At 72.0% G+C, this 84,962-nt stretch carries 64 protein-coding genes and 2 pseudogenes; 22 read left to right on the plus strand and 44 right to left on the minus strand.

All coding sequences use genetic code 11. From position 1 onward, the window contains the following. Positions 1–367 precede the first annotated feature (367 nt). The 7 genes from ABZ807_RS22725 to ABZ807_RS22755 form a co-directional block, all read right to left on the minus strand. Positions 368–670: a helix-turn-helix domain-containing protein gene (locus ABZ807_RS22725; protein WP_357161512.1), complete on the minus strand. Its 303-nt coding sequence runs from the start codon at positions 668–670 to the stop codon at positions 368–370. A gap of 189 nt (positions 671–859) precedes the next feature. Next, a complete protein-coding gene (locus tag ABZ807_RS22730; protein WP_357161342.1) occupies positions 860–1,435 on the minus strand; it encodes a hypothetical protein in 576 nt (191 codons plus the stop codon). Beyond that, complete coding sequence (locus tag ABZ807_RS22735) at positions 1,435–10,617, minus strand: DNRLRE domain-containing protein (RefSeq protein WP_357161345.1); 9,183 nt, start codon at positions 10,615–10,617, stop codon at positions 1,435–1,437. The genes ABZ807_RS22730 and ABZ807_RS22735 overlap by 1 nt, the downstream gene beginning before the upstream one ends. 157 nt (positions 10,618–10,774) lie before the next feature. Then, positions 10,775–11,476, minus strand: coding sequence for a L,D-transpeptidase family protein (locus ABZ807_RS22740; protein ID WP_357161348.1), 702 nt, complete (start codon positions 11,474–11,476; stop codon positions 10,775–10,777). A 468-nt stretch (positions 11,477–11,944) separates the two neighbouring features. Beyond that, entirely contained in the window at positions 11,945–12,736 is a 792-nt protein-coding gene (locus ABZ807_RS22745) for a DUF4184 family protein (protein WP_357161351.1), read from the minus strand. 28 nt (positions 12,737–12,764) lie between these two features. Then, entirely contained in the window at positions 12,765–13,463 is a 699-nt protein-coding gene (locus ABZ807_RS22750) for an HAD family hydrolase (protein WP_357161354.1), read from the minus strand. A gap of 109 nt (positions 13,464–13,572) precedes the next feature. After that, positions 13,573–16,284, minus strand: a complete 2,712-nt coding sequence (locus tag ABZ807_RS22755) for a glucosidase (protein ID WP_357161357.1) — start codon at positions 16,282–16,284, stop codon at positions 13,573–13,575. 45 nt (positions 16,285–16,329) lie between these two features. Here ABZ807_RS22755 and ABZ807_RS22760 point away from each other — a divergent pair, with 45 nt between their 5' ends. The 3 genes from ABZ807_RS22760 (at position 16,330) to ABZ807_RS22770 (ending at position 20,704) form a co-directional block, all read left to right on the plus strand. Further along, positions 16,330–18,270, plus strand: coding sequence for an amylo-alpha-1,6-glucosidase (locus ABZ807_RS22760; RefSeq protein ID WP_357161360.1), 1,941 nt, complete (start codon positions 16,330–16,332; stop codon positions 18,268–18,270). Between the two features lie 141 nt (positions 18,271–18,411). Then, a complete protein-coding gene (locus ABZ807_RS22765; protein ID WP_357161363.1) occupies positions 18,412–19,743 on the plus strand; it encodes a glycosyltransferase family 4 protein in 1,332 nt (443 codons plus the stop codon). 151 nt (positions 19,744–19,894) lie between these two features. Then, complete coding sequence (locus ABZ807_RS22770; protein WP_357161366.1) at positions 19,895–20,704, plus strand: metal-dependent hydrolase; 810 nt, start codon at positions 19,895–19,897, stop codon at positions 20,702–20,704. Between the two features lie 417 nt (positions 20,705–21,121). Here ABZ807_RS22770 and ABZ807_RS22775 read toward each other — a convergent pair whose 3' ends face one another. Further along, a complete protein-coding gene (locus ABZ807_RS22775; protein WP_357161368.1) occupies positions 21,122–23,497 on the minus strand; it encodes a GDSL-type esterase/lipase family protein in 2,376 nt (791 codons plus the stop codon). A 535-nt stretch (positions 23,498–24,032) separates the two neighbouring features. Between ABZ807_RS22775 and ABZ807_RS22780 the strand changes: the two genes are divergently transcribed. Continuing rightward, entirely contained in the window at positions 24,033–25,871 is a 1,839-nt protein-coding gene (locus ABZ807_RS22780; protein WP_357161370.1) for a sialidase family protein, read from the plus strand. A gap of 48 nt (positions 25,872–25,919) precedes the next feature. On the opposite strand, the gene ABZ807_RS22785 is transcribed toward ABZ807_RS22780, so the two are convergent. After that, a complete protein-coding gene (locus tag ABZ807_RS22785) occupies positions 25,920–26,180 on the minus strand; it encodes a transposase family protein (protein ID WP_357161373.1) in 261 nt (86 codons plus the stop codon). Positions 26,181–26,424: 244 nt separating this feature from the next. Between ABZ807_RS22785 and ABZ807_RS22790 the strand changes: the two are divergent. Continuing rightward, positions 26,425–26,641: pseudogene (locus ABZ807_RS22790) on the plus strand (amidohydrolase family protein); the annotation flags it as partial. On the opposite strand, the gene ABZ807_RS22795 reads toward ABZ807_RS22790, so the two are convergent. From ABZ807_RS22795 to ABZ807_RS22805, 3 genes are all read right to left on the minus strand, one after another. Beyond that, positions 26,634–27,665 (minus strand): aminoglycoside phosphotransferase, encoded by a 1,032-nt coding sequence (locus tag ABZ807_RS22795; RefSeq protein ID WP_357161376.1) that lies wholly within the window; start codon positions 27,663–27,665, stop codon positions 26,634–26,636. The pseudogene ABZ807_RS22790 and the gene ABZ807_RS22795 sit on opposite strands and share 8 nt — an antisense overlap. Before the next feature lie 47 nt (positions 27,666–27,712). Further along, complete coding sequence (locus tag ABZ807_RS22800; protein ID WP_357161378.1) at positions 27,713–28,306, minus strand: nucleotidyltransferase family protein; 594 nt, start codon at positions 28,304–28,306, stop codon at positions 27,713–27,715. Positions 28,307–28,440: 134 nt separating this feature from the next. Continuing rightward, positions 28,441–30,150, minus strand: coding sequence for a bifunctional 3'-5' exonuclease/DNA polymerase (locus tag ABZ807_RS22805; protein WP_357161381.1), 1,710 nt, complete (start codon positions 30,148–30,150; stop codon positions 28,441–28,443). Between the two features lie 228 nt (positions 30,151–30,378). Here ABZ807_RS22805 and ABZ807_RS22810 point away from each other — a divergent pair, with 228 nt between their 5' ends. Next, positions 30,379–32,115: an ABC transporter ATP-binding protein gene (locus ABZ807_RS22810; RefSeq protein ID WP_357161515.1), complete on the plus strand. Its 1,737-nt coding sequence runs from the start codon at positions 30,379–30,381 to the stop codon at positions 32,113–32,115. Next, positions 32,112–33,866 (plus strand): ABC transporter ATP-binding protein, encoded by a 1,755-nt coding sequence (locus tag ABZ807_RS22815; RefSeq protein ID WP_357161384.1) that lies wholly within the window; start codon positions 32,112–32,114, stop codon positions 33,864–33,866. The genes ABZ807_RS22810 and ABZ807_RS22815 overlap by 4 nt, the downstream gene beginning before the upstream one ends. A 44-nt stretch (positions 33,867–33,910) precedes the next feature. Here ABZ807_RS22815 and ABZ807_RS22820 read toward each other — a convergent pair whose 3' ends face one another. From ABZ807_RS22820 to ABZ807_RS22840, 5 genes are all read right to left on the minus strand, one after another. Then, positions 33,911–34,714: a carbohydrate ABC transporter permease gene (locus ABZ807_RS22820; RefSeq protein WP_357161518.1), complete on the minus strand. Its 804-nt coding sequence runs from the start codon at positions 34,712–34,714 to the stop codon at positions 33,911–33,913. Positions 34,715–34,876: 162 nt separating this feature from the next. Beyond that, positions 34,877–35,818 (minus strand): sugar ABC transporter permease, encoded by a 942-nt coding sequence (locus ABZ807_RS22825; protein ID WP_357161387.1) that lies wholly within the window; start codon positions 35,816–35,818, stop codon positions 34,877–34,879. 22 nt (positions 35,819–35,840) lie between these two features. Next, positions 35,841–37,256, minus strand: coding sequence for an N-acetylglucosamine/diacetylchitobiose ABC transporter substrate-binding protein (ngcE, locus tag ABZ807_RS22830; RefSeq protein ID WP_357161390.1), 1,416 nt, complete (start codon positions 37,254–37,256; stop codon positions 35,841–35,843). A 26-nt stretch (positions 37,257–37,282) separates the two neighbouring features. Then, the gene (locus ABZ807_RS22835; protein WP_357161393.1) at positions 37,283–38,032 is read right to left on the minus strand and encodes an SIS domain-containing protein; all 750 of its coding nucleotides are present in this window, start codon (positions 38,030–38,032) and stop codon (positions 37,283–37,285) included. Beyond that, positions 38,029–38,976 carry a MurR/RpiR family transcriptional regulator gene (locus tag ABZ807_RS22840; protein WP_357161396.1) on the minus strand — a complete coding sequence of 316 codons (948 nt, stop codon included), beginning with the start codon at positions 38,974–38,976 and terminating at the stop codon, positions 38,029–38,031. Before ABZ807_RS22840 ends, ABZ807_RS22835 begins: the two co-directional genes overlap by 4 nt. Positions 38,977–39,177: 201 nt before the next feature. Here ABZ807_RS22840 and ABZ807_RS22845 point away from each other — a divergent pair, with 201 nt between their 5' ends. Further along, positions 39,178–40,167 carry a BadF/BadG/BcrA/BcrD ATPase family protein gene (locus tag ABZ807_RS22845; RefSeq protein WP_357161399.1) on the plus strand — a complete coding sequence of 330 codons (990 nt, stop codon included), beginning with the start codon at positions 39,178–39,180 and terminating at the stop codon, positions 40,165–40,167. 315 nt (positions 40,168–40,482) lie between these two features. On the opposite strand, the gene ABZ807_RS22850 is transcribed toward ABZ807_RS22845, so the two are convergent. From ABZ807_RS22850 to ngcE (ABZ807_RS22860), 3 genes are all read right to left on the minus strand, one after another. Then, on the minus strand, positions 40,483–41,382 hold the full coding sequence (locus tag ABZ807_RS22850) for a carbohydrate ABC transporter permease (RefSeq protein WP_357161402.1): 900 nt from the start codon (positions 41,380–41,382) through the stop codon (positions 40,483–40,485). Further along, on the minus strand, positions 41,379–42,287 hold the full coding sequence (locus tag ABZ807_RS22855) for a sugar ABC transporter permease (RefSeq protein WP_357161405.1): 909 nt from the start codon (positions 42,285–42,287) through the stop codon (positions 41,379–41,381). Before ABZ807_RS22855 ends, ABZ807_RS22850 begins: the two co-directional genes overlap by 4 nt. Positions 42,288–42,350: 63 nt before the next feature. Beyond that, complete coding sequence (gene ngcE / locus ABZ807_RS22860; RefSeq protein WP_357161407.1) at positions 42,351–43,766, minus strand: N-acetylglucosamine/diacetylchitobiose ABC transporter substrate-binding protein; 1,416 nt, start codon at positions 43,764–43,766, stop codon at positions 42,351–42,353. Positions 43,767–43,958: 192 nt separating this feature from the next. Here ngcE (ABZ807_RS22860) and ABZ807_RS22865 point away from each other — a divergent pair, with 192 nt between their 5' ends. After that, the gene (locus tag ABZ807_RS22865; RefSeq protein WP_357161410.1) at positions 43,959–45,401 is read left to right on the plus strand and encodes an acyltransferase; all 1,443 of its coding nucleotides are present in this window, start codon (positions 43,959–43,961) and stop codon (positions 45,399–45,401) included. On the opposite strand, the gene ABZ807_RS22870 is transcribed toward ABZ807_RS22865, so the two are convergent. Both ABZ807_RS22870 and ABZ807_RS22875 read right to left on the minus strand, forming a co-directional pair. Next, positions 45,373–46,863, minus strand: a complete 1,491-nt coding sequence (locus ABZ807_RS22870) for a CoA-acylating methylmalonate-semialdehyde dehydrogenase (RefSeq protein WP_357161413.1) — start codon at positions 46,861–46,863, stop codon at positions 45,373–45,375. The genes ABZ807_RS22865 and ABZ807_RS22870 overlap by 29 nt on opposite strands. Further along, entirely contained in the window at positions 46,860–48,164 is a 1,305-nt protein-coding gene (locus ABZ807_RS22875; RefSeq protein WP_357161416.1) for an aspartate aminotransferase family protein, read from the minus strand. Before ABZ807_RS22875 ends, ABZ807_RS22870 begins: the two co-directional genes overlap by 4 nt. A gap of 230 nt (positions 48,165–48,394) precedes the next feature. Between ABZ807_RS22875 and ABZ807_RS22880 the strand changes: the two genes are divergently transcribed. Continuing rightward, entirely contained in the window at positions 48,395–49,363 is a 969-nt protein-coding gene (locus tag ABZ807_RS22880) for a hypothetical protein (protein ID WP_357161419.1), read from the plus strand. 103 nt (positions 49,364–49,466) lie between these two features. Here the strand turns inward: ABZ807_RS22880 and murD are convergent, their stop codons facing one another. Next, a complete protein-coding gene (gene murD / locus ABZ807_RS22885; protein ID WP_357161422.1) occupies positions 49,467–50,813 on the minus strand; it encodes a UDP-N-acetylmuramoyl-L-alanine--D-glutamate ligase in 1,347 nt (448 codons plus the stop codon). Positions 50,814–50,905: 92 nt separating this feature from the next. Between murD and ABZ807_RS22890 the strand changes: the two genes are divergently transcribed. After that, positions 50,906–52,255: a hypothetical protein gene (locus ABZ807_RS22890; RefSeq protein WP_357161425.1), complete on the plus strand. Its 1,350-nt coding sequence runs from the start codon at positions 50,906–50,908 to the stop codon at positions 52,253–52,255. 194 nt (positions 52,256–52,449) lie between these two features. Here ABZ807_RS22890 and ABZ807_RS22895 read toward each other — a convergent pair whose 3' ends face one another. Genes ABZ807_RS22895 through ABZ807_RS22905 form a run of 3 tightly spaced genes read right to left on the minus strand, consistent with a single transcriptional unit; the run spans position 52,450 to position 55,831 of the window. Continuing rightward, the gene (locus tag ABZ807_RS22895; protein WP_357161428.1) at positions 52,450–54,381 is read right to left on the minus strand and encodes a PucR family transcriptional regulator; all 1,932 of its coding nucleotides are present in this window, start codon (positions 54,379–54,381) and stop codon (positions 52,450–52,452) included. A gap of 2 nt (positions 54,382–54,383) precedes the next feature. Beyond that, positions 54,384–55,265, minus strand: a complete 882-nt coding sequence (locus tag ABZ807_RS22900; RefSeq protein WP_357161431.1) for an RNA methyltransferase — start codon at positions 55,263–55,265, stop codon at positions 54,384–54,386. Continuing rightward, positions 55,262–55,831, minus strand: coding sequence for a dihydrofolate reductase family protein (locus ABZ807_RS22905; RefSeq protein ID WP_357161434.1), 570 nt, complete (start codon positions 55,829–55,831; stop codon positions 55,262–55,264). The genes ABZ807_RS22900 and ABZ807_RS22905 overlap by 4 nt, the downstream gene beginning before the upstream one ends. Before the next feature lie 125 nt (positions 55,832–55,956). Between ABZ807_RS22905 and ABZ807_RS22910 the strand changes: the two genes are divergently transcribed. Beyond that, positions 55,957–56,568 carry a thymidylate kinase gene (locus ABZ807_RS22910; protein ID WP_357161437.1) on the plus strand — a complete coding sequence of 204 codons (612 nt, stop codon included), beginning with the start codon at positions 55,957–55,959 and terminating at the stop codon, positions 56,566–56,568. Positions 56,569–56,627: 59 nt separating this feature from the next. On the opposite strand, the gene ABZ807_RS22915 is transcribed toward ABZ807_RS22910, so the two are convergent. From ABZ807_RS22915 to ABZ807_RS22930, 4 genes are all read right to left on the minus strand, one after another. Further along, a complete protein-coding gene (locus tag ABZ807_RS22915) occupies positions 56,628–58,802 on the minus strand; it encodes a transglycosylase domain-containing protein (protein ID WP_357161439.1) in 2,175 nt (724 codons plus the stop codon). A gap of 241 nt (positions 58,803–59,043) precedes the next feature. Next, entirely contained in the window at positions 59,044–59,835 is a 792-nt protein-coding gene (locus ABZ807_RS22920) for a hypothetical protein (RefSeq protein WP_357161442.1), read from the minus strand. A gap of 151 nt (positions 59,836–59,986) precedes the next feature. After that, a complete protein-coding gene (locus ABZ807_RS22925; protein WP_357161445.1) occupies positions 59,987–61,093 on the minus strand; it encodes an SPFH domain-containing protein in 1,107 nt (368 codons plus the stop codon). 5 nt (positions 61,094–61,098) lie between these two features. Next, positions 61,099–61,572 (minus strand): NfeD family protein, encoded by a 474-nt coding sequence (locus ABZ807_RS22930; RefSeq protein WP_357161448.1) that lies wholly within the window; start codon positions 61,570–61,572, stop codon positions 61,099–61,101. Between the two features lie 92 nt (positions 61,573–61,664). Here ABZ807_RS22930 and ABZ807_RS22935 point away from each other — a divergent pair, with 92 nt between their 5' ends. Beyond that, a complete protein-coding gene (locus ABZ807_RS22935; RefSeq protein ID WP_357161451.1) occupies positions 61,665–62,978 on the plus strand; it encodes a serine hydrolase domain-containing protein in 1,314 nt (437 codons plus the stop codon). 97 nt (positions 62,979–63,075) lie between these two features. On the opposite strand, the gene ABZ807_RS22940 is transcribed toward ABZ807_RS22935, so the two are convergent. Continuing rightward, complete coding sequence (locus ABZ807_RS22940) at positions 63,076–63,888, minus strand: DUF3097 domain-containing protein (protein WP_357161454.1); 813 nt, start codon at positions 63,886–63,888, stop codon at positions 63,076–63,078. Positions 63,889–64,132: 244 nt separating this feature from the next. Between ABZ807_RS22940 and ABZ807_RS22945 the strand changes: the two genes are divergently transcribed. Continuing rightward, entirely contained in the window at positions 64,133–64,927 is a 795-nt protein-coding gene (locus ABZ807_RS22945) for a hypothetical protein (RefSeq protein WP_357161457.1), read from the plus strand. Between the two features lie 49 nt (positions 64,928–64,976). Here ABZ807_RS22945 and ABZ807_RS22950 read toward each other — a convergent pair whose 3' ends face one another. From ABZ807_RS22950 to ABZ807_RS22975, 6 genes are all read right to left on the minus strand, one after another. Beyond that, positions 64,977–65,843, minus strand: a complete 867-nt coding sequence (locus tag ABZ807_RS22950) for an HAD-IIA family hydrolase (protein WP_357161460.1) — start codon at positions 65,841–65,843, stop codon at positions 64,977–64,979. Next, the gene (locus ABZ807_RS22955) at positions 65,792–66,823 is read right to left on the minus strand and encodes a ferrochelatase (RefSeq protein WP_357161463.1); all 1,032 of its coding nucleotides are present in this window, start codon (positions 66,821–66,823) and stop codon (positions 65,792–65,794) included. Before ABZ807_RS22955 ends, ABZ807_RS22950 begins: the two co-directional genes overlap by 52 nt. Positions 66,824–66,893: 70 nt before the next feature. Then, on the minus strand, positions 66,894–67,661 hold the full coding sequence (gene fabI, locus ABZ807_RS22960; RefSeq protein WP_357161466.1) for an enoyl-ACP reductase FabI: 768 nt from the start codon (positions 67,659–67,661) through the stop codon (positions 66,894–66,896). A 39-nt stretch (positions 67,662–67,700) separates the two neighbouring features. Further along, entirely contained in the window at positions 67,701–68,405 is a 705-nt protein-coding gene (locus tag ABZ807_RS22965; protein WP_357115153.1) for a beta-ketoacyl-ACP reductase, read from the minus strand. Positions 68,406–68,555: 150 nt separating this feature from the next. Next, positions 68,556–70,013 carry an IS607 family element RNA-guided endonuclease TnpB gene (gene tnpB, locus ABZ807_RS22970; protein WP_357161469.1) on the minus strand — a complete coding sequence of 486 codons (1,458 nt, stop codon included), beginning with the start codon at positions 70,011–70,013 and terminating at the stop codon, positions 68,556–68,558. Further along, positions 70,010–70,585, minus strand: a complete 576-nt coding sequence (locus ABZ807_RS22975) for an IS607 family transposase (RefSeq protein WP_357161472.1) — start codon at positions 70,583–70,585, stop codon at positions 70,010–70,012. Before ABZ807_RS22975 ends, tnpB begins: the two co-directional genes overlap by 4 nt. A 408-nt stretch (positions 70,586–70,993) precedes the next feature. Between ABZ807_RS22975 and ABZ807_RS22980 the strand changes: the two genes are divergently transcribed. Then, entirely contained in the window at positions 70,994–71,179 is a 186-nt protein-coding gene (locus ABZ807_RS22980; RefSeq protein ID WP_357161475.1) for a hypothetical protein, read from the plus strand. Between the two features lie 85 nt (positions 71,180–71,264). Here ABZ807_RS22980 and ABZ807_RS22985 read toward each other — a convergent pair whose 3' ends face one another. The 3 genes from ABZ807_RS22985 to ABZ807_RS22995 are packed head-to-tail and all read right to left on the minus strand — an operon-like array spanning position 71,265 to position 74,304. Then, a complete protein-coding gene (locus ABZ807_RS22985; protein WP_357161479.1) occupies positions 71,265–72,215 on the minus strand; it encodes a VWA domain-containing protein in 951 nt (316 codons plus the stop codon). Beyond that, complete coding sequence (locus ABZ807_RS22990) at positions 72,212–73,216, minus strand: DUF58 domain-containing protein (protein WP_357161521.1); 1,005 nt, start codon at positions 73,214–73,216, stop codon at positions 72,212–72,214. Before ABZ807_RS22990 ends, ABZ807_RS22985 begins: the two co-directional genes overlap by 4 nt. Then, positions 73,195–74,304 carry a MoxR family ATPase gene (locus tag ABZ807_RS22995; RefSeq protein WP_357161482.1) on the minus strand — a complete coding sequence of 370 codons (1,110 nt, stop codon included), beginning with the start codon at positions 74,302–74,304 and terminating at the stop codon, positions 73,195–73,197. The genes ABZ807_RS22990 and ABZ807_RS22995 overlap by 22 nt, the downstream gene beginning before the upstream one ends. Before the next feature lie 237 nt (positions 74,305–74,541). Between ABZ807_RS22995 and ABZ807_RS23000 the strand changes: the two genes are divergently transcribed. From ABZ807_RS23000 to ABZ807_RS23010, 3 genes are all read left to right on the plus strand, one after another. Next, positions 74,542–74,772, plus strand: coding sequence for a hypothetical protein (locus ABZ807_RS23000; protein WP_357161485.1), 231 nt, complete (start codon positions 74,542–74,544; stop codon positions 74,770–74,772). Positions 74,773–74,794: 22 nt separating this feature from the next. After that, positions 74,795–75,313: a PH domain-containing protein gene (locus ABZ807_RS23005; protein ID WP_357161488.1), complete on the plus strand. Its 519-nt coding sequence runs from the start codon at positions 74,795–74,797 to the stop codon at positions 75,311–75,313. 170 nt (positions 75,314–75,483) lie between these two features. Continuing rightward, the gene (locus ABZ807_RS23010; RefSeq protein ID WP_357161524.1) at positions 75,484–76,767 is read left to right on the plus strand and encodes a PH domain-containing protein; all 1,284 of its coding nucleotides are present in this window, start codon (positions 75,484–75,486) and stop codon (positions 76,765–76,767) included. A 4-nt stretch (positions 76,768–76,771) separates the two neighbouring features. Here ABZ807_RS23010 and ABZ807_RS23015 read toward each other — a convergent pair whose 3' ends face one another. Beyond that, positions 76,772–77,857 carry a phosphatase PAP2 family protein gene (locus ABZ807_RS23015; RefSeq protein ID WP_357161491.1) on the minus strand — a complete coding sequence of 362 codons (1,086 nt, stop codon included), beginning with the start codon at positions 77,855–77,857 and terminating at the stop codon, positions 76,772–76,774. A gap of 169 nt (positions 77,858–78,026) precedes the next feature. On the opposite strand from ABZ807_RS23015, the gene ABZ807_RS23020 reads away from it, so the two are divergent. Together ABZ807_RS23020 and ABZ807_RS23025 are read left to right on the plus strand one after the other, a co-directional pair. Then, on the plus strand, positions 78,027–78,431 hold the full coding sequence (locus ABZ807_RS23020) for a hotdog domain-containing protein (RefSeq protein ID WP_357161494.1): 405 nt from the start codon (positions 78,027–78,029) through the stop codon (positions 78,429–78,431). After that, on the plus strand, positions 78,428–79,258 hold the full coding sequence (locus ABZ807_RS23025; RefSeq protein ID WP_357161497.1) for an MBL fold metallo-hydrolase: 831 nt from the start codon (positions 78,428–78,430) through the stop codon (positions 79,256–79,258). The genes ABZ807_RS23020 and ABZ807_RS23025 overlap by 4 nt, the downstream gene beginning before the upstream one ends. Positions 79,259–79,437: 179 nt before the next feature. Here ABZ807_RS23025 and ABZ807_RS23030 read toward each other — a convergent pair whose 3' ends face one another. The 3 genes from ABZ807_RS23030 to asnB all read right to left on the minus strand — a co-directional run bounded on the left by ABZ807_RS23030 (position 79,438) and on the right by asnB (position 82,732). Then, positions 79,438–80,370, minus strand: coding sequence for a PfkB family carbohydrate kinase (locus tag ABZ807_RS23030; RefSeq protein ID WP_357161500.1), 933 nt, complete (start codon positions 80,368–80,370; stop codon positions 79,438–79,440). A 176-nt stretch (positions 80,371–80,546) separates the two neighbouring features. Next, positions 80,547–80,678, minus strand: a complete 132-nt coding sequence (locus ABZ807_RS23035; RefSeq protein WP_357161503.1) for a hypothetical protein — start codon at positions 80,676–80,678, stop codon at positions 80,547–80,549. Between the two features lie 92 nt (positions 80,679–80,770). Next, positions 80,771–82,732, minus strand: a complete 1,962-nt coding sequence (gene asnB / locus ABZ807_RS23040) for an asparagine synthase (glutamine-hydrolyzing) (protein ID WP_357161506.1) — start codon at positions 82,730–82,732, stop codon at positions 80,771–80,773. Positions 82,733–82,842: 110 nt separating this feature from the next. On the opposite strand from asnB, the gene ABZ807_RS23045 reads away from it, so the two are divergent. Continuing rightward, positions 82,843–84,324 (plus strand): aminopeptidase P family protein, encoded by a 1,482-nt coding sequence (locus ABZ807_RS23045; RefSeq protein ID WP_357161509.1) that lies wholly within the window; start codon positions 82,843–82,845, stop codon positions 84,322–84,324. A gap of 292 nt (positions 84,325–84,616) precedes the next feature. Then, positions 84,617–84,962, plus strand: a pseudogene (locus tag ABZ807_RS23050) (hypothetical protein); the annotation flags it as partial.

Genomic DNA, 84,962 nt, shown 5'->3' on the forward strand with positions numbered 1-84,962 from the left:
CAGCCCACGCCGAATCAGCGACATCGTCGCGGCCGCACTGCACCTGACCCATTTCGAGTACAAATACCTGCTGCAAAGTAGCTGAGATTACTTCACTTCACTTCGTCTTCCACCGGAGCCTATACATTGCGCTTAGGACCTGACAACTTGGGCAAGGTCCGATGCCACGTCCATGATTTCCGTTGTCGGGGCTGCGGACCAAAACGGCGGCTGCCGAAGATCCTGTGGGATCAATCCCCTCGTTCAACGCCTCGGTAAGACACTGAGGCAGACCGCACTTTCCATGACCCTTTCCACGCTGCGACGCTGGAATCGCGTCGAGGCTCCCTGCACATCCGGATGCAGCGTGGGCATGCCACCCTTCATGCTAGTTTTCGAAATCATCTCGCCACCCGGCAGCTGTATCGCCTCTGCAACCTGCGGGCGCGGGCTCGCGCACCACCTCACGCAGACCCGGCACCCGCTCGACCGCCCACGTCTTCGGCCGACGTCGCGCCACCCCCGCCGCCGTGTCAGCCGTCGCGGCCCGATACCCCGCCCGGCCACCGTGCCGGGCGACCTCCCGCGAGACCACCGACGGGTCCCGACCGATCAGGACACCGATCTGCTTGTACTCCAGGCCCTCGGCCAAGCCACGGGATATCTCTTCACGATCAGCCAAGGTCAACATCGCGCGCACGACGGAACATCCTGTCCCACCGCCTCAAGATCAAATGCTACGACCGGCTGAACCTGCCATCAACTTCTGTCCAAAGCAGTGGCCGCCGAGGCGATACCTCACCTCGGCGGCCACACTTAACCCAATTTCCGTCGGGGCCGGCTGACCGAGCTCCGGCGACCCACCGAAGCCGGGTCCCAATTACTCATCGGCTCGGCGGACCTCCGGCCCTAGATTCGACTGCCGGTAGTTTTTGTACAGCAAGTCCAGGCGCTCACGCCCGTAACGCCGGGCATTATCCCGAATCTTGTCAACACCCTCACCAGCAAGCAGGCTCTCGATATCCTCCGCCTGACAACGCTCCTCTTCACTGAGTAGGCGATGGCCCGTCCTAGACTCAATCCTGAAGGCACTGTTCCGCCCCGCCATCGAGCACTCCTCCAGGGCAGCCGCCGACTCCTCTGCGAGCGTCCGCAATGCCGAATGGAGAATAACCACCCCATGGAGCGCGTGAGCAGATGGGCCTTCGAGCTCGTCCCCGACACGCATTTCACGCATTCCTTCAAGAGCATGACGCGCTGACGAGTATCGCGAAGGGTCACCTGGAGCAGGGTTCCAGAGCATTTCCAACGCCTCACGGTAACGGTCCAGGTCATCGCTTCGATCACCCTCAGAGACCACCCAGAACAGGATCCCGCTCGCCCGCTCCGCACAAGCCGCAGAAAAGAGAGAAGCCTGTTCGATTGAGGCGATTTTCGAGAACTCATCAGCATTCATCAACAACCACACTTTCGCGATCCAGGCCAATAAAATGTCCGGACCTTCTCGCCGCGTTCTTGCCCGTGGACTTGGCCCGAAATTCTACCACCCGTTCCTCGGATCAGGTTCCCACACGGACCTGGACGACACACGCTTCGGGACGCACCGCCTGCAATCGGGACGCCACCTAGTTTATCGATCATCCGCAGGACGTTGGTCTCGGCGTGAGTCGTGACAGTGTTGTTGATGACAGGAATGTCGCCGAGCTTTTTGGCAAGCGAGACTTGACCGATACTCATACCGTCTCCACTCGCGCCAACTACGTTCCTCTCGACCCAGCCGCCATCGCCGTCCGGGAAGCGGGCACGAATTGCAGCGGAGGTCTTGTTATCGACATCCCACTGCGTACCGGCACGGCTCTGATATTGCGTTGCCCTCTCGCCCATGTCATTTGCCAGTTGCTGCAGCTCCTTATCGGAACCACAGTTGTGCACTAGGAGTGGGCTGTCCCCGGCAAGGACGTAGTAGGTGTGGACGCCGTCAACGGTGAGGTTGTGGACTCGTTCGTGGCGGACGGTGCGGGTGATCGCGGTGATCTGCACCCAGGTGCCAGCCGAGGTCTGCAGCCACATGCCGGGCTTGAGGTCACCACCGGTGACCCACGTCCCGGCGTCGGGCAGCCAGATCAGGTGCGCCGCCGTGGAGGTGATCGACCCGGTCTTCGACCCGGCCTTACCGTCCACGTCGACCGTGATCGTCACCAACGTTTTGCTGCCCTCGTGGCTACGGACGTTGGTGACCGTACGACCCTGGTTCTCGCCCGACTCCACATCGGTGCCGAGAACCCGGTCACCGGCCTTCAGGTCCTCGATCGCCTTGCTTGCACCGTCGGCGAGGAGGACCTTGGTGCCCGGCACGAAGCTGTTGCACCTCGTCGGTGCCGGGTTGTCGGCGGTCTTGGGTTGCGGCGTACCGGTGGGTGATGCTCCCTTGGTTCCGGCGGTGCCTGCTTCGGCGGCCTTGCGGGTGTCGTTCATGGTGTCGATGCCGTCGACGACCTTCTTACCCGTCTTCGCCAGCTTCGCCGCCGCCACCGCGTTCCCCGCCAGCGGAATCGCCGACGCCATCGACATGGCCGCGTCGACGTAGTTGCCCTCAGCCAGGTACCAGATGCCGTTGGCCACATCGGCGACCTCACCGATCACCGGCACCATCCCAGCGACGTCCAGGGCGGCGTGACCGACATCGGACCACGACATCCCGAACAGGTGCCCGTCCAACTCCACAAAGCTGACCGGGTTACCACCAGCGAACGCATACCGGTTCCCGGTGAACGGATCCGTCGCCAGACCCATGTCCGCCATCGCCCCGCCGTAGGAGTCCCGCGTCAGGAACCTGTTCAACCCCGGGTCATAGTTGCGGAAACCCATGTCATAGGTGCCGGAGCCGGCGTCCCAGCGGGAGGCGTTGAACCGGAACGCGTTGTACGGCTCCTCACCTTCGGCCTGCGCGCCCGGCTTGTCCACACCAGTGAACTGCGAGCCGTCGTCCTTGCCGTACGCGGTGTACCCGTACGTCGCCCGAGTCTTACCGTCCTCCTTCGTGATACCAACGACGTCACCACGCGGCCGGTAGATGAACTGCGAATACTCCCGGCTGCCGTCGTCCTTGTGCTTGATCTGCGTCAACTGCTGATCCCACGGCGCGTACTGGTAAGACTTGGTCGCCTTGTCCGCGACCTCCTCCCGCAGCACCTGGTTGTCCATCCCCAGATACGTGAACGCCGTCGTCTTCGACCCCGACGTCTGCGACACCGTCCGATCGAACGGGTCATACACATAGGTCGTCGACTTCGCCGTCGCACCCACACCCGCAGTCGTCTTCGCCGTACGGTCAAAACCGTCGTAGTAATACTTCTGCGCCCGCTGACCACCCATCGACACCGTGTCAAGACGACCCAACGGGTCATAGTTGTACGTCGACGTCACCCCACCAGAGGTGGTCGAGTGCAACCGGTTCCGGTCGTACTTACTGGTGCTGGTCGCACCCTCGATCGTCTGCGCCACCGTGTTGCTGTTCGCGTCGTACGTGTACGTCTCGACCGAACTGCTGTCACCGGTCTTGTCGAGCCGGCTGATGCGGTCCTGCGGGTCGTAGGAGAAGACGTACGTGTTGTCGATGTGGTCCGACGAGTTGTCGGCGTTCATCAACTTCATCACGTCACGGGACGGGTGCCCGTTGGCCGTGTACTCCAGGTTGTGCTCGGCCACCGTCGCCCCGGCGGAGGTCTTCTCCAGCTGACGCTTGGTGGCGCCGTCCAGGTAGTACTCGAAGTCCACCGCGTTGCCGTTGGGCTTGACCTGCGTGAGCATCTGCCCGCGGGCCGTGTAGGTGAACGTCGAGATCTGCTGGTTACCCGCCGTCGCCGAGTCGGCATTGGTCACCTTGGCGACCATGTCCCGCTCGTCGTACTCGATCTTCGACCAGGTCAGGTCGTGAGTCGAGGTGTCCGGGTTGCCGTTCGCGTCGTAGGTGAGCGACGTCGTGTTCTCCAACGTCGTCCCGGCGTACTCCTTCACCGAGGCGATCTGGTTCAGCTCGTCAAAGCCGATGTCGTACCGGTTGATCTTCGCGCCCGGGCTGAGGTCCTTGACCTCGTACATCAACCCGTTCGGGTTGTACCGGTAGGTGAACTCCTTCTTCTCATCGTCGACGTCGGCGGCGTTGTCCCGCACCAACTTGACCGCGTCCGCGAGCACCTTGCCCGTCGCCTGGTCCGTGACGGTGACCTTCTGGACGCCGTCCTCGATGAAGGAGTAGCTGCCGAGGCTCACCCAGGCGCCGGTGTTCTGCGTCTGGTTCACCGTCTTGGTGACGCTGCCACCGTTGTGGGTAATGGTGAACTTCGCGTCCGTGGCGGCACCGGTCACCTGCGGGTGCCGAACGAACACCTCGTAGTTGCCGTCCCGCGGGATGGTCAACTGCCAGTTGAACTGGGCAGACCCGCTACCCGCCGGCACCGTGCTGACGTCGTAGCCGTAGGCGCCGGTGGCGGCACCACTCGTCCACGTGCCCTGGGTGGCGGTGTTGTGGGAGTCGGAGTTGTCGACCAGGACCACGTCCTTGCCGACCGGCAGGCCGTCCTCCGACCGACCCTTCTGGTTGCCCGACGGGAAGTAGTCCCAGGTCATCGTCCGGGACTGCGACTCACCGGCCGAGGTCAGCGTGCTCTTGATCTGCTGGCCCAGGTCGTTGTACTCGTACGACGTGGTGATGTCCCACGGGTCGGACGTAGTCCTGGTCCACCCGTTGTCGTAGTAGCTGTAGGTGGTGTCGTTGCGGACCGTCTGCCCGTCCGACGGCGGTGCGCTGACCTTCTCCAGGTTGCCGATCGAGTCATACGTGTAGAGGGTCTTGTTGGGGGTGTTGTAGCGGCTGTCGTCCTTGTCGTAGGCCGACCACTCCTCCGCAACCCGGTTGAGCTTGTCGTACACCTTGACCGCGGCGAAATCGTCGGCGTCGACGGTGTCGTCAGTGTTCACACCGCGCGGGCTGATCACCTTCGTCGCGTTGCCGACCTGGTCGTACTCGTACTTCGTGGTGCGGTAGGTAATGGTCCCGGCGCCGTCCTTGCTGTGCGGCACCTTCGACTCCACCAGCGCGCCGCGGGCGTCGTACGTCGCCAGCGACTCGTTGCCGTCCGCGTCGGTGCTGCCGACCGTCAGGCCGTCCTTGTCGTACCGGGCGGTGGTGAACTTGCCGAGCGCGTCCGTGGTCTTGACGACCCGGTGGTTCCAGTCGTAGTCGAACTTCGTGGTGAAGTCGTCCGCGGCGCTGGCGTTCTTCTTGGCGTCGTAGAGGACCTTGACGTTGCCGACGTCGTCGTACTCCGAGGTGACCTTCTGGCCGAGACCGTTGGTGACCTCGATCGGCTGGTAGATCGCGTCGTACTTCGTGGTCGTCGTGTAGTCGCCGGCCGTCGGGGTCAGGTTGCCCTGCGGTTCCGTGACGGTCAGGACGTTGCCGACCTTGTCGTACGTCGTGGTGGTCTTCCGCTCCGGGTCGTTCGCCTCGTCCTTCGGGGCCAGCGTCTCGAGGGCCTGGTCCGCCTTGTCGTAGACCGAGGTCGACTCCGTCCCGTTGGCCGCGTACGCCTTCGTGATGTTGTCGTTCTGGTCGTACTCCGGGGCCTTGGTGGTGATGAAGCGGCCGTTGGCCGAGTCCACCGGCTCGACCTTGGTGGTCGGACGGCCGAAGGTGTCGTACGCCTGGGTGACCTTGGCGTTCTTGCCGTTCTTGACCTCGGTGACGTTGCCCCGGTCGTCGTACGTGAAGTACGACAACCCGTCGCCGGCGTCCTTGATGGTCGTCGGGTAGCCACTGACATGGAAGGGGCCGTACTGGGTGATGTTGCCCCTGGCATCCTTGGCGGTGAGCAGCTGGCCCCACTCGTCGTAGGTGTTGGTGCTGGTGTTGCCCAGCGGGTCGGTGACCGTCTCGACGTCACCCTCGGCGGTGTACGCGAAGGTCGACTTACGACCCTCCGAGCTGCTCTTGGTGAGCACCTCGGCCACGTACCCGTTGAGCTGGCGCTGGTAGGTCAGCACCGTGCCCGACCAGCCGTTCCTGACCGTCTCGGCGTCCTTCACCACGGTCGGGTAACCGGTCTTGGTGTCGTACTCCCAGGTGGAGACGGCGCCGTTGTTCTCCTCGAGTCGGGTGACGTTGTGGTCGTCGTCCCAGCCGAGCTTGGTGGTCTCGTTCTTGGCGTTGGTGGTCTGGATGGACCGGCCGTAGCCGTCCATCAGGTAGACGCTGGCGTGGTTCTCCGCGTCCGTGACCGTCGTCTGGATGTTGTTGGTGGCGTCCGGGTCGACGTAGCCGAACTGCGTCTGGTGGCCGAGCCGGTCGGTGTAGGACTTGGTGGTCCAGTGCCACTTCGGGTCGTCGCCGGTCTGCGGGTAGTTGTACACCAGGTCGGTGGCGTTGCCCCGCGGGTCGGTGACCTTGACCAGCTTGACGTTCTTGTTCCCCTGAGTCATGTCGTAGCGGAACTTGTGCACCTTCGGCGCGCCGTTGGTGGAGCCGGCACCGTCGATCAGTTCACCGAGCAGACCCTTGTCGGTGTAGGTGAAGGTCAGCTTGCGTCCGGAGATGTCGGTGATCTGCGAGACGTGGTCGATGATCTTCGGGTTGGTCAGGTTGGTCACCCCGGACACCCGCGCCCAGGTGGTGTCGTTGATGTAGTCGTAGGTCTGGCCCTTGGCGTAGTAGTCGAGGGTCAGGGTGATCCGGCCGGTCGGGTCGGTGATGTACTTGAGGAACTTGGTCGGCTTGTTGTTGGACTTGCGCTCCTCGTAGGTGAACAGCATCTCGTTGCCGTTGTTGTCCACCGTGCTGGACAGGAAGCCCTCGCAGTCGTAGAAGAACTGCGTGCGGTCGGGCTTGGTGAGCACCCAGGCCTTGCGCTCCTGCACGTTGGGCTTGCAGTCGACCGGGTTGTTCTTCTGCAGGTAGAGGTTGACGCCCTTCGGGCTCTTCCACTCGTTGGCGGTCGCGTCCCAGGTGAACCAGTGGCTGGTGCCGTCGCCGTCGGTGAGGGTGACCTTGGTGGGGTTCGGGTTAGGGTGGAAATCGAGGGGGGTGCCCAGGCGCATCATCGACGACGCCTGCAACGACCAGCCGTGGCCGGCGACCGAGTCGGTGGTGTCCAAGGAGTTGTACGACATCCGCACGAAGGTCGACAGGCCCCGCGACGGGTTGCTGATCGCGTTGTAGGACCAGACGGTGTTGCCGGCGTACAGGTTGTTCATCAGGGTGCCGCCGCCGCCGGTGTTCTTACCCGCGTACGAGTAGAACTTCTCCAGACCGAGCTGGTCGGAGGTCGGCTCCTCGACCGCCACGTTCTGCGGCAGCCCCTTGATCGGGCTGGTCGCCGACAGCTTCCGGCCGTCGATCTTGCTGCGCAGGTCCCAGCTGAGCACGTACTCGGTGCGTTTGTTGCCGTCGGTCGACGACGGTGGGGTCTTCACCTGGGCGGTGACGTCGACCGTGCCACCTGCTGCCACGTTCTTCGGCAGCGGGGTGCGCAGTTCGTAGCTCTCGTCGGTGGCGTCGACGAGGGCACCGGTCTCGTTCAGCCGCTTCCAGTCGTAGGACAGCTCCCAGTCCGCGGTGTTCCAGGCCGCCAGTGTCGGGTTCGACACGGTCACCGGCACGGTGTACGTGGCGTTCGGCGTCAGCACCTGCGGCGTGGAGGCCGCGTAGTAGGTCGACTCGGCGGTCTGCTCGAGGTAGGTCACCTCCAGCGTCGGCCGTAGCAGCGGCTCGGCGCCCTCGGAGGAGAGCAGCATCGCCCGGGCGGTCTGGTTGACCTCGTCGCGCTGGCGCAGCAGCAGGCCGTAGTTGGACGTCGGAGTGGTGTGCCAGCCCTTCACCGCGGTGGTGACGTCCCAGGTCTCCCACTCCGGGTCGTTGGTGAAACCGTTGAAGCTGGCCTTCCACGTGGTGTCGTACTCACCACCGGGCGTGAGCCACGCGTTGGTGCCGTCGTAGCTGTTCCAGGTGGCCTTGGCCTCGTTGAAGGCCCGCTTGAGTTTGTACACGTCGACGTACTCGTCGGTGTCCGTACCCGGGAACAGGTAGTTGTTGTACATCCGCAGGTCGGCGTCGACGATCTGCGCGTCGGTCGGGATGCCGGCCAGGGCCGGGAACTTGATCAGACCGCGGGTGTCGCCGAGATCGGTCGAGTTGTTGCCCGGGCTGACGTACGGGTCCCCGTCGTAGACGTCGAGGTTGGTCGTCGACTTCGTGGATGACAGGGTGGTGTCGATGACCCCGTTGGAGCCGATCGCGTCGGTCGCGGCGGTCCGGTAGATCCGGGTGATCTGCCCGGCCTTGGGGAGCATCGCCTGCTGGGTCGGACCGGCGATGACCTGCCCGTCCTGGGTCTTCACCGCGACCATGTAGTAGTAGAACTTCCGCGCCATCGGGTTGGTGTTGTCCGCCGCCGTCGGCACCGCGGTGGTGTCCTGGTACGTGCGGGTGGCCGAGGAGAGCGGCGAGATCAGCGTCGCGGCCGAGGGCTCGAAGTTCTGGTGGACGCTGCGGTGCACCTGATACTCGACGATGTTGTCGCCGGTCGCCGTCGACGGATCAACGTAGGCGGGCCAGTCCAGCACCGCGCCGGTCGAGGTGATCGTGGTCGGCGGGTTCACCGTGACACCCGGCCGCCCGTAGGTGACCACCAACTTCGGTAGGTTGAAGTCCCGCCGGTCGTTGTTGTAGGCGTACTCCGACGCCTCGTAGATCGGCCCACCCTTGCCCTTCGTCGCCTCGTCGAGGGCCTTGACCATGAACCCGTAGTTCGGGTAGGTGCCGTTGACCCAGTCCTGCACGAGGCTGCGCACCGGGAACGAGTTCCAGACGCTGGACTTGCCGTACTTCTTGACCGCGCCGGCCTTCGTGAACCGCACCGCGTCAGCGTTCGCGGCGGTACCGGGCACACCGTTGAGCACCACCTTGCCGGTGGTGCCGGCCACGAACGGGTGGGTTCCCAGCGTCACCCACGCACCCTGGTTGTCCGGCGTCTTCTGGTCGACGTCATACTTCTTCGACCCGCCGGAGAAGTGCACCGTGTACGGGGCATTCGTCGGCCGGTCCACCGCAGCACCCACGTAGTGGACCTCGACCTGGTAGTCACCCGACTCGGTGATGGTCGGCACCCAGGTGTGGGTGTCCGTCGCCAGGGAGCTGCCGTGGTAGCGGTAGTCGGCGTTGACCGCCTGCGCCTTCAACGCGCTGCTCGAATACGGCCACGTCCCTACCACCGACGTCCCGGAGTCGCCGTCGTCCTTGGTCACCACGTTGCCCGCCGGCGCACCAGCGAACTTGCCGCTGATGCTTGCCCACGTGGCGCAGGCGACGGTGCCCCCGCACCCCTCGGCCCAGTCCGCGGTCACCCGGTGCGCCTGCATCGGCACATCGGCCGCGTAGGTGGTGTGCGTCTGCGAGTAGTACAGCTGCAACTGCGCGTCGTCGATCGGCGTGTTCGCCGGAATCGAGTCGACGTTGAACTTCAGCAGCGACCGCCAGGCCTGCGTCTCGGTCGTGCCAACCTTCAACTGGTACGTGTCGTTGTAGTTCGTGGTGGTGGCACCCGAGTAGATCTGCACATCCTGCGCGTCGCTCGGCACCGGCTGAATCTTGATGGTCGGGTCGACGACCACCGGATACACCCGCGCCGGGTCGGCCAACCAGCCCGCATCCGCCGACACCGTGACAGTCGTCTGCCCGTACATCTGCTGCACCCGCTGGCTGACCTTGTCGCTCCACACCTTGCCATGCGGCGACGCCTTGTCATCCTTCGCGTCATACATGAACGGCGCCGGCATCACGAACACCGGCGCGCCGCCGTCGCGGCGGACGAACGCGATCGAGCCGTCCTCCCGCTGCTGCGCGATCAGGCCCGCGGTGTCCAGGGTGAAGGTGTACGACACCGGCCCGGCCGGGGCGCGGTGCAGAACGATCTTCTCCTTCAACGCGGTAGCGGTGACGTCGTAGACGACGTCCGCCCCACCGGCCAACCCCGGGTAGGTGACCGTGGAACCGGAAACCTTCGGCGTCACGCCCTTCGCCGCGCCCGCCAGGCCCAGCTCAATGCTCCGGCCGTCCTGCTCGAAGCGGACCAACTCGTCCGAGCTGTCCCCGAACAGGCTGGTGAAGGTATTCGTCCCATTGCCCTGGACGTAGCCCTTGTCGTTCGTCGGGCGAACCTGCGTGTCGATCGGCTGGAATTTGCCCTTGGCGTCCTTGAAGTGCAGCGGCACCGCCGAGATCTCCGCCTGCGTACGCCCGTCGGAAAGCTGAAAGACCTTGCTGTTCGCCGTCCGCTTGCCGACCAGCTCCTTGACCCGCTTCTGCGGCGGCCAGTTCTTCGCCGGCGGCGGCTTCTCGTTCACCGCCAGCCCAGCGCTGACCACCTCCGGCCTGGCCCTGCCCGGCCCATCGCTGACCAGGTCACGTGCGGCATTGCCCAGCTTCGAGAACAGGCCGTCGTCCTCCACGGCGTTCGCCGCCCGGTCGGCGTCCTCCAACCGCTGGTCAGGCTGTTGGCCGGGTAGGGCCTCCATCCCGCCGAGCGTGGCCACCAGGGCCAGCACCAGTCCCCCGACAAGGGGACCTCGTGATCGTCTCTTCACCCGTAACCCTCCGGTCCATAGACAGACACGTCGGGTGAAGGCTAGGGACGGCAGATATACGCGCTGCTATATTCTGGCTACTTCGCGGCGCGGCTCCAGAGAAACGGAAGGAGCCTCCGGCCGGGCGGCCGGAGGCTCCTGACAGGTGACGGACGAGTTAGTAGCGGCCGAGGTTCTGCACCGGGCAGATGACGATGCGCGGCGAGCGGGCCGGGTCCAGCCACGTCAGCACCGACACCAGGTTGGCGTGGGACATGCTCACGCAGCCGGCGGTGGCGTTGCCGCTGGAGGTGCTGTACTCGTGCAGGAAGATCCCGCTGCCGGCGCCGGGGACGGGCTTGGCCACGTTCGGCGTCATGTTGTAGGTGATCACGGCGAAGTGCGTGTACGCGGGCTTCTCGGTCCACAGCGCCTCGCTGTAGCCACCGGGGTTGGTGGTGCTGTGCTGGAACGTGTTGTACGCGGCCGAGCCCGGGTTCTCGTTCCACCAGTCGTACTGCACGACCGGGTGGTACGGGTAGCGCACGCCGGGGTTCACGGCGATGCCGTACATGGTCGGGCCGAACGAGTAGACCCCGGTGGGGGTGGTCGCCACGCCCTCCAGGTGGTTGTCGCTGAAGCCCTTGGCGCCGATCCGGGCCGGCAGCGGCGCCGAGACCCCCACCCAGTGGCCGCCCACCTTGTGGAAGGTCTCCAGGGTGGCGTAGGTGGTGCTGTAGCTGTCGCCGGTGACGATAACGACCTGGGTGGTCTCGGCGGGCAGGGTGGTCAACCGGGAGGCCCGGTTCGGCGGTGGGATCGGCTTGCCACGGCCCGTCGGCGTCCCGACGGGGCCACCGGCGACTGGTGTCGGCTCCATTCGCGACATGATCGCAGCTTGGCCACTCTTCCGGTGCCCCGGAATTGGTGACGAATCTCGTCCCGCAATTCCGGTGGGTCGATGTAACGCGGAAGGCGCCGCCGACGCTTTCATCTTTCGGTGGAGAAGAGGGATCGATGCGGGAACAGTTTCGCCGGGCGGGTCAGGACCGGGTCCGCAACTCCCCGGCCCTGACCACCAGCCGTCCGGTGTGGTAGCGGAATCGCCGATGCGGGCACGGCGGACGGGGCACGCCGCCCACGCCGAGCCCAGCACGGCGAGCCGGCCCGCCTGCACTCAGCTCCACGGTGCCCAACTACCGGACTTCGGTGCGCTCCCGACTCACCCCGAAGAGCCACGAACGCGCGCCCAGGCTAGGCATCCCGCCGCCGCCCGGACAAGCATGCCCGCACCCCGGTGAATGTGATTGATACCAATCCTGAAATGCGGCATGTCCGCGTAACGTGGTCAGCCGGGCTGACGCTGTTTCTCCTCGAAGCGACCCGTCCCGCCGGGCAGCGGCCGGTCGGCGGAGAGCGCTCCCGCCGCCCCGGCACCAACGATGAGCGCGAGGGCCGCCAGGTGCAGCAGCCGCACCCCGGCGGGGGCCGGGACGGTGGCGGCCGGCAGCAGCGGCAGCACCGCCGCCCCGGCGGCGCTGACCGGCAGGGCCATGCCCCAGAAGACGGCGGGCCGCGCCGTCGGAGCGGGCGGTCGTACGCCCTCGAAGATCTCACCCCGGCGGGCCGCCCGCAGCGCCAGGGCGACCACGACGGCGCCGCCCACTGCCGTGCTGACCAGGTCCGAGAAGAACCACCAGTACATGCCGGTGAGCGCGTGGAAGTCCTCGATCCCCACCAGACGCAGCCAGCGCTCGGTGTGCGTGACCCGGTCCCAGGCCACGTGGCTGGCCGCGCCGATCAACGCCGAACAGACCGTGACCTGCCAGGGGTGCCGAACCGCTCCGAGGGCCGCGTAGTCCCGCCAGACGAACAACCGTTCGGCGGGCAGGTGCACCGCGATCCCGGCCACCGTGCGACGGACGATCCAGGCGTAGGCCAGCGCGACCGGCAGGCACCACCAGAGCAGCCCGCCCACGGTGTGCGTCCGCATCCCCAGCTCGAACCGGGTGTCGGCGAACAGGTAGCCGACGTCCGGCGAGACCGCGCCGGTGGCCAGCGCCACCCCGTCGAACCAGCGCGGTCGCCACAGCTTCAGCGGCAGCACCGGCGCCAGGTGCGAGGGGAACGTCAGGGGCACGGACCGGACGTTACCGGTCGGCGCGCGGTCAGAAGTGCCGAAGCAGGTCAGTGAACTCCTTCAGCTGCAGCACGCCCTCGTCCGTCGGGTCGAGCTCGTCGTGTTCGAGCACCCAGGTGTTGTCGTTCGGGATGAACACCGCGTTCATGCCCGCGGCCCGGGCCGGCAGGATGTCAGACTTCGGGGAGTTACCGATCATCCAGGCCCGGGCCGGGTCGAAGGCGTGCTCCCGGGCCAGCCAGCGGTAGGTGTCGGCGTCCTTCTCCATCACGATGTGCGCGGCGTCGAAGTGGTGCAGCAGCCCGCAGGCGTCGAGCTTGCGCTGCTGCTCCTCCCGATCGCCCTTGGTCAGCAGCAGCAGGTCGTACCGGCCGGCGAGGGCGTCCAGGGTCGCCGCGACGCCGGGCATCAGCTCCACCTGGTGAGCGACGAGGGCTGCGGCCAGCTCGTCGATCTCCCGGCGCTCCCGCTCGCTGGCGGGGCGCTCGCGCAGCCGCTCCAGGCACTCCCCGAGGCTGCGCAGGAAGACCTTGCTGCCGTACCCGTGGGCGACCGCGTTGGCGCGTTCGATGTCGTCCAGCACGGCCCGGATCTGCGTCCGGTCCAGCGTCGGGTGGTCCAGCCACCCCAGGAAGTCGTCGATCACCCGCTCGAAGACGAGGTTGTTCTCCCAGAGCGTGTCGTCGGCGTCGAAGACGAGCACCGCCGCGTCCCGGCGCTGTTCCATGGTTCCCCTCCCGGTCTGGCGTCCGGGACACGCTACTGCGCGCCGCCGGCCGGGTCATCCGGGTTCCGCCGGGCGTGGCGTCCGGCACGCGGCCGGGCAACCGGAGGGGTCAAGGCCGGCGCAGGGTGAGGATGAGGTCGGCGACCAGCGCCGTCCATCCGGTCTGGTGCCAGGCCCCCAGGCCGGCGCCGTTGTCGCCGTGGAAGTACTCCGGGAAGCAGATCAGGTCCCGCCAGTCCGGGTGGGTCTGGAAGAGCTGGGCGGCGCCGTAGATCGGCCGCCGGCCCCAGCCGTCCCGGGTGAACAACGAGATCAGCCGGGCGGACAGGTCGTCGGCGACCTCGTCCAGCGTGCACTTGTGCCCGGAGCGGGTCGGGTACTCCACCTGGAGGTCGTCGCCGAAGAACGCGGCGTAGTCGCGCAGCGCGCTGATCAGCAGGAAGTTCGTCGGCATCCAGATCGGGCCGCGCCAGTTGGAGTTGCCGCCGAACAGGCCGCTGGTCGACTCGGCCGGCTCGTAGCCGACGCAGAACTCCTGCCCGCCGAGGGTCACCGCGAACGGCTTGTCCAGGTGGGCGCGGCTCAGCGTGCGCAGGCCGTAGTCGGAGAGGAACTCGTCGGGGTCGAGCATCCGGGCGAGCAGCCGGACCACCTGCTCCGGGCCGACCATGGAGAGCAGCCGCTGCTGGCGGCCGTCCGGGCCGAGCCGGCGGGCGCCGATCACGTCGGCGTACTCGGGGCGGTGGGCGAGGAACCAGCGCAGCCGGGCGCCCAGCTCGGGCAGGTGTTGCAGGGTCCGCGCGGTGAGCCGGGTGGTGGCGGCCAGCGGCAGCAGCCCGACCACCGAGCGCACCTTCAGCGGCACCTGGCTGCCGTCGGCCAACCGGAGCACGTCGTAGAAGAAGGCGTCCTCGTCGTCCCAGAGCCCCTGCGAGTACGCCGCCGCGGCGATGTACGCGAAGTGCTCGAAGAACTTGGTGGCGGTGTCCACGTATGCCCGGTCGTGCTCGGCGAGCACGATGGCCATGTCCAGCAGGTTGAGCGCGTACATCGCCATCCAGCCGGTGCCGTCGGACTGCTCCAGCACCCCGGCCACCGGCAGCGCGGCCGACCGGTCGAACGGGCCGACGTTGTCCAGCCCGAGGAAGCCGCCCTCGAAGACGTTGTTGCCGCCGGTGTCCTTGCGGTTGACCCACCAGGTGAAGTTGAGCAGCAGCTTGTGCATCACCCGGGCGAGGAACTCGTGGTCCCGGCCGCCGTCGATCTCGAACACCTTCAGCGCCCCCCAGGCGTGCACCGGCGGGTTGACGTCGCCGAACGCCCACTCGTACGCCGGGATCTGCCCGTTGGGGTGCAGGTACCACTCGCGCAGCAGGAGCAGCAGCTGGTCCTTGGCGAAGCCGGGGTCGACCCGGGCGATGGTGACGCAGTGGAAGGCCAGGTCCCAGGCGGCGTACCAGGGATACTCCCAGGGGTCGGGCATGGAGATCACGTCGAAGCTGTTCATGTGCCACCAGGCGCTGTTGCGCCCGTGCCGGCGGCCGGCCGGTGGCGGCGCGGAGCCGGGATCACCCTCCAGCCACCGCTTGACGTCGAAGTGGTAGAACTGCTTGCCCCACATCAGCCCGGCGATGGCCTGCCGGGCGACCAGTGCCTCGTCGGCGCTGGCCGCCGCCGGGATGACGCCGGCGAAGAAGCGGTTGGCCTCGGCCCGCCGGGCCCAGACCACCGCGTCGAAGCCGTCGCCCAGGTCCGCCGGGGGTGGCGGGGTGCCGCCGGGCGGCGGGGCGGTCCGGGTCAGCCGCAGCCGGATCTGCCGCTGGCCGCCCGCCGGCACGTCGAGGACGTAGTGCAGCGCCCCCTTGGTCCCCTCCCGCGCCGGGTTGACCGTGGCCGCGCCGGCCACGACGTGGTCGTTGATCCCGTCCTTCGGGTACGGCGACCGCCCGGGCAGCCCCCAGAGCCGCTCGGCGTTGGTGTCGTTGTCGCAGAGCAGCGGGGTCGGCTCGCCGTCGCCTTCGAGCCGGACCTGGCCCAGCACCCAGTGCTCGCCCACCAGCCGGGAGCCCTCCCCGACCAGCCGGGGCACCCGGTCGGCGCCGGGCATCCCCCAGGCCCAGGTGTTGCGGAACCAGAGCGTGGGCAGCACGTGCAGGGTGGCCGCCTCGTCGGCCCGGTTGGCCACCGTCACCACGACGCACATGTCGGTCGGGGACGCCTTGGCGTAGTCGACGGTCACCGCCCAGTACCGGTCGTCGTCGAAGATCCCGGTGTCGACCAGCTCGTACTCGGTCTCGTCCCGCGCGCGCAGCGCGTTGACGGCGACCAGCTCGTCGTACGGGAAGGCGGCCTGCGGGTAGTGGTAGCGCCAGCGCATCCAGGAGTGGGTGGGCGTGGAGTCCTCGTACCACCAGTACTCCTTGACGTCCTCACCGTGGTTGCCGCCGTCGCCGCCGAGGCCGAACATCCGCTCCTTGAGGATCGGGTCCACGCCGTTCCAGAGCCCCAGGGCGAAGCAGAAGGTCTGCCGGTCGTCGCAGACGCCCGCCATGCCGTCCTCGTTCCACCGGTAGGCTCGGGACCGCGCGTGGTCGTGGGGGAAGTAGTCCCAGGCCGTACCGTGTTCGCTGTAGTCCTCCCGTACCGTCCCCCACGCCCGCTCGGACAGATAGGGACCCCATGCGCGCCAGTCCTGCTCCCCGGCGTCGGCCTGGGCCAGCCGGAGCCGCTCGGCGTCGGGGGACGGTGCGTCGGAGGGCGAACTGTCGGTGAACACGTGCCCATCTTCGACGCCGCCGGGGTACTTCACCACAAGGGCCATTGTCGTCGTGGCGTGTTACACCGCGCGGCCGCAGGAGGAAACTAGTTGATCGAGATCGGTTTCGGTCCGCAGGTCTGCGGCGGGCTCGCCAGCGGGGTGACCCGGGAGTGGCTGGTCACCGACGGCCTGGGCGGGTACGCGATGGGCACGGTGAGCGGGTTGCGCACCCGGCGCTACCACGGCCTGCTGGTGGTGGCCGGCCAGACGTCGGCGTCCCGCCGGGTGGGACTGGTGAGCCTGGACCCGGCGGTGACGTGGCCGTCGGGGGCGCGGGTGCGCCTCGGCGCGCACGAGTGGTCCACGGGCGTGGTCGACCCGCGCGGCTTCGAGCTGCTGGAGCGCTTCGATCTGGTCGACGGGCTGCCGCGGTGGCGCTGGCGGATCGGCGACGTGGTGATCGAGCGGGAGCTGGCGATGACGCACGGGCGCTCCTGCGTGGCGGTGGTGCACCGGCTGGTCGCCGGCGGCCCGGTCCGGCTGGCGCTCTCGGCGGCCTGCACCTGGCGGGACGCGCACGGCGAGCGGCGCGCGGACGGCCCGGCGCCCCGGATGGAGCCGGTCGACGGCGGCGCGGTGGTGGAGGGCTCGTTCCGGCTGGCCGGGCCGGACTGGACGCCCGAGGGGCAGTGGTGGCTCGGCGTGCGCCACCGCGAGGAGGCGGCCCGCGGCCTGCAGCCGGAGGAGGACCTCTGGTACGCCGGTCGCTTCGCCGGCGCGCTGGACCGCCCGGGCGACACGGTGTCGGTGCTGGCCTGGGCCGGCGACCTGGCCGACGAGCCGCCCGCGGCGACCGAGGTGGTCGCGGCGGCCCGGCGGCGGCACCGGGCGGTGGTGGCAGCGGCGGAGCCGGCCGACCCGGTCGAGGCCACCCTCACGCTGGCCGCGGACGCGTTCGTGGTACGCACCGGCGCCGGGCCGGACGTGGTGGCCGGCTACCCATGGTTCGGGGCCTGGTCGCGGGACACCATGACCTCGTACGAGGGGCTGTTCCTGTGCACCGGGCGGGCCGAGGAGGGGCGGGCGCTGCTGCGGTCGTACGCGGCGACGCTGTCGGAGGGGATGCTCGCGAACACCGCCGACACCGGGCGGGTGGAGTACAACACCGTCGACGCCACGCTGTGGTTCCTGCACGCGGTGAGCCGGCACGTGACCCGCACCGGCGACACCGACCTCGCGGCCGAGCTGCTGCCGGCGCTGCACGGCGTGGTGCGGGCGCACCTGGCCGGCACCCGGTACGGCATCGCGGTCGACCCGGCCGACGGCCTGCTCACCCAGGGCGGCACCCCGGGCACCGCGCTGACCTGGATGGACGCCCGGGTTCGCGGGGCACCGGTGACCCCGCGCACCGGCAAGCCGGTCGAGGTCAACGCGCTGTGGATCAACGGGTTGGCGGGCCTGGCCGAGCTGACCGAGCTGGCCGGCCGGGACGCGGCCGAGCTGTGGCGACTGCACGCCCGGGCCCGGGAGGCGTTCGGCAGGCGGTTCCCCACGCCGGCCGGCTGGCTGCACGACGTGGTGGACGCGCCCGCACCGGCGTACCCGCTGGGCGGGGCGGCGTACCACGACGACGACTCGCTGCGCCCCAACCAGCTGCTGGCCTGGTCCCTCCCGTACGCCCCGCTGGAGCCGGACCCGGCGGTGCTGCGCCGGGTGGCGGCCGGGCTGTTCACCCCGCTCGGTCCCCGCAGCCTCTCCCCCGACTCCCCCGACTTCGCGGCCTGGCACCGGGGCGGGCCGGCCGAGCGGGACACCGCCTACCACCAGGGGACCGTCTGGCCGTGGCTGGTCGGGCCGTTCGTCGACGCGTACCGCAAGGCCGGCCTGCCCACCGATGACCTTTTGGTGGGGCTTGTAGGCCATTTGGGCGATTATGGCCTGGGGTCGGTGAGTGAGACGGCCGACGGCAGCGCGCCGCACGCCGCCACCGGCTGCCCGTTCCAGGCGTGGTCGGTGGCCGAGCTGCTGCGCGTCCGGCAGGCCCGATAGGCACGCGTTACATACCGGCAACGACGGCGTCTCCGCTGGTTATCCAGCGGTCGGCAGGATGGGCCTCGACCCAGGCGAGACGACGGGCACCCGGTGGGGTGCCGGCCGCCGCACGTACGGGGACAACTCAAAGGGGCCTTCATGTCACCTGACGCCGACGTGATCGACATCCACCCCGCCCGGCACCAGCGGGTGCTGATCCTCTCCTGGGAGTACCCCCCGGTGCTCGTCGGTGGACTCGGCCGGCACGTGCACGCGCTGTCGGTGGCCCTGGCCGCCGCCGGGCACGAGGTCACCGTCGTCACCCGGCACGCCGAGGGCGCACCCCTGGAGGAGTACGCCGACGGCGTGCGCGTCATCCGCGCCGCCGAGGACCCGGTCACCTTCCCGCTGACCACCAGCTCCCTGCTGGCCTGGACCATGGCGTTCAACCACACCCTGACCCGAGCCGCGCTGCGCGCCACCGCGTCCGCAGCATACGACGTCATCCACGCCCACGACTGGCTCGTCGCCCACACCGCGATGACCCTGCGCGAACACCTGGACGTCCCGCTGGTCAGCACCATCCACGCCACCGAGGCGGGCCGGCACCAGGGCTGGCTGCCGGAGGAGATGAACCGCACCATCCACGGCGTCGAGCACTGGCTGGCCAGCGACTCCGCCCGGGTGATCGCCTGCTCGGGGTACATGCGCGACCAGGTCACCCGGCTCTTCGACGTGCCGGCCGGGCGGGTCGACGTGGTGCCCAACGGGGTCGACGGCCGGGCCTGGCACGCCCGCCCCCGGGCGGTCGCCTCGGCCCGCGCCCGGTTCGCCGGGGCCGGCCCGCTGGTCGGGTACGCCGGCCGGCTGGTCTACGAGAAGGGCGTCCAGCACCTGGTGCACGCCGTGCCGTACCTGCGCCAGCGGCACCCGGGGCTGCGGGTGGTGATCGCCGGCGACGGGCCGTACAAGGAGCAGCTGGTCGACCGGACGCGGCGGCTGGACCTGGGCGACACGGTCCGCTTCGCCGGTTTCCTGGACGCCACCCAGCTGCCGGCGGTGCTGGCCGCCACCGACGCGACCGTGGTGCCCAGCCTCTACGAGCCGTTCGGCATGGTGGCCCTGGAAGCCGCAGCCGCCGGCGCGCCGCTGGCGGTCGCCAGCACCGGCGGGCTGGCCGAGATCGTCGAGCCCGGCGTGACCGGAGTGACCTTCCCGCACAGCGACCCGGACGCCCTCGCCGGCGCGGTGGACCAGCTCCTCGGCGACGAGGTCTTCGCCCGCCGGGTGGCCCGCCGCGCCCGCACGATGGTCAGCCGGCGGTACGGCTGGACGACCATCGCGGCCCGCACCGCGGGCAGCTACGCCGCCGCCCGTCGGGAGCACGGCACGTTCCAGGCATGGCGGGCCGCCACGCTGCTCACCGGCAGGCGGGCCCGGATCGACATCCCCGAGGGCAACCTGCTGGCGATGGACGGGCCGGCCTGCTGACCGCCCCGATCCCGCCCGATGATCGGCAGAGCTTCCGGCCGGTCGCCCGACATCTTCCCCTGTGGACCGTCCGGGTGATTGCCCCCTCGGTGCCGCTCTGACACAGTGGCGTAGCTTTGTCGATCAAGGATGTGGGGAGGGGCGAGGCGACATGATGGGACCGTCCCACGCGCTGTCCGGCGCGGCGGTGTGGCTCACCGGCTCGTGGGCGCTGGACCAGTTCGCCGACTACCACCAGTCGCCGCTGGCGCTGGCCGTCGGCACCGCGGTCTGCGCCGGCGGGGCGCTCTTCCCCGACCTCGACCTCTCCGGCAAGGTCACCCGCAACCAGGGCGGCGCGACGGTGGCCCGCACCTTCGGGGTCTTCTCGCTCTTCATCGCCGAGGTGATGGAGAAGATCTCGCTCGGCGTCTACTACGCCACGAAGCTGAGCCGCGACCCACGCCGCAACAACGGCCACCGGACGCTGACCCACACCATCCCGTTCACCGTGCTGGTCGGCTGGGGCACCACCGCGCTCTGCGCCGCGTACGGCAAGTGGGCCGTGGTGAGCATCCTGTTCTTCATGATCGGCCTGGCCCTGCGGGGGCTGTTCGACAAGTGGGCCGAGCGCGCCGGCTGGGTCATCGTCACCCTGGCCTCGGCCGGCGCCGCCTGGTTCACCTTCGTCAACCTGCCCGGCGACCGGGGCTATCCGATGATCGGGCTGGCCGTGGGGGTGGGCTGTTTCGTGCACATCCTCGGCGACATGATCACCAAGGCCGGCGTGCCGATCCTCTGGCCCATCCCGATCAAACGGCGGATGTGGACGATGATCGGCCTGCCGAACAGCATCGCGCTGCGTACCGGCAGCAAGGCCGAGGTGGTCGTGCTGCGCACCGCGCTCACCGTACTCTCCGTGCTCGCCACGGTCGGGCTGGTGGCGCCGTCGGTGCTGCACCGCTTCAACATCGAGGTGTGACCGCGGTCGGGCCGGCTCCGGCCGGCGACGACGAGGTACCGGCGTTCTGGCGGCGACTGGGCATTCCGGGGCTGGCTCGGTGATCTTGTTTCGGGACCCGCCGAGAATGCCGTGATCCGTGCCGGACGGCAGCAGGGGACACGCGGGACGGCAGGATGTGACCCATGCCCGCAGGGCGAACCGTTCACCCTCCCGCTGGGCCCCGTAGGCCGGATCGGGACCGGCGGTCGCCGCGATCACGTGGTCGCCGCCCTGGGTGAAGACGCCGCAGCTCGGATGGACCAGCCGGTATGCTGGCGGTTGGCGACGGCCCCGGAGTGCCGGCGATGGCCGTCTGGGCGCTGGCCGCTCGCCGCGCGTGACCGCGCCGGCGGGTGGCTGCGTGCCGCCCTGGGTGGGGCAGCACGCAGCCACCACTCAGCGGAGTGCGCCGAGGTCGATGGCCTCGGCCATCGCGCGGTAGCCCGCGTCCGACGGGTGCAGGTGGTCGCCCGAGTCGTACGACGGGTTGATCCGTTGCGGGTCGGCTGGGTCACGCACCACCGCGTCGAAGTCGACGACGGCGTCGAAGTCGTCGCTCGTGCGGATGAACTCGTTCACGGCCTGCCGCACGTTCTCCCGCTCCTCGGTGTAGGAGCGCCACCCCTTTATCGGCGTGATGGTTCCGACGACGACCCGCAGGCCCTGTGCGTGTGCCTGGGCGGCGATCTGCCGCAGGGCGAGTTTCAGGGTCTCCGGGTCGGGGTGTTCGAGGTTGAGGATGTCGTTGACGCCCTCGAGCACGATGACCGTGCGCGCCCCGGACGTGGTCAGCATGTCCCGGGACAGGCGGGCGAACGCGTTCGGGCCACCGATCCCGGTTCCGGTGCTGCTGTCCAGGATCCGGTTGCCGCTGATGCCGCTGTTGACCACGCCGAGCTTGGTCGGTCCCGGCTCGGCGGCGAGCCGGTCGGCGAGGACGTCGGGCCACCGCAGGTTCGCATTGATGGTCGACTTGTCCCCGTCGGTGATCGAGTCGCCGAAGGTCACCACCGTGCCGCGCGCGGAGGTGGACCGGACGTCCACGGCTGTCGCGTAGTACCACGCCGTAGTCGGCTGGGTGAACGCGGTGCCCTGCTCGTCCGCCGCGTGGTCGCCGTCCGCGGTGATGAACGACGTCTGATACGAGCGCGGGTGCTCGGTCACCGGGCCGGACGGCGCCGGGGTGTAGACGGTCACCAGCAGGTCCCCGTCTGCCGGCACGGCAAGGGAGACCGGGTCGCTGAGCACCTCGCCGCCGGCCGGGATGGTCACCGACGGCGCGCCGCCGAAGGTCAGCTCGCGCATCGTGCCGGCGACCGCGTCCGGCGCATCGGGCCGGGCCGCCACCGCCAGCGTCGCCCGTCCCATCAGGACCGGCGCCGTGCCGAGCGCGTTGGACAGGCGCACACGAGCCGCGTCGCCACCCACGCTGGTGTGCACCACGTTGCGGATCGAGTGGTTCGGCATGCCCTGGTCGGCACCGGGCGTCGTCCGCGCCATGGCCGTCTGCCAGGTGCCGACCCAGTGGCCGGGCGGGCGGGTGTCGAGCTTGTCCAGGTCAACGACCGCCGCCATCGCCTGGTAACCGGCGTCCTTCGGGTGCAGGTGGTCGCCGGAGTCGTACTCCGCCCGTAACCGGTTCGGCATCGCGGGGTCCCGCAGCGCGACGTCGAAGTCGGCCACCGCGTCGAACGCGCCGCCGTCGCGGATGAAGTCGTTGACCGCCTGCCGCACGCCTTCCAGTTCCTCGGTGTAGTTGCTCGACCCGCCGAACGGCGTGAGCGTGCCACCGGTGACGCGCAGCCCCTTCGCCTTGACCTGAGCCGCTATCTGGCCGAGTGCCGCGATGATTTTCGATGGCTCGTGGTGCTGCGGCTGGCCGCCGATGTCGTTGATTCCCAACATGACGATCACCGAGCGGGCACCGGTCGCGGTCAGCACGTCACGGTCCAACCTGGATAGTGCGTTGGGGTTCCATGTGTTGTTGAGCAGCCGGTTCGAGCTAATGCCGGCGTTGAGCACGCCGAGCCGCGTCGGCCCAGGCTCGGCGATCAGCCGGTCGGCCAGGTAATCCGGCCAGCGGTGATTCGCGTTCCGTGTCGAGTTGTTCCCATCGGTGATCGAGTCGCCGAGCGTGACCACTGCGCCCTCGGCCTGTCCCAGGACGTCCACGCCGCTGACGTACGGCCAGAAGGTGATCTTCTGGGTGAACGCCGCGCCGGACTCGTCGGCCGCGTGATCACCGTTCTGCGATAGGTACGAGGTCTGGTTGGCCACCTGGTGATAGGTCACCGGCCCGGACGGCACCGGGGTGTACACGCTGACCAGGAGGTCGCCATCTTCCGGCACGGCAAGGGAAATCGGGTCGCTCAGCACCTCGCCGCCGGCCGGGATGGTCACCGACGGCGCGCCGCCGAAGGTGAGCGCTCGCATCGTGCCCGCGACCGCGTTCGGCGCGTCGGGCGCATCGGCGACCGCGACCGTCACCACGTCCATCCGCACCGCCACCGTGCCGAGGACGTTGGTCAGCGAGACCCGCACACCCGAACCACCAACGCTGGTGTGCACGACGTTGCGGATGGTCCGGTCCGCATATCCGGTGGGGAGGTTGGGCACGGTACCGGAAGCCGAGGCCGACCAGGTGCCGACCCAGTCATCCGGCGGTACCGTCGACTGGGCGCCCTGGCCGGCCGCGGAGGCCGGGCTTGTCAGGCCGAGCACCAGCGCGAGCACGGTGCCGGCGGCTTGCGTCATTCTCCGGACGTAAGACATGGGATCTCCTCACGGTCGCGAACGAGTTTGCCCCCCGCCCCCGTCGCGGTCAACAGTTGTCCGGCCTTCTGTCCGCCCACGACTCAGCTTGTTCTCCAAGTGCGCACGAGCGCGGAGAGGGGTCGATGCAGGTAGATCTCCTTGACGGGCATCATGCAGGAAATAAAGGGGTTGTGGCCCTTCGGCGTCGCCCTGCGGGGTGATGGCGAACCGCCTCATGCCGCGATGGTTGAAGTGCCTCGGGAGGGACGTGTCGACCAAGCTGGCCGACAAGCCGCCCGGAGGGTTTGCGGCGCCCGACGTAGGACGTAGGATGTCTGCCAACGTTCGTACATGTGGCGAGAGGTGGGCGGTACAGGCAGAGCTGCGGACGATCCGCGAGCGCAACAGGTGCGACAACCGTCAGCTCCGGCTTCACCTGCCGTTCGACACGATCCGCCCCAGCGGCGACCAGTGGAGGTATCCCCATTTCATGACGAGACAAAGAAACAGCCGAAGACACCGTCGACTGCTGTCCACTGTGGTGATCGCGGCCTTGGCTGCTGCCTTGCTCACCAGCGGCACCGCGCACGCCGCCGAGCCGTACCACGAGGAGCAGGCGGTCTACACGGCGAAAACGGACGGGTACTTCTGCTTCCGGATCCCGGCGATCGTGAAGGCCACCAACGGGGACCTGCTGGCGTTCGCCGAAGGCCGGATCAACAACTGTGACGACATGGGCGACATCGACCTGGTGCTGAAGCGGTCCCACGACGGCGGTCGTACGTGGGGGTCGCTGCAGGTCGTGTCGCGCGGCAACGGCGACACGCACGGCAACCCGATGCCGATCGTGGACGAACGGACCGGTCGGGTCTTGCTGTTCACGACCCACAACCCGGGCACCGGACGCGGTGGCCGCGATCCGTACCTGCAGGTCAGCGACGACCAAGGAGCGACCTGGAGCGCGCCGCGGGAAATGACCGAGCTGATACTGCCGCAGTGGACCCACTGGTACGCCACCGGCCCGGTGCACGCCATCCAGCTCAAACGCGGCCCGCACGCCGGGCGGCTGGTGATGAGCGCCAACCATGAGTCCGTCGGCCCCGACGGGCGGCCCGTCGCCGGCATCCACCTCGGGTACAGCGACGACGGCGGCGACACATGGCACCTCGGCGCCAGCGCCGGTGGCGCCGCCGACGACATCTTCGTCAACGAGTCGACCCTCGTGGAGCTGACCGACGGGCGGATCTACGTCAACGTGCGGGAAGCCGGGACTGCTGAGGGCACGCGGGCGTACGCGATCTCCAGCGATGGCGGCGGCAGCTACGACGCGCCGTTCCAGATGGTGCCCGAGCTGACGATGCCGGTCGTGCAGGCAGCGTTGCTGCGCCTCACCGCCACCGACGAAGGTGACGCGCGGGACCGCATCCTGTTCTCCGGACCCGCCAACCCCGGCAAGCGCGAGGCCCTGACGATCAGGTCCTCGTATGACGAAACCCAGACCTGGGAGACCTGGCAGGAAGGCAAGGTCATCAGCTGGGGTCCGGGCGGGTACTCCGACCTGGTCAAGATCGAGACCGATCCGGTCACGGGGCCCGTGGCCGGCGTGCTGTACGAAGGCGGCGTGGCCGCCCTGTACGAGGCGGTCCAGTTCGTCAGGTTCAACGAGGCGTACCTCGACACCCCGAACGGTTCGCCGCCGAGCCTGCCGCCGCCACCGGAGCCGGGACCGACGGCTCCGGACACGGCACCGCGCTACGACAACACCGCCTACGTGCGCGGCGGCGCAACGCTGGGTGAGGGGCGGTACGGCAAGGGGCTCGCGCTCGACGGCGTGGACGACCACGTGGAGGTGCCGTACAACCCGGGCGTCGACCTCGAGGACGACCAGTTCACGATCATGACGTGGTTCCGGTACAGCGAAACCACCGGCAGCATCGTGATCTGGTGGTTCTACCAGGTGGGTACGGGAGCCGCGCAGATCTGGCTGCGGGCCGAACCGGCGAGCAACCGCATCCGGGGTGTCGTCGGCACCGGCCAGGGCGACGCGAACATCACCATCGCGGGCGCATACAACGACGGGCTCTGGCACCACGTCGCCATGCAACGAACGGCGACCCGGGTCACGGTCCTCATCGACGGCGCCACCGTCGCCGACCTGGCCGCTCCCCGCGGCTCGGTGACCACCGGCAGGGAGTTCGGCATCCGCAGCGTCTACCTCGGCCGACGCGTCGACGGCCTCAACAACCCGTTCCGTGGCGCCCTCGACGAGTTCCGCATCTACGGCCGCGCTCTCACCGCCGAGGAGCTGCGGGAGATCCGGGAGCACAACGCACCCATCGCCGGGCAGCTCCGGCTCCGCCTCCCGTTCACAACCATCAACCCCCAGCAGTAGCCACAGGGTCGGTGCCCCGCCAGCGGTCGTCTGGCGGGGCACCGCCACCTACGCCGAATGTATTGGCAGATCACGTGTCGGCCGTGTTCGCCGAGGGCCGCCAGGTACGGCCAGCCGATCGACGCCAACCAGGGCCGCGTCGACGACCCGGGCGACGATGCCGGTCACACTGCGCCAGGCGATACGCAGCAGCCCGGTCACCGCCGACGCCGACGTGCGCGCGGCCAGCCACGCCGCAGTGTCCTCGAACGCGACCGTGAACCTGGTGTTATGCCGCGCCCACGGCGCGCGGGCCGGCAGCGTCCGCACCGGCGCACCGCGCCCTTATACGGCCGAGCCGAGATCACCAGGACCTCGCCGTCGGCGTCGGCATCGAGGCGCACGGCCTCGACGACCGCCCTCTCCAGCCCTACCTGTCGATGCAATATCCTGGTCAAACGCACGCCGTTTCCCGATCTTCAGATTTCTGTTCTTCGCAGCTCAGAAACCTAGACGGGACGCGGCGTGTGCCGTTGATCAAGGCCTCAACCCACCCACGAGAACGTCACAAGAGCCGCTCTTCGACCGGTTCGTGCCCTTTCCCGCCGGTGAGCTGCCCCGGCTGTGCGAGCTGGGGCTGGCCGGCAAGGTGCTGCTGGGCAGCGACTTTCCCGAACCTGCCCTACCCGTACGCGCAGCAGCTCGCCGGGTTGGCCCGGCTCGACCTGGGCGACGACTGGCTGCGCGCGGTGTGCTGGGACAGCGCCGCCGCCCTGTTCGACCTCAGCTGAGCACGTCCGCCGCCCAGCCGGTCAGCAGCTCCAGCACCGGGCGGCGGCCGGCGAACATCGCCGCCTCGTCACGCCGGTCGTACGTCTGGCCGGTGGCGCTGCCGGCCCGGTTGAGCATCACCGGCGCCAGCCAGAAGTACTTGGCCGCGCCGGTGAGCCACACCGCGCGGACGGCCGCCGCCGGGTCGACGGCGCCCCGCAGCCCGTCGACGTAGCTGGCCACCACGGCTGCCGCCACGTCGGCCAGCAGCCCGACATCGACGAGACCGTCGAGGAACGTGTCGAGCACCAGGTTGGCCGCGTCCTCGCCGATCGGCCCGGAGCCGACGAAGGACCAGTCGAGCAGCACCGGACCGTCGCCGGTGAAGACCAGGTTGGTCGGCCAGACGTCGTGGTGGCTGAGCGTCCGGGGCAGCCGGTCGGTCGCGGCGAGCACGTCCTGCCGGCGCTCCCACAGCGCGCGCAGGTCGGCGCGGAGCGACGCCGGCCAGGCAGCGACGGCGGCCGGGTGGTCCCACGGCACGGGTTCGGCCACCGGCCGGCTGAGCGTGTAGTCGCGCAGCCAGTCCCGGGCCAGCCAGGGGTGCCGGAGCGGAGCGTCCCGCATGGCGGCGTGGGCGCGGCCCAGCCGGCTTGCGACCTCGGCCAGGTCGTCGACCGTGCAGGCGGTGCCGGGCCGGCCGGCCGCCTCGGCGAGCCAGAGCGCGACGCTGCCGTCCGGGCGATCGTCGACGGCCAGCGGCTCGGGGGCGACCAGGCCGGCGTCCGCCCAGACCGTGGTGGCCAGCCCACCCCGGTACGCCTCGACCTCGCGCCGCCAGTAGTTCCAGTGCCCGGGGTCGTCGCTGCCGGCCCAGTGCGCGGGGCCGCTCCCGACGCCCGGCGGGGTGATCAGTTTGAGCACCGCCGGGCGGCCGGCGTACCGGGTCCGCCAGATGCCGCCGGTGACCTCGTTGAGCGGGTTGTGGGTCAGTGGCTCGGCGGGCTCGTCCGGGTCGAGCAGGTCTGCGGGAGGGCGGCTCACGCCGCGACCCTAGCCCGCCCGACCCGACACCACCGTCCCCCGCCGGCTCAGACGCCGACGCGCTGCGGCGGGACGGTGAGCCCGTAGAGCGCCATCAGCTCCGGCGTGTCGACCCGGCTGCCGTCGGCCACCGAGTCGCAGGCGATGTCGACGATCTGATCCTTGTGCGCCAGCAGGTACGGCCGGGCGCCGACGTCGGCGCTGGCCAGGGTCGCGATGCCGGGCCAGTGCCGCCGGCCGAAGAGCATCGGGTAGCCGCGCAGCCCGTCGTAGGTGGCGCAGACCAGCACGTCCGGGTACGGCAGGGCGGCCACCCGGCGTACCGCCGCCGGGGTGAGCCCCGGCATGTCCACCGGCACCACCACCACCGCCTCGATCCCCTCGTCGGTGAGCGCGGCCAGGCCGGCGCGGATGGAGGAGCCGACCCCGGTCCCCCAGGCGCGATTGACGACCACCGTGACGCGGGTCAGGTCGACGGTCTCCCGCACCTGGTCGGCGGCCGCGCCCAGGACCACCACGATCTGCTCGCAGCCCGCCTCGGTCATCGTGTCGATCATCTGGTTCACCAGGGGCGTGCCGCCCTGGTGCAGGAGAGCTTCCGGTCCGCCGATCCGGCGTCCCCCGCCCGCTGCGATGATCATCCCTGCGATCCGGTTCAGCTGCGCCACCTCCGTCGTGAAGACGGACCGGAGCAGAGCTGCCCGGCCCGTTACGCACACCGGACCCAACGAGCGCCCCGGGCACGGGGTGGCGGGGCAAATGGGAAAAACGTGCGCTATGCCGCGTCGGCGTAGCAGTCGACGATGGACAGGTCCAGCGGGAACCGGACCGGAGTGTCCCCGAACAGCAGCACCGACGCCCGCTCGCCGGACCGGCCGACCGCCTCGGCGACCGCCTCGGCCTGCTCGGCCGGGCAGTGCACCATCACCTCGTCGTGCTGGAAGAAGACCAGCTCGGCGAGGGTGCCGGCCAGCTCGCCCCGGAGCGTGGCGAGCAGCGTCGAGGCCCACTCGGCGGCGGTGGCCTGGATGACGAAATTGCGGGTGAACCGGCCCCGGGACCGGGCCGCCCGGGCGCGCGGGGACTGCGGGTCGGCGCCGGCGTCCGGATCGACTCCCGCGTCGTCGCCGTCGACGAACCCCGCCGTGCCCGGCGGGCAGGTGCGCCCCAGCCAGGACCGGACCAGGCCGCCCGCCTCGCCGGTGCGGGCCGCCGCCTCCACGTAGCCGAACGCGGTCGGGTAGCTGCGCTTGAGCACCGCCAGCGCGGGAACCGCCGCCCCGCCGGTCTGCCCGTACATCGCGCCGAGCAGGGCCACCTTGGCCCGGGCCCGGTCACCGGCGAAGGCGTCCTGGGCCAGGGCCGCATAGAGGTCGCCCGCCCCGCCGGCCGCGGCGAGCCGGGCGTCACCGGAGACCGCGGCGAGCACCCGGGGCTCCAGCTGCCCGGCGTCGGCGACGACCAACCGCCGGCCCGGGTCGGCCACCACCGCCCGCCGGATCACCTTGGGGATCTGCAACGCGCCACCGCCGCGGGTGGCCCACCGACCGGAGACCACCCCGCCGGGGACGTACTCCGGCTGGAAGCGGCCGTCGCGGACCCAGGCGTCCCGCCAGGCCCGGCCGTGCGCCGTCCAGATCCGGTAGAGCTCCTTGTATTCCAGGACCAGCGGCACCGCCGGATGGTCGACGCCGCGCAGCACCCAGGCCCGGGTGTTGGGCAGCTCCACCCCGGCCCGGGCGAAGGCCCGCAGCAGCTCCGCCGGGGAATCGGCGTGCACCTGGCGTACGCCGAAGGCGTCGGCGATCCGGGCGGCCAGCTCGGCCAGCCGGCGGGGCGGCCCGCCGACCGGGGACGCCTCGCCGAGCAGCTCGGCGAGGATCGCGTCGTGCACGTCGGCGCGCCAGGGCAGGCCGACGGCACCCATCTCCACCGCGATCAGCGCGCCGGCCGACTCGGCGGCGACCAGCAGCCGGAACCGGCCCGGGTGCCCGGTCGCGGCGATCCGGGCGAGCTGGTCGGCGTACACCTCGACCAGGGCCTCGATGCCCGGGCCCGGCGGGCCGGGGACGGTGTCGAAGAGCGCGCCCTGGCCGTGCCCGGGCGGCGCGGGCGGCCGGGGTGGCGGGTCGGGTGGCACGGCGGCCCCGGTGAGCCGGGCGTGCGCGGCGGCCAGCGAGCGCGGCTCGCCCCAGCGGCCGGCGTGGCCGAGCAGCAGCGCCTCGGTCAACTCGACGTCGTGGCAGCGCTCGACCCGGTCCCCGGCGCGCAGCAGCGCCGGGTAGAGCGTCGCCCCCGACGCCCAGACCCAGCGGGGGTGCTCGGCAGCCTCCCGCGCGGCGACAGCGGTGGCGAGGTCGACGACCGCGACGGCCGAGCCTGCGGGCCGCCCGTGGGCGTCGAGAGGCTGGAGAACTCCCCCGCCCCGCTCGTCCGCCACCACCGCCACCAGCACGGACGCGATTCTGCCTCGCCCCTGTGACACCGGCGGACCCGCCCGCCCGTCAGGCGCCCGGCGCCCCCGTCGGTTTGCGGGACAGCGGGGGGCGGCTCGGCCGGCGCCCGGAGGCCGGCAAACGGGTCGGTGGGGCGTCGCCCCGCTCGGTAGCGTGGGCGGGTGCCCCCGCAGATCCCCCATCCCGAACCCGGCACCGCGGACACCAGGGGGCCACTGCGCTACCTGTGGTGGCTGATCCGCTGCCAGCCCTGGCGGGTGCTGCGCGGCAGCCTGCTGGGCACGGCCTGGATGGTCGGGCTGTCGGTCCGGCCCTGGCTGATCGCCCGTGCGGTCGACGACGGGTTGCGCGCGCACGACACCCGGGCTTTGTGGCTCTGGGTCGCGGCGATCGTGGTCGCGGGCGTGGGCCTGTCGTACCTGGGCATCATGCGGCACCGCACGATGACCTTCATCCGGGAGGACGCGAAGGCCCGCTCGGCCGCAGTCCTGCTGCGGCAGCTGTCCCGGATCGGCGCGGTGCTGCCGCGCCGGGTCGCCGCGGGCGAGGTGGCCACCGTCGGCGGCTCCGACATCGACTGGACGGCGCAGGTGCTGACGCTGACCGGGCCGGGGGTCGGCGCGGTCGTCGCCTACGCCGTCATCGCCGTCGTACTCTGGTCGATCTCCCCCTTCCTCGCGCTCTGCGTGCTGGTGGGCGTGCCGGCGGTCGGGCTGGTCGTCGGGCCCCTGCTGCGCCGCCTCGAACGGGCGGAGTCCGTCTACCGGCAGCAGCAGGGCGCCCTCACCGCCCGCTCCGGCGACATCGTGGCCGGGCTGCGGGTGCTCGCCGGGGTCGGCGGCCGGGGCCTGTTCGCCCGCCGGTACGCCGCCCGGTCCCGGGAGCTGCTCGCCGAGGGCTACCGGGTCGGCGCCGTGAACAGCTGGATCGACGCGGCCACGGTCGCCATCCCGGGGCTGTTCCTGGCGGCGGTGGTGTGGCTGGCGGCCCGGATGGCGGTCACCGGCGACATCAGCATCGGGGACCTGGTCGCCGTCTACGGATACGTGGCGACCCTCATCGTGCCGGTCTGGTTCCTGTTGGAGGGCGGCCACCAGCTGATCCGGGGCCGGGTCGCCGCCCGCCGGATCGTCGCCCTGCTCGATCTGGTCCCGGACGATGTCGGCGGTCCGCGGACCGGACCCGGTGGACGGGGCCCGGGCCCGGTGCCCGGCGCCCGCCGGCCGGAAGCGGGGTCCGCACCGGCCCGTCCCGCCGACCTGCACGACCCGGTGACCGGGCTGACCGTCCGCGCCGGCCGGCTGACCGGCGTCGCCGCCGACGACCCGGCGACGGCGCTGGCGTTGGCCGACCGGCTCGGCAGGTACGTCGCCGGCGACGTCACCTGGGGCGGCGTGCCGCTGACCGGGATCCCGCTGGACGAGGTCCGGGCCCGGATCCTGGTCGCCGACCACGACTCGTACCTCTTCGCCGGGGCGCTGCGCGACATCCTGCGCCCCCGGCCGGCGGGCGGCGGCGGCCGCCCCGGGCCGGGGACCGACGACGACCGGATCGTCGCGGCGCTGCGCGCCGCGTCCGCCGAGGACGTCGCCGACGCCCTGCCGGACGGGCTCGACACCCCGGTCGACGCCCGGGCCCGTACGCTCTCGGGCGGCCAGCGCCAGCGGGTACGCCTTGCCCGGGCGTTGCTCGCCGAGCCGGAGGTGCTGATCCTCGTCGACCCGACGTCCGCCGTGGACGCGCACACCGAGGCGCGGATCGCCGAGCGGCTGCGGACCGCGCGGGCCGGGCGGACCACCGTCGTGCTCGCCACGTCGCCGCTGCTGCTCGGCCGGGCCGACACGGTCGCCCATGTGCATGCGGGCCGCATCGTCGCCACCGGCAGCCACGCCGACCTGCTCGACCGGGACCCGGGCTACCGGCGCCTGGTGGCCCGGGACAGCGCCGAGCCCGGCGCCGAGCGGCCCGCCGACGCCGAAGGGGCCTTCCCGTGAGCCGACTGCCGGTGGCGGACCGCAGCGCCGTACGCCGGGCGCTGCGGGACCTGATCGGCCGGAACCGGCGTGCGGTCCTGGCCGTGCTGGCGCTGCACAGCGCCGCCGCGGTGGCCGGGCTCGCCCCGCCGTGGCTGCTGGGCCGCATCGTCGACCAGGTGACCGGGGGTACGGATGTCGCCACCGTCGACCGGCTGGCCCTGGCGATCGGCGGGGCGGTCCTGGTGCGGGCGCTGCTCTCCCGGTACGCCCAGTACGCGGGCCACCGGTTCGGGGAGCGGGCCGTCGCGGAACTGCGCGAGGAGTTCGTCCGCAGGACGCTCGGGCTGCCCGTCTCCGTCGTCGAGCGGGCCGGCTCCGGGGAGCTGGCCACCCGCAGCTCGGTCGACGTGTCCACCGTCGGGGCCACCGTCCGGGACGTGGTGCCCACCATCGTCATCGCCTCGGTGCAGCTGACGCTGCTGTTCGGGGCGGTCTTCCTGCTGCATCCGCTGCTCGGCCTGGCGGCGCTGGCCGGACTGCCGCCGATCTGCGCGGTCACCCGCTGGTACCTGCGGCGGGCCAGCCCGGCGTACCTGGCCGAGGGCGCGGCCGCCGCGGAACTCACCGAGACGCTGACCACCACCGCCGAGGGCGCCCGCACCGTCGAGGCGCTGCGCCTCGCCGACGACCGGATCGCGCAGGGCACCGCCCGCATCGCCCGGCTGTGGGCCGCTCGGCGGGCGACGCTCGCGCTGCGCACCGTGTTCTTCACGGTGGTGGAGGCCAGCTATCCGCTGCCGGTCGCCGCGGTGCTGCTCGTCGGCGGGTACCTGCTCTCCCGGGGGGCGGTCTCGCTCGGCGCGGTGGTGGCCGCCGCGCTCTACCTGCAACAGGCCATCGATCCGCTGGACCGGCTGTTGCTGTGGACGGAGCAGGCGCAGCGCGGCTTCGCCTCGTTCGCCCGGGTGCTCGGCGTCGGCCTGGTGCCACCGGAGGCGCCCGGCACGGCGGCCACGTCCGCCGGAGACCGACTGGTCGTGCGCGGGGCGCGGTTCTCCTACGCCGCCGGCCACGACGTCCTGCACGGCATCGACCTGGACGTGCGGCCCGGCGAGCGGCTGGCCGTGGTCGGCCCGTCGGGGGCCGGGAAGTCCACCCTGGCCCGGCTGCTCGCCGGGATCGACGCGCCACGGCAGGGCGTGGTCACCATCGGCGGCTGCCCGGTCACCGACCTCGACCCGGCGGAGCGTCGCCGCCGGATCGCCCTGGTGACCCAGGAACACCACGTCTTCATCGGCTCGGTGCGCGACAACCTCGCCTTCGCCGCCCCGGACGCCTCCGACGAACAGATGCGGTCCGCGCTGCGCACTGTGGGCGCCGACTGGTACGCCGAGCTGCCCGACGGTCTGGACACCCCGCTCGGCGACGGGGCCCGGCAACTCGGCGCGGCCGAGGCCCAGCAGCTCGCCCTCGCGCGGCTGGTGCTCGCCGACCCGCACACGCTGATCCTCGACGAGGCCACCGCCGCCCTCGACCCGACCACCGCCCGGCGTACCGAGCGGGCCCTCGCGGCCGTGCTCACCGGGCGTACCGTCATCGCGATCGCGCACCGGCTCAACACCGCGCACGACGCCGACCGGGTCGCCGTCCTGTCCGACGGCCGGATCACCGAGATCGGCACCCACCACGAACTCGTCCGCGCCGACGGGCCGTACGCCGCCCTCTGGCGCTCCTGGCACGCCGAGGCGCCCGGAGGGGCCACGCGGTGAGCGGGGCCCCTCCGGGCGCCTCGGGGGAGGTGCGGCCGGCCGGTCTACTTGCCGACGCCGGCGGTGAGGCCGGACTGGACCTGGCGTTGGAAGACGATGTACACGATGAGGACCGGCAGCATCGCCATGGTCACTCCGGCGAAGAGCCCCGACCAGTCGGACTTGTAGCCCTGGTTGACCGAGAGTTCGATCAGCCCCTGGGAGATGACCTGGTTCTTCGGCTCGCCGCCCACCGACTGCATGAGCAGGGTCGGCAGGTACCACTGGTTCCACTGGCCGAGCACGTTGAAGATGCCGATGCTGATCAGGCCCGGCCTGGCCATCGGCAGCATGACGCTGAAGAAAAGCCGACTGTGTGACGCACCGTCGACCATCGCGGCCTCGGCGATCGTGTTCGGCAGTGTCCTGAAGAACGAGTGCATGAAGAAGATCGTGAACGACAGCGACCAGGCGACGTAGACCACGATCAGCATGAGGTGCTTGTTCGGGCCGAGCAGCGGGAAGACGATGCCCATGTTGTAGACGCCCTTGAACAGCGGCACGGCGGCAAGATAGATGGGCAGGGTCAGCCCGGACAGGAACATGTAGTAGATCAGCCGGTTGCCGCGGAACTCGTAGCGGGCCAGCACGTAGGCCGCCATCGAGCCGAGCAGCATGGTCAGGAAGACGCTGCCGATCAGCACCAGGACGGTGTTCAGGAAGAACGCGCCGAGGTGACCCTCACCCCAGGCCCGGGTGAAGTTGTCCCAGTGCAGCTTGTCGGGGATGAGCGACAGCGGCTTGCGGATGACCTCCGAGTCGTCCTTGAACGCCGACATCACCACCCACAGCAACGGGTAGATCACCATCACGGCCCAGACCGCCAGGAACAGGTGGGAGAAGCCGTTGAAGATCCGCGCGCCGATGGCGGCGGGGCGGGACCCCGTCCGCTGTGCCGCCGGCCGGGTGGGCGGAGACTGGTCGGACCGGGTCAGACCACCGTGCGCCGTTGTGCTCATCGTCCAGCCTCCTCAGAACTCGATACGCTCACGACGGGTGATCTTCAGCTGCGCCGCGGCCAGCAGGATCGTGAAGATCGCCAGCGACACGCCCATCGCGCAGGCGTAGCCGAACTGGCCCTTCTGGAACGCGGTGAAGTTGAGCACCGACGCGAAGATCTCGCTGGCGTGGTTCGGTCCACCCTGGCTGGGCGTCATCACGAACACGAGGGCGTACATGTCCAGCGCGATGAAGCCCAGGTAGACCCAGGCCACGGAGACGGTGTCCCGCAGCAGCGGCAACGTGATCCGGAAGAAGGTGTGGAAGCGGCCGGCGCCGTCGAGGATGGCGGCCTCGTAGATGTCCTTCGGGATCGACTGCATCGCCGCCGAGAAGAGCACCATGTAGAAGCCGGCCCCGCTCCACACCGCGATCAGCAGCAGCCACCAGAGCACCGCCGGTACGCCGAGGAACGGCTCCGGGTCGGCGGTGAAGGCGATCGGGTTGTCCGCGTCGACCAGGCCGATCTTGATCAGCAGGCCGTTGATCAGGCCCTGGCTGTCGGTGCGGTAGATCTGCTGCCACATCACGGCGATGACCACCAGCGACAGCACCTGCGGGAAGAAAAAGATGACCTTGTAGACGGCGGAGCCGAACACCCCCCGGATGCCGGCCCTGTCCTCGCGTCCGCCCACGTTGAGCAGGAACGCGAGGAACAGGGCCAGCGCGATGGTGAAGAGCGGCACGGTGATCAGGAAGAAGACGTTGTGCCAGAACGCCTTCCTGATCAGCTCGTCGGAGAGCAGCCGGACGTAGTTGTCCAGCCCGACGAACTCCTGCTTGTCGGAGTACCCTCCCCAGCTGGTCAGCGAGTATCCGGCCGCCTGGGCGAAGGGCCACACCACGTAGAAGAGGTACAGCGCGACGGGGAGGGCCAGGAAGCCCGTGACGAAGCGCGCGACACCGTGCCGCATTTAACTCACTCTCTCGTTCGGATCAGGCGGTGCGGGTCTGCTTCTTGATCGACGAGTCCTTGGCGACCTTGTCGGCGGCCGCCTGCATCTTGTCGACGAACTGCTGCGCGGTGAGCCGGCCGGCCATCAGCTCCTCGGAGAGGTTCTGGCTCTCCTTGTCCAGGTCGGCGTAGAAGTCCCAGAACTTGGTCTTGATCAGGTCCTTGGGCGCGTTCTTCATCAGCTCGTTGGCAGTGGCCAGGGCCGAGTCCTGCACGCCGTCGCCGGAGCCCTTGGTCGAGGCGAGCGACTTGGTCAGCTCGGCGAACTTCGCCGAACCCGGCTTGGAGAGCACGGCCCGCAGGAACTCCTTCGCCGCGGCCTTGTTCGGGGCCTTGCTCGGCACCACGAGGCCCTCGCCGGCGCCGGCGAAGACGTCCTTCGGCGCCTTGTCGCTGGCGCCCAGGCCCCAGTAGTCCGACAGCTTCATCTCGAAGCCCGGCGGGATGGTCGCCGACATCTCGTTCTTCAGCCAGGTGCCGACCTGGATGAACGCCGCCTTGCCGTCGAGCCAGGCCTGCTGCGACTGGGTGTGGTCGAGCTTGCCGGGCAGCAGCAGCTTGTCCTTCACCAGCTTCTCCCACGCCTGCAGGGCCGGCAGGATCCCGTCCGCCTTCCAGGCGTTCTCCTTCAGGTTGTCGATGTCGACCACGGCCTGCTTGCCGGCGGACTTCCAGATCGTCGCCATCAGCGCCCAGCGCGGGTAGTAGCCGTGCACCGCGTCGTGCACGTACGGGGCGATGCCCTTGGCCTTGATCTTCGGGGCGAGGGCGAAGAACTCGTCGAAGGTCTTCGGCGGCTCCCAACCCTCCTTGGTGAAGAGCGCGCCGTTGTACCAGTTGCCCCAGACGGTGTAGGCCACGTTGACCACGTAGAACTTGCCCTGGAAGGTGCCGTCGGCGGCGGTGCCCGGCAGCAGCGAGTCGGCCACCGTGCCCTCGCCGTCCCAGGCCGGCGCGGCGAGCAGGTCGTCCAGCGGCTCGATCGCGCCCTCGTTGACCAGGGTGCTGATGTCCATCATGTCGGCGCCGGAGTTCATCACCACGTCGCTCGGCTGGGTGGCCATCTTGGGCTGCTCTTCGGTCTTGATCTTCTGGGTGGAGCTCAAGTTGACCGTGACGTTGGCATGCTTGGCGTTGAAGACAACCTTGTCTTCCTTGGCCCACTGGTCACCGAGGCCACCGTTGAAGATGACCACCTTGACGGCGCTGCCGTCCTTCACGCCGAACGGGTTGTCCTTGTTCTTCGCCGCGCCGGCGTCGTCGGACTTGGTCGGCTCGCTGCCGGCGCAGGCGCTGAGCAGGCCGACGGCCGGGGTGACCAGCAGGCCGGCCGCGGCGGCCCGCCGCAGCAGGGTCCGGCGGCTGAGGTCGCCGAGGTTCTCGGGGATAACCGACATCTCTGTCTCTCCTTGTGGTGTCCGGGTCAGGCGGTCCGCCGGAGACGCCCGGCGTACCGCGACTCGAGGGCGAGGTTGTGCTCGTCCCCACCGGGGACGTTGGCGGAAAGGTAGACAGGGGGTACCTCTCCGGCCTGGTGGAACCGTCGTACGACCTCCGCGGTCAGCAGCTGCGCCAGCAGCGCGGCGGTGACCGAGGAGACCGCACAGACCGCGCCGCCGCCCTCGAGCGGCAGCAGTGCGTCGCCGTACGGCGCGCCGTTGTCCAGCAGGACGTCGGCGAGATCGGCGAGCCGGTGACCGGACGGGTGGCGCGGGGCCACCCGTGCGGTGTGGGCGACCGAGGTGACCGCGATCAGCGGATGGCCGCCGGACTTGACCAGCAGCGCCAGCTCGACGACCGAGCCGTTGATCCCGGACTGGGAGGCGACCACGAAGACGTCGGCCGGGTGCGGGTCGGCGAGGGCGTGCAGCTGGTGGGCGACGGCCGGGTCGCGCTCCAGCTTCGGGTCGGCGAGCAGGTCGCGGGGCGCGTCGCCGTGCAGCACCAGGTCGTGCAGGGAGAGCCGGTTGGTGGGGACCAGCCCGCCGGCCCGGGCGACGAGCTCGGCGGCGAACGCCTCGGAGTGGCCGGCGCCGAACGCCTGGAGCACCCCGCCGGCCCGCAGGCTGGCCACGACCAGGTCGGCGGCCCGGCCGATCGCCTCGGCCTGCGAGTCGACCACCCGGTCGAGGACCGGGCGGACGGCCTCGGCGTACCCCTGTGCGCTGATCATGAGATCGCCCTCTTCTCGGCCTTGTGCCCGTCGACGGCCTGGGCGGTACGCCGGAAGGCCGCGTGGGCCCGGTCGTGGGTGCGCTGCGCGACGGCGATGTAGAGCAGGTCGAGCACGACGAGCTGCGGGTGCCGGGCGGAGAGCGCGTCCGGCCGGAAGGTGGTGGCCTGGCTGGCGGTGAGCAGCACGATGTCGGCCAGTTCGGCCAGCGGCGAGCGGGGGAAGCCGGTCAGCGCCATGGTGGTCGCGCCCCGGCTGCCGGCCTCGGCCAGCATCTCGATGGTCTCCCGGGTCTGCCCGGTGTGCGAGATGCCGAGCGCGACGTCCCCGACGCCGAGCAGCGCGGCGCTGGCCAGCCCCTCGTGCACGTCGCTCCAGGCCCAGGCGGCCACTCCGATGCGGTGCAGGCTGAACTGCATCTCCTCGCCGACCAGCGCACTGCCGCTGGCGCCGAAGATGTTCACCCGGGACGCCCCGGCGATGGCCACCGCGGCGCGTTCCACCTCGGCGAGGTCGAGCAGCGCGGCGGTGTCGTGCATGGCCCGGGTGTCGGCGGCCATGATCTGGTCCAGCACCCGCTCCAGGGGGTCGCTCGGCTGGATCTCGCGTCCGATGTCGACGGTCCAGCCGGCCGAGCGGGCCCGGCCGGTCTCCGAGGCGATGCCGAGCCGCAGGTCGGCGTAGCCGTCGAAGCCCATCGCGCGGCAGAACCGGGTGATGGTGGCCGGCGAGGTGCCGCTGCGCTCGGCCAGCTCCACGATGGTGGCCCGGGCGGCCGCCTCCGGGTCGCTGAGGACGTGCTCAGCGACCCGGCGCAACGCCCCCGTCAGCTCCCCCGCGCCGGCCCGGACCCTGGCCAGCACCCCGTCGGGGCCCCGCCGGTCGACCGTGTCGGCGTCGACCACCGCGGTCCCCGCGGAAGTGTCCACCTCATGATCAACCATCGAGGAACACCTTTCGGAAAAGACTATTAACTGTTAGTGGTAAAAACTCTTACTGACGACCCCTCCGTGTCAAGAGCGTGGGCGAAGTTTTCAAACTGTTACCTGGCGCACCGCGCCGGGCCGACCGTCCACCTTGCCTACGGGCACGCGTCGGACCAGCATGAACTCCGCCCGCACCGTCGCACCGGGAGGCCCGTGAGCATGTCCGACACCGTCGTGGTCGGTCTCGACATCGGAGGTACGTCCACCCGCGCGGTCGCGCTCACCCTGGGCGGGGAGCGCCTGGGCACCGGCCGGGGCGGTGGCGGCAACCCGACCAGCCACGGCGCCGAGCGCGCCGCCGCCGAACTGCTGGCCGCCCTGCGCGGCGCGCTGTCCGGGGTGGACCCGACCCGGGTACGCGCCGGCACGATCGGCCTCGCCGGCGCCGCCCGACTGCTGGCCGACCCCACGGGCCGGGCCGCCTTCGACCGGGCCTGGGCCCAGGCCGGCCTGCGCTGCCCGTACGCGGTGCACGGCGACGCCCTCGTCGCGTACGCGTCGGGCACCGCCGCCCCGGACGGCACCGTGCTGATCGCCGGCACCGGGGCGATCGCCGCCCAGGTACGCGACCTGCGCCTGGACCGCGTCGCCGACGGCCACGGCTGGCTGCTGGGCGACGCCGGGTCCGGCTTCTGGCTGGGGCGCGAGGCGGTCCGCCAGCTGCTGGCGGCCCTGGACACCGCCGCGACGCCCGGCCCGCTGGGCCGCCGGGTGCTCACCGAGCTACTCGGCGCCGCCGAGGTGGCGGCGCGCCCCCGGGAGACCGTCGACGCGCTGGTCCAGGCGGTGACCCGGCGATCCCCGGTCGAGCTGGCCCGACTCGCCCCCCTGGTGGTGGCCGCCGCCGTCGAGGGCGAGCCGGTCGCGACGGCGCTGATCGGCGAGGCCGCCGCCCACCTGGCGATCAGCGCGTCGAGGATCCGGCCGGCCGGCGCGGCCGAGCCGATCGTGCTCGGCGGCGGCCTGCTCACCGGCGACACCCCCCTGGCGGCGGCGGTCCGCGCCGAGGTGTCCGCCCGCTGGCCGGACGCCCCGGTCCACTCGGCCGGGGACGGCGCCGCAGCAGCCGCCTGGCTGGCCGCCCGCGACCTCCCCGAGGTCACCGACCCGACGGCCCTGCACGCCCTCCTGGTGCCCGCCGCGGACTGAGACGGGCGCGAGGCCGCCCCGGCGGCGGGCGCGCCCGCCAAGATCGCGCTCGATCCTGGAAGTAGTCCCCTCGTCGCGCGCGGGATGCCACTCCTTCCGGGATCGAGCGCGATCATTCCAGGACAGCGCGCCGACCGGGGGCGCGGGCACGGGGGGCGGGGCGGGTCAGAGGGTGGCCACAGCCGCTTCGAGGCGGCGCCAGACGTGCGAGCGCCAGCCGCCGCCGAGCAGAGTGGCGGTGCGCCGCTGGAGCGGGTCGGCCCGGGCCCGCCACCGCGACCGTTACCGACCGCGCTGATCTGTATCGGACAGCGGCTACTTGAGCTGACCGGCGGTCAGGCCCGACTGGACCTGCCGCTGGAAGCCCACGTACACGGCGAGCACGGGCAGCACCGCGATGCTGAGGCCGGCGAAGAGCCGGGCGTAGTCGCCGGCGTAGCCCTGGCTGACCGAGAGGGCGAAGAGCCCCTGGGCGAGCACCCACTTCGACTCGTCGCCCTGCATCAGCACCTGCGGCAGCAGGAACTGGTTCCAGTGGCTGAGGAAGTTGAAGATGGCCACGCTGATCAGTCCCGGACGGGCCATCGGCAGCATCACCCGGAAGAAGAGTCGGAAGTGACCGCAGCCGTCGACCAGCGCGGCCTCCGCCACCGAGGTGGGAAGGGTGCGGAAGAAGGCGGTCAGGAAGAACACCGTGAACGGCAGCGAATACGCCGAGTACACCAGGATCAGGCCGGTCCAGGTGCCGAAGAGACCGGCGTTGCGGACCACGAAGAAGAGCGGCACCAGGGCGAGGAACACCGGGAACATCAGGCCGCCGACGAAGAGGTAGTAGACGATCTGCCGGCCCCGGAACTCGTACCGGGCGAAGACGTACGCGGCGGTGGCGCCCATCACCATGGTCAGGCTGACCGAGCCGGCCACCACCACCAGGCTGTTGAGGAAGTACCGGCCGATGTGCGCGCCGGTCCAGGCCCGGGACCAGTTGTCGAGGTGCAGCGTCCCGGGCAGCCCCCACGGGTCGGCCAGGATCTCACCGTTGCTCTTGAACGAGCTGACGAACATCCACAGCAGCGGCAGCACGGTCAGCGCGGCCCAGACCAGCAGGAAGCCGTGCGAGAAGACGTTGGCCACGCCGAGTTCCCGGCGCACCGGGCGGTCGGTGGGCTGCTTGGTCGCTGCCGCGACCGGGGCGGCGCTGTCCAGGGTGGTCACGAGTATTCGATCCGATCACGTCGGCCGGCGCGCAGCGACAGCACCGCGACCGACAGGGTCAGGAAGAACATCATCACGCCGATCGCCGAGGCGTAGCCGAACTTGGTCTCGCTGCCGAACGCGGTGTCGTACATCCGCACGCCGATCACGTCGGTGGAGAAGTTCGGGCCGCCGTTGGTCATCAACTGCACCAGGATGAACCCGTCCAGGGCGAAGATGGCCAGGTAGACCCAGGCGACCTGGACGGTGTCCCAGAGCAGCGGCAGGGTGACCCGGCGCAGGGTGGTCAGCCGGGACGCCCCGTCGAGCATGACCGCCTCGTAGATCTCCTTCGGCACGGCCGACATCGCGGCGCCGAAGAGCACCACGTAGAAGCCGACGTTGCTCCAGACCATCACGGCCAGGACGCACCAGAAGGCGGTCCGCGGGTCGCCGAGCCAGGTGGGCGACCCGAGCCCGACGGCGTGCAGCATGCTGGTGAGCAGGCCCTTGTTGGGGTGGTAGACCTCCTTCCAGAGCAGCGCGATGATCACCACCGAGAGCACCTGGGGAAAGAAGTAGACGGTGCGGTAGAGGGCCGTGCCGCGGACGCCGGTCACCCCGGCCCGGCCCTTACGTCCGCCCATGTTGAGCATGGTGGCGAAGAAGAGCCCGAGGACGATGGTCAGCACCGGCACCAGGGCCAGCAGGATCGCGTTGTTCTTCAGCGCGTTCCAGACGTAGTCGTCGTGCCAGAGCGCCTTGAAGTTGGCCAGCCCGACCGAGTTGGCGTCGGCGGAGTAGCCGAGCCAGTCGGTGGTGGAGATCTGGAACGCCTGCAGGTACGGCGATACGACGAAGACGACGTAGAGCAGCACCGGCGGCACCAGGAAGGTGACGATCAGCGGGTACTTGCCATGTCTCACGATGGGCCCCAACTCCCGGCGGCGGCCGGCGGGGGCGGTCGGCCGCCCCCACCGGCCGGGATGTCACGCGGTCCGCTTGTACTTCTTGACCGAGCTGTCCTGGGCGATCGAGTCGGCGCCCTTCTGGCACTGGTCGAGGAACTCGGCCGGGCCGATCCGGCCGCTGAAGAACTCGCCGCACGCGGCGTCGACGAGGTTACGCTCCAGCTTGCGGTAGTAGTTGTTGTAGACCCAGTTGAAGCCGTTGGCGCCGGACGCGTCCAGCGCCTTGACCACGGTGTTCAGCCCGTACGGCAGCTCGATGCCCTCGGCGGCGCCGGCGACGACGGTGAGGCTGGAGACCTTGCGGGTGAAGTCCTGGGCGCCCTTGCGGGACAGCATGGTCCGGAAGTATTCCAGGCCACCGGCGACGTTCTTCGCCTTCGCCGGCACCATGAACGGCTCGCCGGCGGTGCCCCGGACCGCCTCGAACGGCAGTTTGTCGCCGCTGCCCAGGCTGGGCGTCGGCTGGACGGTCATGTTGAACCCGGCCGGGGTGACGTCCTTCTGCTCGCTCTCCAGCCAGGAGCCGCAGGAGATGAAGGCGGCCTTGCCCTGGCACCAGGCGGTCTGCGACTGCTTGTGGTCCAGACCGGGCGAGCCTTCGAGGATGTACTTGTCCTTGACGATCTGGTGCCAGGCGTCGGCCGCTGCCTTCATCGCGTCGGACTTCCAGGCGTTCGGCTCCAGGTTGTCGATCGCGGTGGCGACCGAGGGCCCGCCGAACTTGATCGCGGTGGCGATCAGCGGCCAGCTCATGTAGCGCGGGTGCAGGCCGGCGTACGTCCAGGGGGCGATGCCGGCTGCCTTGATCTGCTTGCAGAGCGCGATGTGCTCGTCCCAGGTCTTGGCGTACGCCCAGTTGCGCTCGCTGAACAGCTTGGTGGAGTGCCAGATGCCGTACACGGTGTAGGTGTAGTTGAACACCAGGAACTTGCCGTCGTACGAGCCGACCTCGACCGCGCCGGGCAGCAGGGTGTCCTTGACGGTCTTGCCCGGGATGTCGAGGCTCGGGGCGGCGAGCAGCTCGCCGAGGTCGGCGATGGCGTTCTGCGAGACCAGGCCGTTGAAGTCGATCTGGCCCGCGCCGGAGTTGTTGACCACGTCCGGCGGGGTGCCGTCGACGAACCGCGGCTGGAGGGTCTTGCTGATCTCCTGCGTGGCCGAGTGCTTGATCGCGGCCTTCGGGTACTTCTCCTTGTACATGGTCTCGTGGGCCTTGGCGTACTCCTCGCCGAAGCCGCCGTTGAAGATCACCACCTCGAGCGGCGCGTCCTCCTTGACCCCCAGGGGGTTCTGCTCACTCTTGGTGCCCTTGTAGGTGCCGCCGTCGGCCTTGTCGTCGCCACCGCCGGTGGCGCAGCCGGCGAGCAGGCCCGCCGCGGGGGTGGCCAGCAGGCCGGCGGCGGCGGTACGCCGCAGGATGTCACGCCTGTTCATCAGCTCTCCTCGGTTCGGGTGGGGCGGATCGCCGGTGACAGGGGGTGGCGTCCGCCGCTCGAGGCACGTTGGTTCTCTTCATTTCGCCTGTTGTTACTGAAGAATTTCTACGGCAGGAGCGCGCCGACTTCAAGCCCCGGCGGCCGATCCGTTATCACCACCGGCCGGACCGCGCTGGCATAGCCTGATCCCATGCGCCGCCTGGGCCAGCTCGCCGAGCGCACTCCGGCCGGGCGGGAACGTTACGTCGACCTGCTCCGCGCGCTCGCGATCACCATGGTCGTCGTCGGTCACTGGGGTGTCACCGTCATCGACCGGGACGCCGCCGGCAGGCCGACCGGGCACTCGGCGCTCGGCGACCTGCCGTGGGCATACCCGGTGACCTGGCTGGCCCAGGTGATACCGGTCTTCTTCCTGGTCGGCGGCTACGCCAACGCCGCCTCGCTGACCCGCCGCAAGGCCCGCGGCGGCGACGCCGCCGGCTGGCTGCTGGACCGCAGCGCCCGCCTGGTCCGCCCCACCAGCGCGCTGGTGCTGGTGCTCACCGCCGGCGCGGCCCTGGCCCGGCTACGCGGCGCCGACGCCACGCAGGTGCGCACGGTGGTCTGGTTCGCCACCATCCCGCTGTGGTTCCTGGTCGCCTACCTGGTGGTCGTCGTCCTCACCCCGCCGATGTACGCGCTGCACCGCCGCTACGGGCTGCTCGCGCCGCTGGTCCTGGTCGGCCTGGTGGCGCTGGGCGACGTCGCCCGGCTGGCCGGGCCGACGGCCCTGGCCGGCGGCAACTACCTCTTCGGTTGGCTCGCGGTGCACCAGCTCGGCTTCGCCTGGTACGACGCCCGCTCCGCGGCCGCGAACGGACCGCCGGCCGGGACGGCCCCGGGCAGCCCGGAGCCGCCACCGGCGACTGCCACGCCCGCGCCGTCGGAGTCCGACCGTACGGGCGTACGCCGGCGGCGGTTGCCCACCTCACGCCCGGTGGCGCTGGCGCTGCTGGCCGGTGGCCTCGCCGCGGTGGTCCTGCTCACGGTCGTCGGGCCGTGGCCGGTGGCGATGCTGAAAGTGCCCGGGGAGCGGCTGGACAACACCGCGCCGCCGAGCCTGGCGCTGCTCGCCCTCGCCGCCGCGCAGCTCGGGCTGATCCTGCTGCTGCGCGACCCGGCGGAGCGCTGGCTGCGCCGGCCCCGCCCGTGGCGGGCGGTGATCGCGGTCAACCTCGTGGTGCTGACGGTCTTCCTCTGGCACCTGACCGCCGCCGTGCTGCTGATCGGGCTGCTCGACGCCGCCGGCCTGCTACCCACCCCGCAGGTCGGCTCGGCCGCCTGGTGGGGCTGGCGGATCCCCTGGCTGTTGATGCTCGGCGTGGTCCTGGCCGTGCTGGTCGCCGTCTTCGGCCCGGTCGAGGCCCGCAGCGCCCGGCACCGCCCCGGGCGGCGGGGCGGCCGTACCAGCCGGACCCGCGCCGCGCTGACCGTTGCCGGGTACGCCGCCGTCGTCGGCGGGCTGCTGGTCAACAGCGCCACCCCCCAGCGCGCGCCGGAGCCGCTCGGCACGCCCGTCCCGGCGCTGGTGGCGTACCTGGCCGGGGCAGGCGTGCTGCGGCTGCTCAGGTCTGGGTGGGGAAGCCGAGGTTGACCCCGCCGTGGCGCGGATCGAGCCAGCGGCTGGTGACCACCTTGCCCCGGGTGAAGAACCGCACCCCGTCCTCGCCGTGCGCGTGCAGGTCGCCGAAGAGGGAGGACTTCCACCCGCCGAACGAGTAGTACGCCATCGGCACCGGGATCGGCACGTTGATCCCGACCATGCCGACCTCCACCTCGTGCTGGTAGCGGCGGGCGGCGCCGCCGTCGTTGGTGAAGATCGCCGTGCCGTTGCCGTACGGGTTGGCGTTCACGAGGTCGACCGCCTCGTCGTACGAGCCGACCCGGACGACGCTGAGCACCGGGCCGAAGATCTCGTCGGTGTAGATCGACATGTCCGGGGTGACCCGGTCGAAGAGGGTGGGGCCGAGCCAGAAGCCGCCGGAGTCCCCGTCCGGGGTGACGTCCCGGCCGTCGACCACCGCCACCGCCCCGGCCGTCACGCCCGACTCCACGTAGGAGCGGACCCGCTCGGCGTGCGCGGCGGTGACCAGCGGACCCATGTCGCAGCCGCGCCGGCCGTCGCCGGTGCGCAGCCCGGCCATCCGCTGCGCGATCTTCGCGACCAGGGCGTCGGCGACCGGCTCGACCGCGACCAGCGCCGAGATCGCCATGCACCGCTCCCCCGCCGAGCCGAAGCCGGCATTGACCGCCGCGTCGGCGGCCAGGTCCAGGTCGGCGTCCGGGAGCACCACCATGTGGTTCTTCGCCCCGCCGAGCGCCTGCACCCGCTTGCCGGCCAGCGCGCCGCGCTGGTGCACGTACCGGGCGACCGGGGTGGAGCCGACGAACGACACCGCCTTCACCGACGGGTGGTCCAGCAGCGCGTCGACCGCCTCCTTGTCGCCGTTGACCACGTTCAGCACCCCGTCGGGCAGGCCCGCCTCGGCGAACCACCCGGCCAGCAGCAGGGCCGCGCTCGGGTCCTTCTCGCTCGGCTTGAGCACCACCGCGTTGCCGCAGGCCACCGCCACCGGCACGAACCACAGCGGCACCATCACCGGGAAGTTGAACGGCGAGATCACCGCCACCACGCCCAGCGGCTGCCGGATGCTGTACGAGTCGACCTCGGTGGAGACGTTCTCGCTGAACCCGCCGCGCAGCGCGGCGGGGATGCCGCAGGCGTACTCGATCACCTCCAGGCCGCGCTGCACCTCGCCGGCGGCGTCCGCGAGCACCTTGCCGTGCTCGGCGGTGATCACCTCGGCGAGCCGGTCGCGGCGGGCGTGGACCAGCTCCCGGAAGGCGAACAGCACCGCCGTGCGCCTGGCCAGCGAGGCGTCCCGCCAGCTCCGCGCGGCCCGCTCGGCCGCTTCCACCGCGACCGCGACGTCCGCGGCCGAGGCCAGCTCCACCTGCCCGGTACGCCGGCCGGTGGCCGGGTCGAAGACGTCCCCGCGCCGCTGCGCGCCACCGGAGACCCGCTTGCCGTCGACGAAGTGCCCGATGTCGTTCACCCGGACACCTCGGCCGCGCAGGAGCGGATGGCGTCGGCCAGGATGGCCAGGCCCTCGCGGGCCTCGTCCTCGGTCAGGGTCAGCGGCGGGCCCATCCGCAGCACGTTGCCGTGCAGGCCGCCCTTGCCGGCCAGCAGGCCACCGGCCCGGCACGCCTCGAACACCCGGGTGGCCAGCGCCGGATCCGGGTCCAGGGTGCCCGGACGGACGAACTCGACACCGAGCATCAGCCCCTTGCCGCGTACCTCGGCGACGCAGTCGAGGCCGGCCACGGCGGCACGCAGGCCGTCGGCGAGGATCGCGCCGGTCCGGGCCGCGTTGGCCTGCAGGTCGTGGTCGCGCAGGTAGTCCAGGACGGCGTTGCCGGCGGCGGTGGAGACCGGGTTGCCGCCGAAGGTGGAGAAGCTGATCGCCGGCACCGACTCCAGCACGTCGGCCCGGCCGACCACGCCGGCGAGGGCGAAGCCGTTGCCGATGCCCTTGGCGAAGGTGAGCAGGTCCGGGGTGACTCCGTGCGCCTGGTAGCCCCAGAAGTGCTCGCCGGTCCGCCCCCAACCGGTCTGCACCTCGTCGGAAATCAACAGGATGCCGTGCTCGTCGAGGACCTTCTTCCAGGCGGCGAAGAGCCCGTCCGGCGGGGCCACGAAGCCGCCCACGCCCTGGATCGGCTCGGCGATCAGGCAGGCCACGTCGCCGGCGGTCTGGGTGGCGAGGACCTCACGCAGATCCTCCGCCGCCGCGTCGATCCGGTCGGCCTCGTCGAGGCGGGCCAGCAGGCCGCGCAGCCGCTCCCCGGAGTGCAGCCAGGCCACCTGGAGCGGGTTGAGCGCGCTCGCCGACCAGCTGCGGTTGCCGGTGACGCCCATCGCCGCGTACGACCGGCCGTGGTAGCTGTTGCGCACCGCCAGGATCTGGTGCGAGCGGCGGTAATTGGTGGCGACCAGCAGGGCGGCCTCGTTCGCCTCGGTGCCCGAGTTGGTGAAGAAGACCCGGGCGTCCGGGATGCCGGAGAGCCGGGCGACCTTCTCCGCCAGCTCGACCTGCTGGCGGATCAGGTAGAGCGTCGAGCTGTGCACGATCCCGGTGCGCAGCTGCCGCTCGACCGCCTCCCGGATCTCCGGGATGTCGTAGCCGATCATGTTGGTCAGCACGCCGCCGAAGAAGTCCAGGTAGCTGCGGCCCTGCGCGTCGGTCACCCGGCGACCCGAGCCGGAGACCAGCTCGATCGGCTCGGCGTAGTAGAGCGGCATCCAGGACGGGAGCACGGCCCGGTGTCGGGCCAGCAGGTCGTCGGAGGTCATCGTCGCACCCTTCAGCGGCGGCGGATTCACGTTCCTCGCACGCTTCCACCGCCCGCCGACAGGGACAACTGCCACTGTGTAGCGCAGCCGGGGTGGCGGCCTGACAGCGCGTCAACCCGCCTGGTGCGGTTTCCGGGACGGATCACGATTTCTGCGACCCGGCAGCGGGATGGTGATGCCCGCTCGTCGGGTCCGCCGTCCGACCCGTCCGCCGCCGGTACGATCCGGTGGTGCGGATCGCGGACGTGGCGCTGCCGACCGGTTCGGCGGGCGCCTCGCCGGCGCAGATCGCCCGGGGGGTGCACGCCTGGGTGGCGTCCCCGCCCCTGCGCGCGCTGGTCGCCCGGTTCGGCGGCGATTGGCCGGCCGGCGACCTGGCGGCCGTGCTGGCCGGGCTGGACGACTTCTCCGCCCGGCACTGGGACTTCCGGGGTGGCCGGGAACGCCCCGAGGCGCGGGAGCCCGCCCTCGACCCCGGCACAGCCGGGCAGGTGCTCGCCACCGCCGAGGCGCTCGGCCTGGTCCGCCCGGTGCCACCGACCCACCCCCGGTACGCCCACCTGGTGGTCCTGGGTGGGCTGGCGCACGCCTGCCTGCGGCGCGTCGCGTACGCCGCCCACCTGGTGCGGCACGGCCCGGCGGTGGCCGGGGAGGTGGCCGTGCTCGGCAGCTTCCGGCCACTGTCCGAGGTGGAGCGGGCCGTGCTGGCCGGGGCGGGGATCGAGGCCGACACCGAGGTGGACGCGCTCGACGCGGCGGTCCGCCGGGTCCTCGGGATCGCCGCGCCGAGCGAGGAGGACGGGCACGACACCGGCCACCCGCACCACTCCTGGTCCTCGCGGACCTACCGCCCGGACGGGCTGCCGCCGGTCCGGGTGCTCGCCGCCCCGTCCAGCGAGCCAGAGCGGCGGCGCGCGCACACCGCGGACACCCAGCGGTTCTGGGCCGGGCACGTCCGGCTCTCCCCCGGCGACCCGGTGCTGATGGTGACCGCGCCGATCTACGTGCCGTTCCAGCACTGCGACGCGCTGCGCACCCTCGCCGTGCCGTACGGCTGCGGGATCGAGACCGTCGGCACCGACCCAGCCCTGCCCGACCTGACCCGGCTGCCCGAGCCGACCCTCACCCCGGGGCGCTACCTCCAGGAGATCCGCTCGGCGATCCGCGCGATGCGCGCCCTGCACGAGGTGCTCGGCTGACCGACCCGACCCCGCCCGGGCGGGGCGGGGAGCGGCCGTCAGGCACCAGCTACACCTTGCCGTCGGTGGCGGTCGCCAGGGTGGCCGCGGCCCCGCGTGGCGGTCACCGCGCGGTGTCGGCGACTGCCCGGGCGAAGACCTCGGAGCGGTGCTCGAAGTTACGGAACCGCCCGTAGCTGGGCGCGGCCGGCGAGAGCAGCACCACTCCGCCGGACGGGGTGAGCTTGCGGGACAGCCCGACCGCCGCGACCAGGTCCTCGGCAAGTTCGGTACGCACCGCCGGCAGCCCGGCCAGCGCCTCGACGATGCGGGGGCCGCTGTCCGGGATGCCGATCACGGTGATCTCCCGCTCGGCCAGGTGCTCGCGCAACGGGGTGTAGTCCAGGCCCCGGTCGGTGCCACCGACGATCACCGTCAGCGGCCGCCCCTCGTACGCGTCGATCGCGTGCATCGCCGCGTACGGGCTGGTGGCGAGGGTGTCGTCGACGAAGGTGAGGCCGGACGGGTCGGCGATCTCGGTGAGCCGGTGGGCCAGCCCCTGGAACTCGGCGACCGCGATCGCGAGGGTGTCCTTGCGGGCCACCACGTCCACGTCGAGCGCGTCGAGCACGGCCAGCGCGACGCAGAGGTTGCCCTCGTTGTGCCGGCCCACCAGCGGCAGCACGGCGCGCGGGAAGAGCGGCTGGTCGGCCAGGTGGAACCAGGGCGTGCCGTCGGGGCCGGTGGCCACGTTGGCGGTGTCGGGCCGGCCGGCGCGCACGGCGGCCCGGTCGCCCAGTTCGAGGGCGAGCCGCGGGTCGGCGCCGTTGACCACCACGGTGCGCGGGCCGTAGGCCAGCAGGTTGAGCTTGTCCCGGTAGTACTCCGCCTCGCCGCCGTGCGCGTCCAGGTGCTCGGGGAAGAGCGCGGTGACCACGGCGACCCGGGGCGAGTCGATCAGGTCGCTGCACTGGTAGCTGGACAGCTCCAGCACGTACAGGTCGGCCTCGGGCAGGTCGAGGGTCGGCACCCCGATGTTGCCGCCGAAGACGTTGGGCCGGTCGACCGCGGCGAGCAGATGGCTGATCAGGCTGGACGTGGTGCTCTTGCCCTTGCTGCCGGTGACCCCGATGGTCCGGTCGGCGTGGTCGGCCATCCAGAGCGCGGTGCCCTGGGTGACGGTGGCCCCGCGGCGGCGCAGCTCCACCAGCCAGGGGTGGGTCTGCGGCACGCCCGGGGAGCGGACCACGACGTCGGCGGCGGCCAGCCGGTCGAAGCCCTCCGCGCCGGTGACCAGGGGCGCGGCCTCGGCGAGCGGCCCCTCCCAGGGCAGGGTGAGGAAGTTGGCGCTGTCGTCGACGGCGACCAGGTCGGCCGGGCCGTGCGCGGCGATGGCGGTCACGGCGGCCCGGCCCTCGCGGCCGGCCCCCCAGACGGCGACGGTACGTCCGCGCAGGTCAGACAGGCGCACGGGCTCTCTCCTCGGGGGTCTCGACGGCGTTGCACGGGGCACGGTCCGGCGCAGCCGGACACGGCCGGACGAACCAGGGCCTAGTATGGCGTGTGCCCAACGAGCAGCTCCGGCGGATGGACGCCTTCACCTTCCCGTCCTACTCGATCGACTTCGCCACCGGCGAGGTGTTGTTCGACTACGCCCTGACCGGCCCGGACGGCGAGCAGCGGTTCACCGAGGCGATCACCCTGCCCCTGCCGGCCGAGCCGGCCTCCGACGAGACCGCGGCCTCCCTCACCCGGGTCCTGGAGCTGCTGCACGTGATCGCCGGGGTCAGCTACTACAAGGCCGCCGCGCCGCGCCGGCTGGTGTTGCCGGCGCCGCTGGGCCCGGCCGCCGCCGAGCTGGTCACCGCCGTCTACACCAAGGGCCTGGCCGAGTACGCGTACCGCAACCAGCTCCCGCACGTGCTGGAGCTGCGCCCGGAGTTGCCGGCCGGCGAGGTCGCCCCGCCCCGGGTGTACGACGACTCGGACCGCCGGCCGCTGTCCGCCGTCGGCGGAGGCAAGGACTCCATCGTCAGCCTGGAGGCGCTGCGCCGGGCCGGCTTCGATCCCGTGCCGTTCTCGGTCAACCCCAACCACGTGATCGTCTCGGTGAACGAGGCGTCCGGGCTCACCCCGCTGGCGGCCCGCCGGCGGATCGACCCGGTGCTGTTCGACCTCAACGCGGCCGGCGCGCTCAACGGCCACATCCCGGTCACCGCGATCAACTCGCTGATCGCGGTCGCCACCGCCGTGCTGCACGGGCTCGGGCCGGTGGTGATGTCCAACGAGCGCTCCGCGTCCGACCCGAACCTGGTCTGGAACGGTCACGAGATCAACCACCAGTGGTCCAAGGGCGTCGAGGCGGAGGGGCTGCTGCGGGCGGCGCTGAGCGAGCACGCCGGCCTCACCGAGCCGTACTTCTCGCTGCTGCGCTCGCTGTCGGAGCTGCACATCGCCCGGCTCTTCGCCGGGATCGACCGGTACGACGCGGTCGTGACCAGCTGCAACGCCGCGTTCAAGCTGCGCGACGCCAGCGAGCGCTGGTGCCGGAACTGCCCGAAGTGCCGGTTCGTCTTCCTGGCCCTGGCGCCGTTCATGCCGCGCGAGCGGGTCGTGCGGATCTTCGGCGGCGACCTGCTGGCCGACCCGGCGCAGATCCCCGGCTACCGGGAACTCCTCGGCGTCGACGGGCACAAGCCGTTCGAGTGCGTCGGTGAGGTGGAGGAGTCGGTGGTGGCGCTGAGCCTGCTCGCCGAGCAGGAGCAGTGGCGCGACGCCCCGGTGGTCCGCGCCCTGGTCGACGCGGTCCCGGAGACCGCCTGGTCGGCGGCGGCGACCTCGGACGTCTTCACCCCCGGCGGCCCGAACTTCATCCCGGCCCCCTACGCCAAGGCCCTCACCGCCCTCACCTGACCACCCCGCCGCCCCGAACCCCAGCACCCGAACCCCAGCGCCCGTTGATCATGAGGTTAGCGGTGCGATTCGACCGGTTCGTCCCCGCTAACTTCATGATCGACGGCCCGGGGCTGGGCTGGGACGGGCTGGGACGGGACGGGCTGGGCCGGGACTGGCTGGTGGGGTGGGCCGGGACTGGCTGGTGGGGTGGGTTAGTGGGTGCGGATGGCGTCGAGGGCGAGCAGGGCCACGTGGAGGGAGAGGCAGGCCTCGACCGAGTCCAGGTCGACGTCGAGGATGCGGGCGATGCGGGCCAGCCGCTCGTAGAACGCCGGCCGGGACAGGTGCGCGACGCCGGCCGCCGCCGACTTGTTGCGGCCCTGTTCGAGGTACGCCCGGAGCGTGCCGAGCAGTTGTTCCCGGGGGTGCTGGGCGTCGTGGGCGAGCAACGCGCCGAGTTCCCGCTCGACGAAGGTCTGCACCCGGGGCTCGTCCCGCAGCAGGTGCAGCAGCCCGGCGAGCCCGACGTGCGGCAGCCGGAAGATGGGCAGGTCACGGCGATCCCGCCGGGCGGCGTCGGCGATCTGCCGGGCCTCGATCAGCGAACGCCGCGCCTCCCGCAGGCTGCCCACCCCGGATCCGGCGGCGACGATCACCGCGTCCGGCAGAATGCCCGCGACCACCGGCCGGAAGCCGACCTCCGCCCGGCCCGGGGCCACCCCGGCGGGTCCGGTCTCCACGCGGCCCGGAACCAACCGACCCGAGCCCGCCTCCACCTGACCTGGGACCAACCGACCCGGGCCCGCCTCCGCGCGACCCGGAACCGGGCGGGCCGGGGCGATGTCGAGCCGGATCCGGCGCAGGGCGGTGGCAAACGCGGTCAGCGCGCGTTCCTCCGCGGTCGCGTCCGGCAGGGCGAGCAGCGCGCCCACCGCGTGGTCGTCGACGGCGCTGGTCAGCGCGGTCAGCTTCGCCTCCCGCAGCGCCTGCCCCACCGCCTCGGCGAGCTCCCGCAGGCGCGCCGGGCCGGCTTCCGGGGCGGCCTCGGCCGACCGGCCGCTCTCCCCCGGCCCGCCCGCCTCGGCGGCGGGGTCGTCGAGGCGGTGCCGGACCATCACCCCGACCAGGTGGCGGCGTTCGAGTGGGACGCCGAGCGCCCGCGCACGCAGCGCGACCTCGTCGACCGGGCGGGAGTGGTCGAGCAGGGCGGTGAGCAGGGTGCGGTGGATCTGCCGTTCCAGGCCCTCGGCGTCGCGCCGAATCAGCCGGCCCAGCGCCAGGGTGGAGGCGGCCCGCTCCACCAGGATCGTCAGCCGGGTGGGCGGGGTGCCCGCCGGACGGCCACCGAGCGTGCCGCCGGCGGTCAGGTCGCCCCCGCCGGGCCAGCGCAGCAGCAGCCGTCCCCAGTCCTGCCCCCGGGCGCCGACAGTGGTCACCAGCCAGCCACGGTCCGCGTCGTACGCGGTCCGCCCGGCCGGGCGGATCCGCCGGGAGTGCTGCTCCCAGCCGTCCAGCAGCAGCTCGGCGCTCTCCCCCGCCGGGTCGTACGCGAGGACCTGCCGGGACATGTTCTCCAGCACCACCGGGCAGCCGGCCAGCTCGGCGGCCTGCCGCACCACCTCGTCCGGCCCGGCGCCCTCGACCGACAGCTCGGTGAAGCGCTGGTGGATCTCCTCGGTGGCGCGCAGCTCGGTGAGCCGGGCGTCGACGATCAGCGCGTGCACCGCCTCGGTGATCCGGACGAACGGGGTGGTCCTGCGCAGCTCGACCAGGGGCAGGCCGCGTCGCTCGGCGGCGGCCGCCATCACCCGGGGCACCCCGTTGAGGTACCGGCGGCCCAGCTCGACCACCAGCCCGGAGACACCGACGTCGGCCAGATCGCCGATGAAGGCGCGCAGGCCGGCGTCGTCGGTGGGCAGCCCGATGCCGGTGGTGAGCACCAGCTCGCCGCCGCCGAGCAGGGTGGCGATGTCGGGCACCTCGGCGACGTGCACCCAGCGGACCGGCCGGTCCAGGCCGGCGTCCCCGGCGACCAGGCGCGGCGCGCCGTGGCGGACGGGGTCCAGCGCCAGCACCTCACGCACGGTAGGGAACACGGGCGACACGCTACCGTCCGTCACCCCGTACGACGACCACCCGCCCATCGTCAGAGCGGGTCGTCGCGGCCCAGCTCCCAGCAGGCCACCGCCGTGGCCGCGGCCACGTTGAGCGAATCGACGCCGCGGCGCATCGGGATGACCACCCGGGCGTCGCTGGCGTCCATCGCGGCCCGGGTCAGCCCGGCGCCCTCCGCGCCCAGCAGCAGCGCCGCGCGGGCGCGCGGGGCGGCGTCGAGGCGCTGGATCGGCACCGCGTCCGGGGCCGGGGTCATCGCCAGCACGGTGAAACCGGCCGCCCGCACCTCGGCGAGCGCGTCCGGCCAGGGCTCCAGTTTCGCGTACGGAACGGCGAAGACCTCGCCCATGCTGACCCGTACGCTGCGCCGGTAGAGCGGGTCGGCACAGGTCGGGGAGAGCAGCACCGCGTCCACCCCGAGCCCGGCCACGGCCCGGAAGATCGCGCCGAGGTTGGTGTGGTTGTTGACGTCCTCCAGGATCACCACCCGGCGGGCGGCGGCCAGCACCTCGGCGGCGGCCGGCAGCGGCTTGCGACGGAACGAGGCGAGCACGCCCCGGTGCACGTGGAAGCCGGTGGCCCGCTGGAGCACGTCCGGGGTGGCCGCGTAGACCGGCGCGCCGCCGGTGTCGAGGTCGGCGAGCTGGTCGACCCGCTTGGCGTCGATCAGGTACGACCGGGCGGGGTAGCCGGCGCGCAGCGCCCGCCGCAGCACCAGCTCCCCCTCGGCGATGAAGAGCCCGTGCGGGGGCTCCCAGCGGGTACGCAGCTCGACGTCGGTCAGCGCACGGTAGTCGGCGATCCGGTCGTCGTCAGGGTCGGTGATCTGGTGGACGGGCACCCGACGATTCTGCCGGGTGCCCGTGGCGTGGCGGCCGGGGCGGGTCGGCGGGGCGACCCGGGCCACGCTCACCCCGCCTGGCGGGTGTAGCGCAGCAGCACGGTTCGGCCGTCGAAGACGCGCGTCCCGGCCAGCCGCAGGTCCAGGCGCTCCGCGCCGCCGGGGAAGACCGGCCGGCCGCCGCCGAGCACGACCGGGTGCACGAACACCTGGTACTCGTCGATCAGGCCGAGCGCGGTCAGCGCCGCGGCGGCGCCGGCGCCGCCGGTGAGCAGCAGATCCCCGCCGGGCTGCTCCTTGAGCGCGGTGACCTCCTTGGCGAGGTCCCCGCCGCCGACCACCCGGGCGTCCCACTCGGCCTCGGTCAGCGTCCGGGAGACGACCACCTTCGGGGTCCGCCGCCAGATCGGCGCGAAGGCCAGGTCGTGCGGGTCGGTCGACATCGACTCGGCGCGCGGCCAGTACGAGGACATCATCTCCCAGACCTTGCGTCCGTAGGCGAAGGCGCCGGCCCGGTCGGTCAGCTCCAGGGAGTACGCGGACAGTTCCGGCCCCATCGACGGCCAGTCGAACTCCCCGTTCGGGCCCTCGATGAAGCCGTCGACGGACTGGTGGACCCAGTAGACGATCTTGCGCATGGTGACCTCTCCGCACGGTGTGGCGCCTCCGGTGGGCGCTCTCACCGGTGGGTCGGAGCGGAACGACGGTTCCCGACAACCTCGCCCGAGACTTTTCTTGCCCGCGCCGGTTAGCGTGCCGGGGTATGGGCCGTTCCGTGATCATCGCGCTGGTGGGGGTCGACGGCTCCGGCAAGTCGACGCAGGCCCGGGCGCTGGCCCGGCGGCTGTCCGAACGCGGCGTCCCGGCCACATACTTCGAGAACGCCGGCGGCCGCCCGCTGTGGAACGCGCTCGCGCACCGGCTGGGCCGACGCGACGGCGTGCACCTGTTCGGCCGGCGCCTCTACCCGGCGCTGGAGGCCACGGTGCGCTGGCTGGCCCTCGCCCGGGCGGTGGTCGGCGCCCGGCTGTCCGGGCGGGTCGGGGTGATGGACCGCTGGACCTGGTGCCAGTACGTGATCATGCGGGCCCGCGGCGACCGGGGTGTGCGTCTGGTCCGGACGGCGTACGCGCTGTTCCCCCGGCCCGACCTGGTCTGCTTCCTGGCGGTGCCGCCGGCGCTGGCGCAGCGGCGGGTGCGCGAGCGGGGTATCGACACCGAGGAATTGGGCCACCTGACCGCGCTGGACGCCGCCTACCGGGCGCTGCCCGAGTTCGCCGGATTCGTGGTGCTCGACGGCGAGGCCGACCGGAAATCGGTCGCGGCGGACCTTGACCGGGCATGTTCCGCGGCGGCCCGCATCCCGACTCCGTGAATCTTGGACAGTTACCGTCCCGAGGGAACGGTAACTGTCCAAGATCTCAGGTCGACGGGTCAGCCGCGGCGGTTCTGGAGCCAGCGGAGGACGTCGGGCGGGAGGCCCTGGTCCTGCTGCTGCGAGGGCCCGGTCGGCCGCGGGGAGGGCCGGGGCGGCTCGGGGCGCTGCGGGTTGCCGGCCAGTTCGCGGCTCGGCGCGGCGAAGTCGCGTACCGGCTCGCCGTCGACCGCGGTGCGGATGGTCCGGGCGACCGCCGCGATCACCTGCGACTGCACGGGGGCACCGACCAGGTCGCTCGGGTCGTCCGGGTTGGCGGCGATCCCGGCGGCCGCCACCTGCGGGGTGAACCCGACGAAGGTCTCGGTGGCGTTCTTCTCCGAGCTGCCGGTCTTGCCGGCGACCGGGCGGCCCACGATCCGGTCCACCCCGCTGGCCGTACCGCCGTTGCACTGGCCGTACGCGGACTGCTGGCCGACCGGGCAGCGCGCCGCGTCGGTGGCGGCCCGGGCCACGTCGGGCTCCAGCACCTGCTTGCAGGACGGCTGGCCGACCGGCACCGTCGTGCCGTCCGGCGCGGTCACCGACTGCACCGGCGTCGGGGTGCAGTACATCCCCTCGGCGGCCACGGTGGCGTACGCGTTGGCCAGGTCCAGCGGGGTGGTGGCGGCCACGCCGAGGGTGAACGCGCCCCAGTTGGCGGCGTCGTTCGCGGCGAAGGCGGCGTCTGCCTCGGCGCGGAAGGTGATGCCCAGGCGCTGCGCCATCTCCACCACCTTGTCCTCGCCGACCTGCTCGGCCAGCCAGACGAAGTAGGTGTTGACCGAGCGGCCGAAGCCGTCCCACATCATCCGGTAGCCGTCCATCCGCTCGGGGTTGGCGTTGACCGGGCACCACCTGCCGTCACAGCTGCCCTCGCCATCCGCGGCGTACCGGGTGGGCAGGCGGCTGGGGGCGTCGAAGCCGGTGGAGAGGGGCTTGCCGGCCTCCAGCGCGGCGAGCATGGTGAACAGCTTGAACGTCGAGCCGGCCTGGTAGCCCTCGACGCTGCCGCCGCCGGAGATCAGCGGGTTGACGGTCTGCTTGTCCGCCACGCCGTACTGGCGGTTGACCGCCATCGCCAGCACCCGGCCGGTGCCCGGCTCGATCGCCGCGATCGGCAGCGCGCGCTTGTTGTCGTCGGCGTAGACCTTGCGGGCCTGGCTGACGGCGGTGGCCTGCACGTCGGGGTCGAGCGAGGTGACCACCCGGTAGCCGCCCCGGCGCAGCGCCTGCTCCCGCTCCTCCGCGGTGGCGCCGAAGGCGGGCTGCTCCAGCCACCAGCGGCGGAGGTAGTCGCAGAAGAAACCGGCGTCGTCGGTCTGGGTGGCCACGCAACCGTTGGGCTGGGCGGTGGGGTGCAGCGTCACCTTCTCGGCCCGCGCCCGCGCGGCCTCGGTCTCGGTGATCGCGCCGGTGGCGACCATCGCGTCGAGCACGTACCCACGCCGGTCCAGCGCCGCGTTCCTGTCACCGTCGATCGGGCTGTACGCGTCCGGGGACTGGACCAGGCCGGCGAGCAGGGCGGCCTCGCCGAGGGTCAGGTCGGCCGGCGCCTTGCCGAAGTAGCGCTGGCTGGCCGCCGCGATGCCGTACGCCCCGGAGCCGAAGTACGCGATGTTCAGGTAGCGGTTGAGGATCTCGTCCTTGCTGAGGGAGTCCTCCAGCGCGGTGGCGTACCGGATCTCCTGGATCTTGCGCCCGACGGTCTGCTCGGTGGCCGCCTGCCGCTCGGCGGCGGTGCGGCTGGGGTCGGTCTTGAGTACGTTGCGGACGTACTGCATGGTCAGCGTCGAGCCGCCCTGCGCCGAACCGCCGGTCACGTTGGCGACCAGGGCGCGGGCCAGGCCCCGCAGGTCGGCGCCGCCGTGCGAGTAGAAGCGCCGGTCCTCCGCCGCGACGATCGCCTGCCGCATCACCGGGGCGATCTCGGCCAGCGGCACGTCGGTGCGGTTGACGTCGTAGAACGTGGTGAGCAGCGTATTGCCGTCGTTGGCGTAGAGGTAGGAACGCTGCGGGGTGACCGGCGTGCGCAGCGCCGCCGGCAGCTCGTCGTACGCCCCGAGGGCAGCCTTGGTGGCGACCCCGGCGAGCAGGTTGCCCGGCAGCGCGGCAACCGCGAGGACAAGACCGGCCAACAGGCCGGCGAGCAGCACGGTGAAGAGCCGCGACAGCGGCGACCGGGGTCGGGGCATGCTGTCCAGGATTGCCACGGATCCGGGCGGCGGCCCACCCCGGCACGCGATTGTCAGCTAACTCACGGTGACCTGCCAGTCATCTCTCCGTCCCACACCCCTCCCGTCCCCTCCCCTCCCCCTCGTCCCCCTCCTCGCCTTTTCCGCCCCCGCACCACCCCCCGGGCTTGATCAAGAGGTTTGCGTCATTCGGGGCCGCGCCCCGACGCGAACTTCTGATCAGCGGCTGGGTGCGGGGCCGTCAGGCGGCGGAGAGGGGGCCCTGGGGGCCGCCGGTCGGGGTGGCGACGCTGGCGGTGGCGGCATCGCGGGCGATCGCCGCGGGGACCAGCCGGCCGGACCGGTAGCCGATGCCGATCCCCGAGATCAGTACGAAGATGGCGCCGAAGGTCTGCAGCGAGCCGACCAGGGCACCACCGAGGCCGAGCAGCGGCGCGGCGATCATGAGCATCACCCCGTCGCCCATGGCGAACAACCCGGAGCGGGCCACCGACCACCCGGTGAACAGCCAGCCGAGGCTGTAGAAGGTCGCGCCGACCAGGACCAGCATCCGGGCGGTGGTGCCGAAGACCGCGGTCTGTTCGGCCAGCCCGGCGAAGGGCAGCATCAGCACGGTGCCGGCGATGCTGATCAGCAGCCCGGCGACGGCCACCCGGCGGCTACGGGTGGCGGCGAGCAGCCCGGTCAACGCCAGCAGGGCGAGCAGGCCCAGCCAGACCGCGGCCACCCAGCCCACCAGGTAGAGCGGCCGGCCGTCGGCCGGGTAGGGGTCGTTGCCCACCCCGCCGTCGCTGGCCATCGCCACCACGCCGTAGAGGACCGCGTACACGGGGAACAACCAGACCGACGCGCGGGCGAAGCGCCGCAGCGACCAGGCCCAGCTCGCGTTGGTCGCCGGCGCCGCGGGCCCCGGGTCGCCGACGAAGGGCAGGACGCCGAACCCCCCGCCGCTACGTCGGGTGCCCAGCGGACCGGGGGGGTCGTGCGCGCCCGGGACAGGGGTGCTGGAGAAGAGCCGCTTCGCCGGGTCCATGGTCACCTCGCTCGCTCTGACGGGCGGCGCGGGACGCATCCGGCGCCCCGGCTCCTGGCCACCACCCGTCCGTCAGACCGATCGTGGCAGGCGCCGGGACGCCGCATGAGTGTTTCTCGCATTTGCCGTCCGGCTCCCGACGGCCGCCGGATCAGCCGCGTGCGCGCTGGTCCGACGGGTCGTTGACCAGACTCTCCGGGGAGACCGGCTCCGGGGCGGGCAGCCCCTGCGGGCCCTGGCCGCCGGTAACCTGCGCCTCGGCGACGCGTACCTCGTCGTGGATCTGCTGGGCCGCCGCGGCCGCGGCCTGTGCCGCCTCCGCGGCCTCGCGCTCCACCTCGCTGGCGTGGTCGGCCGCCTCCGGCGCCGGCTCGTCGCCGACCATCCGGCTCAGCCCGCCGAGGGCGCCGCCCATCCCCTCCAGCGCCTTGGTCAGCTCGGCCGGGACGATCCAGACCTTGTTCGCGCTGCCGTTGGCGATCTGCGGCAGCGCCTGGAGGTATTGGTAGGCGAGCACCTTCTGGCTCGGGTTGGCCTGGTGGATCGCGTCGAAGACGGTCCGGATCGCCTTGGCCTGACCCTCGGCCTGGAGGATCCGGGCCTGCCGGTCACCGTCGGCACGCAGCACCGCGGCCTGCTTCTCACCCTCGGCGGTGAGGATCTGCGACTGCTTGTGCCCCTCCGCGTTGAGGATCGCCGCCCGGCGGTCCCGCTCGGCGCGCATCTGCTTCTCCATCGAGTCACGGATGCTCGGCGGCGGCTCGATCGCCTTGATCTCGACCCGGGTCACCTTGATGCCCCACCGGCCGGTGGTCTCGTCCAGCACCCCCGACAGGTGCCGGTTGATCTCCTCGCGGCTGGTCAGCGCCCGCTCCAGGTCGAGCGAACCGATCACGTTACGCAGCGTGGTGACGGTGAGCTGCTCGATGGCCTGGAGGAAGTTCGAGATCTCGTAGGTGGCCCGGACCGAGTCGACGACCTTGAAGTAGAGGACCGTGTCGATCGACACGACCAGGTTGTCCGAGGTGATCACCGGCTGCGGCGGGAAGCTGACCACCTGCTCACGCATGTCGACCTTGGTGCGCACCGCGTCGACGAACGGGACCAGCAGGTTCAGGCCCGGATTCAAGGTGCGCTTGTACTTTCCGAGCCGCTCCACCACGTCCTGACGCTGCTGCGGCACGATGCGTACCGCCTTGGCCAGCGTCACCACGACGATCAGCGCCACGGCCACCAACAGGACCGCTGCAAACTCCATACCGCTCACCTTTTCGCTTCCGGCAACTCGCCGGGGGAGGAAATGTCGTCCTGCCACACCAGGGCGGTGGCGCCCCGGACCTTGATCACCTGCACCCGCTCACCGGGTTCGAACGACTGCGTCGCGTCGTACGCCCGCGCGCTCCACAACTCACCGTCGATCTTGACCAGGCCGCGTCCGTCGTCGACCCGCTCCAGCACCAGCGCGGTGGCGCCCTCCAGCGCCTCCACCCCGAACGCCTGGTCGCCGGTCTCCAGCGCGCTGCGTCCGTGCTGCCTGATGACCGGCCGGACGACCGCAACCGAGAGCACCGACACCACGGCGAACACCAGCGCCTGCACCGCGACCGGGGCGCCCAACGCGGCAGCCCCGGCGGCGGCGAACGCGCCGGCCGCGAACATGATCAGGAAAAGGGTCGTCGTGAAGATCTCGGCGACGCCCAACAGCACACCCAACACGATCCACACCACGGCGTCCACCACCCGATGGTGACACGCGTACGCACCCCCCGACGAACCCCATGATCAGTAAGCTCGGCGGCGACCCACCGCGACCCACCGAGGAGGACCCCGTGACCCTGCTGCCCGAGACCGTCCGCCAGGTCGACGCGCTGGTCGCGCAGGCACAGTCGACCGGCCACGCGCCGTCGCTGACGCTGGGCGTGGTCCGCGACGGGACGCTCGCCCACCTCGCCGCCGCCGGCGACCACCCACGCCCCGACGCCGACCTGCAGTACCGGCTCGGCTCGATCAGCAAGACCATGACGGCGACGCTGGTCATGCAGGAGCGCGACGCCGGCCGGCTCGCCCTGGACGACCCGCTGGAGCGGCATCTGCCCGGCACGCCGGTCGGCGCGCTCACCCTGCGCCAACTGCTCGGGCACGCCGGCGGGCTGCAACGGGAACCGGACGGGCAGTGGTGGGAGCGGACCGAGGGCGCCGACCTGGCCGCGCTGGTCGCCGGGCTGACCCCCGACAAGATCGCGTACCCGCCGCACCGGGCGTACCACTACTCCAACCTCGCCTACGGACTGCTCGGCGGGGTGCTGGAACGGGTCACCGGCACCCCCTGGGCGGAGCTGATGCGGAAGCGGATCCTGACGCCGCTCGGCATGGACCGCACCACCTATCACGCCACCGAGCCGTACGCCCGGGGCTACGTGGTGCACCCCTGGCACGACACGCTGCGGGAGGAGCCGCGTACCGACACCGGGGCGATGGCACCGGCCGGGCAGCTCTGGTCCACCGTGACGGACCTGGGCCGCTGGGCGGCGTTCCTCGCCGACCCCGCGCCGGCCGTGCTCGCACCGGAGACGCTGACCGAGATGTGCGCGCCCGTGGTGATCAGCGACCTTGACTCATGGACCGGCGGGCACGGCCTCGGGGTCGAGCTCGACCGGGTCGGCGACCGGGTCTACGTGGGTCACGGCGGCTCGATGCCCGGGTACGTCGCCGCGCTGGCCGTGCACCGGCCGAGCCGTACCGCGGTGGTCGGCTACGCCAACTCGTACGGCCTGCGTTCCGGTCACCTCGGCGGGCTCGCCCGGCAGTTGCTCACCCTCGTGCTCGACACCGAGCCGGAGCCGGTGACGCCGTGGCGGCCGGCCGCCACGCCGCCCGCCGAGGAACTGGCCGAGCTGACCGGCCGCTGGTGGTGGATGGGCACCGAATTCGAGTTCCGCGCCGACGAGGCGGGCGACCTGTGGGCCGGCCGGGTCGGCGAGCCGGTGCTCCGGTTCACCCCCGAGGGCCGGGACCGCTGGCGGGGCCGCAGCGGCGCCCAGGACGGCGAGATCCTCACCGTCGTCCGCGACGAGGCCGGCCGGGCGGTCGCCCTCGACCTCGCCACGTTCGTCTTCACCCGCACCCCCGACCAGGAGCCCTGACCCACCCGCCGCTGGACTGGGGCGCACACGTCTGACGTCCTTTGGAGCTGAGGAGCCCGACCGCGACCGTCCGGGTGAAGCGGCCGGGACGACGGACTCAGTTGGGCTCGGTGACGAAGTCGATCAGGCGTTCCATCGCGTTGATCAGCGGCGTTTCCACGTCGGCGAAGCTGTCGACGCGGGACAGGATGTGCCGCCACATGTCCGCCGGCTCGGCCACCCCGAGCGCCGCGCAGACGCCCTCCTTCCACGGCCGGCCCGGCGGCACCACCGGCCACGCCGCGATGCCCAGCGCCGACGGCTTCACCGCCTGCCAGACGTCGACATACGGGTGGCCGGTGACCAGCACGTGCGGCGAGGTCACCGTCGCCACGATCCGGCTCTCCTTGGAGGCGGGAACCAGGTGGTCGACCAGCACCCCGAGCCGCCGGGTCGGTCCCGGGGCGAAGGCACGCACCTCGGCGTCCAGCGCGTCGATGCCGTCCAGGGGCTCGACCACCACACCCTCGATCCGCAGGTCATCACCCCAGATCCGCTCCACCAGGGCGGCGTCGTGCACGCCCTCCACCCAGATCCGGCTGGCCTTGGCCACCTGCGCACGGACGTTGTCGACCGCGACCGAACCGGAGGCGGTCCGCCGGCGGGCCGCCGGCACCGGGGCGCGGGTCGGGCGGCGCAGCGTCACCGGTCGGCCGTCGAGCAGGAACGCTGCGGGCAGCAGCGGGAAGTTGCGCCGCCGGCCGTGCCGGTCCTCCAGCACCACCGCGCCGGACTCGAAACCGACCACCGCGCCGCAGAAGCCGGAGTCGGCGTCCTCGACCACCAGGTCCGGCTCGGCGTCGACCTCCGGGGTCACCTTCCGCCGACGCCAGTCCCCCGCCAGCACGTCCTCGCCGTATCGCCGCGCCATGTCGATCACGCTAACCGCCGGTCCGCCGCCCCGCCCGCCGACGCGCCGCCGGGCACGACGGCGCGGAGCCGGGCACGACGGCGCGGAGCCGGGCACGACGGCGCGGAGCCGGGCACGACGGCGCGGAGCCGGGCACGACGGCGCGGAGCCGGGCGGGCAGGGGCGAAGCGGGCAGTTCGGGGCAGGTGACACGGCCGGAGCGGCAGTCGAGACAGGGCAGGCGGGGACCACGTACCCTTTCGGCATGTCCTCCCCCGCAACGGGCGCGGCCACCCTTGCCCCGCGCCGGTCGAGCCGGTTCGTGGCCTGGGTACGCGCCTGGCGCGCCGGGCTGGTGCCGTACGACGAGGTCGCCGAATCCGTGGCCGGCGACGAGGAGCACCTGGTCGCGGACGCTCCCGGCACCTGGACCGACGTCCCGCTGCGGGACGCGCTGCCCAGCCTGGCGAAGCTCTCGCCCGACGAGATCCGGTTGGTGCTGCCCGCGCCCGGCGACCCGCGCGGCCTGCCCGGCCCCGGCGACTTCGCCGGCGCGGCGCTGCTCGCCGGCGAGGCGGTGGTCGCCGGCCCGCTGGGGCTGATCCCCGAGGTGCGCACCCACACGTCCGGTTCGGGGATGACCTGGGAGACCGTGCTCTGGCGGGTCTACCCGCTGCCCGCCGACGCGCCGAAGGCGTCGCTCGCGGCACCCGGCGCGGCGGAGGCCGAGGCCGAACTGGCCGCGGCGCTGGCCGAGACGACCGCCGCGCTGACCCGGCTCGACGTGGCCCAGTGGCGGCCCGAGCTGGCCGGGGCCCTGGCGGCGCTGCGCCGCCCCGACGGCGCCACCGACCTGCCGCCCGGCTTCGACCCGCGCGCCCGGCGGCTCTTCGCCCGGGCGGCCGTGCTGGACCGGGTACTCGCCCTGGCCGGACACAGCGCGCCGGGCGGGGCGATCAACAACTACGAGGCCCAGCAGCGCGACGCCGCGCTGCGCCCGCTCACCACCGCCTGCCGGCAGGCGCTGGTCGCCGCCTGCAACGCCCCGCTGCGCCCCTGAGGGCGTACCCGGGAAGGGGCGGCGCGGACGGCGGGCGCCCGCCGGCGGGTCAGACCTCGTCGACGAGGTCGGCCACCGAGTTGACGATCCGCGACGGCCGGTACGGGTAGCGCTCGGCCTCGACCCGGGTGCTGATCCCGGTGAGCACCAGGATGGTCTCCAGCCCGGCCTCCAGGCCGCAGAGGATGTCGGTGTCCATCCGGTCGCCGATCATCGCGGTGGTCTCCGAGTGCGCGTTGATGGTGTTGAGCGCCGAGCGCATCATCATCGGGTTCGGCTTGCCGACGAAGTACGGCTCGACCCCGGTCGCCTTGGAGATCATCGCGGCGACCGAGCCGGCGGCCGGCAGGGCGCCCTCCACCGACGGGCCGGTCACGTCCGGGTTGGTGCAGATGAACCGGGCCCCGTCGTTGATCAGCCGGACCGCCTTGGTGATCGCCTCGAAGCTGTAGGTGCGGGTCTCCCCCAGCACCACGTAGTCCGGCGCGAAGTCGGTCAGCACGTAGCCGACCGCGTGCAGCGCGGTGGTCAGCCCGGCCTCGCCGATCACGTACGCGGTGCCGCCCGGCCGCTGGTCGGTGAGGAACTGCCCGGTGGCCAGCGCCGACGACCAGATCGCCTCCTCCGGCACGTCCAGCCCCATCCGGACGAGCCGGGCCTGAAGGTCCCGCGGGGTGTAGATCGAGTTGTTGGTGAGCACCAGGAACGGCTTGCCGGAGGCACGCAGGCGCTTGACGAACTCCGGCGCTCCGGGTACGGGCTGGCCCTCGTGCACCAGCACGCCGTCCATGTCGGTGAGCCAGCTCTGCACCGGCTTACGGTCCTGCATCGTCTCGTCCCAGGGGGTGTCGGGGTCGGTGGGTCTCAGGGACGGCGGGCGGCCGGCACGCAGCACGGCGTGGGACAGGTGTCCCACATCGGCAGCTCGCCGAGGCGGCGGCGCAGCCGCTCCCCGTCGGGCGTGGTGCGCTCGGCCACCAGCTCGCGGACCATCGCCACGAAACGCGGGTCGGTGCCCGGGGTGGCCGCCCGGACGAAGTCCAGGCCGAGCTGCTTGGCCGTCTCCAACGCCTCGGTGTCGAGGTCCCAGACCACCTCCAGGTGGTCGGAGACGAAGCCGATCGGGCAGACCACCACGCTGGTGACGCCGGAGGCGGCGAGCGCGGTCAGGTGGTCGTTGATGTCCGGCTCCAGCCACGGCACCTGCGGCGGGCCGGACCGGCTCTGCCAGACCAGGTCGTACGGCAGGTCGGGCGCGGCGGCGGCGTGCACCAGCCGGGTGACCTCGGCCAGCTGCGCGGTGTAGCGCCCGCCGTGCGGTCCGGCGGTGGCCGCCGCCGAGGTGGGGATGGAGTGGGCGGTGAAGACCACCCGGCTGGTGTCCCGCCTGGCCGGGTCGAGCTGCGCCAGGGCGGCCCGCACCGCGTCGACGTGCGGCTCGACGAAACCGGGGTGGTCCCAGAACTGGCGCAGCTTCTCGATCACCGGGGCGTCCGCGCCGACGGCGGCCCGGGCCGCGGCGATGTCCTCCTGGTACTGCCGGCAGGAGGAGTAGCCGCCGTACGCGCTGGTGACGAACGCCAACGCCCGCTTGACGCCGTCGTCGCGCATCTGGGCCACGGTGTCGGCGAGCATCGGGTCCCAGTTGCGGTTGCCCCAGTAGACCGGCAGGTCGACGCCATGCGCCGCGAAGTCCTCGCGGATCGCGGCGAGCAGCTCCCGGCACTGCTGGTTGATCGGGGAGACCCCGCCGAAGTGCAGGTAGTGCTCGGCCACCTCGGCCAGCCGCTCGGGCGGCACGCCGCGCCCCCGGGTGACGTTCTGCAGGAACGGCAGCACGTCCTCCGGGCGCTCCGGGCCACCGAAGGAGACCAGCACCAATGCGTCGTACGCCATGGTCCCATTCTCCCCCGACGGCCGTGCCGGCCCGGCGACCACCCCGGGACCACCGGGTTTCGCCGGGGTCTCAGGCCCCGATCGCGTGGTAGCCGCCGTCGACGTGGACGATCTCGCCGGTGGTGGCCGGGAACCAGTCGGACAGCAGCGCCAGGCAGGCCCGGGCGGCCGGCTCCTGGTCGGTGAGGCTCCAGCCGAGCGGGGCACGCTCGGTCCAGGCCTCCTCGAACTGCTCGAAGCCGGGGATCGACTTGGCGGCGATGGTGCGCAGCGGACCGGCGGCGACCAGGTTGCTGCGGATGCCCTGCTTGCCCAGGTGCAGGGCGAGGTACCGGGAGGCGGACTCCAGCCCGGCCTTGGCCACGCCCATCCAGTCGTAGACCGGCCAGGCCTTGGTGGCGTCGAAGGTGAGGCCGACCACGGCGCCGCCGGCCGACATCAGCGGCAGCGCCGCCATGGCGAGGGACTTGTACGAGTACGTGGAGACCTGCAACGCGGTGGCCACGTCCTCCCAGGGGGCGTCGAGGAAGCCGCCGCCGAGGCAGCTCTGCGGTGCGAACCCGATCGAGTGCACCACCCCGTCCAGGCCGTCGACGTGCTCGCGTACCCGGTCGGCCAGGCCGGCCAGGTGCTCGGCGTTGGTCACGTCCAGCTCGATCACCGGGGCCGGCTCGGGCAGCCGCCTGGCGATCCGCTCGACCAGGGAGAGCCGGCCGTAGCCGGTGAGCACGACCTGCGCGCCGTTCTCCTGGGCGAGCTTCGCCACCGAGAAGGCGATCGAGGCGTCGGTGATGACACCGGTGACCAGCAGCCGCTTACCGGCGAGCAGTCCGGACATTCGGGGGTTCCTCCGTATGTTTCTCTGGTGAGGCGGTCGTCAGTGACCCATGCCCAGGCCGCCGTCGACCGGGATGACGGCGCCGGAGATGTAGCCGGCCGCGTCCGAGGCCAGCCAGGTGACCACGCCCGCGACCTCGTCCGGCTCGGCGAACCGGCCGGCCGGGATGGCCTTGCGGTACTCGGTGCGGCGCTCCTCGGGCAGCTTGGCGGTCATGTCGGTGTCGATGAAGCCGGGCGCCACCACGTTGGCGGTGATGTTGCGGCTGCCCAGCTCGCGGGTGATCGAGCGGGCCACGCCCACCAGGCCGGCCTTGCTGGCCGCGTAGTTCACCTGGCCGACGCCGCCGTAGAGGCCGACCACCGAGGAGATGAAGATCATCCGGCCCCACTTCGCCCGGAGCATCCTGGTCGAGGCCCGCTTGGCGCAGCGGAAGGTACCGGTGAGGTTGGTGTCCAGTACGCCGGTGAACTGCTCCTCGGACATCCGCATCAGCAGCGTGTCGTCGGTGATGCCGGCGTTGGCGACCAGCACCTCGACCGGGCCCAGCTCGGCCTCGACGGCGGTGAAGGCCGCGTCCACCGAGGCCGCGTCGGTCACGTCGCATTTCACGCCGAAGAGCCCGGCCGGGGCGTCGCCGCTGCGGTGGGTCACCGCCACCCGGTCGCCCTGCTTGGCGAACGCCTGCGCGATGGCCAGGCCGATCCCCCGGTTGCCGCCGGTCACCAGCACGGTGCGGGCCACGGATCCCCCTCAAGGAAGTCGTCTGCACGGACGCGTCGGAGCCTAGGCGTTACCGGCAGGTAAGCGCTAACGCGGGGCACGTCACCGTTGCTGATTCCGTAGTCGGGTATCAGCAATCCCAGCCTTTCGGCTGGAAGGTCCGTAACGGTGTCACCGGAGCGCGGGTTGCGCTTCGGTGTCCTGATGACGGTCTCGCGTTTCCTCCTGCCGTTGGTGGGGCAGGGTTACGCCACCTGCCCGCCCACCCGTGGCCTTGCGGCTGTGGGTGGTGGCGCGGGTCTTCTGGTCGGCTCCACGCGGGTTCGGCGCTTGCACGCCCGGGTCTCCGGCCACTCCGGTACCCGTTGTTACTGTCGTCGCGAGGGCGGCGAGGTTGCGGGCTGCGTTGGCGTCCCGGTCGATGACCAGGTCGCAGGTGTCGCAGGTGAAGACTCGGACGTGCAGCGGCAGCTTGGCTTTCACCGCGCGGCAGTTCGAACAGGTTTTGGAAGACGGGTACCAGCGGTCGGCGACCACGTGGGTGCCGCCGGTCCAGTCGGTCTTGTAGGCGCTCTGGCGGCGGATCTCCCCGAATCCGGCGTCGGCGACACGGCGGGCCAGGCGTCGGTTGCGGAGCATACCGGCCACGTTGAGGTCTTCGACCACGACGGTGCCATACTCGGCGGTGATGTTCGTGGTGAGTTTGTGTAGGGCATCAGCGCGCAGATTCGCCACCCGGTGATGGGTGCGGTTGCGCTCGGTGTTCGCGGCGTGCCACCGCCTGGACGGCTTCTGCCCGGTGCGCCGGTCCGGCCCGCGGCGGCGGGAAACCCGGCGGGAGAGCCGCTTGAGCTGCTTGAGCGCGCTGTCGTAGTGCGCCGGGTTCGGGATGAACCGCACCTTGCCCTGGCTGTCGGCGATCACCGCGAGGCATTTCACGCCCAGGTCCACACCCGCCGCCACGTCCGGGCGCGCCGGAGTGCGGTCGGTGGCGCGCTGGATCTCGACCTGGAAGGAGGCGAACCACCGGCCCCGCTCGAACCTGACCGTGGCGGACAGGATGCGGGCGGTGTTGTTCGCGATGCGGCGTTGCAGCTTGCGGGTGGACTCGTGAGTGCGGATGGTCCCGAGCCGTGGCAGGGTCACGCGGCGGCGGTCCGGCTCGACGCGGATGGTGCCGGTGGTGAACCGGCAAGCAAGCCGGGCCTTGTGCTTGGACTTCCGCCGGGGCATGCCCACGCGCTTGCCGTTGCGCTGCCCGCGCTTGGACTTGGCGTAGTTGTCGAACGCCGCCGCCGCGTTCGCCAGGCCCGTGCTGTACGCCTCCTTGGAGTTTTCCTCCCACCAGCCGGCGAAACGCGGATCGGTCTTCTTGACCTCGTTGAACACCTTCCGCAGCTCCGGCAGCGACCACGGCCGCCACGGCGTCAGTTCCTCTTCGGGGGTGCCGTACGACTCCTCCGCCTTCCGCTGCCACCACGACGCCATCACCCAGCAGGCGGCCCAGTTGTAGGCGGCGCGAGCCGCACCGCAGTGCGACCGTAGCCGCTGCCCCTGCGTGGCGTTCGGGTCCAGCGCGAAACGGAACGCCTGGACCACGAAACCGGGGCGCGGCTCGAACTTCTTCACGCCGACGGTTCCTCGGCGGTCGCGGCGGCCACAGCACGTGCGGCGCGGCTCTTCGCTGCCCGTCGCCCGTACAACCGGGCGCACATCGAGGTCAGTACGTCGGCCATGTCCTTCACCAGGTCGTCCGTGGATTCCTCCGGGTCGATGATCACCAGACGGCGCCCGGTCGCGGCGAGCGCGGCTTGCAGGTGCTCCACACCGAACCGTGCCAGCCGATCCTTGTGCTCGACCACGATCACGGACACGGCCGGGTCAGCGAGGATCCGGTGCAGATTGCGGCGCTTGCCATTCAGGCCGGAGCCAATCTCGGTCACGACCTCAGCCACGGCGAAGCCCTGGGCGTTCGCCCCCTCCACGACCCGCACGACCTGGCGGTCCAGGTCACTCTTCTGGTCGCTGGAGGAAACACGGCAGTAGGCGACCACCCGACCGGCCACGGCCGGCGCCTCCTCCACGATCCACGTACCAGACGGAGCCTGACGGACAGGGACGGGCATCTTGCCGTCCTTCACCCACCGCCAGGCAGTCTGATAGGCCACGCCCTGCTGACGCGCCCAGTCTGAGAGCTTCACAAGACCATCATACGACTACATTTGACGATAGCTACCCATAGAAACGGGAGCTGTTGCCAGCCCCTGGGGGGCACGTCACCCCTGGGTACGACATGGCTGGCCCCGTACGCCGCGCCGGTCATCCGTCGGGGCACGCCTGGGTCGGTCGGCCGAGTGCGTGCCGGCGGCCCGCCGGGTGTACGATGATCGCGTTTGCGGGCCACTCGGCCCGCGTTCCGGGCCCCGCCGACCGCAGGAGGTGATCGCTGTGCGAAATAGCGATCCTCCCAGTCGTGGCCGGGCCCTCCGTCAGCCCCGCTGAGCCACGACTCAGTCGGTCGAGCTGACCCAGCTCCCGCTCCCCGCACCGCCCGCCCCGGCCGCCGCCGGGGTGGCCGGCCTGCGCCGTCCCGCCCGGGACGGCCCACGGTGGAGCCGCCCGGTCACGACTTCGTGTGCGCGTCCCGCTCAACCCCTGCGGTCCGCCCCCGCCCGCGCGGACCGTCCAGCCGCCACCCGGAGCCGTCCATGAGCCGTTACCTCGCCCCGCTGGGCTTCACCCTCGCCGCCGTCTGGGTGGCCGTCGTCTTCGTGCTGGCCGGCGGCGGTCACTGACCACCACCGGCCGTACCGCCGTCCGTCCCCGCCTGGATCGACGCCCGGTCGCCCCGGACGCACCCGCCGCCCGGCGCGCCCGGGCTCAGAGCATCCGGGACGACCAGAGCAGGCTCAGCCCGCCGGCGCAGAGCGCGAGCAGCAGGGCCGCCCCCGCGTACCACTGGGTGATCTCGCGCGGCTCGGTGCGGAACCCGATCGAGCTGCCCATGTCCTGGTAGACCTGCTTGAGCTCGGAGACCGAGGCCGCCTCGTAGAAGTAGCCCTCGGTGGTCTCGGCCAGCTGCGCCAGCGCCAGCCGGTCCACCGGCACCCGCTGCGGCTGGCCGTTGATGTCGACCTGACCGGAGTCGGTGCCGAAGGCGATGGTGGAGACCGGCACGTTCGCCGCCTGCGCCGCCGCAGCGGCCTCCTCCACCGACCGGCCCGAGGTGCGGAACCCGTCGGAGAGCAGCACGATCCGGGCCGGCGGGATGCCGGCCGCGCCATCGGCCGGGACCGAGCGGATCGCCTCCAGGCAGGTGAAGACCGCCTCGCCGGTGGCGGTCGCCTCGGCCAGGGTCAACCCGTCGATCGCCGCCGTCACCGCGTCCCGGTCCTTGGTGGGGGCGACCAGCACGTTCGCCGACTTGGCGAACGAGACCAGCCCGAGGTTGTAGCTCTGCGGCAGCTCCCCGACGAACTGCTTCGCCGCCTCCTGCGCGGCCTCCAACCGGTTCGGCGCCACGTCGTCGGCCTGCATGGACAGCGACACGTCGATGGCGAGCATGACGGTGGCCCGCTCCAGGGGCTCCCGGGTGTCCACCGCCGGGCGGGCCATCCCCACCGCGAGGGCCACCAGGGCGAGCAGGAACGCGCTGGCCGCGGCGTGCCGCCGCCAGCCCAGGCCCTTGGGCGCCAGGGTACGCAGCAGGTCCACGTTGGTGAACCGCATCGCGTACGCCCGGCGGTGGCGCTGCCGCCAGACGTAGAAGGCGGCGAGGGCGAGCACCGGCAGCAGGGCCAGCAGCCACCACGGTTGCAGAAAACGGATCATCGCGTCGTCCCCCGGGTGCGGGCGTGCCGCTGGGCGGCCACGAATCGCACCATGTCCAGCAGCCAGTCTCGGTCGGTACGCAGGCGCAGGTGTCCGGCGCCGGCGGCGCGCAGCTCGGCGGCGATCGCCTCGCGCTGGGCGGCCGCCGCCTCGGCGTACCGCTGGCGCAGTCGGGGATCGGCGGTCTGCACCTCGTGCAGCTCCCCGGTCTCCGGGTCGACCACCGGCAGCACCCCCACGTCCGGCAGCTCCAACTCGCGCGGGTCGACCACCTCGATCGCCAGCACGTCGTGCCGGACCCGCAGCTTACGCAGCGGCCGGCCCCACTGCTGCGGCGGTGCGAGGAAGTCCGAGACCACCACCGCCAGGCCACGCCGGCGCGGCGGGCGGTTGAGCAGGTCGACCAGCGCGCCCAGGTCGCTGCGCCCGGGGCGGACCGGGGTGTGCGCGACGGCCCGCAGCAACGCCTGCGCCTCCCGGCGACCGGAGCGGGCCGGGACCCGGGTGAGCACGCCCGGCCCGGCGGGCGGCGGCGGCGCGCTCCGCCAGCGGCTGGCGGGCGCGACGGCCTCCGCGCCGGTGCCGATCACCGCGCCGATCCGGTTGCCGCCGCGCACGGTCAGGTGGGTCAGCGCGGCGGTCGCGGCGACCACCACGTCCCGCTTGAGCCAGCGCCCGGTGCCGAAGTCGAGGCTCGCCGAGAGGTCCACGGCCAGCCAGGTCTCCAGCTCCCGGTCGGCCACCGTCCGCCGCACGTGCGGCATGGTGGTCCGCGCGGTGACCGGCCAGTCCATCCGGCGTACGTCGTCACCGGGCCGGTACTCCCGCGACTCCCCCGCCTCGCTGCCCGGGCCGGGCAGCAGTCCGGCGTAGTCGCCCTGGAGCAGGCCGTCGAGTTTGCGGGTGACCAGCAGTTGCAACCGGGACAGCACCGCCTCGGTCCGCTCGCCAGCGGCATCGGCCGGGCGCACGGGTGGGGTCACGGCCGGTGCCCGGGCCAGCCGGCGCCGGGCGGGGCGCTGACCGGCGGCACCGGGGTCGCCTGCTGGCGGGGCGCCACCGACGGCAACGGGATCGTCGACATGACCCGGTGCACCACGTGGTCGGCGGGCACGTCGTCGGCGAGCGCGTCATAGCTGAGCACCAGCCGGTGCCGGAGGATGTCCGGCGCGATGTCCTGCACGTCCTGGGGCAGCGCGTAGTCGCGGCCGCGCAGCAGGGCCAGCGCCCGGGTGGCCCGGACCAGGCCGAGCGAGGCGCGCGGGCTGGCGCCGTACTGGATGAGCCGGGCGACGTCCAACATCCCGTGCTCGGCCGGGGTACGGGTGGCCAGTACCAGCCGGACCGCGTAGTCGACCAGCGCGTTGTGCACGAAGACCTGGTCGGCCTTGTGCTGGAGGGCGATCAGGTCGTCGGTGGTGAAGACCTTCGCCGGCTCCGGCGGGGCGACGCCCATCCGGTAGACGATCTCCCGCTCCTCGGCGTCGGTCGGGTACCCGACCACGATCTTCATCAGGAACCGGTCCCGCTGCGCCTCCGGCAGCGGGTAGACGCCCTCCTGCTCGATCGGGTTCTGGGTGGCCATCACCAGGAACGGGTTCGGCACCCGGTGCGTCTCGCCGCCGATGGAGACCTGCCGCTCGCTCATCACCTCCAGCAGCGCGGACTGCACCTTCGCCGGCGCCCGGTTGATCTCGTCGGCGAGCAGGAAGTTGACGAAGACCGGGCCCAGCTCCACGTCGAACTTCTCGCTGGACTGCCGGTAGATCCGGGTGCCCATGATGTCGGCGGGGACCAGGTCCGGGGTGAACTGCACCCGGGCGAAGTCGCCGCCGACCACCTTGGCCAGGGTCTCCACGGCGAGGGTCTTGGCCACCCCGGGTACGCCCTCCAGCAGGCAGTGGCCCCGGGCGAGGAGCGCGACGAACATCCGCTCCACCATCCGGTCCTGGCCGACGATGACCCGTTTGATCTCGAAAAGCGCCCGTTCCAGCAGGCTGGCGTCCTGCGCCGGCGTGCTCACCGGCGCGGGTGTCTCGGGGGCCGCCCCGTTCGGGGTCGGGGCGTCGGGCGTGGTCGGCTGGGCCACCGGTCCTCCACAGCATGATCGGTCGTCGTGGCGTGGTGCGTGTCAAGACTCGCATGCCCGACTGGGAGCCGACGGAGGGAGAAGCCGATTTCCGCTGCGCCGTCCCGTTCGCCGAATCGCTGAACGAGGGTGGACACACAGGGGTCTGCCGCGTGTACGATTCACCCCGTCGCCGGGCGGCTCCCCCCGTGGTCGCCCGGCGCTCAAGCTTTCGGCACCCCGGCCTAGACTGCCCGGGTGACCGACCCCACCCCCGCCGACGAGGCACCGATCTGCTCGGCCCGTGGGTGTCGCGCTCCCGCCGCCTGGGCGCTGCGCTGGAACAATCCCCGCCTGCACGACCCCGACCGGCGCAAGACCTGGCTGGCCTGCCCGCAGCACCGGGCGTCCCTCGGCGACTTCCTCGACGCGCGCGGCTTCCTGCGGGAGGTCGCACCGCTGCCGGGATCGCATACGCTCGAACGGTGAGCGCGCAGAGCGGACCCTCCCGGTGAACGGCGCCGAGCCACCCCGGCCTCCGGTCAGCGCCCTGGAACCCTGGCCGGACACCGTCCGGTGGCAGCCGATCTCCGGCGACCTGATCTGGGTGGAGCTGCTCCGGCTCGCGATGGGGCTGGCCGTGGTGGTGGTCGGGCTGGGCGTCGGCTGGGCGCTCAGCCGCCACTGGGCCTTCGGCGTCGCGCTCGGGGTGGTGCTGCTGCTCGGTGCCTGGCGGGCGGTGGCGATCGTCCGGGCCGTGCGAGCCTGGGGCTACGCCGAGCGCGAGGACGACCTGCTGGTCCGGCACGGGCTGCTGGTCCGCCGGCTCTCCATCGTCCCGTACTCGCGGATGCAGTTCGTCGACGTCAGCGCCGGGCCGCTGGAGCGGGCCTTCCGCCTGGCCACCGTGCAGCTGCACACCGCCGCCGCAGCCAGCGACGCCCGGGTGCCCGGCCTACGGCCGGAGGAGGCGTCCCGGCTGCGCGACCGGCTCACCGCGCTGGGCGTGGACCGCGCGGAGGGGTTGTGACCGACGGCCCGCGCGGGCCGGAGCCGGCCCGGTCCGACACCGGCCCCGCGCCGGCCCGGCCGGAGCCGTCCACCCCGGAGCCGCCCGGCCCAACCGGATACGCCCCGCCGCCCGGCCCAACCGGATACGCCCCGCCGCCCGGCCCGGCCGGGGAGGAGCCGCGGCAGCGACTGCACCCGCTGAGCCCGGTGCTGCACGGCGCGAAGTCCCTGGTCGTGGTGATCGCGGGCCTGTCCTGGTCCACCCTGTCCCGGGTGGGCTTCGGCCCGTTCGCCGCAATGGTGGTGGTGCTCGCGCTAGGCGCGACCGTGCTGGCGGTGGTCAGTTGGTACAACACCGGCTACCACCTGGTCGGGCGGGAGCTGCGGGTGCACGAGGGGCTGCTGTGGCGGCGTACCCGGGCCATCCCGCTGGAGCGGTTGCAGGCCGTGGAGGTGGTCCGGCCGCTGCTCGCCCAGCTCACCGGGTTGGCCGAGCTGCGCCTGGAGGTGGTGGGCGGCGGCAAGACCGAGGCGCCGCTGGCGTTCCTCGGCGTCGCCGACGCGGAGGCGCTGCGGCAGCGGCTGCTCGCCGTGGCGGGTCGGGCGCCCGGCCGTGAGGTCGCCCCGGCCGCCGACTGGGCCGGGCCGCCGCCGGAGCCGGCCGGCCGGGGACTGCACGCCGTGCGCAACATCGACCTGCTGGTCAGCCAACTGCTCACCCCGCAGGCGTTCCTGCTCCCGTTCGGCCTGGCCTTCGTGGCGGCGCAGTTCCTCTCCGAGGGCTCCTGGTCGTTCATCGCGGTGGCCAGCACGCTGACCGCGATGGCCGGCGTGATCCTGCAACCGGTCCGCCGGGTGCTCGACGACTGGGGCTTCCGGCTGGAACGGGAGGCCGACAGCCTGCGCGTGCGCAACGGGCTGCTGGAGACCCGGGTGCAGACCGTGCCGCTGAACCGGGTGCAGACGGTCGGGGTGACCTGGCCGCTGCTCTGGCGGATAAAGGGCTGGCTGCGGCTGCGGCTGGAGGTGGCCGGCTACTCCGGCGGCGAGCCGGACGACCGGAACCGGCCGGACCGGCTGCTGCCCGTCGGCGACCTGCGCACCGGCGAGGAGATCGTCGCCGAGGTGCTGCCCGGGGTGCGGCTGACCGCCCTGCCGCTGGCGCCCCCGCCGGCCCGGGCCCGCTGGCTGCGGCCGCTGAGCGTACGGGTGCTCGGTGCCGGGCTGGGCGAGCGGGTCTTCGCCGTACGCTCGGGTCTGCTCACCCGGCAGCTGGCGATCGTGCCGTACGCCCGGATCCAGAGCGTGCGGGTGGTGCAGGGGCCGGCGCAGCGGCGGCTGCGGCTGGCGACGGTGCACGCCGACACCGCGGGCGGCGCGGGCGCCGCCGCGCACGACCGCGACCTGGCGGAGGCGTGGGCGCTCGCCGCGGAGCTGACCGCCCGGGCGCACGCCGCGCGGCGCGCCCGCTGACGGTTCAGCGGGCGGCCGGCTGCTCCGCCGGCTGCTCCGCCGGCTGCTCCGCCGGCTCCTCCGCCGGCTCCTCCGCCGGCTCCTCCGCCGGTGCCCCGACCGGCGCGGCGGCGGCCGGGGCGGCCGGCACCGTTCGGCGGCGGGCCCGACGGGCCGCCCACCAGCGCTCGGCCAGCCCGACGACCAGGAAGGTCATCCCGACGTACGCCCAGCCGACCAGCACGTCGATGACGTAGTGCTCGCCGCTGTAGACCAGGGTGAAGGTCATCGCCAGCGGGTACGCCAGCAGCAGCGGCCACCACCGCTTCCGGGTGGCCCGGAGGAAGAACACCACGACGAACAGGGCGAACGCGGTGTGCAGCGAAGGCATCGCGGCGACCGGGTTGGAGGCGATCTGCCCGGCGTTGAGCAGGTTGCCGGCACCGTGCATGCCGAACGCCTTCCAGCCCCGGGTGGAGATCCGGGCGACCTCGGTGAGCAGGCCGTTCTGCGCCGCCCACCAGGGCGGGGCCGCCGGGTAGAGGAAGTAGGTGACCAGCCCCGCGGCGCAGAGGAACCCCCAGCGCCGCATGAACGCCGCCCACCGGCCGCGGTCGCGCAGCCAGAGCACCGCGGCGGCGGCCAGCGCCACCACGAAGTGGGAGAAGTAGACCCAGCTGGCCAGGACGTCCCACCACTGCACGTCGGGCCGGTAGAGGTGCTCCTGGAGCCAGACCGTGGGCACCTCGCCGCCGGTGGCCCAGCCGAACATCACCCGGTCGGCGACGATCAGCTCGTAGGCGTGCGGGGTCGCCCCGTTGTCGGCGAATCCCCGGGAGAGGTTGTACGCGGCCAGCAGCAGCACCACCGGCACCCAGTCCCGGGCGAAGCGCAGGTGGCTGCGCCACGGCCGGGACGAGTGCCAGGCGACGGTCGCCGCCCAGATCCAGATGAACGCGTACATCGGGTCGGTCGGCAGGCCGATGGCCAGCCAGGCGGCGACGAAGGCGACGCCCCAGACCGCCATCGCGATCACACGGCGACGCCCGCCGTCGGCGGACGCGGTCGGTCCGGTGCGGGCGGGGGGCTGGGGGTCAGTCACGACGGCCATCGCGGTCAAGGTTAACGGCGGCCGACGCGCGTGCCGACGCCGACCACCGGGGCGGCCCGTCCCCGACCGGCCCGGCCGCCGCCGACCGCTGGGCCGGCCGCCCCGCGGCGGGCGGTCCGGTTCGCCGTCGTCGTGGCCGGGCCCGCCGTCGAGCACCTACGCTGAGCGCATGCAGCAGCAGCCGGACATCCCCTTCCCGACCGGGCTGACCGCCCGGGTGGAGCTGACCGTCACCGACGCCGACACGGCGCAGGCGGTGGGCTCCGGCGACGTGCCGGTGCTCGGCACGCCCCGGTTGCTCGCCCTCGCCGAGGCTGCCACCGTCGCGGCCACCGCCACCCACCTGCCGGCCGGCTCGACGACCGTGGGCAGCCGGGTCGAACTGGAGCACCGCGCGGCGACACCGGTCGGGCGGACGGTGGTGGCGCGGGCCCGGCTGGCCGAGGTCGCCGGGCGGCGGCTGGTGTTCGAGGTGACGGTCACCGACGGCGGCGAAACGGTGGCCGAGGGCCGGGTGGAGCGGGCGCTGGTCGACCGGCAGCGCTTCGTGGCGCGTGCGGCGCGGGTCTCATGACCCTCCGGTTCGTGGAGATCGCCGACCGGGTCCACGTGCTGCGCGAGCCACTGCTCGACGTCAACGTCACCCTGGTCGTCGGCGACGGCGAGGCGTTGCTGGTGGACAGCCTCTCCACGGCCGGGCAGGCCGCCGAGCTGGCCGCGGCGGCCCGGGCGGTCACCGGCCACCCGTGGACGGTGGTCAACACCCACCACCACTACGACCACTGCTTCGGCAACGCCACGCTCGCCGCCGACCCGCCCCGCCCGGTGTACGCGCACGAACTGGCCGCCGCCGCGCTGCGCCAGCGGCCGGACGCGCTGCGCCGGGAGGCGTACGAGGAGTTGCGCGACGAACGGCCGGAGTTGGCCGCCGAGGTGGCCGGGACGACGCTGCTCGCCCCGACGCACACCGTGCACACCGAGACCGTGCTCGACATCGGGGGCCGCCGGGTGGTGCTGCGGCACCCGGGGCGCGGGCACACCGACGCCGACCTGGTGGTCCACGTGCCCGACGCCGACGTACTGGTCGCCGGGGATCTGGTGGAGCAGAGCGGCCCGCCCGCCTTCGAGGACTCGTACCCCCTGCAGTGGCCGGACGCGGTGGCCGAGCTGCTGCGGTTCACCACGCCCGCGACGGTGGTCGTGCCCGGGCACGGCGACCCGGTCGACGCCGGGTTCGTCCAGGCCCAGCACCGCCAGCTGGTCGAGCTGGCCTGGCTGATCCGCGCCGCAAACACCGGTGGCGCCCCGCCCGAGCGCGTCGCTGCCGACGCCCCGTTCGGCGCCCGCCCCGGCCTGATCGCCGCCCGCCGCGGCTACACCGAACTCAACGGGACCCCCTGACGCCCGCCGGTACGGCGTTCAGTCCGCTCTTCGACTCAACGCGCTGGCCCTGGTGGCGATGGGCCCCGCGGTGCCCACCCTGGCCCGCTCCCGCTGAGCCGGGCCCGGTCGGCGCGCCCCGCCGGACCGCCTCGACAGGGCGCTCCCGCAGCGCGGCGAGGTGCCCGCTCCGGCCGGGCTCAATCGACGAAGCGACGCAGCACCTCGGCGCGGGTGGGCATCGACACCGCCCCGCCGGGCGACTCGCAGACCAGGCCGGCGACCCGCAGCGCGAACGCCACCCGCCGGTGCCAGCCGGTCGGCTCGGCCGGCTGCCCGTCGACGAGCAGGTCGGCGACGAGCGCGGCCATCACGGAGTCGCCCGCGCCGGTCGCGTCGACGGCGCGCACCTTCGGCGCGGGCACGCGTACCGGGTCGGGGCCGGCGGCGACGATCGCGCCGCCCGCGCCGAGGGTGACCACGACGGTGCCCGCCCCCAGCTCCCGCAGGTACGCGGCGACACCCTCGGCCGGCTCACCCGGATAGAGCAGCTCGGCGTCGGCGCCGCTCAGTTTGACCAGGTGCGCCCCGGCGGCGAACTCCGCCACCACCTCCCGCAGCCGGTCCAGCGTCGACGGCCCGTCCAACAGCCGGGGCCGCACGTTGGGGTCGAACACCCGCAGGCCGGTGGCGAGCGACCAGGCGCGCCGTGCGGCGGCGAGCACCGGCGGGCAGAGCAGCACCACCGACCCGCAGTAGAGCACGTCGGCGCCCTCGACCAGGGCCACGTCCAGGTCGTCGGCGGTGAGCAGGCCGTACGAGGGCGGCTCGCCGTAGAAGCGGAAGTCGGGCTCGGGCCCGGCATGGGTGGTGACGGCGAGGCTGGTCGGCACCGGGACGGTGACCGCGCCGGCCAGCCCGACACCGGCGTCGTCGAGGAAGCCGCGGATCCGGCCGGCCAGCACGTCGTCGCCGAACGACCCGACGAACTGGGCGGCGCCGCCGAGCCGGGACACCCCGACGGCGACGTTGAGCGGGCCGCCGCCGATCTCCTGCCGGAAGACGGGCCGGCCCTCGCACTCGGCGTCGAGCAGGTCGACCAACGCCTCACCGAGCACCACCGCGTATCCCACATCGCCTCCCAGCGTCCGTCGCTTCGTACCAGGCTGGCACAGTGCCCGCCACCGCGGGCGCGAAGCCCCGTCTCCACGTATCGAGCAACGGCTATTGCGCCGGGTCGCCGGGGCGTGGTGGGATGACGCGTGCCGGGCCGGTGCGGGGGCTGCCGCACCAGCGGGCGGCACATCGTCTACTCCCGCTGGGTCCGCGCGGACAGCCAGGAGAACAGCACCCGGACGTGCGGCGGCTGGGTGGCCAACTGGACCTGGCCCAGCGGCCGGCCGCTGACGCCCGCCTGCTGACGGACCGCTGAAACGATCAAGAGGTTTGCGTCACCGGGGACGACTCCGGCGGACGCAAACCTCTTGATCAACGGCGGTGCCGCCCGCGCGGACCCGGCGGCGGGCGGGATGGTCAGCGGACCATGGAGCCGACCACGGGCTTGGTGAGCAGGGCGGACTGGTTGCGCTGGATGCCGGGATCGAGGGTCTTGGCCACGAAGATGGCGTGCCAGATGCAGAAGATCAGCACGGTCCACACCTTGCGGGAGTGGTCCGCCTCCTCCCGCTTGTGCTCCTCCAGCAGCCGCATCGCGTACGACAGGTCGATCAGGTCGCCGGCGCCGGAGGTGGCCAGCACGTGCCGGGCCCACTCGTACATCTCGCCGCGCAGCCAGACCCGGGTCGGGGTCGGGAAGCCCAGCTTCCTGCGGTTGACGATGGCCGGCGGCACCACGCCCTGCAGCGCCTGGCGCATGGCGTACTTGGTGGCGTCGGAGCGGGGCGGGAGCTTCAGGTCGACCGGGATGCCGGCGGCCACGTCGAAGACCGCGCGGTCGAGGAAGGGCACCCGCACCTCCAGCGAGTGGGCCATCGAGATCCGGTCCGCCTTGACCAGGATGTCGCCGCGCAGCCAGGTGTAGAGGTCGACGTACTGCATCCTGGTGACGTCGTCGAGCTCGGTGCACTCGGCGTAGATCGGCGCGGTCACGTCGGTGTAGCGGACCGAGGGGTCGTAGCGGCGCAGCAGGTGCTGCTTCTCCTCCTCGGTGAACATCCGGGCGTTGCCGTAGTAGCGCTGCTCGATCGGGGTGGTGCCGCGCTCCAGGAAGCTCTTGCCCTTGACCCCCTGCGGGATCGCCTTGGAGACCGCGCGCAGGCCCTTCTGCACCCCGCCCGGCAGGCCGTTGACCGCGCCGAGCGAGAGCGGCTCCCGGTAGATCGTGTACCCGCCGAAGAACTCGTCCGCGCCCTCGCCGGAGAGGACCACGGTGACGTGCTCGGCGGCCTTCTTGGCGACGAAGTAGAGCGGCACCAGCGCCGGGTCGGCCACCGGGTCGTCCAGGTGCCAGACGATCTTGGGCAGGGCGTCGATCATGTCCTGCGGCCCGATCTTGGTCGGGATGGTGGTCACGTCGAGGTACCGGGCCGACTCCTGGGCCACGTCGATCTCGGAGTAGCCGGGCACGTCGTACCCGACGGTGAAGGTGAGGATGTTCGGGTTGAACTCCCGGGCCAGGGCCACCACCGCGGTCGAGTCGATGCCGCTGGACAGGAACGAGCCGACCGGCACGTCCGAGCGCATGTGCATCCGGACGCTCTCCCGCAGCGTCTCCCGGATCTCCTGGAAGAGCCGCTGCTCGTCGGCGACCGGGGCGGGGCGGAACACCGGGCGGTACCACCGGCGCACGTCGATGCGGCCGCCCGGGCTCCAGGTCAGGTACTCCCCGGAGCCGATCCGCCGGATCCCCTTGTGCAGGGTGCCAGGCTCCGGGACGTACTGCAGGGTCAGGTAGTGGCTCAGGTTGGCGGCGTCGATGCCGGCGTCGCCCTCGTAGCTGGAGTGCGCGAAGGGCAGCAGCGCCTTCTTCTCCGAGGCGAGGTAGAGCCCGTCGGCGGTCTCCAGGTAGTGCAGCGGCTTGATGCCGAAGTAGTCCCGGGCGCCGAAGGCCCGCCGCTCCTGCCGGTCCCAGATGACGAAGGCGAACATGCCGCGCAGCCGGGTGAGCACCTGCTCACCCCAGTAGTGGTAGCCGGCGACGATCACCTCGCCGTCACCGGCGGTGGCGAACTGGGCGCCGAAGGTGCGCACCAGTTCGTCGCGCAGCTCGATGTAGTTGTAGATCTCACCGTTGAAGGTGAGCAGGTAGCGGCCGTCGGCGTACGGCAGCGGCTCGTGGCTGGAGGCCACGTCGATGATCGCCAGGCGCTTGTGCGCGAACACTCCGTCCGCGTACCGGCCGGAGGCGTCCCCGACCACCTCGACGCCGGTCTCGTCCGGGCCACGGTGGTGCAGGCATTCCAACGCCCCGGCGATGTTGTCGCGGTGAGCCGCGGCATCGCCGCGCGCACTGAAGAAGGCCAGGAGTCCGCACATGGTGGTCATCTTTCCACGCGCGGACAGCGGCCGTCGCGGCACCGCAGGCTCTCCCGCGGCGGACCCGGCGGGTACCGTCTGGACCAGCAACGAGGCGGAGGGAGCGGACCATGACCGAGGACCGGACGAACGGAAAGCCGGGGGACGGCACCGAATCGCACGACCCGGACTTCCCCCAGGCGTTCCTGGAGTTCATGCGCCAGGGCTGGCGGAACACCACCCTGCCGGTCGGCCCGCGCCCGGAGGTGCCCAACCACGCCAAGCGCCGGGCCGCGCTCTCGGCGGCCTTCCCTGGCGAGACGCTGGTCGTCCCGACCGGCACCGAGAAGGTACGCGCCAACGACACCGACCACCCGTTCCGCCCGGGCAGCGACTTCGCGTACCTGACCGGCGACCACGACCCGGACAGCGTGCTCGTGCTGCGCCCGAACGGCTCCGGGCACGACGCCACGCTGTACATGCGGCCCCGGTCGTCCCGCGAGACGGACGAGTTCTTCCGCAGCCGGAACGGGGAGCTGTGGGTGGGCCGGCGGCACACCCTGGCCGAGAAGTCGACCGAGCTGGGCCTGCCGACCGCGGACCTCACCGAACTGGACGCGGCCCTCGCTGGGCTGGCGCCGGGGCGTACCCGGGTGTTGCGCGGTTTCGACGCCCGGGTGGACGCGGCCGTGCGGCCCTGGGACGGCCCCCGCGCCGACGGCCAACCGGCCCGCGACCGTGAGCTGGCCATCGCGATCTCCGAGCTGAAGCTGGTCAAGGACGAGTGGGAGATCGCCCAGCTGCAGGATGCCGTGGACGCGACCGTGCGCGGTTTCGAGGACGTGGCCCGGGCGCTGCCGGCCGACCGCGGGGTCTCCGAGCGGCTGCTGGAGGGGATCTTCGCGCTGCGCGCCCGGCACGACGGCAACGACGTCGGGTACGGCTCGATCGTCGGCGCCGGCGAGCACGCCACGATCCTGCACTGGGTGCACAACCACGGCGCTACCCGCCCGGGTGAGCTGCTGCTGATGGACATGGGCGTGGAGAACCGCAACCTCTACACCGCCGACGTCACCCGGGTGCTGCCGGTCGACGGCCGGTTCACCCCGTTGCAGCGCCAGGTCTACGACGCCGTGTACGCCGCGCAGCAGGCCGGCATCGACATCATCAAGCCCGGCGTGGCGTTCAAGGACGTCCACCTGACCGCCATGCGGGTCCTCGCCGAGGCGCTCAAGGACCTCGGCCTGCTCCCGGTGAGCGTGGACGAGGCGATGGACCCGGCCTCGACGGTCTACCGCCGGTGGACGCTGCACGGCACCAGCCACATGCTCGGCATCGACGTGCACGACTGCGCCAACGCCCGCAAGGAGCACTACCGCGACGGCGCGCTCGGCGAGGGCTATGTGTTGACCGTCGAGCCCGGGCTGTACTTCCAGCCGGAGGACGAGCTGGTCCCCGAGGAGCTGCGCGGCACCGGCGTGCGGATCGAGGACGACATCCTGGTCACCGCGACCGGCGCGGTGAACCTCTCGGCCGGCCTGCCGCGCCGCTCCGACGAGGTGGAGACCTGGCTGGCCGAGCAGCGCGAGGCGGGTCCGCGCCTGCCCGGCTGACCCCGTACGACCCCCGGCGGGCCCCGCCCCCGGTGCCGCGACGTTTCCGTCGTCCGGACACCGGTGGCGGGGCCCGCCGCTGTTTGCCCTGCCCAGGGCCTTTCTTCACGCCCTGCGCCCCGGTGTACCCGCCCGACCGATGTGAGGCGAATGCGGGCTTTTTTCAGATACGTCCGCCTCGCGAGGATCCTTCTCATACGGTGTGGATAACAGGCTGCAACCTATTTGTAGCTGCTCGTGCCGCTCGGGTGGTACGAGCCCGTCTGGTAGCAGGAAAGGGCGGAAGGCTCTGATGTCCAACGACATAACGACTCCCGACGGCGGGGCCCCAACGGCCGCGCCGTCGACTAGGCGACGCAAGCTGTGGGTCGCCACCGGCGTGGCCGGCCTGACCGGCGTCGTCGGTCTGGCGGCACTGGGCGGGCTGGCTGCCCGTGACAACGAGTCCGACGACGCACAACGGGCCAGCGACTCGCAGGCGGCGCCGAAGCAGAACGTCAGCGATGCCGGACCGACCGAAGGCCGGGACGGCGAGAAGGGCGGCCGGGACGAGCGTGGCAAGGACCGGGACGAGCGTGGCAAGGACCGGGACGAGCGCGACAAGGACCGGGACGAGCACGGGCGTGTGCGGGAGGTGC

It is taken from the genome of Micromonospora sp. NPDC047548 (genome assembly GCF_040642975.1).
GTDB lineage: Bacteria > Actinomycetota > Actinomycetes > Mycobacteriales > Micromonosporaceae > Micromonospora.

What these genes read in the sequence shown, in the direction of transcription:
- ABZ807_RS22845 (WP_357161399.1), top strand. Translation starts at nt 39,178, where the DNA reads ATGTCCGACACCGTCGTGGTCGGTCTCGACATCGGAGGTACGTCCACC.
- ABZ807_RS22945 (WP_357161457.1), top strand. Translation starts at nt 64,133, where the DNA reads ATGTCCTCCCCCGCAACGGGCGCGGCCACCCTTGCCCCGCGCCGGTCG.
- ABZ807_RS22985 (WP_357161479.1), bottom strand. Translation starts at nt 72,215, where the DNA reads ATGATCCGTTTTCTGCAACCGTGGTGGCTGCTGGCCCTGCTGCCGGTG.
- ABZ807_RS22925 (WP_357161445.1), bottom strand. Translation starts at nt 61,093, where the DNA reads ATGGAGTTTGCAGCGGTCCTGTTGGTGGCCGTGGCGCTGATCGTCGTG.
- ABZ807_RS22905 (WP_357161434.1), bottom strand. Translation starts at nt 55,831, where the DNA reads ATGCGCAAGATCGTCTACTGGGTCCACCAGTCCGTCGACGGCTTCATC.
- ABZ807_RS22875 (WP_357161416.1), bottom strand. Translation starts at nt 48,164, where the DNA reads ATGACCTCCGACGACCTGCTGGCCCGACACCGGGCCGTGCTCCCGTCC.
- ABZ807_RS22755 (WP_357161357.1), bottom strand. Translation starts at nt 16,284, where the DNA reads ATGGCCCTTGTGGTGAAGTACCCCGGCGGCGTCGAAGATGGGCACGTG.
- ABZ807_RS22730 (WP_357161342.1), bottom strand. Translation starts at nt 1,435, where the DNA reads ATGAATGCTGATGAGTTCTCGAAAATCGCCTCAATCGAACAGGCTTCT.
- ABZ807_RS22840 (WP_357161396.1), bottom strand. Translation starts at nt 38,976, where the DNA reads ATGGTTGATCATGAGGTGGACACTTCCGCGGGGACCGCGGTGGTCGAC.
- fabI (WP_357161466.1), bottom strand. Translation starts at nt 67,661, where the DNA reads ATGTCCGGACTGCTCGCCGGTAAGCGGCTGCTGGTCACCGGTGTCATC.
- ABZ807_RS23025 (WP_357161497.1), top strand. Translation starts at nt 78,428, where the DNA reads ATGACCCTCCGGTTCGTGGAGATCGCCGACCGGGTCCACGTGCTGCGC.
- ngcE (WP_357161390.1), bottom strand. Translation starts at nt 37,256, where the DNA reads ATGTCGGTTATCCCCGAGAACCTCGGCGACCTCAGCCGCCGGACCCTG.
- ngcE (WP_357161407.1), bottom strand. Translation starts at nt 43,766, where the DNA reads ATGAACAGGCGTGACATCCTGCGGCGTACCGCCGCCGCCGGCCTGCTG.
- ABZ807_RS22765 (WP_357161363.1), top strand. Translation starts at nt 18,412, where the DNA reads ATGTCACCTGACGCCGACGTGATCGACATCCACCCCGCCCGGCACCAG.
- ABZ807_RS22800 (WP_357161378.1), bottom strand. Translation starts at nt 28,306, where the DNA reads ATGATCATCGCAGCGGGCGGGGGACGCCGGATCGGCGGACCGGAAGCT.
- ABZ807_RS22940 (WP_357161454.1), bottom strand. Translation starts at nt 63,888, where the DNA reads ATGGCGCGGCGATACGGCGAGGACGTGCTGGCGGGGGACTGGCGTCGG.
- ABZ807_RS23045 (WP_357161509.1), top strand. Translation starts at nt 82,843, where the DNA reads ATGACCGAGGACCGGACGAACGGAAAGCCGGGGGACGGCACCGAATCG.
- ABZ807_RS22915 (WP_357161439.1), bottom strand. Translation starts at nt 58,802, where the DNA reads ATGCCCCGACCCCGGTCGCCGCTGTCGCGGCTCTTCACCGTGCTGCTC.
- ABZ807_RS22865 (WP_357161410.1), top strand. Translation starts at nt 43,959, where the DNA reads ATGCGCCGCCTGGGCCAGCTCGCCGAGCGCACTCCGGCCGGGCGGGAA.
- ABZ807_RS22725 (WP_357161512.1), bottom strand. Translation starts at nt 670, where the DNA reads ATGTTGACCTTGGCTGATCGTGAAGAGATATCCCGTGGCTTGGCCGAG.
- ABZ807_RS22750 (WP_357161354.1), bottom strand. Translation starts at nt 13,463, where the DNA reads ATGGAACAGCGCCGGGACGCGGCGGTGCTCGTCTTCGACGCCGACGAC.
- ABZ807_RS23020 (WP_357161494.1), top strand. Translation starts at nt 78,027, where the DNA reads ATGCAGCAGCAGCCGGACATCCCCTTCCCGACCGGGCTGACCGCCCGG.
- ABZ807_RS22775 (WP_357161368.1), bottom strand. Translation starts at nt 23,497, where the DNA reads ATGTCTTACGTCCGGAGAATGACGCAAGCCGCCGGCACCGTGCTCGCG.
- ABZ807_RS22910 (WP_357161437.1), top strand. Translation starts at nt 55,957, where the DNA reads ATGGGCCGTTCCGTGATCATCGCGCTGGTGGGGGTCGACGGCTCCGGC.
- ABZ807_RS22825 (WP_357161387.1), bottom strand. Translation starts at nt 35,818, where the DNA reads ATGCGGCACGGTGTCGCGCGCTTCGTCACGGGCTTCCTGGCCCTCCCC.
- ABZ807_RS23015 (WP_357161491.1), bottom strand. Translation starts at nt 77,857, where the DNA reads ATGGCCGTCGTGACTGACCCCCAGCCCCCCGCCCGCACCGGACCGACC.
- ABZ807_RS22770 (WP_357161366.1), top strand. Translation starts at nt 19,895, where the DNA reads ATGATGGGACCGTCCCACGCGCTGTCCGGCGCGGCGGTGTGGCTCACC.
- ABZ807_RS22740 (WP_357161348.1), bottom strand. Translation starts at nt 11,476, where the DNA reads ATGGAGCCGACACCAGTCGCCGGTGGCCCCGTCGGGACGCCGACGGGC.
- ABZ807_RS22920 (WP_357161442.1), bottom strand. Translation starts at nt 59,835, where the DNA reads ATGGACCCGGCGAAGCGGCTCTTCTCCAGCACCCCTGTCCCGGGCGCG.
- ABZ807_RS22955 (WP_357161463.1), bottom strand. Translation starts at nt 66,823, where the DNA reads ATGGCGTACGACGCATTGGTGCTGGTCTCCTTCGGTGGCCCGGAGCGC.
- ABZ807_RS22820 (WP_357161518.1), bottom strand. Translation starts at nt 34,714, where the DNA reads ATGGTGATCTACCCGTTGCTGTGGGTGGTGATGTCGGCGTTCAAGGAC.
- asnB (WP_357161506.1), bottom strand. Translation starts at nt 82,732, where the DNA reads ATGTGCGGACTCCTGGCCTTCTTCAGTGCGCGCGGCGATGCCGCGGCT.
- ABZ807_RS22835 (WP_357161393.1), bottom strand. Translation starts at nt 38,032, where the DNA reads ATGATCAGCGCACAGGGGTACGCCGAGGCCGTCCGCCCGGTCCTCGAC.
- ABZ807_RS22895 (WP_357161428.1), bottom strand. Translation starts at nt 54,381, where the DNA reads ATGGGCGGGTGGTCGTCGTACGGGGTGACGGACGGTAGCGTGTCGCCC.